Genomic DNA, 113075 nt, shown 5'->3' on the forward strand with positions numbered 1-113075 from the left:
TTATGCTCACGACCGAGAGAGGCGCCGCTGCGGCATGCACCGGGCGATTCTCAAGCCCCCGGCTTCCGGTCGCGGACCTCAGCGTTCGTGACTATCGGTCGTCAGTCAGTTCTCGGTGGTTTCAGTTCTCGGTGGTTTCCGGTGCCATGACGGAAGACGAATTCAAGGAAATTCATAGCGAACTCGTGCGTCTCCGCCAGGAACACCGCGATCTCGATGCCGCCATCGACGCGTTGATCGACAGTGGACGCGGCGACCATCTGACCATCCAGCGCTTGAAGAAGAAGAAGCTGGTGCTGAAGGATCGGATCACCCATCTCGAGGACAGCCTCGTCCCCGACATCATCGCGTGATCGTCGGTCGTCCGTAGCTCGACCGTCGCGACCCTTCGATGCGGACGTCAGCCTTCGTAACGCGGGCGTCGGCTGTTCTTGTCGGCGTACATGGCCTTGTCGGCCCGCGCGAGCACGGCGGCGGCAGTGTCGTCCGGGCCGATCTCGACTGCGCCGATCGAGGCGCCGAGGCGGGCCGGTCCGCGGCGTGTCGCGATCGGTTCGGCGGTGATCGCGCGGATCAGCCGCTCGGCCGTCATCCGCGCGCGCGCCTCGTCGGAACGCCAGAGCAGCGCGGCGAATTCGTCGCCGCCCAGGCGGCCGACGATATCCGAAGTGCGCAACGCGCCCGTCAGCCGCTCGGCGAGCTTGGCCAGCGCCGCGTCGCCGGCGGAATGGCCGAACTGGTCGTTGACCGTCTTGAAGCCGTCGAGGTCGATGTAGAGCAGCGACGTCACCATGCCGTAGCGGCGCGACAGCTGGATCGCGCGCTCCAGTTCCTGCAGGAAGCCGCGGCGATTGAGCAGGCCGGTCAGCTCGTCGGCATGCGCGATCGCCTCCAGTTCGAGGATGCGCCGGTCGCGCGAGGCGATGCCGGCCCTGAGACGCGCGATGGTCGCCCGCAACAGCGCGGGATCGTCACCGTCGAGCGGCGGCTCGGCGGCGTCCATCCCCTCGAGGAGGCGTACGGGCGTCAAACTGTCGGCGTCATAAGACGTATCGCGCTCGGTGTTCATTGCCGGCGGCCATGTCTGGGGGAAAATCGCGGGGGAGCAAGGGCCCGTCACCACGGTCTCCCGGCCCGTGACGTCGGCGTGTCCCTCGCTATTGCGCAGGTGTTTAGCAGGATCTTCGCCTTGCGCCAACGGGGGCTATCTTCTATATCGCGCGCTTTCCCGGCGGATGCCCGGGCAGGCGGGGGTGGAGATGGCCGATCCGACGGTACCGGTCGCGATCATCATGGGCAGCCAGTCGGACTGGGAGACCATGCGACACGCGGCGGAGACGCTGGACGCGCTCGGCGTCGCCTTCGACGCGCGGATCGTCTCGGCGCATCGCACACCCGAACGGCTCTATGACTTCGCGCGCGGCGCCAAGGCGGCCGGGTTCAAGGTCGTGATCGCGGGCGCCGGCGGCGCGGCGCATCTGCCGGGCATGACGGCGGCGCTGACGCCGCTGCCGGTGTTCGGCGTGCCGGTCGAATCGAAGACGCTCAAGGGTCAGGACAGCCTCCTGTCGATCGTGCAGATGCCGGCCGGCATTCCGGTCGGCACGCTCGCGATCGGCAAGGCCGGCGCGGTCAATGCCGCGCTGCTCGCCGCCGCCGTGCTCGCGCTCGGCGATGCCGCGCTCGCCGAGCGGCTCGATGCCTGGCGTCTGCGCCAGACCGATACCGTCGCGGAGAAACCGGCCGACCATGTCTGAGACCAAGACCATCCGTACCGTCGGTATTCTGGGCGGCGGCCAGCTCGGCCGCATGCTGGCGCTCGCCGGAGCCCGTCTCGGTCTCGCCTCGGTGGTGTTCTGCCCCGACGAGGCGAGCCCGGCCTTCGACGTCGCGCGCGAGGCCTTCATCGCCGACTACGACGACGAGCAGGCGCTCGCGGATTTCGCCGCCTCGGTCGATGTCGTCACCTACGAATTCGAGAACGTGCCCGCCGCCACCGCGGCCTTCCTGGAGGCGCGCGTGCCGGTGCGTCCGGGCCGTCTCGCGCTCGAGACGTCGCAGGACCGTCTGACCGAGAAGACCTTCCTCTCCGGTCTCGGCATTCCGACCGCGCCGTTCCGCGCCGTGCTCGACAAGGCCGAACTCGCGGCGGCGCTCGAGGAGATCGGCTATCCGGCGATCCTGAAGACCCGTCGCTTCGGCTATGACGGCAAGGGCCAGGTCAAGATCCGCGGTCCGCAGGACGTCGACACCGCGATCGAGGCGATGCGCGGCGCGCCGGCGATCCTCGAGGGTCTGGTGCCCTTCGCGCGCGAGATCTCGGTCATCGCCGCCCGTGGGCTCGACGGCACCTCGATCACCTTCGACGTGCCGGAGAACGAGCATCGCGACCACATCCTGAAATTCTCGCGCGTGCCGGCCGACATCTCCGAGCCGACGGCGGCGGCGGCGCGGGCGATCGGCGCCAAGGTCGCCGAGGCGCTCGACTATGTCGGCGTCGTCGCGGTCGAGCTGTTCGTGGTCGAGGGCGCCGACGGCGAGACGCTGGTCGCCAACGAGATCGCACCGCGCGTGCACAATTCCGGTCATTGGACCGAGACGGCCTGCGTGATCTCGCAGTTCGAGGCGCACATGCGCGCGGTCGCCGGCCTGCCGCTCGCCGCGCCGACGCGGCACTCCGACGTGGTGATGGAGAACCTGATCGGCGACGATGTCGCGGCCGTGCCGCGCATCCTCGCCGAGCCGGGCGCGAGCCTGCATCTCTACGGCAAGTCCGAGGTGCGCGCCGGCCGCAAGATGGGTCACGTCAACCGGATCACGCCGCGACGGGTCTGAGCTTCGGCCGCAAACCCTCGAGCCGCTTCGCCGACCGGTCATCTGCCGGCGAAAATGGCGGAATGTAGCCATTTCGGGCAGGGTGTCCGGTGGACTCCTTTCGGATTTCTGCTATCTTACCAGGGCTTGCCGACGGATTGCGCGTCATGGTGGCGAGGATCGCCCTCGGGCCGACGTCTCGCTGTGATCCCGGACTTCGTGGGGCTTCGGCCGGACGGACCTCGGGTGTCGCCGGCCTCTGGTCCCTTCGGGTTCCGGCCTCGCCGCGTTCGACCGGTCGGAAGCATCGTCCGACCATCGATACGGGATCGAGCGCGTGCAGGTACTCGTTCGCGACAACAACGTCGATCAGGCGCTCCGCGCCCTCAAGAAGAAGATGCAGCGCGAAGGCATCTTCCGCGAAATGAAGCTCCGTGGGCATTACGAGAAGCCCTCGGAGAAGAAGGCCCGTGAGAAGGCGGAGGCCGTCCGCCGGGCGCGGAAGCTGGCCCGCAAGCGGGCCCAGCGCGAAGGCCTCGCCGCGGTCCACGTGCCGCGTGGGTGAGCGGCCGGTGGGTCTGTTCCTGTCGTCTCCGCCTCCAATGCGTGCGGCAGGCTCGGCTCTCAGGCGAGCCACGGGCGATGCCGCGCGCGGCCTGCGTCGGCCGGGGTGCCGGCGATCACCGGCAATGATGCCGCGTTCCTCCGAACCGCCACCGATCCATTGTCATCGCCGGGCTTGATCCGGCAATCCCGTGCGTCGGGCCTCTTCGCACGTTTGGATTTCTGCACGCTTTGGTTCTGCCTTTTGAGGCGCTGCCGCTCTGGATGCCCGGGGCGAGCCCGGGCATGACAAGGCGCAGGCATGGGGGGCTCAGGTCGGGTTGGGACGGCCATCAAGCGGCCGCGTTCGACGCGGGCCGGGGCATCACGGCGGAACGTGGACGCCCCCCTGTCGAGACCCAATGCGTGATTTCCTTGCGGCGCCCCGGAAAATCCGTATTCCTCAGGCAGTCGCAAGGGGCGGGTGCGGTTGCGATGGACGGCGCGGCGCGGTAATGCCGGGCCAGGGGACAGTCCGATGCCGCAACGCGAACGTGGCCGTGCCATGTCAGCCGATCCGTCAAGACCACGAGGTCCGAAGAACACGATGACCGCTTCGCCCAAGCCCGTTTCGGGCCGTCTCCGCTTTGCCGTTTCGGCCTCGGCCGTCGTCCTCTTCGCCGGCCTCGTCGCCGGCTGCGCCGGGACGGTCGGCGGCGGCGGTGGCGGAGGCTATGCTCCGGTCGAGGGTGACGGCGGCGTCGGCTCGCAGGCGAACATCGCCTCGCTGACCGAAGTGGTCCGTGCCAATCCGCGCGATCCGGGCGCGCTCAACATCCGCGGCGCCGCCTATGCCCGCGCCGGCGACACGCGGCTCGCGCTCGCCGATTTCGATGCCGCCATCCGGCTCGATCCGAACTTCCATCAGGCCTACGCCAATCGCGCGCTGGTGTTTCGCCAGCTCGGCCAGCTCGACAAGGCGCTCGCCGACTACACGCGCGCGATCGAGATCAACCCGTCCTACGATCAGGCCTATGTCGGCCGCGGCAACGTGTTCCGTCAGCTCGGCCAGCTCGACCGCGCCTACGCCGACTACAGCCAGGCGATCCAGCTCAATCCGCAGAGCCCGGCCGCCTACCACAATCGCGCCATCGTGCAGCAGGCGCAGGGCAACAGCCAGGGCGCGCTGAAGGACTATTCCTCGGCGATCGAGCGCGACGCCTCCGCCGCCGAGCCGTTCAACGGCCGGGGCATGATCAAGCTCGCCGGCGGTGACGCCAAGGGCGCGCTCGACGACTTCAACGCCGCGCTGAACAACAACCGCAACTTCGGCGAAGCCTGGCTGAACCGCGGTCTCGCCCAGGAAATCCTCGGCGACAAACAGGACGCGCTCGCCGCCTGCCAGCGTGCCGCGTCGCTCGACACCAACAACCAGAACGCCAAGGAATGCGTCCGCCGCCAGGGCGGGCAGACGTTCTGATCGGCAGAGCGCCGAGTGCTTTGACGTGCGGTCCCGGTCTGCGTCAAAGTGGTGTAGAGCCCGACGTCGCCGGGCGGGGCGGTGAGTGAATACTGTCCGGCTCGTCCTCTACCTGCGTGGCAGATTTCTTCTTTTTCCAAGCATCGCCGATGCCCTGGCGTGCCGGATATGAAGCCGTCCCGACCGCATCGATCAACTTGCCGATCAGATTGTCACGAATGGACTCGACCTTGATCTTGTCGAAACCGGTATTGGTGACGTCATCGAGCCCGAATATATCGCGAAGGTCTTTTACTGGTATCTTGCCTTCGCTAATGAGGGCGAGCCTCACGTACCTGAGAGCGTGGCGGCGGTGCAGCAGGATCGTCGATTCCCTGAAGCATGAATTCGCGTTGGCCGCGAGGATATAGCTGATACCCAGAACGATGCCTCCGGCGGTGATTCTCTTTATGAGTATCAAGATGAAATTGTATAGTTCGTTTGTAAATGGGGCTTCGATTCGCGGGGAAGGCAGTGCAAGGAAAAGGTATCCGGCGAACGCAATCGATATTGTCATGCAAAATGCGAGCGATATCATTCCAAGGGTGAAGTAACTATTCGCTCGTTGCGTCAGCTTTCGATGAGCCTTCTCAATTGCTATGTCGACGAGTAGCGCCTTGTGATTGAGGTTGTCATTCATGAAGGACGAGAGTGCCTGGATCGTCTTGTATCGGGCGCTCAGTTCGTCGGTGATGTCAGGCTATTGGTTCTTGTCGGCCGCTGGCGGATCTCTGTCGAGAATGCGGATCATCAGGGGTCTCGCTCCGTTCATGCCGTGAGCGATGTTAGCTCCCCGTTCTGCGTCCTACGATTGTGGTTCTACGTAACTCTTTGTTCATCGCCGACCGGAGCGTTCTGGTGGGGCGCCTCGTCAAGAAGCAACACCCTGCCTCGCGCGCTTCCTCCGACGGTCGGTTGCCTCCCAGGAAGAGGCGCTGGTCGATCGGCTGCGGCCGTCTGCGTTCGGCAGGTTGCACTCTCGCAATGCAGTATGCTGCCTCGTTCCTCACATTCCAGAATAATGCAGTCCGTCTTGTCTAGGTATTGCGCTCCAATACCCATGATTGTTGATGGGTGAATTTGCTGTCCTATGCACGGCATTGGTGCGCCGTTTCTTGGCTTCGGCATACTGTGCCGTTTCTTTATCCGATAACGGAGTTTTTCTCTCTTTTGGTCCTCCAGCGAGGCGCTGTCAGCTTCGTCGTCACGTTACTGTGACGGGCAAGGCGCGGTGGTGGTCCGCGCGCTTCAGGAAAGGACTGCGGGATGTTGCTCCGTTCTACGCTTCTTCGTCGGTTCGCGCTGGTTGTCGGTCTGGCCGCAGCGGTGCCTGCGCAGGCGGCCGAGGTCCTCAAGGTCGGCTCGACGCCGACCGGCATTCCGTTCACCTTCCTCGACACCAAGACGAACACGATCCAGGGCGTCATGGTCGACATCATCAACGAGGTCGGCAAGGAGACGGGCTACACGATCCAGATCGAGCCGATGGCGTTCTCGGCGCTGATCCCGTCCTTGACCTCCAACAAGATCGACGTGATCTCAGCGGCCATGTTCGCGACCGAGAAGCGCAAGGAGATCATGGACTTCACCGACACGGTCTACGGTTACGGCGAGGCCATGGTGGTCGCGAAGTCCGACACCAAGGCCTACAAGGAACTCGCCGACCTCAAGGGCGAGACGGTCGGCGCCCAGGTCGGCACCGCCTTCGTCGACCCGCTCAAGAACGCCGGCGTGTTCGCCGAGGTGAAGGTCTACGACACCGGCCCGGACATGATGCGCGACGTCATGAACGGGCGGATCAAGGCCACCTTCATCGACTATCCGGTCATCGCCTATCAGATGGGCCAGGGCCAGTTTCCGACCCTGCGCATCGTCACCGATTACAAGCCGCTGGTGAACGGCCAGATCGGCATCGGCCTGCGCAAGGGCGACGACAAGCTGCCGAAGTTCAATGCGGCGATCGCCAAGATCAAGGCGGACGGGCGGCTGGCGGCGATCATCAAGAAGTGGGGCCTCTGAGGGCGTAGCCCGATGCGCGCGGCCGCCTGCCGGCCGCGCGCCGATCCGATCTTGATCCGCCGCGTGTCGGGAGAAGCCGCTTGGAATCCTTTGTCAAAGACGCCGTCGAGTTCACGCCGATCTTACTGCAGGGCCTGTGGCTCACGATCGCGGTGACCATCGGCTCGCTGATCCTGTCGACGGTGCTCGGCCTCGTCTGGGCGCTGATCCGCGTCGGCGGCAACCCGGTCCTCGGCCGTGCCGTGGCCGGGCTGATCAACGTGATCCGCGGCGTGCCGATCATCGTCCAGCTGTTCTACATCTACTTCGTGCTGCCGGATTTCGGCATCGCGCTGACAGCGCTGCAAGCCGCGATCATAGGCCTCGGCATCGCCTATTCCGCCTATCAGGCCGAGAATTTCCGCGCCGGCATCGAGGCGATCGATCAGGGTCAGCTCGAGGCGGCGCAGTCGATCGGCATGGGCTGGTGGCTGACCATGCGCCGCGTGGTCCTGCCGCAGGCGGCGCGGATCGCGCTGCCGTCCTATGGCAACACCATGATCATGATCCTCAAGGACAGCTCGCAGGCCTCGACCATCACGGTCGCGGAACTGGCGCTGCAGGGCAAGCTGATCGCGGCCTCGACCTTCAAGAACGCGTCGGTGTTCTCGCTCGTCGCGCTGATCTATCTGGTGATGTGCGTGCCGCTGATCCTGCTCGTCGGGCGGCTCGAGAAGCAGGGACGCAAGGGGGACCGGCGATGATCGAACTCGACGACCTGCACAAGAGCTACGGCCCGGTCGAGGTCATCAAGGGCCTGTCGGCCAGCGTCTCCAAGGGCGAGGTGGTGTGCCTGATCGGGCCGTCGGGCTCGGGCAAGTCGACCGTGCTCCGCTGCATCAACGGGCTGGAATCCTATCAGGGCGGCGAGATCCGCGTCGAGGGCAAGCGGGTCGACCGCGCCAAGCCGTCGATCGTCGATGTGCGCGTCCATGTCTCGATGGTGTTCCAGCGCTTCAACCTGTTCCCGCATCGAACGGCGCTCGAGAACGTCGTCGAGGGGCCGATCTACGTCAAGCGCGAGCCGGCCGCCGAGGCGCGGGCGCGCGGGATGGCGCTGCTCGAGCGCGTCGGTCTCGCCGACAAGGCCGGCTCCTATCCGCATCAGCTTTCGGGCGGCCAGCAGCAGCGCGTGGCGATCGCCCGCGCGCTCGCCATGCAGCCGAAGGCGATCCTGTTCGACGAGCCGACCTCCGCGCTCGATCCGGAACTGGTCGGCGAGGTGCTGTCGGTGATGCGGTCGCTGGCGGCGGAGCACATGACGATGATGGTCGTCACCCACGAGATCGCCTTCGCGCGCGACGTCGCCGACCGGGTGCTGTTCCTCGACGGCGGCCGCATCGTCGAGGAGGGCGTGGCGCGCGAAGTGCTGACCAAGCCGCGGCACCCGCGCACCAAGGATTTTCTGCGCCGGGTGCTGGAGCACGTCTGAGCGGGCGGGGGCCCGTAAGACGACATCCCGGCAAGCAATCGACCACAAAGCAGAAAGGCCGCCCGGTCGCCCGGACGGCCTTTCTCTTTGCATGTGTGATGGAAGTGGCCTCAGCCGAGGTTCTTCACCACCTCTTCGGTGACCTTCTTGGCGTCGCCGAACAGCATCATCGTGTTGTCGCGGAAGAACAGCTCGTTCTCGACGCCCGCGTAGCCCGAGCCCATGCCGCGCTTGATGAACAGCACGGTCTTGGCCTTCTCGACGTCCAGGATCGGCATGCCGAAGATCGGCGAGGCCGGGTCGGTCTTGGCCGCCGGGTTGGTCACGTCGTTGGCGCCGATGACGTAAGCCACGTCGGCCTGCGCGAACTCGTTGTTGATGTCCTCGAGCTCGAACACCTCGTCGTAGGGCACGTTGGCCTCGGCGAGCAGCACGTTCATGTGGCCGGGCATGCGGCCCGCGACCGGGTGGATCGCGTATTTCACCTCGACGCCCTCGTGCTTCAGCTTGTCGGCCATTTCGCGCAGGCTGTGCTGGGCCTGGGCGACCGCCATGCCGTAGCCCGGCACGATGATGACCTTCGAGGCGTTCTTCATGATGAAGGCCGCGTCTTCGGCCGAGCCCTGCTTGACCGGCCGCGCCTCCTTGGCCCCGCCGGCCGCCGCGGCGGTCTCGCCGCCGAAGCCGCCGAGGATGACCGAGATGAAGCTCCGGTTCATGCCCTTGCACATGATGTAGCTGAGGATCGCGCCCGACGAGCCGACCAGCGCACCGGTGATGATCAGCGCCGAGTTGCCGAGCGTGAAGCCGATGCCGGCCGCCGCCCAACCCGAATAGCTGTTCAGCATCGACACGACGACCGGCATGTCGGCGCCGCCGATCGGCACGATGATCAGGCCGCCGAGCACGAGGCTGAGCAGCGTGATCAGCCAGAACAGCGCATGGTTCTCGGTGCGCACGAAGGCGATGATCAGGATCACCAGCAGGATCGCGAGACCGCCGTTGATGATGTGGCGCGCCGGCAGCAGGATCGGCTTGCCCGACATGTTGCCGTTGAGCTTGGCGAAGGCGATGACCGAACCGGTGAAGGTGATCGCGCCGATGGCGACGCCGAGCACCATCTCGACCAGCGAACCGCCATGGATGTGGCCGATCGTGCCGATGCCGAAGGCCTGCGGGGCATAGAGCGCGCCGGCGGCGACGAACACGGCGGCAAGGCCGACCAGACTGTGGAAGGCCGCGACCAGCTGCGGCATCGCGGTCATGGCGATCTTGCGGGCGACATAGGCGCCGAAGCCGCCGCCGATGCCGAGACCGAGCACGATCAGCGCCGCCGAGCCGATCGAGGGCCGGGCCGCGATCAGCGTGACGACGATGGCGATGGCCATGCCGACCATGCCGTAGAGATTGCCCTGACGCGAGGTTTCAGGGCTCGAAAGGCCGCGCAAGCTCATGATGAACAGGACGGCGGCGACCAGATAAAGCGTCGCGGCGATGTTGGCACTCATGGATCCGTCCTCCTCACCGCTGCTTCTTCTTGTACATGGCGAGCATCCGGCTGGTCACGAGGAACCCGCCGAAGATGTTCACGCTCGCCATGATCAGGGCCAGGAAGCCGAAGATCCGCGCCGCGATCGGCGTCGAGCCGTCGGCGAGCACCGGAACCGCGACCGACAACAGCGCGCCGACCACGATGACCGACGAGATCGCGTTGGTGACCGACATGAGCGGCGTGTGCAGCGCCGGGGTCACCGACCACACGACGTAGTAGCCGACGAAGATCGCCAGCACGAAGATCGACAGGCGGAACACGAAGGGGTCGATCACGCCGCCGGACGCGGCATGGGCCGCGGCGGCCGCGCCGTCGGCGATGGTGTCGATATTGGAGAAATGCGCGGACGCGGATGCGGCGTTGACGGCCTCGTGGGCCTTGTTCGCCGCAAGCGTCGCGGCATCGGCGGCCTGGCGGGCCTGCTCGATGGCGCGGATAGCGGTATCAGCCATGGTTCAAGCCCCTCTCAGTTCGCCAGCGCCGGATGGACGATCTGGCCGTCCTTGGTGACCAGCGTCGCCTTGACGAGTTCGTCCTCGTAATTGACCGCGAGCTTCTTCTCTTGTCTGTCGACCAGGGTCTCCAGGAAGGCATAGAGGTTGCGGGCGTAGAGCGAGGAGGCGGAGGCCGCGATGCGGCCGGCGACATTGAGGTGGCCGACGATCTTGACGCCGTTCACCTCGGCGATCTCGCCGGCGACCGCGCCCTCGACGTTGCCGCCACGCTCGATCGCGAGGTCGATCAGCACGGAGCCCGGCTTCATCGAGGCGACCATCGCCGCGGAGACGAGCTTCGGCGCCGGACGGCCGGGGATCAGCGCGGTGGTGATCACCACGTCCTGCTTCTTGATGTGCTCGGCGACGAGCGCGGCCTGCTTGGCCTGATACTCGGCCGACATCGGCTTGGCGTAGCCGGCCGCGGTCTCGGCCTGCTTGAATTCCTCGTCCTCGACGGCGACGAACTTGGCGCCGAGCGATTCGACCTGGTCCTTGGCGGCCGGGCGCACGTCGGTCGCGGTCACCACGGCGCCGAGGCGGCGGGCGGTCGCGATCGCCTGCAGACCGGCGACGCCGGCGCCCATGACGAAGACGCGCGCGGCCGGAATCGTGCCGGCGGCGGTCATCATCATCGGGAAGGCGCGATCGAAGGTCGCGGCCGCGTCGATCACGGCCTGGTAGCCGGCGAGGTTCGCCTGGCTCGACAGCACGTCCATGACCTGGGCGCGGGTGATGCGCGGCATGAACTCCATCGAGAAGGTGGTCAGGCCCTTGGAGGCCAGATCCTGCATGGCTTCCTTGGCGCCGTAGGGATCGAGCATGCCGATCACCAACGCGCCGGCCGGGTAGGCGGCGGCTTCCTCGGCGGTCGGCCGGCGGACCCGGAGGATCACGTCGGCGCCGGCCGCCGCGCTCGCCGCATCGGCCGCGATGGTCGCGCCGACGGCTTCATAGTCCGCATCCGGAATGCGGGACTTGGTGCCGGCTCCGGTCTCGACGGTGACGTCGAAACCGAGTGCCTTCAGCTTCTTCACGGTCTCGGCCGTGGCCGCGACGCGACCCTCGACCGGATCGCGTTCCATAGGGACCGCAATCTTCATGGGTTGAACCCCCTCGATGCCTGGAGTGGGCAGCGTCCTTGCCGCCGAGATGCGCTCTCATGCCGCTTATCGCGGACTCTAGAGCCCGAGCGCTCGAAGGTCTCGCCGGCGGCTGCCTGTGCTGCCACGGCGCCGACCCGTTCCGGCGCCGGCGAGACCGGTGTTGCCAAGGGCGGCTGGAGGCCGCCTTCGGTCCAAGAGCGGCTGGAAGCCGCCTTCGTCGTCCATCTTGCCTGTCGAGTCGGCGGCCCCTCGCCGCGGTTCGGCCGGGCGCTCTTCTTCAGAGCAGGAAGGCGGCCATGAGCGCGAGCAGGACGACGAGCGAGATCGTGCCCCATTTCGTCAGGCCGACGAACATCTTGTAGGTGCGCTCGTGTTCGGCGTAGTCCATGGTCGGATGATCGGCCATCGGCGTGTCCTTCCTTGTTGGTCCGTTCGATCGGAACTCGACGGCGTCTTTATAGGAGAGAAGCCGATACGCGGCAACGCACACTCTGCCCGGATTGCGGGCGTGCCCATTGTCCATTAGGTTGATTTTTCGCGCCCCGGAGCGGTGTCCGGCGGGCGCTCAGCCGGCCAAGCCGGCGCCGATCAGAGCCTCGGACTGCCGTTTGGTCAGCTCCGTGCGATCGAAGGCCTCGATCTGCTCGTTGAACAGTCGGTAGAAATTCAGTTCCGCATCGAGATGCAGGAACACGCCGCCGAGGCCGATCGCCGCCCTGTCCATGAACACGAATTCGCGCGGTACCGTCACAGGCCCCCTGGCCTTCAGCGCCGCCGCGACGCGCGAGGCTTCCTTGCGACCATATTCCGCAGGCGAGACGCCGTCGGCGATCCGCCGCACGCGGTCGGTCAGGAGCGGTCCGTAGATGAAGCGCGCCCAGATGTTCAGGATGTCGACCAGTTCGTTGTCGAGGCCGCGGAAGCCCCAGCGCTCGTAGGCCGCGACGATGCGGTCGCGGTCGTCGGCGAGCAGGCCGCGATAGAGTTCGATCACGCCTTCGACGAAGGCGGGCGGGAAGATGCGGATGCAGCCGTAGTCGAGCAGGTTGATGCCGGCCGGCGCACCGTCCTCGGCGAAGACCGTGTAGTTGCCGAGATGCGGGTCGCCGTGGATGACCCCGTAGTGCGAGAACGGATACCACCAGGCGCGGAACATCGCACTGGCGAGCCGGTTGCGGATCTCCTGGGGATCGGCCTTGTGAGCGAGCAGCGGGCCGCCGTCGAGCCAGGTCATGGTCAGGAGGCGCTTCGTCGATAGCGCCTCGATACGCTCCGGCACGCGGATCAGCGGGTCGTCGCGGAAGATCCCGCCATAGAGCCGCATGTGCCGGCCCTCGCGCGTGTAGTCGAGTTCCTCGCGGATGCGGTCGCCGATCTCCTGCCTGATCTCGGACGTATCGATCGCCGGCCGCATGCGGGCGTGCATCGAAAACAGCAGGCCGAGCTGCGACAGGTCGGCCTCGACCGCCGATTCCATGTCCGGATATTGCAGCTTCACTGCCAGCCGCTGACCGTCGAGCCCGGTCGCCTTGTGAACCTGGCCGAGCGAGGCGGCATGCGAGGGCTGCGTCTCGAAGCTGGCGAAGCGCTTCTCCCAGCCGATGCCGAGTTCGGCGATCATGCGCCGCTTGACGAAAGCCCACCCCATGGGGGGCGCGTCGGACTGCAGGCGCATCAACTCGGCCGCCCACTCGGGCGGCACGGCGTCGGGGATGGTGGCGAGCAGCTGCGCCACCTTCATCAACGGGCCCTTCAGCGTGCCGAGGGCACTGGCGAGCAATTCGCCTTCCTTGCGGAGGTCCGCCTCGCCGAAGAGCCGCGCGCCGGCGATCCGCGCCGCGGTCGCCCCGACCCCGGTGCCGACACGCACATAGCGGCCGAGCCGGCCGGAGAGGCGGTTCTTCTCGTCGTCGGACGCCATGGGGCAGGACCTCGGGATAGGGCCGGATGAGCGGGGGCTCGGACAGCCTTCACATAGGCCGTCCGAGCCCCCGATACGAGCCCCGATACGCCTCCTGAGCGATCGTGGATCGGTCGGGAGGCACCGGCGTACGACCGCGCTTGTCAGTCCTCGTGAAAGCCGGCCGGGTAGGTCGGGCGCTCATCGATCCGGTCCCGAACCCATTGGGCCAAGCCTTCCTCGGGCAGGGAGCCGGCCGCGAGGTTCTGCATGGCGACCACAGCCTCGGCTTCGGGCACGATGAAATCGACCCCGTTCAGACCGAGAAAGGTCACGAGAGCCAGCAGTGCTGCACGCTTGTTTCCATCCACGAAGGGATGGTTGCGCGCCAAACCGAAGGCATATGCCGCAGCGAGATCGGCCAGGTCGACCTCGCCATAGGCGTATTTGTTGAGCGGGCGCCCGAGCGCGGATTCCAACATGCCGACATCCCGGATCCCGGGCGGTCCCCCGAAACGAGCCAACTGCTCGTCGTGGATGGCCACGACGAGATCGGTCGTCAACCAAACGATCTCGGTCATTTGGCCAGCTCCCGGAGAGCATTCTCGTAGGTCTTCATCGCCTTGCGGGCGATCTCCATGCCGCGCTCGAACTGGTCGTCGCGTTTGGCCAGCACGATCTTGCCATCGGGCTGCTTGCTGACATGCAGGACGTCGCCCTGGGCCAGATTGAGATCCTGGAGCAGCTCCTTCGGCAGGATCAGGCCCGTCGAATTGCCGATCTTCTTGACTTCGAGCTTCATGACAGCACCTCGTGTTGTACGAAACGTATAACGGATCGGGTCGTTATACGCAATGTACAACACGCGTGGTGCTGCGTTCGGACAACCAAATCGTGAACTTGCGCTCAGGCCGAGACGGGTGTCGCGGCTTCCTCTGCGATCTCCGCGAGCCGGGCGGCGATCGCGTCGCGGTGCTCGGCGAGCGCCTTGTAGCGGAGCTGGTCCTCCGAAAGCATCAGCACCTGATCGCGCAGGCCCGCGGCCATGCGCGCGCCCTCCGGATGGGTGCGGAACTCGGCGATCGGGTCGGTCGCCACCTTGATCGTGAACAGGATGTCGCCGGTGCCGGGCAGACGGCGCAGCGTCTGGCGCTCGATGCGGATGAAGGCCTCGTCGTCGCGACGGCCGAACCAGTCGCGCGGGCGGGCCTTCGATTCCGGGTGATGCAGCACCGGGTCGGGATAGATCGACCAGTTCCAACGCCAGACCGGCAGTTCGGTCTTCAGCGCGGTGAAGATCCGGTTCATGCGCGCGCCCATGCCGTCGGCATAGCCGGGCACGGCCACGTGGATGCCGTCGAGGTTCTGGCCGAATTTTTCACGCAAGGACCAGGCTGAAGGAAAGCAGAGCGCGGCGGCGATCAGGCGATAGCCGTTGTCGCTCGGCCCCATCAGCACGAGGTCTTCCTGCATCAGCCGCGATGCGACGAGGAAGGGTGCCTCGTCGGCGTCGAGGGCGACGCGGCGGGTGCCGTCGATGACGATCGTCGCGCCGTCGCGCCGGTATCGCTCGGGAAAATGCGCCAGGAGATGCGCGACGACGAGGTCGAGCACTTCCCGCTGCGAGGCGCGTGTATCGGGCTCTTCGGCGAAGACGATATCGCGCTTCTCGGCGAGAAGTGCGTCCTTCTCGGCGAGATCGGTGAGCAGCCGCTCGTCGGGCAGCAGCCAGTCCTTCAGGTCGAGCGGGGTCAGACCGATCGAGAAGGGCTTGTAGGCGGTGGCATAGGGCGCGTGCGCGAAGGCGGGCATGACGGCTCTCTGGCTCGGGGATTTGCCTTGAGAAGTATCATGCCCGTTTCGAATGCAAACCGCTGTTATGCGCGGGGCAGGGATGACGAACGGTCAGCCCCGCGCCTCGCGCGTATCGATCTCATCCCATCGCTTCCAGTTCGCCGATCATGCGCTCGATGACGCCGAGGCCCATGGACCAGAAGCCCGGATCGGTCGCGTCGAGGCCGAAGGGGGCGAGCAGCTCCTTGTGGTGCTTGGTGCCGCCGGCCTTGAGCAGGGCGAAGTACTTGTCCTGGAAGCCGGTCTCCGCCTTCTCGTAGGTGGCGTAGAGCGAGTTCACCAGACAGTCGCCGAAAGCGTAGGCGTAGACGTAGAACGGCGAATGGATGAAGTGCGGGATGTAGGTCCAGAACGTCTCGTAGCCGGGATTGAGCCGGATCGCCGGGCCGAGGCTCTCGGCCTGGACGTCGAGCCAGATCTTGCCGAGCTGTTCGGCGGTCAGTTCGCCGGCCTTGCGCTCGGTGTGGACCCGGCGCTCGAAGGTGTAGAAGGCGATCTGGCGCACGACGGTGTTGATCATGTCCTCGACCTTGGAGGCGAGCATGATCTTCTTCTCGGCCGGCGAGGCGGCGCGGTCGAGCAGGCTGCGGAAGGTCAGCATCTCGCCGAACACGGACGCCGTCTCGGCGAGCGTCAGCGGCGTCGGGGCCATCAGCGCGCCGTTCGGGCCGGCGAGCACCTGGTGCACGCCGTGCCCGAGCTCATGGGCGAGGGTCATGACGTCGCGCGTCTTGCCCTGGTAGTTGACCAGCACATAGGGGTGCGCCGACGGCACGGTCGGATGCGCGAAGGCGCCCGGCGCCTTGCCGGGGCGCACCGGCGCGTCGATCCAGTTCTTGTCGAAGAAGTCGCGGGCGATATCGGCCATCTGCGGCGAGAAGCGGCCGTAGGCGTCGAGCACCGTCGACTTCGCCTCGCCCCAGGGGATGACGCGGTTGGTCTCGCGCGGCAGCGGCGCGTTGCGGTCCCAGTGTTCCAGCACGTCCTTGCCGAGCCACTTGGCCTTCAGCGCGTAATAGCGATGCGACAGGCGCGGATAGGCGGCCTGCACCGCCGCGACCAGTGCATCGACGACCTCGCGCTCGACGCGGTTCGACAGATGGCGCGCGTCGGCGATGTCGTCGAACTTGCGCCAACGGTCGGAGATCTCCTTGTCCTTGGCGAGGACATTGGTGATCAGCGCGAAGGTGCGCAGGTTCTCGCCGAAGGTCTCGGCGAGCGCCTGCGAGGCCGTCTTGCGCTTTGCCTCGTCCGGGTCCTGCATGAAGTTCAGCGTCGGTTCGAGCGCCAGCGTCTCGCCGCCGACCTTGAAGCGCAGTGAGGCGATGGTCTCGTCGAACAGCCGGTTCCAGGCGGCGCGGCCGGTGACGTATTTCTCGTGGAAGAGCTGCTCGATCTCGTCGGAGAGCTGGTGCGGCTTCTCCTTGCGGATGTCCTCGAACCACGGCCGGTAATGGGCGAGCGCGGCGCTCTTGTCGATCAGCGCGTCGATCGCGGTGTCGGGCAGACGATTGAGCTCCAGTTCGAAGAAGATCAGGCTGGTCGACGCGGTGGTCAGCTTGTCCTGCAGGTCGCCGTAGAACTTGGCGCGGATCGGGTCGGTGGTGTCGCCGCAGTAGACGAGGCTCGAATAGGAGGCGATGCGGCCGGTCAGTTCGGCGATCGCCTCGTATTCCTTGACGAGCCCGAGCAGCGCCTCGGCGTCGCCCGCCTCGCAGAGGCCGGCGAGCCTGCCCTTGGCCTTGGCTTCGAACTCCTTGGTCCAGGCGATCGCGCGCTCGACGTCGCCCGTCAGCTCCGGCCCGTCCATCGAGGGATAGAGGTCGGCGAGGTTCCATTCCGGCAGGGCGCCGAGATCGGTGGTGGCCGAGGCGGCAGGGGCGGGGGCGGCGACGGAGCGGGGGCTCTGGATCATGCGGGACAAGGCCTCGATCGAGAAAGAAAGGCGGGGAAGCGCGGGCTCGCCCGGTTTTAGAGCGCCGGTCGGAGGTCGGCAACTCCGCGGGCGCGCCGGGTGCCGCGGTCAGGGGCGTCGATCGGTTAAATGGGGAGCCGCTGCCGCCGGGAGAAGTGATGGCGAGCCGTTCACTCTCCGGGTCAAAAACTGTTGATGGTCCCGCAAGGAGGCGCGGCGTTTAGCTCCGGTTAACCGAATCCGGCGAGGCTCGATCCCGTTTTGGCACGGGATGGTTTCCGTGCCGGCAGGTTTCTCCGAACCGCGCCCTCGCAGACCCGAGGTCCCATGGCCGAACGCATCCTCATCGTCGACGACGATCCCGTCCAACGCAGGCTTCTCGAAGAGGCGGTGCGCCGGTTCGGCTATCAGCCGACGGTGGTCGAGACCGGCGTCGAGGCCGTGCGCGTGCTGACCGGGTCCGAGGCGCAGGATATCGAGCTCGTCGTGCTCGATCTGGTCATGCCCGACCTCGACGGCATGGGCGTGCTCGGCCGGCTGCGCGAGGCTGGTGTCTCGGTGCCGGTGATCGTGCAGACGAGCAAGGGCGGCATCGACGTGGTCGTCTCGGCGATGCGCGCCGGCGCGTTCGACTTCGTCGTGAAGCCGGTCAGCCCCGAGCGGCTGCAGGTTTCGATCCAGAACGCGCTGAAGGTCGCCCGACTCGAGGGCGAGGTGCAGCGCATCCGCAAGGCCGCCGCCGGCACGCTGACCTTCAAGGATCTTGTCACGCGTTCGCCCGCCATGGAGCGGGTGATCCGGCTCGGCGAGCGCGCCGCGGCCTCGTCGATCCCGATCCTGATCGAGGGCGAGAGCGGCGTCGGCAAGGAAGTGATCGCCCGGGCGATCCAGGGCTCGTCGGAACGGCGCTCGCGGCCGTTCGTGACGGTCAACTGCGGCGCCATCGCGGAGAATCTGGTCGAGTCGATCCTGTTCGGCCACGAGAAGGGCGCCTTCACCGGCGCCGTCGACAAGCATGTCGGCAAATTCCAGGAAGCGAGCGGCGGCACGCTGTTCCTCGACGAGGTCGGCGAACTCGCGCCCGAGATCCAGGTCAAGCTCCTGCGCGCCATCCAGGAGAGCGAGGTCGATCCGATCGGCAGCCGCCGGCCGATCAAGGTCGATTTCCGGCTGATATCCGCGACCAACCGCAGCCTGCTCGACATGACCAAGGAGGGCCGGTTCCGCGAGGACCTCTACTACCGGCTCAATGTGTTCCCGATCTGGGTGCCGCCGCTCAGGGAGCGGAAAGAGGATATTCCGGATCTGGCGCGGCACTTCGTGGCGCGGTTCTCGGCCGAAGAAGGCAGGCGCAACATCGTCGGCCTGACGCCGGAGGCGGTGGCGCTGCTGCAGGCCTACGACTGGCCGGGCAACATCCGCCAGCTCGAGAACGCGGTGTTCCGGGCGGTCATCCTCGGCGACGGACCGTTCCTGACGGCGGAGGAATTCCCCCAGATCGCCGCGCAGGTGTCGACACCGATCCGGGTCGTCTCCTCGGAGCCGATCGTGATCCAGACGCCGCGCGCGTCGGCCGTGGTCGCGGCTCCGGCCGCGCCGGCCGCGATGCCGGCTGCCGGCGGTGGCGTCGCCGCCGGGCCCGCCAGCCCGATGTCGGGCTGGTCGCCGGCGCCGGGCAGTTTCGCCAGCGGCTCGGGCCCGGCGCCCTTCGGCTTCCTGCGTTCGCTCGACGAGCACGGCCATGTCCGGCCGATGGCGCTGATCGAGGAAGAAATAATCCGGATCGCCATCGACCATTACGGTGGTCGGATGACGGAAGTGGCGAAGCGACTGGGAATCGGGCGCTCGACGCTCTACCGGAAGCTCAAGGATTATGGTCTGGACGACACACCGGGCGCGGAAGCGGCCGAATAGGGGTGTCCTGACGGGAATATCAGTTGAAACACGTTCGGATCCGACATTTCTGAGGATGTCTCGACGGTAGTCGCCGTCGTCGGGAGGAAGTTATGACGAGGCAATTCTGGTCGTCCCTTTTGATCGGCACCGCGTTGGCGGGTTCGCTCGCCGCCGCCGCATCGGCCCAGTCCGAGCCGCCGGCCCCGGCTGCCGCGACCGGAACGGTGCCGGCTGTTGCGCCCACGGCCGCGCCTGAAACGGCTGCGGCCACAACGCCGGCATCTGCGACGACCACGATCGCGACATCCCCGAGGCTCCGGCCGCGACCGAGGCTCCGCCGAGCGTTGCCGCGCAGGCGACTGACCCGGCGATTGCCGGTACTCCCGTCGAAGCCCCGGCGGCTGCCTCCGCAGAGGCGCCCACACCCGCCATCGCGACCGCGCCGGCTTCGACCGAGCCCGCGCAACCTCCCGTCACCGCCGTTGCGCCGGCCGAGGTGCCCGCCGCTGCCGAGACCGCCTCGACGCAGGCCGCGCCCGAGCCTTCCTCGTCCGTTGCTGCTGCGGCGGCTCCGGTCGTCACGGATACGCCGCCCTCGGCCGCCACCGCCGCGCCGGTCGTCACCGACACGCCGCCGGCCGCCGTGGCTGCGCCGGTTGCCGAACCGGCGCCGACCGTCGCCGCGACGCCGGCCGAGCCGACCGGCCCGAGCGCGGCCGAACTCGCCGCTGTCAAGGCGGCCGAGCAGGCCGCCCGCGAGGCGCGGCTCGCAGCCGAGGCCGAGCAGGTCTCGACCGCGCTCAAGGCCGCGATCGACGAACTCGGCACGCTCAAGGCCAATGCGGAGGAGCGCAAGGACCGCGCGGCGCTCGCCGCCTTCTACGCCGCGCACGACTACAAGCCGATGTTCGTCGCGCCCGAGGGGCTGACGGCGAAGGCGCTGTCGGCGGTCGACCGTTTCGGCAAGGCGGCCGAGGATGGCCTCGATCCGCAGGACTATCCGGTTCCGGCCGTGGCGCCGGGCCGGCTCCCGGCCGCGTCGGCCAAGATCGAGCTCGATCTCGCCCTCGACGTCATCCGCTATGCGCGCCATGCCCAGTCGGGCCGGTTCGACCCGCAGCGCATCTCGCATCTGGTCACGGCCAAGCCGCCAGTGACCGATCCGAACCAGGTGCTCGCCAAGGTTGCCGGCAGCGACGACGTCTCGGCCGTGCTCGAGGCCTATAATCCGCCGCACGAGGGCTACAAGCGCCTGAAGGCCAAGCTTGCCGAGATGCGCGCCGCGGCCGAACCGCAGACGCCGCTGGTGCGCCTGCCGGAAGGTCCGGTGCTGAAGCCCGGCCAGAAGGATGCGCGCGTCGCCATGCTGCGCGAGCGGCTCGGCGTCACCGCGACCGTGACCGCCAACGACGCCTCGGTCTACGACGCCTCGCTGGTCGATGCCGTCAAGGCATTCCAGAAGGATCACGGCATCAGCGCGACCGGCCTCGTCGGCGCGACGACCGTCTCGGCGCTCAACGACGGCGGCGCCGGCGGCGCGACGGCGAAGATCAACGACGTGATCGCCAACATGGAGCGCTGGCGCTGGCTGCCGCGCGACCTCGGCGAGATCTACGTCATGGTCAACGTGCCGGACTTCACGCTGCGCGTGATGCGCGACGGCCAGGAGATCCACAAGGCGCGCGTCATCGTCGGCCGGGTCGAGAACCAGACGCCGATCTTCTCGGAGACGATGAAGCACGTCATCGTCAATCCTTACTGGAACGTGCCGGTCTCCATCGTGAAGAAGGAGATGATCGGCAAGGCGCAGCAGACCGCCGGCACGGCGCTGACCCGCGGCAATTTCGAGGTCGTGGTCGGCTCCAGGTCGGTCGACCCGACCGCTGTCGACTGGGCGACGGTCAACCCGGCGACGGTGCAGATCCGTCAGCGTCCGGGCGACGGCAATGCGCTCGGCAACATCAAGTTCATGTTCCCGAACGAGCATTCGGTCTACATCCACGACACCTCGTCGCGGGGCCTGTTCGCGCAGTCCTATCGGGCGCTCAGCCACGGCTGCGTGCGCGTGCACGAGCCGTTCTCCTTCGCCGACGCGGTGCTCTCGGAAGAGCCGACCAAGGTCGACGGCGCCAAGCTGAAGAAGCTGGTCGGCGGCGGCGAGAAGACCTTGATGCTGCAGCGCCATGTGCCGGTGCACATCGCCTACTGGACCGCCTTCGTCGATGACGACGGCAAGCTCGAGACCCGCGCCGATCTCTATGGACACAATGCCCGGGTGAAGAAGCTGCTCGGCCTCGGCGGCTGAGCGGGCTTTCGGCGCAGCGCTTCTGTTCCGACACGAAAAAGCCGCCCGGTCGACCCGGGCGGCTTTTTCGTTTGGGCGATGCTGGAGCGGCGGTGGCCGCGCCTCACTCGGCGGCTTCGTCGATGGCCTTCAGCGCGGCGGCGCCGGTCTGGAACTGCAGGCGGGCGAGGCGGGCGTAGAGGCCGCCCTGGCCGATCAGGCTCGCATGCGTGCCCTCCTCGACCACACGACCCTGATCGACGACCAGGATGCGATCGCAGGCGAGCACGGTCGCGAGGCGATGGGCGATTACCAGCGTGGTGCGGCCTTCCATCAGCCGTTCGAGCGCGGTGTGGACCAGCGTCTCGGACTCGGCGTCGAGCGCGCTGGTCGCCTCGTCGAGCAGCAGGATCGGCGCGGCGCGCAGGATCGCGCGGGCAATCGCCAGCCGCTGGCGCTGGCCGCCCGACAGCGTCACGCCGCGCTCGCCGACCTCCGTCCGGTAGCCGTCGGGCAGCACGCTGACGAAGTCGTGGACGAGCGCGAGCTTGGCCGCCTCGATCACCTCGGCGTCGGTGGCGTCGGGGCGGCCGAAGCGGATGTTCTCCATCACATCGGCGGCGAAGATCACCGTGTCCTGCGGCACGATCGCGATACGGCGGCGCACCTCGGCCGGATCGGCCGCCTTGACGTCGATGCCGTCGACGGCCACGCGGCCGGCGCTCGGGTCGTAGTAGCGCAAGAGCAGGTGGAACAGCGTCGACTTGCCGGCGCCGGACGGACCGACCACGGCGACCTTCTCGCCGGGGCGGACCGCGATGTCGATGCCGCCGAGGACCTCGCGGTCCGGCGCAGTCGGGTAGGCGAAGCGGACCGCCTCGAAGGCGATCTCGCCGCGCGGCGGCGTCGGCAGCGCGACGGGCTTGGCCGGCGCGGCGATGGTGGGCTCGATGCGCAGCAACTCGGAGAGCCGTTCGGCCGCGCCGGCGGCCTGGGCGATCTCGCCCCAGACCTGGCTCAATTCGCCGAGCGCGCCGGCGGCGAACACCGAATAGAGCACGAACTGCGACAGCGCGCCGGGCGTGAGCCGGCCGGCGAGCACGTCGGTGGCGCCGACCCACAGCACCGCGACGACGCTGCCGAACACCATGAAGATCGCGACCGCGGTCAGGATCGCGCGTGCCTTGGTCGAGGATCGCGCGGCGTCGAAGGCGCGTTCGACGGCATCGGCGAAGCGCCTGCGCGCCTCCGGCTCGTTGCCGAAGGCCTGCAGCGTGCGCACCGCGCCGATCGTCTCGCCGGCGTAGGCTGAGGCCGCGGCGAGCGTGTCCTGGGCGAAGCGCGACTTCTTGCGCACGCGGCGCCCGAAGGCGACCAGCGGCAGCACGATGAATGGGATCGCCAGCAGGACGAAGGCGGAGAGCCGCGGGCTCGTCACCACCATCATCGCGACCGCGCCGACGAACAGGAAGAAATTCCTGAGCGCGATCGAGGCGGAGGCGCCGACCGCCGACTTGATCTGCGTCGTGTCGGCGGTCAGGCGCGAGGTGATCTCGCCCGACTGCGCGGTGTCGAAGAAGGCCGGCGACAGGCGCGTCACATGGGCGAAGACGGCGGCGCGCACGTCGGCGACGACGCGTTCGCCGAGCCAGGTCACGAGGTAGTAGCGCAGCGAACTCGCGGCGGCGAGCGCACCGGCGACGACCAGCAGCATCAGGAAATAGCGGTCGATCAGCGCGGCGTTGGTCTCGCTGAAGCCGTGATCGATCATCCGGCGGATCGCGAGCGGCAGCACGAGCGTCGCGGAGGCGGCGGCGATCAGCGCGGCGAGCGCGCCGGCAACCCGGCCGCGATAGCGCGAGAGGAAGGGCAGGAGCGTCTTCAGCGGGCCGATGGACCGGCGGCGTTCACCCTGAGTAGCGCCGGCTGTGGCGCCGGCAGTCTTGTCGGTCACGCGATGAACTCCCTCTCTCGTTCCTGATCGCGCAAGTCATTTCCGTTCGGAGTGAGGCACTCCGAACGGGCCTTGCCCGAACCCGCGCGGACGTCGCGGCGCGCGGCCGCGACGCTGGTCGGTGCGGTCGTCTTCCGTCCACGGCCGCACCCTTCGACCTTCAGATGAACCGAAGCCGCGGTCGCTTCAAGTCCGGGATCGTCCGGGCGGTTCGTCGCACGCCGTCGAAGCATCGCGCGATCGGGGACCGGCGCCATTCGCGGCACGCGCGGGCGACGTTTCATCGGACTGTCGTCTTGTTTCCCGGGCGCGCTTGCGCTATACGCGGGCCCGAAGAACGAGGGGCCGCGCGCCATACGGTACGCGGCCTTGTCGTTTGACGGATCAAGGCAGTCGCGAACGAGATCGCACCCGGGACCGAGACGATGCCCTCGCGGCGTGATCTCGAGATCCTGCGGGGCGGCCGAGACGCCGCCAATCTCGAGGACCAGAGCCATGAAACAGGGCATCCATCCCGACTATCACACCATCAAGGTCGTCATGACCGATGGCACCGAGTACCTGACCCGTTCGACCTACGGCAAGGACGGCGACACGCTGAACCTCGACATCGATCCCAAGTCGCATCCGGCTTGGACCGGTGGCTCGCAGCAGCTCATGGACCGCGGTGGCCGCATCTCGCGGTTCAACAACAAGTTCAAGGGCTTCGGTCTCTGATCGATGCCCCGTGGCGACCCTCGAAGGGGCGCTCCGCGACAAGGACCCCGGCCTGGCGCCGGGGTCTTTTCGTTTCGGGAGCGTTTTCGCTTCGGGGTGGCATGGGGAGGTGTTCCGAGGCATCGGGCGGCCCGGACGGGGTGATCGACGGCGGTGCGATCGGGAGCGGGCCGTCTCAGGCGCCGCAGCACTTCTTGAACTTCCTGCCCGAACCGCAGGGGCAGGGATCGTTGCGGCCGACCTTGGTCGCGCGTTCGGTCGACGCCACGACCGCGCCGGCGGCTCCGGTCGGCGCCGGATCGAAGATGCCGTCGACATAGACCCAGCCGGCACCCTCACGGCGGAAGCGCGAGCGTTCGTGCAGCCGGGAAATCCGGCCGCGCCGGCGCGAGGTCGCGACGAATTCGACCATGCCGGCGTCTTCGGCCGGACCGCCATCTTCGATTGCGAGGATCTCGAGCCCCAGCCATTCGGTATCGGCCTGCGCGGCTGCGAAGGCGATCGGGTCGAAGGGGCGCCGCTTTTCGGGCGCGTGGGTCTTGTGCAGATAGGCCGCGTCGCCGAGCGCGAAGGCCGTGAAGCGCGAGCGCATCAGCGCTTCGGCGGTGGCGGCCGGTGCTCCGGCGATGAGCGGACCGCAGCACGACGACAGCGACCGCCCGGAGCCGCAAGGGCAGGGGCGGTCGACAAGTCCGGAACCGAGAGGCGCGCCAGGGGCCGTGGGCCCCGCGGCGTCAGCGGGCGCCACCGGCGCGGAAGGCCTGGCTCAGGCGATCGAGATGCTCGGCGACCGGGTTGGCGCCGGCGGCGATCTCGGTGCCCTCGGGCGCATAGATCGCCTCGTCGAGTTTGCGGATGCGCTCCTGAAGCCGGATGGAACGCTCGACCAGCGAGCGCAGCGTCTCCGGCACCTCGTCCCAGCCCTGGCCGGTGCGGATCGCATTGGCGTTATCGATGCGGACCTTCGACTTTTCCAGCCCGGCCTGCTCCTGGGTCATCTCGCCTTCGTTCACGGCGCGCTGCAGCAAGAGCCAGGAGGCGAGCTGCATCAGGCGCGTGGTCAGGCGCATCGACTCGGTCGCGTAGATCAGCGAGGCGGTGCGGGACAGGTCGCGCGACTCGGCGCGGCCGGGGCCGTCCAGATAAGACGCGGTCTCTTCCACGAGGCCCATGCCCTCACGGAACAGATTGCGGAACGTCTCGGATCCGGCGAAGCGGGCGGCGAAATCGATCGGGCCGGGAGCCTCGCTCCGATCCAGGGGAGCTTCCTCAGTCATCGGTCAACCTCCTCGGCAAAAATTGGCATGGATCGCGGGCGAGGTCCATGCCGGTTCGGTCCATGCCCCCCGATCCTTTCGGGACGGCGGGCCGACGCGAACCAATGTTCAAAGGCCTCTCGGCGTCGAGCGTTCCACACTCGGACCGGGCCACGTTCGGGAGGTTGGATAGCAGGGCCGATGCCAGGATCGAAGGTCGGGGCCTTCCCCATCCCCTGTAATCACAGCCAGGGTTAACGTCGGGGGATCCGGTGCGGCGGTTCACCGAAAAAAAGAGCCGTGGGGACACGGCTCTGAAGGGAAGTATTACAGGGAGGCGTCAAACAGAGTGGATAGGAGCCACTCGAGTCCAGAATCCTGGACGCGACCAGAATGACTTGGAAAGCTTAATGAAGCGTAAATGGGCTTGTTCGAATTTTGAACAGATGATCCGGAACGGGACAGCGCGCTCCGGCGATGTGCCGTTTCGGGAACAGTTAACAGGTCCCGAAACGGTACGAGAAAATCTTCTGTGACGCCGCATTTTCGGCCGCAATCTCGCCATTCCGCATGCTTACCTGCCGGCCAGGAAATCGCCGCCGGAGTCCTGCGCGTGCAACTCGCACGGGCGCATGGACTAACGCGGTTGGTCGTCGACCAAGATCGGTCGGCTGTCGCAGATGAGCGGGAGATGAACGGCGTTTTAATTCGAAATCAACACCGCTCGAATTACAGTGCCATCGACGACGACGTGGGTCGCCGCCTCCCCGACGTAAAGGAAGCCATATAAATGCCTGCTCAAGTCGAGTTCTCCCGCGACCACCTGATCGGCAAGTCGCGCCTGTCGGTCGCCGAGATGACGCAGCTGATCGCGGCCACCGTTGCCGAACTCCCGACCGTCAAGGCGGTTGCCGTCGAGGACGACGGCGAGATCGCCGTCGATCTCGTCACCGGCAAGCGGATCGAACTCGCCACGATCCCGGTCGCGCATCAGCTCAACGAGTCGATCGCCAGCCGGCGCACCATCCTCGACGATCTGGTCAAGCGCTGCGCCTGATCGGCCGTCCTTCACCCTGACGCGGCGCGCGGCCCGATCGGCCGCGCCGGCCGCGGGGGTGGGAACACGTCAAGTCCGGGCCGTGCGGAAGCGTCCGTTCACGCGGTCCATTCAAGCTTCAACGTGCCGAGGCCCGAGCGCGGATTGACGCCTTCGGCGATGCGGCGGAAGCCGTTGCGCTCGTAGAAGGCCACCGCGCGCGGATTGTCCTTGTTGACGTCGAGCACCAGCCGCGCGGGCGACAGTCGCCGCGCCTCGGCGAGCAGGGCATCGGCGACGCCGCCACCCCACCAGGCGACCCCCACACAGATCTGATCGAGATAGGCCGTCGCGGGATCGACCGTGACGAAGCCGGCCGCGCGGCCGTCGTCCGTGATCGCCAGACGGATCGCCGCGCCGGCGGTCGCCAGACCGGCGATATGGTCCAGGAACCAGGGCCGGCGCGCCTCGAAATCGATCGCCGGCAGCGTCTTCGCCCAGCTCGCCACCCAGAGATCGGCCAGTTCGCCGAGCCTGGCAGGAGGGGCATAGTCGACGATCCTGACGGCGGTCTTCGGCCTCTCCGACAAACCGGGCTCCTTGTCATGTCGCGCTCGAGCGCGCCGCGCTTCGCCGCTCAGCGGTCGGTCAGGCGGATTTCGATGCGGCGGTTCTTGTTCAGGACTTCGTCGGAGGTGCCTTCCTCGAGCGGCTGGAACTCGCCGAAGCCGGCGGCGACCAGATGCTTCGGCGGCACGCCGCGGTCGATCAGGTAGCGCACGACCGAGATGGCGCGCGCGGCCGACAGTTCCCAGTTCGACTTGAACCGGCCGGTGCCCGAGACCGGCCGCGCGTCGGTGTGGCCGTCGACGCGCAGGGTCCAGTTCACCTCGGGCGGGATCTCCTTTTCGAGATCGAGCACGGCGCCGGCGAGCTTGTCGAGTTCGGCACGACCGGCGTCGTTGATCTGATCGGCGCCGACGGGGAACAGCACCTCGGACTGGAACACGAAGCGGTCGCCGACCACGCGGATGTCGGTGCGGTTGCCGAGGATCTCCTTCAGCCGGCCGAAGAAGTCGGAGCGATACTTCTGAAGCTCCTGGACGCGCTGGGCGAGCGCGACGTTGAGGCGCTTGCCGAGGTCGGCGATCTTGGTCTGGCTCTCGCGGTCGCGGCTTTCGGAGGCGTCGAGCGCGGTCTCCAGCGCCGCGATCTGGCGGCGCAGGGCCGAGATCTGCTGGTTCAGGAGTTCGACCTGGGCAAGCGCCTGCTGGCTCAGCCGCTTTTCCGAATCGAGCTGGCCGGCGAGGCTCGCCGCTTGGCCACCCTCCTTGGCGGCGTCGGCGTTGCGGGCGTCGACGATGCCCTGCAGCCGGGTCGATTCCGACTTGGCGCCGGCGAGGCTCGATTCGAGCGCGGTGACCTGCTCCTCGACGTCGCGCTTGCCGGCGCGTTCGAGCGCCAGCAATTCGGTCAGCTGGGCGATCTGCTGGTTCAGCTTGTTCAGCGCCGATTCCTTGCCGGTGATCTCACGCGACAGGAAGAACTGGCTCAGCATGAACACCGACAGCAGGAAGATGATGACCAGGAGCAGCGTCGCCATGGCGTCGACGAAGCCCGGCCAATAGTCGATGCGCGTATCGCGGCGGCGGGCCCGGCTCATCGCCATCGGTCATTCTCCCGCGGGTTCGTCGGCGACGAGGCTGCGCGCCGACGAGGTTTCCGACGGCCCCTGCTGGGGGGCGGTCGGCGGGGTCGGCGGGCGCGGCGGCATCGGGGTCGGTTCCGGCTCGCCGGCGATGGTCGCGAGCCGGTCGAGCACGCGGCGCAGTTCGCGCGATTCCTCGGCCTGTTCCTCGACCCAGGTGCGGATCATCGACTGTTCGCTGCGCATGTGCGCGACCAGACCCTGGATGCCCTCGGCGAGATTGGCCATGGCGGTGGTGGCCGTGCGATTGGAGCCCTGTTCCTGCACGAGGCGGGCGAGGCGCTCGATCGCGACGCGCAGGCCTTCGGCGGTGCCCATCGGGCCCTCGCGCAGCGAGGCTTCGAGTTCGAGGTCGATCTCGGTCGACAGCCAGTCTTCCAATTCGTTGTAGAAGCGGTTCTGCGCCTGGCTCGCCTGCAGATCGAGGAAGCCGATCACCAGCGAGCCGGACAGGCCGAACAGCGAGGACGAGAACGCGACGCCCATGCCGCCGAGCGGGGCGGCGAGGCCGGACTTGAGGTCGTCGAAGATGGTGCCGAGATCGGCGCTGCCGACATTCAGCGACTGGATGGTGCGGCCGACCGAACTGACGGTCTCGGTCAGACCCCAGAAGGTGCCGAGCAGGCCGAGGAAGACCAGAAGGCCGCCGATGTAGCGCAGGATGTCCCGTGTTTCGTCGAGGCGCATCAGGATCGAATCGAGGATCGAGCGCATGACCTCCGGGGTCAGGCTCATCCGGCCCTGGCGATCACCGATCAGCGAGGCCATCGGCGCGAGCAGCCGCGGCCGCGCCTTTTCCATCTCCAACGCACCGATCCGAAACGCGTTGACCCAGCGCACCTCGGGGAACAACCGGATCACCTGCCGGATCGCCAGCAGCGTTCCGAAGGTCAGGACGCCGATGATCAGGCCGTTGAGCCCCGGGTTCGCCATGAAGGCGACCAGGATCTGGCGATAGAGGATCATGGCGATGAACCCGGCGATGACCAGGAAGATCACCATCCGCCACAGGAACACCTGGGGGCTGGAGAGCCGGTGCGTGTCGTAATCGCGCGCCATCGTGCTGCCTCGCAAGGGTTCGTTCACCCTTGTAACCCGTTTCTCCGGATGTGGAAAAGGGCCCCCGGAGGGGCCCTTTCGACGCTGACGCAACGGTATGACCGGTCGATGACGACGCGGCTCAGCCGCGCGCCTTCTTGAGCACGGCCAGCACCTTGCGGTGGATGTCCTCGTTGCCGGCGAGCACCGAGCCGGACGCGAACATGGCGTCGCCGCCGTCGGCGTCGGAGACGAAGCCGCCGGCCTCGCGGATGATCAGGAGGCCGGCAGCCATGTCCCAGGGGTGCAGGTAGCGCTCCCAGAAGGCGTCGAAGCGGCCCGACGCGACCCAGCACAGGTCGATCGCGGCAGCGCCGCAGCGGCGCACGCCGGCGGTCTCGTTCATGATCGCGCGCAGCTCGGCCAGATAGGCCGAATGGTCGCCGCGGCCGACATGCGGCACGCCGGTGCCGACCACGCATTCGATCAGGTCGCGACGGGCGGCGACGCGCAGGCGCCGGTCGTTCACGAAGGCGCCGCCGCCGCGCTCGGCGACATAGAGCTCGTCCATGATCGGGTTGTAGACGACGCCGGCGACGATCTGGCCCTGGCGCTCGAGCGCGACCGAGATGGCGAAGATCGGGATGCCGTGCAGGAAGTTGGTGGTGCCGTCGAGCGGGTCGATGATCCAGCGGTGCTGCGGGTCGTCGCCCTCGATGACGCCGCTCTCCTCCATCAGGAAGCCGAAGCCCGGCCGCGCGCGCTTCAGCTCGTCGAGCAGGATCTTCTCGGCGCGCTTGTCGGCGGCGGAGACGAAGTCGCCCGGGCTCTTCATCGAGACCTGCAGGTTCTCCACCTCGCCGAAATCGCGGATGAGGGAGCGGGCCGCCTTGCGGACGGCGTCGACCATGACGTTGAGGAGGGCGGAGCGGGCCATTGCGGATGCGGTCCTTCGGGTAGGCGCGACGATGCGGCGGAGATGAGGTTTTACGGCGTCGTGGGCTGGCTGGGAACCGGCACGAAGACGCCGAGAGCGGGAGCCTTGTCGGCCGGCTCGGGCGAGAGGAGGGCGGCCGAATTCGGATCGACCGGCTTCGGCAGGTTGGGTTCCTCGGCGAGCGGCACCGGCCGGGCCATCGTGTCCGGCACCACGCGGGGATGGGCGGTGGTCGGGTCGACGGCGTCGGGCGCCGGGGCCGCCGCAGTGGCCGCGGCGGACGATGCGTCGGGGGCGTGCTCGGCCGCAGCGCGGAATCGTCCTCGGCGACGGCGGGCGGCGGCGTGAAACCCTTGCGGCCGGGCGCGAGCATGGTCTCGAGCCAGACGTCGCTGAGGCCCTGTTTCTTGGCGAGATCGTTGAGCCGCGCAGCCTCGGCGAGGTCCGGCTCGACGCCGAGACCGGTCACGTAGAGGCGGGCCAGACGGTTCTGCGCCACCGCGTTGCCGCGATCGGCGGCGCGGCGGAACCAGTCCGCCGCGGCCTTCAGATCCTTCGCCACGCCGCGACCGTTGGCGAGCCAGATCGCGTATTCGATCTGGCCGTCGAGATCGCCGGCCTCGGCGGCGCGACGCATGAATTCGGCCGCGGTCTTCTCGTCGCGGCGGACGCCCTCGCCGCTCATCAGCAGCGTGGCGTAGCCGAACTGCGCCTGGGCGTTGCCGGCCTCGGCGGCGCGGCGCAAGAGGTTCGCCGCGCGGGCCGGATCGCGTTTCACCAGCGTGCCGTCGAGCACGAACAGTGCGAGATTGTAGAGCGCGAGCGGATGATCCTTCTCGGCCGCCTGCTCGAACAGGGCGAGCGCGCGGCGATCGTCCTTCTTCAGGCCGCCGGCGCCGTTCAGCACCATGACGCCAAGCGCGGCCGCGCCGTTGGCATCGCCGCGCTTGGCGGCGAGCTCGTACCAGCCGGCGGCGGCCTTGTCGTCGGCGGCGATGCCCTCGCCGCGCTCGTAGAGCATGCCGATCACGGCCATGGCAGCGGCGTCGCCGCGCTCGGCCGCGTCGGTGGCGAGCGCGAAGGCCTCCAGGTAGGCGCCGCGCTTGTAGGCGTCCCAGATCTTGCCCGATCCGATGACCGGCATCGGCTTGACGCCGCGCAGTGTCGCCGTCTCGGGCGCGCCGAGCGGCGGCGCACCGTTGACCGGAGCGACCGGAGCGAGATCGGCCGGGGCGGTCTGCGGCGGCGGCGACGCGGCTGGAGCCTGCGGTGCGGCCGGGCTCGCGCCGGCAGCCGCGCCCGGGAAATAGGAACCGAACGTTTCGAGCGCAGCCGGCGCGCCGGGCGTCGCGATGGTCGGGATCCGGCCGTTGGCGACACTGTCGACCGAGGGGCCGGCCGGCGCCTCGGTCTGGGCCATCGTCGCGCCGGGGATGATCACGGCCAGCAGGGCGAGACCGGCGGCGACGCGGGCGAGCGGCGCAGGGCTCCGCGGCTCGGGGGCGGCCGGGGCGCGCGATCGCGGCGTTCTCGAATGGGCGCGGGGCATGGCGCTTAGGCTCCAGCCTCGACGTCGGCGGCGGCGATCCGGCGGATCGCCTCGGCGATCGCGGCGCCGGGGCCTTCCGGGTGGTTCCAGATCACATCGCGAACCGCGATGAAGTCGGCACCGGTCGCGGCGAGCGCGTCGATCGAGGCCATGTCGCTGCCGGCGAGCGCCACGCAGGGCGTCTCGAACAGCGGCATCCACCACTCGGCGAACTCGAGCGTGCGCTCGTGGACGCCGGCGCCCTCGGGCTTGTCGAGCAGGCCGAAGAACACGTAGTCCGCGCCGGCTTCCGCCGCGGTCATCGCGTCGTGGCGGGTCTTGATCCCGCCGGCGCCGACGATGTTGCGCGGCTGGAACGACTTCAGCGCATCGGCGAGTTCGGCCGGGTTTTCGACGTGAACGCCATCGGCCTTGGCGCGGCCGGCGGCACGCGTGTCGTTGGCGACCATCACGGCCGCGCCGGCGGCCTGGCCGATCGGGGTCAGCACCTCGGCGATGCGCTGGAACGCCATGTCGCTCGACGCCTCGGTCGCGATCAGCAGCGACGCGACCTCGCCGCCCTGCAGCGCCGCCTCAAGCGCGGCCGGGAAGGTCGCGATATCGAGGGTCGACGGCGTGATCAGATAGAGACGGGACAAGGACGGTTCCTCAACGGCGCGCCGGATCGGGCGCTGGGGCGGGATGTTCGGTCAACAAACGCAATGGGCGCATCGCAGCGCTGCGGCACGTGTCCCTGTGATCTGGGCCAGCCGCCCGCACTGCCTTCGCGCGCTCTCTTATCAGAAGCGCGGTTTCTCAGGCAAATCGGGCGCCGTCGTGACCGACGGCGCCCGAAGAGAGGATCGGCGCGGATCGGGATCGCCCCGATCAGCGGCGCAGGCACTCGACGCCGGGCAGCGGCTTGCCCTCGAGCCATTCGAGGAAGGCGCCGCCGGCGGTCGAAACGTAGGAGAAGTCCTCCGCCGCCCCGGCATGGTTCAGCGCCGCCACCGTATCGCCGCCGCCGGCGACCGACAGGAGCTTGCCGGCCTTGGTCAGGTCGGCCGCGGCGCGCCGCGGCGACAGTCGCGCGGTCGAAGGGCGCGATCTCGAAGGCGCCGAGCGGGCCGTTCCAGACCACGGTCCTGGCCTTCTCGAAGGCGGCCGCGATGGTCGCGACCGACTTCGGGCCGACGTCGAGGATCATCGTGCCGTCCGGGACCGCGCCGATCGCGACGGTCTCGTTGTCGGCGCCGGCCTTGAACTCGCGCGCCACCACGGCGTCGAGCGGCAGGACGATGTCGCACTTCTTCTCGGCCGCGGCGGCCATGATGCGCTTGGCGGTGTCGGCGAGGTCGTGCTCGCAGAGCGACTTCTTCACGTCGATGCCCTGCGCGGCGAGGAAGGTGTTGGCCATGCCGCCGCCGATCACCAGCACGTCGACGCGGCCGACGAGGTTCTCGAGCAGGTCGATCTTCGACGACACCTTGGCGCCGCCGACGACCGCGACGACCGGGCGCTGCGGGCTGCCCAGCGCCGCCTCGAGCGCCTCGATCTCGGTCTGCATGCAGCGGCCGGCATAGGCCGGCAGGTGATGCGACAGGCCCTCGGTCGAGGCGTGGGCGCGATGGGCGGTGGCGAAGGCGTCGTTGACATAGAGGTCGCCGAGCGCGGCGAGCGCGGTGACGAAGGCGGGGTCGTTCTTCTCCTCGCCCTTGTGGAAGCGGGTGTTCTCCAGGAGCAGGATGTCGCCGTCCCGCATCTTGGCGACCGCCTCGGCCGCGACCGGGCCGATGCAGTCGGCCGCGAAGGCGACCGGCTTGCCGACGCGCTCGGCGACCGCGCCGACGATCTGGCCGAGCGAGTACTTCGGCTCCGGCCCTTCCTTCGGGCGGCCGAAATGGGCGAGCAGGATCACCTTGCCGCCCTTGTCGGCGATCTCGCGAATGGTCGGCACGACGGCGCGGATGCGCGTGTCGTCGGTGACGGTGCCGTTCTCGAACGGCACGTTGAGATCGACGCGCACGAGGACGCGCTTCGACGCCACGGCGGCGTCGTCGAGGGTACGGAAAGCGGTCATTTTAGCCCGAATTTGACGGCGACGAACAGGAGGCCTGCGAGCGCGATCTGACTCGTCACCATGAATGTGATCATTTGCCAAGTGGACGGGAGATAGGCGAAGCGCTTGTCGAGCCCGTCGAAACGGCCCTTCAGTTCGGCCGTGTCCTGCCTGACGTTTGATATATCTCCGCGCAGCGCGGCGACGTCGTCCTTGGTCGCAATTCTCGCACGTACGTCGATGACGTCCTCTCGGAGCTTTGCAACCTCGTCTTTGGTCGCGCAGTTCACGAGATGCGCTTTGATTTCGATGAGCAGCAGCTCGGATTTGTGAAGCGTCGAACGGATGTCCTTCATGTCCCGTTCGAGATTTTCGACCCGTGTCTCCAACATGGGATCCTCCGGTCCGCCGCCACCGATGTTGCCCCTCTTGGCCTCCCCGGGGAGATTGAAGTCGACAACGTCACCCATCGTCGACCTCTTCACCGTAAGCGTCGGGCTCTGCACCATCGACAATGGCTTGCGCGAACTGCTCAAGATGTCCACAGTTCGTGCAGGCGACTGTAAGCAAAGGCTGTAGATGGAATTGATGTAGGAAGCCGCCGTCGATCGGTTTGCGTTCGAGCGTGGTCCTTGAATTGCCGTCCACATCTTCGATGAGCGCGAAATCACGGCCACCGCACACCCGGCATGTGAGGCCGGGCGCCTTGGCCTTGAGCTTGCGGGCAAGCTCCTTTGTCTTTTCGCCTCGGTAGACGCGGACGACGAGTTCGTTCATCCATTCACCCGATCAGATCAGCTTGCCGATCGCCACCGCCGTGTCCGACATGCGGTTCGAGAAGCCCCATTCGTTGTCGTACCAGGACAGGATGCGAACGAGCGTGCCGTCCATGACCTTGGTCTGGTCCATATGGAATGTAGACGAATGCGGGTCGTGGTTGAAGTCGATCGAGACGTTCGGATCGTTGGTGTATCCGAGGATGCCCTTCAGGCGGCCATCGGCGGCGGCCTTGATCGCGGCGTTGATCTCTTCCTTGGTCGTCGCGCGCTTCGGCACGAACTTGAGGTCGACGACCGACACGTTCGGGGTCGGCACGCGGATCGACACACCGTCGAGCTTGCCCTTCAGCTCCGGCAGCACGAGGCCGACGGCCTTGGCGGCGCCGGTCGAGGTCGGGATCATCGACATCGCGGCCGCACGGGCGCGGTAGAGATCCTTGTGCATGGTGTCGAGCGTCGGCTGGTCACCGGTGTAGCTGTGGATCGTCGTCATGAAGCCGTGCTCGATGCCGATGGCATCGTTGAGCACCTGGGCGACCGGCGCGAGGCAGTTGGTCGTGCAGGAAGCGTTGGAGACGACCAGGTGATCCTTGGTCAGCTTGTCGTGGTTGACGCCGTAGACGACGGTCAGGTCGGCGCCGTCGGCCGGGGCCGAGACCAGCACGCGCTTGGCGCCGGCGGTCAGATGGGCGGCGGCCTTGTCGCGGGCGGTGAAGATGCCCGTGCACTCGAGCGCGACGTCGACGCCGAGATCGGCCCAGGGCAGGGTCGACGGGTCCTTGACCGCGGTCACCTTGATCTTGCCGCGGCCGACGCTGATCGTGTCGCCGTCGACCGTCACCTGATGCGGGAAGCGGCCGTGAACGCTGTCGTAGCGCAGCAGGTGCGCGTTGGTCTCGACCGGGCCGAGGTCGTTGATGCCCACCACCTCGATGTCGGTCCGGCCGGACTCGACGATGGCGCGCAGGACGTTGCGGCCAATGCGACCGAACCCGTTGATGGCGACGCGGACGACCATGATCCCACTCCTTCTTCGCGTTTCAGGCCCGGCGGCTTTGCGCCTCGGCCGAACGGCCAACGGCCGTTCTCGTTCCCTGCGGCCCATGGCCGCCTTGTCGAGTTTCCGCGGCTGCGGCCGCAAATCCCATGTCCGTTCGGCTTCATGCACTCACGAGCTCGTCCGAAAGGCGAGCGCGGTATCGCGAAAGGCCGCCGATCCGCCCCGTTCTGGCCAGGGCGGAGGACAGGCGGGCAGTGATCACAGGCGGGGTCGGCCTGTCAATCCGCAACGGCCGCGCCCGCGCCTGGAGAGGCCTCCTTGCAGAGGCGGCTTGCGCGGACCGCGGGCGCCGGCTCAACGCGTTGCTCGAATGGGCGAAGTTGCGATATCCACGGCCGGATCGATCGTGCGGGGTCTTCGACCTTGTGATCTGACAAGGCGCCATTGACCATGCGTTTTGCGGGTCGCTAATGTCGACCGTCTTTCAGGGCACGAGTCGCGCGGCGTGGGCGGCTCTATTGATGATGGGCTATTGGGGTCTGAGCCGGACCAAGCGGGTGGAACAGCCCGGCCGGAACCAGCGGGGATCGACGGCGCATGGCGGACGCACCTGCCCTCGAGGCGGCGCTGAGAAGGCTCGACACGGCGCTCGATGCGCTGGAGACGGCCGTGACCGGCCGTATCGAGAGCGAGCGCACCAAGTCCGGCCTGCAGGACGAACTGTCCCGGCTCGGCGAGGATCGCTCCCGCCTCGCCCAGGATCTCGATCAGGAGAAGGCGCGTTCTCTCCGCCTCGAGGATACGAACCGCGAGGTCTCGCGGCGTCTGGTGGCCGCGATGGAATCCATCCGGTCGGTTCTCGAAGCGCACGGCGGGTGAGGGCGGAGATCGTGGCGATGGCCCAGGTCAACGTGACCATCAACGGCAAGGTCTATCGCATGGCTTGCGAGGACGGCCAGGAGGGTCATCTTCAGGGCCTCGCGACCCGTCTCGACGGCATGATCGACCAGTTGCGCGGCTCGTTCGGCGAGATCGGCGACCAGCGGCTGACCGTCATGGCCGCGATCATGGCCATGGACGAACTCGCCGAGGCCAATCGCAAGATCAAGGGGCTCGAGGCCGAGAACCGGTCGCTGCGCGAGACGCGCGTCGCCGTCATCGAGCACCGCGACCAGATCGAGGCCGAGATCGCGCGCCGGATCGAGCTCGCCGCCAACCGCATCCACGAGATCGCCGCCTCGATCGAGCCGAAGGACTGAAGGCTTCAGTCCGCGTCGGCGACGGGCAGGCGCAGCGAGTGCTTGAGCGTCTTCAGCGCGACCCGCGTCGTGTATTTGCGCAGGTTCGGGTGGCGCTCCATCAGGCCGGTGATGAAGCCGTCGAAGGCCTCGACCGAGGCGCAGACCACGACCAGCACATAGTCGGCGCTGCCGGTCACCTGCCAGGCGCTCTGGACCTCGTCGGCACGCATCAGGCTCGCATGCAGCGGCGCGATCAGCTCCGGTCGGTCACCGTCGACTTCGAGATCGACCACCAGCGTCACGCCGAGACCGAGCCGGCGCGGGTCGAGCTCGGCCGCCTCGCGCGCGATCACACCCTCGGCGCGCAGCCGGGCCAGCCGGCGCTGGGCGGAGGAGGGCGACAGGCCCGCTTCCGCCGCCAGCGCCTCGATGGTGACGCGCGCATTCGCCTGCATTCGGCCGAGCAGGATGCGATCGGCGCGATCGAGCGTGACCGGACCGGATCCGGCGCGATCGCGGTTGGGGCGATCGGGGACGGTGGGAAATTTCGTCAAGGACGGCGGTCCGGCTGGGTGATCGGTGGCGGCATCGGGCCGGAAATGATCATTGTTCCTGCGCGCTGTCGATAGGCTCGGTCCACCTCGCCCGATCTCTCCTCGTGGAGCCCGCCATGCCGCTCTCGTCCTCGACCGCCGCCGTTTCGATGCCCGATGTCGTCTCCGATCCTTGCCCCGATCATCGCATCGGTCTCGAGGCGATCCGCCGGGCCGCCGCGATCATCGATCCGGTGTTCCTGCGCTCGCCGCAATATCGATGCGGCGCGCTGGAGGATCGGCTCGGCTGCCGGCTCACGCTGAAGCTGGAAACGACCAATCCGGTCCGCACCTTCAAGGGGCGCGGCGCGAGCCTGCTGGTCCGGTCGCTCGGCGCGGCCAAAGACGATGCGCCGCTCGTCAGCGCCAGCGCCGGAAACTGGGGGCAAGCGCTGGCGCATGCCTGCGGCGCCGCCGGGCGGCCGCTCGTCCTGTTCGCGGCCGAGACCGCCAATCCGGTCAAGGTGGCGCGGATGCGGGCGCTCGGCGCGGAGGTCCGGTTGACCGGGGTCGATTTCGATGCCGCGAAGGCGGCGGCCGAAGCTCATGCGGCCCGATCGGGCGGGCGGTTCGTCGCCGACGGCCGCGATGTCGAGGCGAGCGTCGGGGCCGGGACGATCGGGATGGAGCTCCTGGAGGCGCCCGAGCGGTTCGACGTCGTGCTGATCCCGCTCGGCAACGGCGCGCTGGCGACCGGGGTCGGGCGCTGGATCAAGGCGGTCGCGCCTTCGACCCGCGTCATCGCGGTCTCGGCCGCCGGCGCCGATTCGATGCGGCAGTCATGGCTCGAGGGGCGGCCGATCGTGCGGCCGGCCGTTGATACGATTGCCGACGGGCTCGCGGTCCGGGTGCCGGAGCCGGCGGCGCTCGTCGATATGAGGGGCACCGTCGATGACGTGATCGAGGTCGACGATGCGGCGATGCGCGACGCGATGCGGCTCCTCTTCGACGCGGCCGGGCTCGTCGCCGAGCCGGCGGGCGCGGCGGGTGTCGCGGCGGTGCTCGCCGCGCGCGATCGCTTCGCCGGCCTGTCGGTCGCCACGATCGTCACCGGCAGCAACATCGCGCCGGATCTCCTCGGCGCTCTCGTGGCGTGAGGCCGCCGGTTCGATCGCCATGCAGATTTTCGTGATCGCTTTCCCCCGGAAACGATCGTCGGCCCTGCTGGCGGACGGGGGTGTCCGACGCTATATTGGCCATCAGACGAGGCTGCGCGGTGCGATAGGAGAATGCATCCCCGGGGCCTTATCGATCTCAACGGGAGCTGTACCTGGGTTCGCTCGTGGGCTTACTCATACGGCGCCCACCTACTCTGTAGGTTCCCGGGATCGATTCCTCCGCCGGCCGAGGCGGCTTCGTCGCTCGTTCTCCGTTCGCCGCTCCGGCGGTGCCCGATGGTCTCGGACCGGGAGTTCGTGCGCCCATCCGGTCCGGCTGAGCCGATCGGGATCGGGATCGCAACCTCCGGTTCGTCTCTCCGACAGGTCTCTCCTGTTCGGTTGCCCGTCTCGCCTCCCCGTCTCATGTGGCCGCCTCGTCTGCAACGGCGATCCGGACTTGGCACGGGCGACGCGCTCGTCGATGATGGCGCCATGACTGCTCTTCCCGTCGGCGCCGCCGAACCCTCCGATCCCGCTTCCATCAAGCTCGTCAAGGCCGCGGTGCGCGCCGAGGCGCTCGGCCGGCGCGATACGCTGCCGCCCGAGTATCGCGCGGCCGTGACCGAGCGGCTGCTCGATTTCCTCGACGCGCTCGGCATTCCGGCCGGCGCCCGCGTCTCCGGCTTCTGGCCGATCTGCAGCGAGATCGATCCGCGTGGGCTCATGCGGGCGCTCGCGGCGCGCGGTCATGCGCTCGGCCTGCCGGTGATCCTGCCGGACCGGACCACGATGATCTTCCGCCGCTGGTCGATCGGCGGCGCGCTCGAGGCGGCCGGCTTCGGCCTGTCGGTGCCGCCGGCGAGCGAACCGGAGATCCGTCCCGACGTGATGCTGGTGCCGCTCGCCGCCTTCGACCGCCGCGGCTTCCGCATCGGCTACGGCAGGGGCTACTACGATCGCGCCATCGAACGGATCGAGCGCGACGGTCCGGTCCTGAAGATCGGCCTCGCCTTCGCTGCGCAAGAAGTTCCGGCCGTGCCGATCGAGGCGCACGATCAGGCGCTCGATTTCGTGCTGACCGAGAACGGGCCGATCGCATGCACACCGGCCGTCTCCATGCAGAACGTCGCAGGCGAGGCGCGCTGATGCGGCTCCTGTTTCTCGGCGACATCGTCGGCCGTTCGGGCCGCAATGCCGTGATCGAGCGGCTGCCCGGCCTGATCTCCGACCATCGGCTCGATTTCGTGGTGATCAACGGCGAGAATTCCGCCGGCGGTTTCGGCATCACCGAGGAGATCGCGCAGGACGTGATCGACGCTGGCGCCGACGTGATCACGCTCGGCAATCATTCCTGGGATCAGCGCGAGGCGCTGGTGTTCATCGAGCGCCAGCCGCGGCTGTTGCGCCCGCTCAACTATCCGTCCGGTACGCCCGGACGCGGCGCGAACCTGTTCGTCGCCCGCAACGGCGCGCGCGTTCTGGTCATGAACGTCATGGGCCGCATCTACATGGATGCGATGGACGATCCTTTCGCCGGCGTCGCGCGCGAGCTCGACGCCTGTCCGCTCGGCGAACAGGCCGACGCGGTGGTGATCGACGTGCATGCCGAGGCGACCAGCGAGAAGCAGGCGCTCGGCCATTTCGTCGACGGCCGTGCCAGCCTCGTCGTCGGCACGCACACGCATGTGCCGACCGCCGATCACCAGATCCTGCCCGGCGGCACCGCCTACATGTCCGACGCCGGCATGTGCGGCGACTATGACAGCGTGCTCGGCATGGAGAAGGAGGAACCGATCAACCGGTTCCTGCGCAAGATCCCGCGCGCCCGTTTCGAGCCGGCGAACGGTGAGGCGACGCTGTCGGGCGTCGCCGTCGAGATCGACGACATGAGCGGGCTCGCGACCGCCGTCGCGCCGCTGAGGCTCGGCGGCCGGCTGTCACCGGCGCTGCCGTCGTTCTGGTGACCGGCGGGCGTCGAGCGGCCGGGGATCACTCCAGACCGCGATAGACGATCGCGAGCTTGTTGCCCTCGGGATCGCGGACATAGGCCGCGTACCAATCCGGTCCGTAATGCGGGCGCGGGCCGGGCCCGCCTTCGTCGCTGCCGCCGTTCGCCATCGCCGCTTCGTGGAACGCGTGCACGGCGGCGCGCGAGGCTGCGGGCAAGCCGATCATCGTGCCGTTGCCGGCGGTCGCCGCCTCGCCGTTGAACGGGCTCAGCACCCAGAGCGAGAAGCCCTCGCCCGCACCGCGCTCGGAATAGGCGCGCCCGCCGGAAAAGACGAAGTGCGTCCGCCAGTCGATGGTCGCCATGACGGCGTCGTAGAACCGGGCCGCCCGGTCGTGGTCGTTGGTGCCGAGGGTGGCGTAGACGGCGGCTGTCACGTTGTTTTTGTCGCTCATGATTTCCTCCCCAACAGGTTTTGCACTCTGGCCGATCGATGTGAACATATCAAGAACAAAATCGAGCATGCAGCCCGGCAGCCGCGATCGGCTGCGGACGGTCGGAAGCGGGGCGGACGCTCGGAATGCTGCGCCGGCTGGATTTCGGCGCGCGGCGCGCCTATAAGCGGCCATCTTTTCCGATCGCCCCGGCGTTTCGCGGGGTCCGCGCGTTTCGACAACGCGGCGGGTCGTGGATCTCTCCGGAGGCGCGTCGGGCGATCCACTCGACGAGGCAGGCATGGCCGGACATTCACAGTTCAAGAACATCATGCATCGCAAGGGCAAGCAGGATGCCGTGCGATCCAAGATCTTCGGGAAGCTCGCGCGCGAGATCACCGTCGCCGCCAAGCAGGGCGTGCCCGATCCGAGCATGAACGCGAAGCTGCGTCTGGCGATCCAGAACGCGCGCGCGGAAAACATGCCGAGGGACAACATCGACCGCGCGATCAAGAAGGCGCTCGGCGCCGACGCCGACAACTACGAGGACGTGCGCTACGAGGGTTACGGCCCGGGCGGCGTCGCCGTGATCGTCGAGACGCTGACCGACAACCGCAACCGCACCGGCGGTGCGGTCCGCGCGGCCTTCACCAAGTTCGGCGGCGCGCTCGGCGAAACCGGCTCGGTGTCGTTCTCGTTCGACCACGTCGGCGAGATCGTCTACCCGGCGTCGGCCGGGTCGGCCGACGCGGTGCTGGAAGCCGCGATCGAGGCCGGCGCCGACGACGTGCAGTCGGACGACGAGAGCCACGTCGTGATCTGCGGCTTCGAGGCCATGGGCGAGGTGTCGAAGGCGCTCGAGGCGACCCTCGGTCAGGCGACCTCGGTCAAGGCGGTCTGGCGGCCGCAGAACACCGTGCCGGTCGACGAGGAGAAGGCGCAGTCGATCATGAAGATGGTCGCCATGCTCGAGGACGACGACGACGTGCAGAACGTCTACTCGAACTTCGACATCTCCGAAGAGGTGCTGGCGAAGCTCACCGCCGCCTGAGCGGGGCGCTTTCGAACGGGATTTGCAAGGCCGGCCGGGAGCCCCCGCGCCGGCCTTTGCTGTTCGAGGAGGCTGGGCCGTTCGAGGAGGCGGGCCGTTCGAAGGAGCTGGCAGGCTCAGCGCAGCCAGGCGTCGAGGGCCGGCAGGCTCATGATGGCGGCGAGCGCGGACATCACCAGGGCGGCCCTTCGGTAGACCGTATCAGACGAATGCCTGAAGCCGCCCAGGCCGGCGGCGACGCCGATCAGATACAGCGCCAGCAGGGGCACCGCGAGGATCAGCACGTCGACCGTGATGATGCCCTTGAGCACGAAGGCCGGCCCCATGGTCAGGGTCGTGGCGCCGAAATAGGCGTTGAGATTGCGCTTCAGCTGCACCGCGTCGTTGAAGCCGCCGAGCCAGAACAGCGCGATGAACGGCCCGCCGATGCCGACCAGGCCGGTGGTGACGCCGGAGCAGAAGCCGACCAGGAAGGTCAGCAACAGGCCGGGCTTCGCCTTGTAGCGCCAGCCGCTCGCAAGTGCTGCGACGCTCGCCAGGATGAAGATCGCCGTCGCCCAGCGCACCGCGACCGGATCGAGCCCTGTCAGCAGCCACATGCCGAGCGGCAGGCCGGAGAGCGCGCCGACCAGCAGCGGGCCGATGTCGCGCCAGTGGCTGCCTTTCATCGCGCCGGCGGCGAAGGCCATGGTGACCGGGGCATCGACGGTCCAGATCAACCCGACCGCCGGCATCGGCCCGACGATCGAGCCGACGATCGGCACGAAGATCATGCCGGCGCCGAAGCCGACGAAGCCGCGCACCAGGCCGGCGACCAATGTCGCACTGAGAATGAGAGCAAGCGCCTTCGGCCCGGTGGTGCCGAGGAGGGCGGCGAGGGAGGCGATCATAGGCGCGCTGCGAGCCGGGTTCGAGGAAAGCGCGACCGTAGCGGCAAGACGGCCGGAGCGGAATCGGTTTTCGTCGGACCGATGATCGGCGCAAACGATTTCGTGCGGCTCAGTGTCCTCACCCTGCGGGAGGGGCGGCTGCGCGGGTTTCCCCGCGCATTGTGGTCTCGTGAGGTCGTCGCGCCATGGGGGCGTGACGCGTCGCGCTGGCAGTCCGGGCCTCGCCCGGTTACTGATGGCGCATGACAGAGCGCGTGCGAATCATCGGCATCGATCCCGGTCTGCAACGGACCGGCTGGGGCGTGGTCGACACGGTCGGCAACCGGCTCTCGTTCGTCGCGGCGGGCATTGTCCGTTCCGAGCAGGACGGCTCGCTCGCCGAGCGGCTGGTCGAGCTGCACGACGGGCTCGCCGCGGTGATCAAGGCATGGACGCCGGACGAGGCGGCGGTCGAGCAGACCTTCGTCAACGTCAACCCGACTTCGACGCTGAAGCTCGGTCAGGCGCGCGGCATCGCGCTCCTGGTGCCGGCGCTCGCCGGGCTCGGCGTCGCCGAATATGCGCCGAACGCGATCAAGAAGGCGATCGTCGGCGCCGGCCACGCCGACAAGAACCAGATCCATCACATGGTGCGCGTGCTCCTGCCCAAGGCGGAGATCGAGGGCCAGGACGCGGCCGACGCGCTCGCCATCGCGATCTGCCACGTGCATCACAGGCAATCGGCGGCGCAGCGGATGCGCCGCGAGATCGGGATCCGCGCATGATCGGCAAGCTGAAGGGGCTCATCGATTCCTACGGCGAGGATTGGGTGATCCTCGACGTCGGTGGCGTCGGCTACGTCTGCCATTGCTCGGCGCGGACCCTGCAGCAACTGCCGCAGCCGGGCGAGGCGGCGGTGCTATCGATCGAGACCTATGTGCGCGAGGACCAGATCCGGCTGTTCGGCTTTGCCAATGACGCCGAGCGCGAGTGGTTTCGGCTCCTGATGACGGTGCAGGGCGTCGGTGCCAAGGTGGCGCTGGCGATCCTGTCGGTCCTGAAGCCGAACGAGCTGGCGAGCGCGATCGCCCTCAAGGACGTGACCGCGATCAGCCGCGCCAACGGCGTCGGCAAGCGGCTCGCCGAACGTGTGGTGCAGGAGCTCAAGGACAAGACCCCGGGCTTCGCCGACGTCGATCCGGCGGTGGTGAAGCTGACCGGCGACGTCGCCGAGGCGAAGGCTTCAAAACCGCTCGCCGACGCGGTCTCGGCGCTGGTCAATCTCGGCTATCCGCAGATCCAGGCGGCCGCGGCGGTCGCGACCGCCGCGCGCGAGGCCGGCGAGGCCGCAACGACCGAGAAGCTGATCCGGCTCGGGCTGAAAGAGCTGTCGAAGTAGCGCTCAGGCGGCGGCAGGTGGCAGCACGTCCTCGTAGACGGCCGAGAGCGGCATCTCGAAGTCGATCGTTGCGAGGGCGAGCCGGGCGTCGAGTGAGCTCCCAGCGTTCGTCGGCCGGTTTGTCGAGGAGAAGCTCCTCGAAGCCGCCGACGCTCGTGTATTCCGTAGCCGGTAGAGGCGCCTGCCATGGGAGCCTCTGGCAACGGCCTCGTATCAAGGTCTCATCGGTTCGGCCGACTCATCATCCGCGATCCGGACCGGCCGCCAAAGGGCGGCCGGTCCGGAGGGGCTGGCGCAAATGCGTCCGGTATTCGGGTCGCGACGTCACTGGCCCGAGACGTCGCGGGCGATCCGGAACAGGCTCTCAACGATGTCGGTCGAGGCGTTCGGATCGGCCGCGAGCCGGCGGGCGATGGCGTCGCGCAGGTTCAGGACCGCGGCCTCGACGCCGAGCGGCAGCTCAGGGCCGTCGCGGCGGCGGTCGTGAGGGCGGCCGTGCCGATCGTGGCCATGGCGGCCGGGCTCGTCGCCGCCCGGTCCGCCGCGCGCCTCGCGGACGCGCTCGGCGCGTTCGCCGATGGCGGCGAGGCGGGCCATGACCGCTTCGACCAGCGTGCGGTTGTCGTCGAGGTGCGCGCGACCGGCGTCAGTGATGGCGTAGAGCTTCTTGTTGCCCTCGGCCTCGACTGACACGAAGCCGGATTCGTCGAGGAAGGTCAGGGTCGGATAGATGACGCCGGGGCTCGGCGCATACCAGCCGCCGGTCTTCTCCTCGATCAGCTTGATGATCTCGTAGCCGTGGCGCGGCGCCTCGGCGATCAGCGCCAGCGCGACGAGGCGCAGGTCGCCCTGCACCAGCATGCGCCCGGCGCGGAACTCGTCCTCGCCGCCTCCGCCGAACGGGCCGCCATGGCGACCGCCGAACCGGCCGCGACCGAAGCCGTGACGCGCGAAGCCGAAGCCTTCGTGGTCGTGATGGTGGGGATGATGATGGTGGCCGCGGCCTTCGCCACGATGCCGCATATGTCCGAACATGGGTGTCTCCTCGCTTGTTCGATATATCGATAGATAGATCAATATTCGATATATCGCAAGAATGTCCGAGAAGGTTTTTTCGAGCGGTCTGGGCGGAGGGCTTTGCGGCTGTGGCGATCGGTGGTCGGGAGGGCGGGGCGAAGGAGGCGGGGACCAGTGGCCCGCTTCAGGTGGGGGCGACGCTTCCTCACGCCGTCATCCCCGGCCGGAGCGGGCGAAGCCCGCGGAGGGAAAGGGGATCCAATCCCACTTTCGAGCTGCCGAGGACCGTGTCATAGGCATTCGAAATGCCTTTGCGCGCCCGCTCGTCGATGACTACCGCGATTTGCGGCGCGGGGATTGGATCCCCTTTCCCTCGCTGCGCTCGGCCGGGGATCAAGGCTTGGGGTGTGTCCCGGCGCCAGGGTACGGCCTGCCCGTCGAATGATCGACTGCGATTGAGATATATCGAAATTGATCGGGCGTCTATCGATTGGGGTGTTCGGAACGCCATCGGTTCGAAGTCCGTCGGCGATCCGTGGAAGACCGTCGCCGGTCGCCGGTCTCGCGCTTCGGTCCGTCCATCCGCGTCGAGCGAGGGGTGCCGCCCGCTCGCGCGACGCCTTCACCCGCCCACGCGCTCCGCAACCAGATCCGCGATCGCCAGCGATGAGGTCAGGCCGGGGCTCTCGATGCCGAACAGGTTCACGAGACCCGGCACGCCGTGCACCGACGGGCCGTCGATGCGGAAATCCTGGCTCGCCACGGCCGGCGGCACGATCTTCGGGCGCACGCCGGCATAGGCCGGCTCCAGCGCGCCGTCGGGCAGGTCGGGCCAATAGCGGCGGATGGCGCCGTAGAAGCCGATGCCGCGGGCCGGGTCGACCGTGTAGTCGATCCGGTCGATCCACTCGACGTCGGGTCCGAACCGGGCACGGCCCGCGAGGTCGAGCGTCAGATGCGTGCCGAGGCCGCCGGGCACCGGCACCGGATAGATCAGGCGCGAGAACGGCGTCCGGCCGGTGAGTGTGAAATAGACGCCGCGGGCGTAATAGGCGGTCGGCACGGTGGCGGGATCGAGGCCTTCGATCGTACGGGCGACGTCGGTCGCGTGCAGGCCGGCGGCGTTGATCAGGGTGCGGGTCGTGAGTTCCATCGGCTCGGCGCCGCCGACGGCCAGCACGAAGCCTTCGGCGGTCGCGCGGGCGGCGGCGAGCGGGGCGTTGAACGCCGCCATCGCGCCGGCGGCCTCGGCGTCGCCGAGCAGCGCCAGCATGTAGCCGTGGCTGTCGATGATGCCGGTCGAGGGCGACAGCAGCGCGGCAGTCGCCTTCAGGGCCGGCTCCATCGCCATGGCTTCGGCGCCGGAGAGCTTAACCATATCGGCGACGCCGTTGCGGGCCGCGCGCGCCGCGATGCCGTCGAGCTTGGCGGCCTCGGCCTCGTCGGTGGCGACGATCAGCTTGCCGGAGCGTTGGTGCGCGACGCCGTGGCTCTCGCAGAAGGCATAGAGCGCGTGCTTGCCGGCGACGCAGAGCCGCGCCATCAGGCTGTCGGCCGGATAGTAGATGCCGGCGTGGATCACTTCGCTGTTGCGCGACGACGTCGCGGTGCCGAAGGCATCCTCCCGTTCGAGCAGGATCACCTCGCGGCCCGACTGCGCGAGCTTGCGGGCGATTGCCAGGCCGACCACGCCGGCTCCGACGACAACGGCATCGACGATGTCGCTCATGCGAGAGTCATTGTCCTTGTCTGCCGAGCCGCCCTCGAAAATGCCGGGGCAGGCGTCGGTCCGGGGAGGAGAAGCGGCGGAACGGTGGGCGTCCCGCCCGAGACGTCGGCGGCAACATAAGGTATTTGAATCCGAACACCAGCCGGCGCGAGATTCGCAAGGTGCAGCATCGGCCTGCCCGGCTGTCGAGGTCTTTGCACGATGTCCACCCCGAAACGCCTGCTGACCCCCGAGAAGCGCGAGGAGGACGTCGATGCGTCGCTCCGGCCGCAGACGCTCGGCGATTTCGTCGGTCAGGCAGCGGCGCGCGAGAACCTCAAGGTGTTCATCGAGGCCGCCAAGACCCGTCGCGAGGCGCTCGACCATGTGCTGTTCGTCGGTCCGCCCGGCCTCGGCAAGACCACGCTGGCGCAGATCGTCAGCCGCGAGCTCGGCGTCAATTTCCGCGCCACCTCCGGGCCGGTGATCGCCAAGGCCGGCGATCTCGCCGCGCTGCTGACCAATCTCGAAGAGCGCGACGTCCTGTTCATCGACGAGATCCACCGGCTCAATCCGGCGGTCGAGGAAATCCTCTATCCGGCGATGGAGGACTATCAGCTCGACCTGATCATCGGCGAGGGGCCGGCGGCGCGCTCGGTCAAGATCGACCTCGCCAAGTTCACGCTGGTCGCGGCGACGACGCGGCTCGGGCTGCTGACCACGCCGCTCCGCGACCGCTTCGGCATCCCGGTGCGGCTGAATTTCTACACGGTCGACGAACTGGAGTTCATCGTGCGGCGCGGCGCACGGATCATGGGCATCGGCATGACCGAGGAGGGCGCCAACGAGATCGCCCGGCGCGCCCGGGGTACGCCGCGCATCGCCGGCCGACTGCTGCGCCGGGTGCGCGATTTCGCGCTGGTCGCCGGCAAGCCGGAGATCGATCGGCAGATCGCCGACGCGGCGCTCCGTCGGCTCGAGGTCGACCATGCCGGTCTCGACCAGCTCGACCGGCGCTATCTCGACGTGATCGCGCTCTCCTTCGGCGGCGGGCCGGTCGGCATCGAGACGATCGCGGCGGCCTTGTCCGAGCCGCGCGACGCGATCGAGGAGATCGTCGAGCCGTATCTGATCCAACAGGGTTTCGTGCAGCGCACGCCGCGCGGCCGGCTGCTGACGCCGGCGGCGTTCAAGCACATGGGGCTCGCGGTGCCGGCGGGCCGCGAGGTGCAGATCGGGCTCGGGCTCTTCGCCGACGAGGAATGAGAGCCTTGCATCCGTGCGGCAGCCGGCGCGGTTGACCCGGCCGTCCGGGCGCGCGACACCGGTGCCCATGACCGAGCGCGCCACCTTTCCGCACAGCCACCCCGTCCGCGTCTATTGGGAGGACACGGATGCCGGCGGCATCGTCTATCACGCCTCCTACGTCCGTTTTCTCGAACGCGGCCGGACCGAGCTGCTGCGGTCGAACGGCATCGACCAGTCGGCGCTGGCGAAGAGCGACGATCCGGTGCTGTTCGCGGTCCGGTTCATGGAGCTCGACTTCCGGCGTCCGGCGAAGCTCGACGATGCGTTGACGATCGAGACATCGGTCTCCGAGATCGGCGGCGCGCGCCTGATCATGCCGCAGCGCGTGCTGCGCGGCGAGGAGGTGCTGCTCGAGGCGAAGGTCGTCTGCGCGGCGATCACGCCGGAGGGCAAGCCGCGCCGCGTGCCGGACATGATCCGGTCCCTGTTCGGGTTCCCGATCGGGTGATCTCGCGGCAGATCCTCATGCCGCAGTGCAACAGCTTCATTGTTCCTTAACCTTGACGAGGTCTTGCTCAGGCATGGACCCGACGTCGGGTCGTGCTTTGGCCATATTCGGCGGGCAGGAACGGTTTCATACGGGACAGGGGCAGGCCGCGCGCCTTTCGCATCCGCGAAACACGATCGCGTCGCCCCGACCGAGACCTCCCTCCGCGTTCCGCCCCGGCACGACCGATTGCCATGCCGCGTCGCCGAACGCCGTTCCGGACACCGCCCGCCGCCGTCCGGTGCGACCGCTCCGGACCGGCCCGGGAGAGATCGGGCGAAGGAGATTTGGACGAGATGAATCCCGCCGAGGTCACTCAAATCGCCCTGCCGGGCCCGGGCGCGTCGCTGTCGCTCCTGCACCTGTTCTGGAACGCGCATATCGTCGTCAAGATCGTCATCATCGGGCTGGGCTCCGCCTCGGTCTGGTGCTGGGCGATCCTGGTCGACAAGCTGATCCTCTACACGCGCACGCGCCGGCAGATGGATGCATTCGAGCAGGTGTTCTGGTCGGGGCAGAGCCTCGAGGAGCTCTATCGGACGCTGTCGAGCCGCAACAATCACGGTATGGCCGCGCTGTTCGTCGCCGCGATGCGTGAGTGGAAGCGCAGCCACGAGAACGGCCGCCCGGCGATCGCCTCGTTGCAGCAGCGCATCGACAAGGTGATGGACGTCACCATCGCCCGCGAGGTCGAGCGGCTGCAGTCGCGCCTGCTCGTCCTCGCGACCATCGGCTCGTCGTCGCCGTTCATCGGCCTGTTCGGCACGGTGTGGGGCATCATGACGGCGTTCCAGGGCATCGCGGCCTCGAAGAACACCTCGCTCGCGGTGGTCGCGCCCGGCATCGCCGAGGCGCTGTTCGCGACCGCGGTCGGCCTCGTCGCCGCCATCCCGGCGGTTATCGCCTACAACAAGCTCACCTCGGACGCCGGCGCGCTCGGCGCCCGGCTCGAGACCTTCGCCGACGAGTTCTCCGCGATCCTGTCGCGGCAGATCGACGAGCGGCAGGCGGCGTGAGCCGCGGGCGCCAAGCCGGGGAGTGATCCAATGGGCATGTCGGTCGGTTCCGCAGGCGGAAACGCCGGTCGCAGGGGACGTCGCCGCGCCGGGGGCGCGGTGATGAACGAGATCAACATGACGCCGTTCATCGACGTCATGCTGGTGCTGCTGATCATCTTCATGGTCGCCGCGCCGCTGATGACGGTCGGCGTGCCGGTCGACTTGCCGGAGAGCCGCGCCAAGCAGATGGAAGGCCAGACCCAGCCGCTGACGATCTCGATCGACGGCAAGGGCCGGATCTTCGTCCAGGAGGCCGAGGTCGCGATCGACGAGCTGGTGCCGAAGCTGATGGCGATCGGCAAGAACGGCGTCGAGGAGCGCATCTTCGTGCGCGCCGACAAGGCGGCCGACTACGGCGCCTTCATGAAGGTCATGGGCCGGATCAACCAGGCCGGCTTCAAGAAGATCGGCCTCGTCTCGACAGAGGAGTTCGCGGCGAAGTGAACCTGCGCGTCCGCCCAGGCCTGCCGGTTTCGATCGCGCTCCACCTCGCCCTCCTCGGATGGGCGCTGGTGTCGCTGCCCACGAGCGCGCCCATACCCGAGCCTGTCGACGCCATGCCGGTCGAGTTCGTCGAGATCGGCCCGACCGCGCAGCTCCGGCTCGGCCAGAAGATCGCCAAGCCGATGGACGAGATCGTCCCGAAGGATCAGGCTAAGGCCGACAAGGAGAGCGAAGGCCAGCGCGCCGGCACCTCCAAGCAGGAGCAGCCGCCGCCGCAGCCGCCCGAGTCCAAGCCCGAGCCGCCGAAGGAAGAGGCCAAGGCCGATCCGAAGCCGCAGCCGACCCCGCCCCAGCCGCCGGTCGAGCCGCCGCGCCTGCCGCAGTCGAAGCCCGAGCCGCCGAAGGAGGCCAAGGCCGAGGCGCCGAAGGAAGAGCCCAAGCCCGAGGACAAGCCCAAGGAGGCCGAAAAGGCCAAGGACGTGGGCGAGGGCAAGCCGCCGGAGAAGAAGGAGCCGCCGAAGGACAACAAGGCGCTCGAAAAGCTGCTCGCCGACAAGGCCGAGGCCGAGAAGAAGGCCGAAGCCGACAAGAAGGAAGCCGAGAAGAAGGCGGCCGAGGCCAAGGCCGCGGCCGACAAGAAGCTCGCCGAGGAGAAGGCCAAGGAAGCCGCCAAGAAGGCGGCGGAGAAGAAGGCGGCCGATGCCAAGGCCCTGGCTGCGGCCAACGCGGCCAAGGCGAAGTCGCAGTTCAACGCGGCGGCGATCTCCGACATCCTGAGCCGTGACAAGACCGGCACCTCGGCCGGCAAGGAGCAGCGGACCGCCTCGCTCGGCAGCCCGAACGGTGTCAATGCGCGCGTGAAGATGACGCAGCGTGAGCTCGACGCCTTCGTGGCGCAGGTGCGCAAGTGCTGGAACCCGCCGCCGGGCGCCAGCGACAACAAGCTCCTGGCGACGCTGCGCGTGACGCTGAACCAGGACGGCTCGGTCGCGGTGCGGCCGCAGGTGGTCGAGAGCTCGGCCCATGCGCTCGGCCCGGCCTTCGCCAGCAGCGCGGTCCGTGCGATCATGCAGTGCGGCCCCTATCAATTGCCGGCCGACAAGTTTGCCCTCTGGCACGATTTCGATGCCGTGTTCACGCCGGACATGCTGTGATGACGACCCGTTTGCTCGCGCCTTTCGCTCTCGCCGGGTTGCTCGGCCTCTCCGCCGTTGCCGCGCCGGCCGCCGCCGCGCCACGCGGGGTGCAGGATGTGTTCGCCGAACAGGTACATCGCTGCTGGAGCCCGCCGCGGGCCGCCGACGGCGCGCGGCTCTCCGCGAAGGTCAGGATCGTGCTCGCGCCCGACGGTTCGCTGGCCGCGCCGCCATCGGTCGTACGCGCGCCGCGCCACAGGCTCGGGCCGAGTTTCGTCGCGGCGGTGCGCCGGGCCATCGAGGCTTGCGCACCCTACCGGATGCCGGTCGCGGCCGACGCGCCACGCCGCACGCTCGACGTGGTGTTCACGACCAGACGGATTTGAACGAACGGTTCGCCGCGGCGTTGCGTGCGGGCCCGCCCCAAAACGACGGAACAGAAGTTCGACGAGGATGACGATGGCTGACGATATCGAGGTTGGAAAGCTGCGAGCCATGCTCGATGCGGCGATCGACCGGCGCCGGTTCCTGACGGGAGCGCTGGCGGCGGCCGGCGGCGTGGCGGCGACGCCGCTCCTGCCGTTCGCGCCGGCGCGCGCGCAGGATCGCCTGCGCATCGTCATCACGCCCGGACAGGCGTTCCAGCCGATGCCGATCGCTGTGCCGCAGTTCAACGGCGACCCGGGCCTCGGCGCGCAGGTCGCCCAGATGCTCGCGCAGGATCTGCGTGCCTCCGGCTATTTCCAGGTGCTCGATCCGGCCTCCTATCTCGATCGCGTGCTCGGCGCCAACGCGCAGCCGAACTTCGCCAACTGGGCCGGCATCAAGGCGCAGGCCGTGGTCGCCGGCACGGTGCAGAGCCAGGGCGGCCAGATCGTCGCGCAGATCCGGACCTGGGACGTGTTCGGCCAGAGCCAGCTCGCCGGTCAGCAGTTCGCCACCACGCCGGACAACCTGCGCCGGCTCGCCCACATCTCGGCCGACAGCGTCTACACCGCGCTGACCGGCTTCAAGGGCTTCTTCGACACCCGCGTCGTCTACGTCGACGAGACCGGTCCGAAGACCCAGCGCGTCAAGCGGCTGGCGATCATGGACTGGGACGGCGCGAACGTGCGCTACCTGACGCGTGGTTCCGAGCTCGTGCTCACCCCGCGCTTCTCGCCGACCTCGCAACAGATCGCCTACATGGCCTATGGCGAGGGCGAGCCGAAGGTGTTCATCCTGAACGTCTCCTCCGGCGCCCGGCAGCTGCTCGGCGACTTCCCCGCGATGACCTTCGCGCCGCGCTTCTCGCCGGACGGGTCGCGGCTCTTGTTCAGCCTGCAGAAGGAAGGCAACGCCAACCTCTATGCGATGGATCTCGGCTCGCGCCAGATCCGGGCGCTGACCGATGGCGCCTCGATCGACACCTCGCCGTCGTTCTCGCCGGACGGCTCGCAGATCGTGTTCGAATCGGATCGCGGCGGCGTGCAGCAGCTCTATGTCATGGGCGCGGGCGGCGGCGGCGCGAACCGTATCTCGTTCGGTGCCGGCCGCTATGCGACGCCGGTCTGGTCGCCGGACCCGGACAATCCGTACATCGCCTTCACCAAGCAGGACGGCGACGGCTTCCGCATCGGCGTGATGAAGCCGGACGGCACGGGTGAGCGCATCCTCGCCGAGGGCGGCCACAACGAGGGGCCGACCTGGGCGCCGAACGGCCGCTATGTGATGTTCTTCAAGGACGGCGGCGGACCGGCCGGCGGTCCGCAGCTCTGGTATGCTGATGTGACCGGGCATGTGCTGCAGCAGGTGCGCACGCCGAGCTTCGGCTCGGATCCGGCTTGGTCGCCGCTGCTGCGCTGATCGTTACAGCGCGCTTTGCAGCCCGAAGCGCACTGTCACATTTTCGCAACGGCGGCCCATGGGCGCCGCGTTCCCTCGCGGCGCCTCGGCGGTTGCGCAGCTTCGACACCTTTCGGCCGGAATCGGATCGTTAACGTGGATCGGAGCCCAAGAAATTCCCGGTGCGGCGGAAAGTAACCTTCCGTTCACCATGAATCTGAACCCCGGTTTAACCACGCTGCGTTAGGGATACCGAAAAGTTATCCCCATCCGGATCGAAGGAGTCTGATCCATGTTCACTGAGATGCGGCTCGTCCGCGGCTTCAAGTATGCCGCGGTCGTCGCGACGGCCCTCACCCTCGGCGCTTGCGCGAGCCAGCAGCAGACCGATCTGGCCGGTGGCGCCGGCGCCGCGACGCCGGGCAGCCCGCAGGACTTCGTGGTGAACGTCGGCGATCGCGTCTTCTTCGCCATGGACTCGACCGACCTGTCGCCGGAAGCCCGCGCCACGCTCGACAAGCAGTCGGCCTGGCTCGCCCGCTATCCGCGCTACACCGTCACCGTCGAAGGCCACGCCGACGAGCGCGGCACGCGCGAATACAACATCGCGCTCGGCCAGCGTCGTGCCGTCGCCACCCGCGACTACCTGATCTCGCGTGGCGTGCAGCCGACGCGCCTGCGCGTCATCTCCTACGGCAAGGAACGCCCGGTCGCGGTCTGCGACGCCGAGCAGTGCTGGAACCAGAACCGCCGCGCGGTCACGGTCCTCAACGGCGCTGGCACCTGATCGGGATCCAGTCACGGATCGCGATCGCCGTTGCCGGATGCGCGGGGGATGCCCCCCGCCACCCCCCGCCATTTCGGAAGCCGGTCCCGGTCGGGGCCGGCTTCCGTCGTATTCGGGCTTGCGACGGTTCGACCGTGCCGCGCCTTGTTGTAAATCGGCAACAACTCCAGGTCATGGCGGCGACAGGTTCGGCGGACGCCGCGGCGCCGTGGGCGAGACAAATTTTGGCCCAACGGCACGCGTCATGCTAAGCCGACCCCGTTGCTGGGGAACCCGCTTTTTCCCTAGGGTTCCCGTATTCGGGAAGGGCGTTTTCGACACATGTCCTCACTCACCATGTCCCTCGGGACGATGTCCCCTCGGGGTTCGGCCTCGCCACCGGGCCGGCGCCCGGCGGCGCGCGCGATGCTCCTCGCCTGGGCGTTGGCCGTTCTGGTCGTCTGCTTCGCGCGTCCGGCCGAGGCGCAGCTCTTCGGCGGCGGTCAGGACGACCGCAGAACCGCCGAAAACGCGGTGCGCATCAACCAGCTCGAAAACCAGATGCGCAGCCTCAACGGTCAGATCGAGCAGCTCACCTTCCAGGTGAAGCAGTTGCAGGACTCGATCACGCGCATGCAGAAGGACTACGAGTTCCGTCTGCAGGAGATCGAGAACGGGCAGGCCGGCGCGCGCAAGCCGCCGCAGAAGAAGTCGGAGGCGCCGGTTCAGCCGGCGCCTGCGGCCCCAATCTGGCGACGAATGCGCCGCTCGGCGCCTCGACCGCAATGGTCGGCGAGGGGGACGACAACGCGACCTATCGGGGTGGCCAGCCGGTCGCCTCGGCCTCGGCGCCGCAGCCGGGGCTCGGTGCGCCGCCCGCGACCCTCGGGGAGCTGCCGGCGGACGACCAGATCGGCGGCGTCATCGGCGGCGCGGCGCCCTTCGATCTCGGCGCCCAGGCGCGCGGGACGAGTGCCCAGAATTATCCGACGAGTGGCTATCCGGCGAACGGCTATCCCGCCGCGCAGCAGCCCTATCCGCAGGGCGGGCTCGCGCCCGATTCGATGCCGCGCAGCCGCTACACCGAGCAGGCCATGCCGCCCGGCGTGCGCACGGGTCCGTCGGCTCCGGCCGGTGCGCCGTCGCAGCCGAACGACACACGCATTCCCGGCGTCAATCCGCGCTATGCGGCCGTGCCGCCGACGGCGAGCCCGCGCGACGAGTATGATGCGGCCTACGGCTACATCCTCAACGGCGAATATGCGCTCGCGGAGACCAGCTTCCGTGCTTTTCTCAGCAATCATCCGACCGACCGGCGCGTCGGCAGCGCGCAGTACTGGCTCGGCGAGAGCTACATCGCGCGCGGCATGAACCGCGAAGCGGCGGATTCCTTCCTGAAGAGCTACACGCAGTTCCCGGACGGCCCGAAGGCGCCGGACAGTCTGCTCAAGCTCGGCCTGTCGCTGAACGGGCTCGGCGAGAAGAAGGCGGCCTGCGCGACCTACGAGGAGCTGCTGACCAAATATCCCAAGGCTACCAAGGCTGTGCGTGATCGGGCGCAGGCCGAGAAATCCCGTGGCAAGTGCTGACGGCCCGACGCCGGGCTTCTCCTCCGCACCGACCGACGACGAGCTCGCACGCCTGTTCGATGGCCTGCTCGCCGCCCGTGGCATTGCGCTCGCCGTTTCCGGCGGAGCCGATTCGACCGCGCTCCTGTTTCTGTTTCACCGCTGGCATGCCGCGCGCGAGGCCGCGCCGCCGGCGTATGTCTTTACCGTCGATCACGGCCTGAGGGCCGAGGCCGCGCGCGAGGCGGCGGCGGTCGGGCGCATCGCGGAACGCCTGGGCCTGCCGCATCGCACGCTCCTCTGGGACGGCGACAAGCCGGTGGCCAATCTCCAGGCCGAGGCGCGCGGCGCGCTACCGGCTGCTCAGCGAGGCGGCCTGGACGCATGACTGCGACACGCTGTTGATCGCCCATCACGCCGACGATCAGGCGGAGACATTCCTGCACAATCTCGTGCGCGGCAGCGGCGTCTACGGGCTGGCCGGCATGCCGGCCCTGCGGCGTGCCGGACCGGTCACGCTGCGCCGGCCGCTCATCGACTGGCCGAAGGCGCGGCTCCGGGCCTTTCTGCGCGGTATCGGCGAGACCTGGGTCGAGGATCCGTCCAACGCCGATCCGCGCTTCGAGCGGGCGCGGTTGCGCGCGCTCGAAGGCGTGCTGGCGTCCGAGGGGCTGACCCGGGACCGGATCCTGAAGACCGTCCGGCAGATGGCGCGGGCGGCGGAGGCGCTCGACCGCACGGTCGACGACCTGTTCCGCTCGCATCTGGATCTCGATCAGAGCGGCGTCGCCGGTCTGCCGCAGGCGGTCTATGCGGCCGCGCCGGAGGAGATCCGGCTGCGCGGCCTGGCGCGCCTGATCCGGCTGATCGGCGAGGCCGAGCACACGCCGCGGCTGGAGCGCCTCGAGACGCTCGACCGCGCGCTGGCGACCGGCGGCGACGGCACCGTGCGCACGCTCGGCGGCACGGTCGCGGTGATCCGTCGCGGCCGGGTCACGATCGGGCTCGAGCCGGGCCGCGAGGGGCTGCCGCGGTTCACGCTCATGCCGGGGGCGAGCGCGCACTGGGCCGGTGGCGTATCGGTTGCGCTCAGGTCCGATGCGCCCGACCCGGTCGAGGTCGGCCCGCTCGGCACGGACGGCTGGACGCGGCTGGCGGCGGAGCTCCGCGACTCGCTCGCCGTGCCTGCTCGATTTCTCCATGCCCTGCCGGCAGCATTCGTCGACGGCCGGCTGCTCGCCTGTCCGGCGCTCAGGCACCGCCTTGCGACGAATACGCATGCGCCGGATGCGTTCACTGTGTTCCTCGACGGCAGCGAAGGCTTTCCGTCCACAGGGCTTTCGCCGTTTCGCACCGCCTCGGCGGCGTGAGCGGGTCTTGGCCGCCGGAGCGTGGAACGTGTGGACGGTAACGAATTTGACATTCGGCAGGCGCCAAGACGGCTCGTCAGCTTGGCATTCGTGGCCACGGGACCTATCTTATGAGGCGGGCAGGGGAGGCGCGTGGTCACGCGTCCCTCGCTGTCCGCTATGGGAACTTCGATGAACGCCAATTTCCGGAACTTCGCCCTCTGGGTGATCATCGGCCTACTGTTGATCGCGCTCTTCCAGTTGTTCCAGAACCCCGGACGGGGCTCGGGTGCGACCGACATCCCTTATTCGCAGTTCATCGACGAGGTGAACCAGGGCAAGGTCAAGCAGGTCACCATCACCGACTCGCAGGTCTCGGGCAGCTACAACGGCGGGGGCACGTTCCAGACCTATGCGCCGCCGAACGCGCAGTATGTCCAGCTCCTGACCGAGAAGCACGTCACCGTTGGCGCACGGCCGCCGGGTGAGAACTTCTCGATCGTCGGCGCGCTGATCTCGTGGTTCCCGATGCTGCTGATCATCGGTATCTGGCTGTTCGTGATGCGCCAGATGCAGGGCACTGGCGGCAAGGCGATGGGCTTCGGCAAGTCGAAGGCCAAGCTCCTGACCGAGGCGCACGGCCGCGTGACCTTCGAGGACGTCGCCGGTGTCGACGAAGCCAAGGAGGATCTGCAGGAGATCGTCGAATTCCTGCGCGATCCGCAGAAGTTTCAGCGCCTGGGCGGACGCATCCCGCGCGGCTGTCTGCTCGTCGGCCCTCCGGGCACGGGCAAGACGCTGATCGCGCGTGCGGTTGCGGGCGAAGCCAACGTGCCGTTCTTCACTATCTCGGGTTCGGACTTCGTCGAGATGTTCGTCGGCGTCGGCGCCAGCCGCGTGCGTGACATGTTCGAGCAGGCGAAGAAGAACGCGCCCTGCATCATCTTCATCGACGAGATCGACGCGGTCGGTCGTCACCGCGGCGCCGGTCTCGGCGGCGGCAACGACGAGCGCGAGCAGACGCTGAACCAGCTGCTCGTCGAGATGGACGGCTTCGAGGCGAACGAAGGCATCATCATCATCGCCGCGACCAACCGTCCGGACGTGCTCGACCCGGCGCTGCTGCGCCCCGGCCGCTTCGACCGGCAGATCGTCGTGCCGAACCCGGACGTCAATGGCCGCGAGAAGATCCTCAAGGTCCATGCCCGCAAGGTGCCGATGGCGCCGGACGTCGACCTGCGCGTCCTGGCGCGCGGTACGCCGGGCTTCTCGGGCGCGGATCTGATGAACCTCGTCAACGAGGCGGCGCTGCTCGCCGCGCGCCGCAACAAGCGGCTCGTGACGATGAGTGAGTTCGAGGACGCCAAGGACAAGGTCATGATGGGCGCCGAGCGCAAATCGATGGCCATGTCCGAGGAGGAGAAGAAGCTGACCGCCTATCACGAGGCCGGCCACGCGATCGTCGGCCTGTCGGTGCCGGCCGGCATCCCGGTGCACAAGGCGACTATCATCCCGCGCGGCCGCGCGCTCGGCATGGTCAAGTTCCTGCCCGAGGGCGACCGCTACTCGATGAAGTACAAGGAGTTCACCTCGCAGCTCGCGGTCGCCATGGGCGGGCGCGTGGCCGAGGAGATCATCTTCGGCAAGGAGAACATCACCTCGGGCGCCTCCGGCGACATCGAGCAGGCGACCAAGATGGCCCGCGCCATGGTCACCCGCTACGGCTACTCCGACGAGCTCGGCACGGTGATGTACGGCGAGAACCAGGACGAGGTGTTCCTCGGCATGTCGGTCTCCCGCCAGCAGAACATCTCCGAGGCAACCGCCCAGAAGATCGACGCGGAGGTTCGCCGCCTCGTCGAGGAGGGCTATGCCACCGCCAAGAAGATCATCTCCGAGAAGCGCGAAGAGTTCGTGGCGGTCGCCGAGGCGCTGCTCGAATACGAGACGCTGACCGGTGACGAGATCAAGGATCTGCTCGCCGGCAAGAGGCCCTCGCGCAACGACACGCCCGACCAGCCGGCGACCCGATCGTCGTCGGCCGTGCCGCCGGCCGGCACCGCGCCGAAGCCGCGCGACCTCGGCGGCGAGCCGGAAGGCGGCCTGCCGCAGCCGGGCTGAGGCGGTGGTTCTCTGATTTGGTTCGAAAACGCCCGCCGATAGTTCGGCGGGCGTTTTTGCAAGTAGGATCCGGACGTGCCGCGGAGGGATGGCGCGTGTGCCCGGCGGTTCCGAGATCGCTACCGGCGCAGGCGAGGGATTTCATGGCCGGAAGGCCGGATTTCCGCGCGTTTGACACGGTTTGAAATCAATTTTGAAATCTTGTCTGTCAGACTTGCGCTAAGAAGCGCATGTCCCGCGCGTCGAGATGCGGCGGGACAAGTCTACCGCCGGCAGGGACGAGGACACACGGAATGACGCGCAAGTATTTCGGCACCGACGGGATTCGCGGCACCGCCAACCGTTGGCCGATCACGCCGGAAATCGCGATGAAGACCGCGATGAGCGTCGGTCTCGCCTTCCGCAACGGCGCCGAGCGCCACCGTGCCGTCATCGGCAAGGACACGCGGCTGTCGGGCTACATGATCGAGACCGCCATGGTCGCGGGCTTCACGGCGGTCGGCATGGACGTGTTCATGACCGGCCCGCTGCCGACCCCGGCGGTCGCGATGCTGACGCGGTCGCTGCGCTGCGACGTCGGCGTGATGATCTCCGCCTCGCACAATCCCTTCGCCGACAACGGCATCAAGATCTTCGGGCCGGACGGCTACAAGCTCTCAGACGAGATCGAGGCCGAGATCGAGGCGATGATCGAGTCCGATCTGACCGGCCGCCTGGCCGCACCGTCGGACCTCGGGCGCGCCAAACGCATCGACGGCGTCCATGACCGTTACATCGAATTCGCCAAGCGCACGCTGCCGCGCAATCTGTCGCTCTCCGGCCTGCGCGTCGTGATCGACTGCGGCAACGGCGCCGCCTACAAGGTCGCGCCGGAGGCGCTGTGGGAGCTCGGCGCCGATGTCGTGCGCATCGGCGTCGATCCGGACGGCTTCAACATCAACCGCGACTGCGGTTCGACCGCGCCCGACCTCCTGCGCCGCAAGGTGCACGAGGTGCGTGCCGATATCGGCATCGCGCTCGACGGCGACGCGGACCGCGTGATCATCGTCGACGAGAAGGGCAACATCGTCGACGGCGACCAACTCATGGCCGTCGTCGCGCAGTCCTTCGTCGAGGATGGCCGGCTCGCCGGGCCGGGCATTGTCGCGACCGTCATGTCCAACCTCGGGCTGGAGCGCTTCCTCGGTGGTCTCGGGCTCGGGCTGAAGCGCACCAAGGTCGGCGACCGCTATGTCGTCGAGGCGATGCGCGCCCACGGCTACAACGTCGGCGGCGAGCAGTCCGGCCATATCATCCTCAGCGACTACGCGACGACCGGCGATGGGCTCGTCGCGGCGCTGCAGGTGCTCGCCGTGGTCAAGCGGCTCGGCAAGCCGGTGTCGGAGGTCTGCCATCGCTTCGATCCGGTGCCGCAGATCCTCAAGAACGTCCGCATCGCCGGCGGCAAGCCGCTCGAGGACGACCGCGTCAAGGCGACGATCGACGATGCCGAGAAGCGGCTCGGTAACCAGGGCCGTCTCGTGATCCGCCCGTCCGGCACGGAGCCGCTGATCCGCGTCATGGCGGAGGGCGACAATCAGGATCTGGTCGAGCGCGTGGTCGACGACATCATCGACGCGCTGAAGAAGGTCGCGGCCTGACGCGCTTTTTCGAGCTGAGACAAGAGCTTGGCCTGCCGAACACGCGGGACGGCCGGCTCGCCTTTTCGAGGATCTCCCGCCGGCGAAATCTCCGCTTTGCGGTGCCGGGCTCGCGCCGCTCGCCGGTTCTTCTCTGCGAGGAAAGTAAAGGTCTGTTAACGTTAAAAGTCTTGGTTAAGATATACGGTTAAGGCAGCTTTAAGGTTTGACTGTCAACGTTGTGACCAATTTCGGGACGTCCGGCTCCGTCGGCCGACACGATTGGGACAACGGTCATGGTCAGTATCAAGCAGATCGTTTTCGCCGCGGCGGCAGCCGGGTCGGCACCGTTCGCCGCCCATGCGGCAGACATGAGCTTTTCGCCCCCCATCATCGCGGAGGAGGCGATCCCGCAGGAGATCGGCAGCGGCTGGTATCTGCGCGGCGACGTCGGCTATTCGGTCGCAGCCAAGCCGTCGGTCTCGTTCCCGGCGGACCAGACGGTCGGGCTTTCCAATGTCCGCACCAGCAATCAGCCGGTGTTCGGCATCGGCGCCGGCTACAAGTTCAATGAGTGGCTGCGTGCCGACGTGACGGCCGACTTCCTGTCCGACCGGAAGATCAACTGGTCGCGGGCCGGCGGCTGCTACGGCATGGTGTCGTGCCCGTCGGATGTGTCCAACTCGGCCACGCAGTCGATGTATCCGTTCCTTGCGAACCTCTACCTCGACCTCGGCAATTACGAGGGCTTCACGCCCTACGTCGGCGGCGGTCTCGGCGTCGCCTTCGTCCGAACCCGCCAGGCGAGCTATAGCCAGAGCGCGGTCACCAACTCGACGCCGGGCGCGACGTACATTGCGGCTAACGACATCACCTTCGCCACCAAGGAGCGGTTCTCCTTCGCGGCCGCGGCGATGGCGGGCTTCTCCTACGACCTCGGCAGCGGCATCGCGCTCGATGCGGGCTACAAGTATCTCTATCTCGACAAGTCGGAGGCGGCGCCGGGTCGGGAAACGATCACGACGGTCACCAACGCGAACCCGACCGCCAATCCGGCGACGGCAGGGTCCACGTCGACCCGGATCGTCGATGCACCCGGCGTCGTGCAGTTTCGTGATCATTCGTTCCATCAGTTCCGTGTCGGTCTTCGCTACTACCTGAACTGATTTTCTCCGTACTCGTGCACTCGTCGGCCCGGGCAGATCTTGTCGATCGGTCCGGGTCCTTCGTTTGGCCCTGCCCTTACGTCCGATCCCCTAGTATCGGCAAGATGGCGGGCACCGGTTTACGATCGATTAACCATCTTCGTGTGAAGTCGGGGCGAGATATTCAAGCCGGAATCGTTCGATTCGCGCGCGTCGTCGCCAGGGAACGGGATTGGACCCATGAACAGAATCGCTCTTCATCTCATCGCGGGGGCGGCGTTCTGCGGCCTCGGCACGGCCGCTCTCGCGGCGGACTACGGGGCGCCGATGCCGGGTCCGGGACCGGCGCCGATCATCACGCCCTATGCCGAGCCGGCGGGCGGGTGGTACCTGCGCGGCGACGTCGGCGTCGGCGCGACGAGCTTCGGTGCCTGGGAGGAGACCTCTCTGGTCGCCCCTGCGGGTGGCGTGGCGGCGTGGAACTCGCGCTCGATGTCGGGCACGACCTTCCTGCGCGGCGGTGTCGGCTACCAGTTCAACAGCTACCTGCGCGGCGACATCACGGCCGAGTATCGCACCGGCGGCTCGATGCACGGCGTGAACTACATCTACAACGGCAACCGCACCTTCGCCGACGCGGTGAACGGCCATTGGTCCTCGACCGCGGTCATGGCCAATGCCTATGTCGATTTCGGCGAGTTCTGGGGCCTCACCCCGTTCGTCGGCGCCGGCGTCGGCATGGCCTACAACCAGCTGACCGGCCTGCAGGATACGGGCGTCGGCGCCAACAACCTGGGTGCCTTCGGCCGGTACGCCGACGGCGGCAAGGCGAACTTCGCCTGGGCGCTGCACGCCGGTCTCGGCTACGAGGTCAACCGCAACCTCAAGCTCGAACTCGGCTATCGCTACATGAACATGGGCGATGCCAAGAGCGGCGTGCTGACCTGCTACAACGGCACCGGCAGCTACCAGAACTGCAACTCGTACCTGACGACCAAGAAGCTCGTCTCGAACGACATCCATATCGGCATGCGCTGGATGCTCAATCCGCCGCCGCCGCCGGTGGCGCAGCCGATCCCGGTCTTCGCCAAGAACTGACGCGGTCGCCGGTGCGCCGGCGCTCCGAATTCTCTTCGCTTCAATCGGGCGCGCGCCGAACGGTGCGCACCCGTTTCGCGTTTCGGGGCAGGCGGGCGGAGGACGAGGGTTGGTTCGGGGGCGACCGTCTTTCGTCGAAAATCGACATCCGTGCGATTTCTGATCTTGCGTCCGGCGTCGAAGCAGCTTAACCACGGCGCCGGGACACCCCTCCCCACCGAGGGGCGCCCATCTGAGAGGATGGATCAAGATGACTGCAGCAGTCCGCCCGGGCGCGAAGCCCGCTGTTCCGCATTTTTCGTCCGGCCCCTGTGCCAAGCGTCCCGGTTGGTCGACGCAGGCCCTCGCCGATGCGCTCGTCGGACGCTCCCATCGCTCGAAGCCCGGCAAGGCCAAGCTTCTCGAAGCGATCGAACTCACCCGTGAGATCCTGAAAGTTCCTGCCGACTACAAGATCGGCATCGTGCCGGCGTCGGATACCGGCGCGGTCGAGATGGCCATGTGGTCGATGCTCGGCGCCCGCGGCGTCGACATGGTCGCCTGGGAATCCTTCGGCGAAGGCTGGGTCAGCGACGTGGCGAAGCAGCTCAAGCTCGCCGACGCCCGCACCATCACGGCGCCTTATGGCGAACTGCCGGATCTGACGCAGATCGACACCAAGACCCGCGACGTGGTGTTCACCTGGAACGGCACGACCTCGGGCGTGCGCGTGCCGAACGCCGACTGGATCGCCGCCGACCGCGAAGGCGTCGTCATCTGCGACGCGACCTCGGCCGCTTTCGCCCAGAACCTCGACTTCACCAAGCTCGATGTCGTGACCTTCTCCTGGCAGAAGGTGCTCGGCGGCGAGGCCGCGCACGGCATGATCATCCTCAGCCCGCGCGCGATCGAGCGGCTGGAGACCTACAAGCCCGCCTGGCCGCTGCCGAAGATCTTCCGCATGACCAAGGGCGGCAAGCTCATCGACGGCATCTTCGTCGGCGAGACGATCAACACGCCGTCGATGCTGGCGGTCGAGGACTATCTCGACGCGCTGAAGTGGGCGAAGGCGGTCGGCGGCCTCGACGGCCTGATGGCCCGCGCGGACGCCAACTACAAGGTCATCGCCGACTGGGTCGAGCGCACCCCCTGGGTCGCCAACCTCGCCAAGGTGCCGGCCACGCGTTCGAACACCTCCGTCTGCCTCTCGATCGTCGATCCGGAAGTGCCGGCCGATCAGATCGGTGCCGTCGCCAAGCAGATCGTCTCGGCGCTCGAGAAGGAGAAGGTCGGCTTCGACTTCGGCGCCTATCGCGATGCGCCTCCGGGCCTGCGGATCTGGGCCGGCGCCACGGTCGAAGCGGCCGATCTCGAGGTCTTCACCCAGTGGCTCGACTGGGCCTTTGCTGAAGCCAAGGCCGCGGTGAAGCAGGCCGCCTGAGCGGTCCTCGCGCTTCCAATCTCCCAACGACACCGGTTTCCCCTCGCGGTTCGAGGCCGACCTTCGGTCGCTGCCTCGCCACCAGGGAAGACCTCTCACCCGGCCGTGGATCGCCGGCGCTGCCGCGCCGCGGCCGTATTCCCGATCATCGGGCACGACCCGGATCCCTTCACGGCGAGGCGCGAGCCTTTGGACCAAGAGGGGGCGGGGCTTAGCCCGGCACTCATCGCAGAGGTTGCACCATGGCTCCGCGCGTTCTGATTTCCGACAGCCTGTCCCCGACCGCCGTGCAGATCTTCAAGGATCGCGGCGTCGAGGTCGACTACCAGCCCAATCTCGGCAAGGACAAAGAGAAGCTCGCCGAGATCATCGGCAACTATGACGGCCTCGCCATCCGCTCGGCGACCAAGGTCACGGCCAAGCTGCTCGAGAAGGCGACGCGCCTCAAGGTCGTCGGCCGCGCCGGCATCGGCGTCGACAACGTCGAGATCCCGGCGGCGACCGCCAAGGGCATCATCGTGATGAACACGCCCTTCGGCAATTCGATCACGACCGCCGAGCACGCGATCGCGCTGATGTTCGCGCTCGCCCGCGAGATTCCCGCCGCCGACGCCTCGACCCAGGCCGGCAAGTGGGAGAAGAACAAGTTCATGGGCGTCGAGATCACCGCCAAGACGCTCGGCGTGATCGGCTGCGGCAACATCGGCGGCATCGTCGCCGACCGCGCGGTCGGGCTGAAGATGCGCGTGATCGCGTTCGATCCGTTCCTGTCGCCGGAGCGCGCGATCGAGATCGGCGTCGAGAAGGTCGAGCTCGAGGAGCTCTTGCGCCGCGCCGACTTCATCACGCTGCACACGCCGCTGACCGAGAAGACCCGCAACATCCTCTCGGCCGAGGCGATCGCCAAGTGCAAGAAGGGCGTCCGGATCATCAACTGCGCCCGCGGCGGTCTCGTCGACGAAGTGGCGCTGCGCGCCGCGCTCGATAGCGGCCATGTGGCCGGCGCGGCCTTCGACGTGTTCGTCGAGGAGCCGGCTACGACCAACCCGCTGTTCGGCCACCCGAACGTCGTCTGCACGCCGCACCTCGGCGCCTCGACCACCGAGGCGCAGGAGAATGTCGCGCTGCAGGTCGCCGAGCAGATGGCCGACTACCTGGTCAAGGGCGCGGTCTCCAACGCGCTCAACATGCCGTCGATCACGGCCGAAGAGGCGCCGCGTCTGACGCCCTTCGTCAAGCTCGCGGAGATGATCGGCTCGTTCGCCGGACAGCTCACCGACACCGACATCACCGGCATCCGCCTCGAGTACGAGGGCGACGTCGCCACGATGAACACCCGCGCACTGACCGCGGCGGCGCTGACCGGCGTCTTGAAGCCGCAGCTCGAGACCGTCAACATGGTCTCGGCGCCCGCGGTCGCCAAGGAGCGCGGCCTCGGCGTCGAGGAGGTCCGCCGCGAGGAGCAGGGCACGTTCGACAGCGTGTTCCGTCTGACCGTCAAGACGGCCAAGCAGGAGCGCTCGGTCGCCGGCACGGTGTTCGCCGACGGCAAGCCGCGCATCGTCGAGATCAAGGGCATCCAGATGGATGCCGAGTTCCAGCCCTCGATGCTCTACGTCACCAACAAGGACAAGCCGGGCTTCATCGGCCGGCTCGGCACGCTGCTCGGCGACGCCGGCATCAACATCGCGACCTTCGCGCTCGGCCGCCAGGCGGCGGGCGAGGACGCGATCGCGCTGGTCGCGATCGACGGCGCGGTCGACGCCGACCTGCTCGACAAGGTGCAGGCGCTGCCGAACGTCGTGCAGGCCAAGCGCCTGCGGTTCTGATCGCCGATCGGATCGATCGAACAGAAAAGGGCCCGGCAACGGGCCCCTTTTTCGTGTCGACGGTATCGATGGGCTCAGGCGCCGCGCGCTCTTTCGGGTGCGTCCGTGCCGCGCAACCGGCGCCGGAGCGCCCGCGCGAGCCGGCCGTCGATCGCGACGAGGCCGGCGGTGATCAGGACGACGCCAACGAGATGCTGCAGCGCCAGTCTTTCGCCGAGGACGAGCGCACCCATCAGAATCGCGCTCGGCGGGATCATCAGCGTCACGAGCATGACGTTGGTCGCGCCGGCGATGGTGAGGACGCGGAAGAAGATCACATAGGCGATCGCCGTCGAGGTCACGGCGAGCATCAGGATGCTCGCCACGGCGGCCGAACTCGGCACCGGCAGCGTCCAGGGGCGATCGACCAGCAGCATGGCCGGCAGGAGGATCAGGGCCGAAGCGGTGAGCTGGCCCGCGGCGGTGGCGATCGGCGGCCGGCCGCGGAAGCGCCGGCTCCAGAGCGCAGCGAAGCCGTAGCAGAGGCAGGCGCCGAGGCAGGCGAGTTCGCCGGCGATATGGTCGCCGAGGCCGGCGAGCGCATCGACGCCCATCATCACGGCGACGCCGACGATGCCGAGCAGCACACCGGCGACGCGGTTCGGGGTCGCCTTGTCGTCGGTCGTGAACAGATGGGCGATGATCACGCCGAAGATCGGCGTCGTGGCGTTGAGGATCGAGGCGAGACCGGTGCCGACCGTCTTCTGACCCCAGACGATCAGCACGAAGGGGATCGCGTTGTTGAGCAGACCCATCACCAGGAAGTCGATCGCCGCGCGCCGGTCGCGTGGGATCCGGATCCGCAGTGCGATCGCCACCGCGAGCAGGATGGCCGCGCCGATCGCGATGCGGAAGAACACCACCGTGATCGGCGGCACTTCGACCACGACGATGCGATTGAACAGGAAGGTGCTGCCCCAGATGATCGACAGGACGGTCATCAGGGCCCAGGCGATCAGCGGCATGACGTTCTCCGTGTGTTCTCGCGGTTATGCCATCCGCCCCGCGTCGCCGCCACCCGTTTTGCGACATGCGCCGCGAAAGAGGCGGACGGCGGCCTCGCCCCGTCCCGAGATCGTCCGGCCGCTGCGCGGCGTCCGGGTGCTCAGGCGCGCTGCACCCAGACGATGCCGCCGATGACCAGCACCAGCCCGGCGGCGTGATACCAGCCGAAGGGTTCGCCGAGCAGCGCGACGGCGAAGGCGGCGCCGAATACGGGCACCAGATTGGCGAAGACGCCGGCACGGGCGGGCCCGATCAGCGTGACGCCGCGCATGTAGAACAGTTGCGAGATGAAGGAGGGGAACAGCGCGATGAAGGCGAGCACGGCCCAGCCTTTCGGCGTCGGCCATTGCAGCGTGCCCTCGAAGGCCTCGATCGCGACGAGAGGGACGGAGGTCAGGCAGGCGAACCCCGCCATGGCGGCGAAGATTCCGATGCCCGATGCCTCCGGCCGCCGCGTCAGCGCGATCGTATAGAGCGCGTAGCCGAAGCAGGCGGCGAGGATCATCAGGTCGCCGATGTTGAAGGTCAGGTGGCGGATGACCGCGAGGTCGCCGCGACCGGCGACGATCAGCACGCCGGCGAGCGTCGCCGCCATGCCCAGCGCATGACCGAGCCGGATGCGGGTGCCATGCAGCACGGCGGAGATGACGAAGACGAAGACAGGGATCGCGCCCTGCAGGATCGCGAGATTGACCGCGGTCGTGTAATGGGCCGCTAGGTAGAACATGGCGTTGAAGCCGGTGTAGCCGCCGGCGCCCATCAGTGCGAAATAGGGCAGGCGCTGGCGCAGCACCGGCCAGTCGGCGACGAGGCGGTCGCGGTAGAACAGCGCCAGGATCGCGACCACCATGATCCAGCGCAGGAAGGTCAGCGCCATCGGCGACACTTCGCCGACCGCGAGGCGGCCTGCGTTGGTGTTGGCGCCCCACATGGCGGCAGTCAGCGTCAGAAGCACATAGGCGTTCTGGTAGAGCCCGCGCGGCGCCGGCTCGGCGTTGGTGGTCATCTGTCCCGGCGTTTCCTCTTGTGGTTCTCCGAGACAAAGGCGGCAGCCGGGGCGAAAGTAAAGGTCGGGGCGGCGCAGGACCGTCATGCGCGCCGCCTCCGGAACTCTGCCGGGGCCTCAGTCGAAGGCGGGAAGCGCGAAGCGGTCTTCGGCGGCGAGCGTCACGCGATTGCGGCCGCCGGTCTTGGAGACGTAGAGCGCGACATCGGCGCGCTTCAGGGCGTGTGCGACCGGCTCGCCCGGCCGCAGCAGCGTCAGGCCGAGGCTGATCGTCACACGCAGTTCGGGATGCGCGGGCACCAGTTCGGCCGCCGCGACGGCGGCGCGCAACGCATCCGCAGCCTCCTCGGCCGCGGCGAGGCTGGAGCCGTCCAGAACGATCGCGAATTCCTCACCCCCGAGGCGGCCGACCAGACGGCCCCGGTTGCGGGCGACCGCGCACAGGCTGCGCAACACGACGTCGCCGACGTCGTGGCCCCAAGTGTCGTTGATGCGCTTGAAATAGTCGACGTCGAAGATCGCGATCGCGTGGCGGGGGGCCCTCTCTTCGATCAGGCGGTTGAGACGTCCGAAAAAGGCACGGCGGTTCAGCGTCTCTGTCAGCGAATCGATCGTCGCCGTGCGGACCAGCTCACGCTTGAAGTTCATCAGACGCTCGGCGGAGCGGAGACGGGCGAACAGCTCGATCTTGCGGAGCGGCTTGCTCAGGAAGTCGTGGGCGCCGTTGTCGAGCGCCTCCGCGAGCCGTTCCTCGTCGCGGGTCGACGACATGGCGATCACATAGAGCGGACGCCCATTGTCGGCGAAGGATCGCGCCTTGGCACAGAGTTCGAGGCCGGATTGGCCCTGGAGCTCGAAGCCCGTGATCAGGACGTCGATGCTCTCGTCGCTGGTCAGACGCTCAATGGCCTCTCTGCCGTCGCGGAAGCATACGCAATTATGCCCCGACTCGCTCATGAGTTGAGACATGAGCTCGAGCACCGCGTAACTCGAGTCGACCAGCATGATGTTCATGGCGGTTGTTTCTGATCCCTATATTACCCTGGTCTCGCGACGCCGGGCGGCCCGACCGATTCTAGGCTCCGTCAATGATCATATCTTTAATGGCTATGCGGAGAGATCGCCGCTGTACTTGACGGTCTCGAAGATCGATACGGGGCCAAGTCGGAGTCGCCTCGCCGGGCCAATGCCGCTATAGTCCGCCGGCTTCGAACGGGGCGGCCGGTTGCCGGACCGCTTCGAAGCCAGCCCGAGCCGCCGTGCCGTCATCCGGGGTTTCCGTCGAAAACCCGATGCGGACGGTGTCGCGCGCGTGCTCGCGCGGCGGCGCGTATCGAGGCTCGAACGTGATTCGGTTTTGGAAGGTGATGCAAGATGGCCAACGTGGTCGTGGTCGGTTCGCAGTGGGGTGACGAGGGCAAGGGCAAGATCGTCGACTGGCTCTCGGAACGCGCGGACGTGGTGGTCCGCTTCCAGGGCGGCCACAATGCCGGCCACACGCTGGTCATCGACGGCATCTCCTACAAGCTGTCGCTGCTGCCCTCGGGCGTGGTGCGTCCCGGCAAGCTGGCCGTGATCGGCAACGGCGTGGTGCTCGACCCGCATGCGCTGGTCGCCGAGCTCGGCCGCATCGAGGCGCAGGGCGTCAAGGTCGGACCGGAGACGCTGCGCATCGCCGACAACGTCACGCTGATCCTGTCGGTGCACCGCGAGCTCGACCAGATGCGCGAGCAGTCGAACGCCGGCACGCGCATCGGCACGACCGGCCGCGGCATCGGCCCGGCCTACGAGGACAAGGTCGGCCGCCGCGCGATCCGACTGATGGACCTCGCCAATCTGCCGGCGCTCGAGGCCAAGATCGAGCGGCTCTTGTCGCATCACAACGCGCTGCGTCGCGGCCTCGGCGCGACCGAGATCTCGGTCAAGGCGGTCTACGACGAGCTCGCCTCGGTCGCCGACAAGGTGCTGCCGTTCATGGAGCCGGTGTGGCGGCTGCTCGACGAGCGCCGCCGGGCGGGCGACCGCATCCTGTTCGAGGGCGCGCAGGGTGCGCTGCTCGACATCGACCACGGCACCTATCCTTATGTGACGTCGTCGAACACGGTCGCCGGCCAGGCCGCGACCGGCTCCGGCCTCGGACCGGGGGCGATCGGCTATGTGCTCGGCATCACCAAGGCCTATACGACACGCGTCGGCGAGGGGCCGTTCCCGACGGAACAGACCGACGAGATCGGCGATTTTCTCGGCACGCGCGGCCACGAATTCGGCACCGTGACGGGCCGCAAGCGCCGCTGCGGCTGGTTCGACGCGGTGCTGGTGCGCCAGACCGTGCAGGTTTCGGGCATCAACGGCATCGCGCTGACCAAGCTCGACGTGCTTGACGGGCTGAAGGAGATCAAGATCTGCGTGAAGTACCGTCTCGACGGCCGCGAGATCGACTATCTGCCGGCCTCGCAGGCCGAACAGGCGCGGGTCGAGCCGGTCTATGAGACCCTCGAGGGCTGGTCGGGTTCGACCGCGGGCGCGCGCAGCTGGGCCGACCTGCCGGCGCAGGCGGTCAAATATGTCCGGTATGTCGAGGAGTTGATCGGGGCGCCGGTCGCCATGCTTTCGACAAGTCCGGAGCGCGAGGATACGATCCTGGTCCAGGATCCGTTTCAGGACTGAGGCGGATCTGCCTTGGCCTTGGCCGTCCGTCGGGCCGATCGAGCGGGGCTCCTCCACAGGGGCTCTTGCCGGACGGCGCGAGGCATGGTCCGCTCTCCCCCGGGCTTTGACAATGTGATGCAATCCTTTATGCCATATCCGTGATTTTAACCGATGCCAGCGTGCGGTTGTCCCCTCGGGTCGATCGCACCGGCAAGACGAGACTTCGGGAAGACGTGATCGAAGGCCGCGGGGGTGCATTGGGCAGCCCGCGCGGCTCCTACCGGCAGGCGCGAGGCGGTCAGGGGTCGAACATGCGACCTTTGGTGGCTTCGCTCGTTGATCGGGATGTTCGGCGGTCGCTCCACACGGCGACGGGCCGGCCGACCGTGGAAGTCGTGGCGACGGGCGACGGCCGGTCGACACTGCAGATCGGGATCCGGCGCATTTGCCGGTTCCGCCAGGGGAGACGATGGCCGACTACTATGCGATCCTCAAGCGAGCGATCGGAGCCTTGCCGGAGCCGACCGGCGAGGTGCGTCGTGCGGTCTACGAGAAGGCGCGCACCGCCCTCGTCAATCAGCTCAAGGCCTTCGACCCGCCGCTGACCGCGTCGGAGATCACCCAGCAGCGCCTGCAGCTCGAGGACGCGATCCGCAAGGTCGAGGCGGAGGCGGCCAAGGGCATTCTGAAGAGCGCGCTCGACCGCGCCGCCGCGCAGCAGCGCCCCGCCGTCGCGCCGCCCGCGCCGCAACCGCCCTATCCGCAGCCGACCGGCCAGCCGCCGGCGTCCCCGATGCCGGCCCCCGGCGCTCCTCAGTCGGCAGCGCCTCAGACCTTCACGCCGCCGCCGTCCTATCAGCAGCCGGCTGCGTCTCAGCCGGCACCCCAGCCGACGTCGTCGTTCGAGCCGCCTCAGCTTTCGGCCCCGGCACCGCGGCCGTCGTTGACCCCGCCGGGCAGGCCTCAGACGGGCGCCGCGGCGCAGCCTGCGGCCGAGATGCCGCGTCCGGCCGCGCCCGCGCCGGGCCCGGTCGGGATGCCCGCCGGCCCAGTCGCCGATCATGCCGCCGCGCAGAGCGACTTCGCCGTCGGCATGGGCCGCGCGTCCGGCCGCGACACCGGCGTTGCCGCCGGAACCGCGGCGCTCGTTGCCGACGCGCCGACGCGCGACGCGGCGCAGGAGCCGGTCGCGCGGACCGAGGACACGGCCGGCGCGAGCCCGCTGCGCCGATCGGTTTCGGAAGCCGGACCCCTCGGCATGGCGGCCGCGGAGGCGAGCCGGCATGCGCGCGACGTGCTCGCCGCGCCCGACACCGGCATGGTGCCGCCCGACACCAAGCCGGCCGAAAAGAAGCCGTTCATGGCACGTCGCGCCAAGGCGCCGGCGGAGCCGAAGCCGTCGCGCGAACGTCGCCGCGCTGGGGCCGGGCTCGAGGCCGAGGCGACGCCGCGCCGATCGAAGCTGCCGTTGCTGGTCGGTTTCCTGGTCGCGCTGCTGGTCGTCGCGATCGGCGGCGCCGTGGTCTGGACCCAGCGCGAGGCGATCACCGCCTATCTCGACAAGGTCGGCGCGCGTCCCCAGACGACCAACGGCGAGAAGCTCGCGCCGAAATCGAACGACCGGCTCGGTGCCGACGACAGCGGCGCGCCGGCGAAGCCGCCGGGCGCCACGGTGAAATCCGTGCAGACGCAGACCGTCACGCCGCCGGCCGAGACGCCGACGCAGACGCCCGATTCGGCGCAGTCGCAGCCGCCGCAACAGCAGGCAAACGCCGGCGGTAGCGCGACCGCGCCGTCCGCCGGATCGCCGGCGACCACCATGCCGTCGACGCCGCCCGCCGTGCCCTCGACACCGGTGCCGCCGGTCGCGCAGAAGGCCGTGCTCTATGAGGAGGGCACCAACGGTCAGACGCAGGCGCAGGTCACGCAGGGACGCGTGGTCTGGCAGGTGACGCGCGAGAACACCGATCCGACCAAGCCGCCCGTGACGCTGCTCAAGGCGCGGGTCGAGATCCCGGAGCGGAACATCTCGCTCAACATCGTCATGCACCCGAACGCCGACCAGTCGTTCCCGGCCAGCCATCTGATCGAGATGAAGTTCATGACGCCGCCCGATTTCGACGGGAAGAGCATCGTGAACGTGCCGGGCATGATCATGAAGAACACCGAGCAGGATCGCGGCGAGCCGCTGACCGGCGCTTCGGCCAAGGTCTCGAACGGCTATTTCTGGATCGCGCTCGGCGCCAATCCGGCCGACCGGACCAAGAACCTCAGCCTGATCAAGGATCGCGGCTGGATCGACATTCCGATCCTCTACGAGACCAACCGGCGCGCGATCCTGACGCTCGAGAAGGTCGGCGCCGGCGACCGGGTCGTCGCCGATGCGTTCAGCGCCTGGGGGCAGGGCGGCTGAGATCGGGCAACCCGGACGGCCGAGGCCGTCCGGCGCATGCGGTGAAGGCCGCCCGTCGCCACGTCGGCTGCGCGGGTCGGCCGCCGGCGCTCCAAAATGTCTGCGGTTCCCTCGCGGCGTCGTTTCGGCGATAAAGGACGCAACGAGAAACAAGGAAACGCCGCGGTCGCCATGGTCATCAAGCAGCTCGTCTATCTGGTCGCGCTGGCGCGCGAGCGTCATTTCGGACGGGCGGCTACGGCCTGCGGTGTTTCCCAGCCGACGCTGTCGGCGGCGCTGCGCCAGCTCGAGGACGAGCTCGGCGTGCCGATCGTCGAGCGCGGCCATCGCTACAACGGCTTGACCGCCGAGGGCGAGGAAGTGCTCGCCCACGCGATCCGGATCCTGTCGGAATGCGATTCGCTGCGTCAGAGCCTCGCGGCGCAGAAGGGCGACCTGACCGGCCGCCTCCGGCTCGGGGCGATCCCGACCGCGCTGCCGATCGTGCCGCGCGTGACCTTTCCCTTCACCGCCCAGCATCCGTCGGTCACGCTCGCGATCCTGTCGCACACCTCGGCCGAGCTGCAGCGCGGCATCGACAATTTCGAGATCGACGCCGGCATCACCTATATCGACAACGAGCCGTTCGACCGGGTGATCGCCAAGCCGATCTACATCGAGGAATACGTGCTGCTGACCGACGAGGTCGGGCCATTCGAAGGCCGCGAAACGGTCGGCTGGGAGGAGGCGGCGGCGCTCAGGCTCTGCCTGCTGACCCCGGACATGCAGAACCGGCGCATCGTCGACTCCGTGTTTCGCAAGATCGGGCGCACGCCGACCGTCTCGGTCGAGACCAACTCGATCTTCAATCTGATGAGCCACACCGGCGCCGGGGCGTGGTCGAGCATCGTGCCGAAGCAGCTCGTCACCCATTTCGGCCAGCCGCCGGGCACGCGCACGCTGGCGCTGGTCGATCCGGTCGTGACCCACCAGATCGGCATCGTGGTCGCCGACCGTGATCCGCTGCCGCCGATCGTCCGGGCGATCTTCGATTCCGCCGTCTCGCCGTGAGGCGGCAGCGGCCGGGCTGCCGGTCGCTTTGCCGGCTCCCGGACCGGGCCGGACTATGCTAGGACGCGGCGTCGCGGTGTCGCGCCGCCCCGTTTCTTCAGAGTTGCCCGATGGATCGTCCGACCCGCCGCCTGCCTTCGTCCGTGTTCGCCTATGAGGCGGGCGTGCTCACGCTCGAGGGCGTCAGCCTCGCCGCCATCGCCGAGGCGGTCGGCACGCCGTTCTACGTCTACTCGGCCGGCCGGCTGCGTGAGCGTTACCGGGCGCTCGCGACCGCGCTCGCGCCCTTCGACGTCGACATCCATTTCGCCGCCAAGGCCAATTCCAACCGCGCCGTACTCGCGGTGCTCGCGGCGGAAGGCGCCGGCGCCGACATCGTCTCGGGCGGCGAGCTGGCGCGCGCGCTGTCGTCGGGCATCCCGGCCGCGAAGGTCGTGTTCTCCGGCGTCGGCAAGACCGAGGACGAGATCGCGGCGGCGCTCCGGGCCGGCATCCACCAGATCAACGCGGAATCCTACGAAGAGCTGCATCTGATCGACCGGATCGCGGGTGAACTCGGCCTGGTCGCGGAGGTCGCGCTCCGGATCAATCCGGACGTCGACGCCGAGACTCACGCCAAGATCACGACCGGCAAGAAGGACAACAAGTTCGGCATCGACGCGGATCGGCTGGCCCGGCTCGACAACGAGGTGAAGGGTCTGGCCAACCTCAAGATCGTCGGCCTGGCCATGCACATCGGCTCGCAGATCCTCTCGGCGAAGCCGTTCCTCGCCGCCTATGGCCGCATCGCCGAGCTGACGCGCGAGCTGCGCGGCCGCGGCTTCGACATTCAGCGCCTCGATCTCGGCGGCGGCTTCGGCGTGCCTTACGAGAACGAGCTCGAATTCTCCTTCGACGATCTCGCCGCCGCGATCCGGACCACGGTCGGCGATCTCGGCTGCCGGCTCTCGGTCGAGCCGGGCCGCAGCCTGGTGGCTGATGCCGGCGTGCTGGTCAGCCGTGTGACGCTGGTCAAGGATGCGAGCCCGATGCAGTTCGCGGTGCTCGACGCGGCGATGAACGATCTCGTCCGCCCGGCCATGTACGACAGCCATCACGACATCGTGCCGGTCAAGGAGCCGGTGGCCGGTGTCCAGGCGGTCGAGTACGATGTGGTCGGCCCGATCTGCGAGAGCTCCGACACGTTCGCCAAGCGGCGCAAGATGCCGCCGGTCGCGGCCGGCGATCTCGTCGTGCTGGCGACGGCGGGCGCCTATGGGGCGACCATGTCGTCGACCTACAATTCCCGCGCCCTGATCCCGGAAGTGCTGGTCGACGCCGGCCGCTTCGCGGTCGTGCGCCGGCGCGTCACGATCGAGGAACAGATGGGCTGGGAGCGCCTGCCGGATTGGGCCGCGGCGCCGGCGCTGAGCGGATCGCGCGCGGCGGAGTGATTGAGCGCCCGAGCCCGCAGAGCGGCTCCACGGTTCGGAACGAAAAGGGCGGCGATCGCGTGATCGCCGCCCTTCCTGTTGCAGGCGTCCGAACCGTTACTTCGGCGCGACGGCGTAGGTCTCCAGCAGCGGGATGTCGACGATCAGGCCACGCTCCTTGAGGAAGGCGGCGAAGCGCTCGTAGCGGCCGGCGTCGAGCGCGGCCGGGCGCTTGGCGAAGCGCGGCAGCGTGTCGAAGAAGGCGCGCTTGTTCAGCTCGTCGTCGAGCTTGGCGTCGGTCTTGCGGAACAGCGCCCAGGCCTCCTGCGGGTGGTTGGTCAGCCAGAGCGTCGCCTGTTCGACGGCCGTCAGGAAGCGCTTGAGGCGCGGATCGCCGAGCTTGTCGGCCTTGGCGAGGTAGATCAGCTCGTCATAGGGCGGCACGCCGTGCTCTTCGGGGAAGAAGGTCCGGGCGCGCTTGCCCTGGAGTTCGAGCTCGGTCGCCTCGAAGTTGCGGTAGCCGCCGACGATGGCGTCGACCTGACCGGAGAGCAGCGCGGCGGAGAGCGCGAAATTGACGTTGATCAGCGTGACATCCTTGATGTCGACACCCTCGCTCTTCAGCATCGCGGTCAGGATCGCGTCCTCGAAGCCGGAGACCGAGAAGCCGATCTTGCGGCCCTTCAGATCCTTCAGGCTCTTCACCGGACCGTCTTCGAGCACCATGACCGTGTTGAGCGGCGTCTCGACCAGCGTGCCGAAGCGGGCGAGCGGCAGGCCCTCCTTCACCGACAGATGAAGGTCGGGCTGGTAGGAGACCGCGACATCGGCCTGACCGGCGGCGACCAGACGCGGCGGCGCGGCCGGGTCGGCCGGCGGGATGATCTCGACGTCGAGGCCCTGGGCGGCGAAGAAGCCCTTGTCGCGCGCGACGATCAGCGGTGCGTGGTCCGGATTCACGAACCAGTCGAGCACGACCGAGAGCTTGTCAGCCGCGACCGCCGGGGCGGCTCCGGGCAGGGCGAGCGCCGTGGCGACCGCGAGCGCGGCAAGGATGCGTTTCATCATGAGGGATCCTCTTTGCGGGTGTGATCGGATGAGGGGAGGGGCGCCGTCGGGCGGACGGCGCAGGGAGGGAGACCGTCAGTCGTGCTCGGGGAGCCAGGGCACCAGGCGGCGCGTGGCGCGATCGACCGCGAGCCGGAGCACGACGGCGAGACCGGCGACGATGACCAGGGCGGCGAACATCAGGTCGGTCTGGAGCCGCGCGTTCGCGTGGATCATGACGAGGCCGAGCCCGTTCGAGGCCCCGACCCATTCGCCGATCACCGCGCCGATCGGGGCGACCGCGGCGGCCATCCGCAGGCCGGAGACCAGCGAAGGCATTGCCGCCGGCAGCCGGATATGGGCGAGCCGCTGCAGCGGGCTCGCCCGGTAGAGGCTCGCGAGATCGAGGAGGCCGGGATCGGTGCGCGAGAGCCCGTCATGGAAGGCCGAGGCGACAGGGAAGAAGATGATGATCGTCGCCATCACCACTTTCGAGGTCAGGCCGAAGCCGAACCAGAGCACGAGCACCGGCGCGACCGCGAAGACCGGCAGCGACTGCGCCACGACGACCAGCGGCATCATCAGTTTGCGCGCCGGCGCCGAGACCGCCATCACGAGCGCGGTCGCGATGCCGAGCGCTGTGCCGGCGAGAAGGCCGAGGATCATCTCGGTCGCCGTCACGGCCGTGGCGGCGGCGAGATCGGGCAGGCGCAGCCAGAGCATGGCGGCGACGCGGTCCGGCCCGGGCAGCATGAAGGCAGGCGGCCGGAACACGAGCACCGCGAGCCACCACAGGCCGATCAGCGACACGCCGACGAAGGCGAGATCGCGGAGGAAGCCGAACCGCCGCGGCGGCGTTGCCTCGGGATCATCGCCGCTGAGCGGCACCGGGGGCGCGCGGCATCGGGCCGAGCCGCGATTGCGCGGGCCTCGGGCGAGGTCGCCGGATCGGCGTTCGGCACCGAGATAGGATGGGCGTGGATATGCTGGGATTGCGTCTTGTCGAGCATCGGTTCCCGTCCCTTCGCCGGCATGACCCGGATCAGGTTCAAAGGGTCCGACGCTCCGGTTCGTGCTTGCGCCGTTAGCCGGCGCGGGCACGAACGATCGTCATCTCAGCTCGGTTACGGACGAGCACCCCTCGGAACGGCGCGACAATGGCCGAAGCCGATCCGGCGCGCAAGCCCGTTTGCGGGGTATGGGCGGCGGGTCTGCGAAGGATGCGGTCTCGCCGTCAGGGGCATGTCAGGGGCATGTCGGGGGCTGGGAGCGACCCGTCAGCCGGCCGGTCCGCGCGCGGTAACATGCTCGGGGCCGGGGAAACGCCGGTTGCGGACGTCGTCGGCATAGGCCTCGACGGCCGAGGCGATGGTGCCGGAAAGATCGGCGTAGCGTTTGACGAACTTCGGCGTGAAGTCCGAGAACAGGCCGAGCATGTCGTCGTTGACCAGCACCTGGCCGTCGCAGGCGACCGAGGCGCCGATGCCGATGGTCGGGATCGCGATCTTCGCGGTGATCTCGGCCGCCACCTCTTCGATGGTGCCCTCGATCACGACGGCGAAGGCGCCGGCCTCGGTCACCGCCTCGGCGTCGGCGAGCAGCTTCGCCGCGCCGGTGCCGCGGCCCTGGGTGACGAAGCCGCCGATCGCGTTGACCGACTGCGGCACGAGGCCGATATGGCCGAGCACCGGGATGCCGCGCTCGACCAGGAAGCGGATCGTCGGCGCCATCTCGACGCCGCCCTCGATCTTGACCGCCTGGGCGCCGGCCTCCTGCAACACGCGGACGCTGGTGCGGAACGCCTGTTCCGGGCTCTCCTGATAGGTGCCGAACGGCAGGTCGGTGACGACGAGCGCACGCTTCGAGGCGCGCACGACGGCCTCGGTGTGGCGGATCATCATCTCGAGCGTGACCGGCACGGTCGTCTCGTAGCCGTAGATGACCATGCCGAGGCTGTCGCCGACCAGGATCAGGTCGACATGCGGATCGAGGAGCTTGGCGATCGGTGCCGTGTAGGCGGTCAGGCTGACGATCGGCGTCTTGCCCTTGGCGCGACGGATGTCACGGACGGTCAGACGCTTCTTTTCGACGACGACACTCATCGGGGTTCCCGCGGCGGCCGGTTACGATTGCACTGCAGCGAAGACATAATGCCTTGCCGTGCCAAGTGCTAATCGATTTTGGTCGTATGGGACGATCGGGAGCCGGGCTTGCGGAATTGTGCAGGGTCGAGACGGCTTCAGCCGCGACGCGCGGCCGGTTCGCCGCCGGCCTGCTTCTTCTCGGTCGCGCGGACGGCGATCGGCTCGGGCGAGCGATCCAGTTCCATCGCCGTCACGACGATAGCGACGAAGAAGCCGACCTGAAGCGCGACGACGGTCAGCACGGCGTTGAGGATCGCGGTCTCGTGGAGGCCGGAGAAGGCGAAGTGTCCGCATGCACCGAGCATGCAGATGAGGACGAGACCCTGGAGCCGGCAGCACAGGCCGGCCGAGATGCCGACGAGAACGGAAGCGGCTGCGATCGAAACCATGGGACTATCCTCGCCACGCCCGAGGGCGCACCATCGATTGGTGATGCCCTCACCCTAGCGCGGCGGGTTTAACGTCCCGTTTCGGGAAGCGGGACAAGTCACCAGTATCGGCGGCGATGTGGACCAAGGAAATCACCGGTTTTCCGCCAGTGATCACGGTGTTGACGCGCTGCGTTCTCTTGCGCGGCTTTGTTCTCTGCTTGAACTTGCCGTTTCGGTAAACGGCCGATGAAGATCTCGGCGTCACATGCCGGCAATCTGATCGAGCGCCGCTGCGGCGGCTGCCTCGATCGCGTCGCGATGCGCCAGGATGGCGGAGACACGGTCGCCGAGGATCGCACCGATGGCCGGATCTTCGACGACGATCGCGGCGAAGGCGCGGTTCTCGGCTCGCGATCGCTCGACGGCCGCATCGACCAGCCGCCGCGCACGGGTCCGGCCCTCGGTCTCGGCGATGGCGGCCGACAGCGCCTCCGAGCCGAGGAGCCCACCGAGGCGGTCGAGATTGGCGCGCATTGCATCCGCGTCGACCTCCAGCCGGTCGACCAGATCCGCCGTCCGGTCGATGGCGGCGAGCGTCAGCGTCGCGATGGTCGGTAGCGCGATCCACTCGGCGTGCCAGCCGCCGATCGCGCGCTCGTGCTCCTGCGCCAGACCGCCGGCGATCGCGGCCAGAAGTCCGCTCGCCGGGCCAAGCGCGGCGGGGGCGATCAGGGCGGCGACCGGGTTTCGCTTGTGCGGCATGGCGGAGGAGCCGCCGGCGCCGCGCTCCGTGAGTTCGCCGACCTCGGTCTGCATCATCAGCATGACGTCGCGGGCGAGCTTTGCGGCCGCGCCGATCAGGGCGACGAAGGTGGTGCCGAGGTCGAGGATGCGGCTGCGGTCGCCGTGCCAGGCGGTGCCCGGATCGGCGAGGCCGAGGCGCAGGGCGAGGCCGGCGCGGACCGCCGGACCGGACGTGCCGAGCGTCGCGAGCGTGCCGGTCGCGCCGCCGAACTGCACGGCGAGCACGTCCTCGGTCAGGCCGGCGAGGCGCGTGCGGGCGCGCACGAGGCCGGCGCGCCAGGTGGCGACCTTGAAGCCGAAGGTGATCGGGGTCGCCTGCTGCATCAGCGTGCGGCCGGCCATGGGCGTCCGCGCGTGGGTCGTCGCGAGGTCGGCGAGGCGGGCGATCAGCGGATCGAGCCGGGCCTCCATGGCCTCGACGGTCGCGCGCATGGCCAGCATCGTGGCGGTGTCGAGCACGTCCTGGCTGGTCGCGCCCTTGTGGACGTGACCGGCGGCCTGGTCGTCGACCGAAGCCACCGCCGCGGTGAGCGCCGCGACCAGCGGGATCGCCGGATTGCCGGCCTGCGCGGCCGCCGCCTCGATCGCATCCGCATCGAGCGGCAGGGTCCGTGCGGCCGTGGCGATCGCGGTCGCCGCCTCGTGGGGATCAACCCGATCGCGGCCTCGGCCTCGGCGAGCGCGACCTCGAAGGCGACCATCCGGCCGATCCGCGCCTCGGCGGAGAACAGCCGATCGGCGGTCGGGGTGCGGAACTGCGGTTCGATGATCATCGGAACTCCGGCGGGTGCGACTCGACGCGGACGCCGATCCGACCTCGCGGCGCGGCGCGCGTCAACGCGGGAAAACCAGGGGCCGGTTCCCGCGCTCGCGCAAGTCTCAATGCGCGCCGGCGACGCCGAGATGGCGCTCGACCACATCCGGGCGGGCGCGCAGCTCGGCCGGCGCGCCGGACCAGACGATGCGGCCGCGTTCGAGCACGATCACGGCCTCGGCGAAGTCGAGTGCGCGGTCAATCTGCTGTTCGACCAGCAAGATGGTCATCTTCCCCGAGCGGGCGAGACCGTGCAGAGCGTCCATGAGCTGGTCGCAGATCACCGGCGCGAGGCCTTCGAGCGGCTCGTCGAGCAGCAGGCAGGTCGGTTCTCCGAGGATCGCGCGGGCGGTCGACAGCATCTGCTGCTCGCCGCCGGAGAGCTGGCCGCCGAGGTTCTGCCGCCGCTCGGCGAGGCGCGGGAACAGTGCGTAGGCCTCGTCGAGCGCCGAGACGGGCCGGTCCTTGAGGCCGGCGCGCAGGTTCTCCTCGACGGTCAGCGAGCGGAAGATGTCGCGGGTCTGCGGCACGAGGCCGAGACCGTCGCGGGCGCGCTCTGACGTTTTCGCGCGGCCGAGCTCGCGATCACCGAGCCGGATCGTGCCGGCACGGCGGCGCGCGAGGCCCATGATGGTCGAGAACAGCGTGGTCTTGCCGACGCCGTTGCGGCCTAGCACGGCAAGCCGGCTGCCGGCCGGAACCGCGAAGCCGACATCCTCGAGCACCACCGTGTCGCCCCAGCCGGCGACGAGGCCTTCAACCTGCAAGGCTTCAGCCGGCATGGCGGGCCCCTTCCTGACCGTAGGAGCCGAGATAGGCGGCGCGGACACGGGCGTCGGTCGCGGTCTCGGCCGGGGTGCCGGTGAAGACCACCCGGCCGGCGGCGAGCACGACGACCCGGGCCGCGAAGCGGAACACGAGGTCCATGTCGTGCTCGATCATCAGCACGGCGATATCGGCCGGCAGCCGGTCGATCGCGGCGAGGATGCGCTCGCTCTCCGGGCGCGGCACGCCGGCGGCCGGCTCGTCGAGCAGCAGCACCTTGGGCCGCAGCGCCAGCGACATGGCGATGTCGACGAGGCGTTGCTGGCCGTAGGCGATCGTCTCGACGCGCCGGTCGATCACGTCGACGAGGCCGAGATCCTCGGCGAGCTTGTCGACGTCCTCGCGGATGTCGCGCATGCGCCCGATCGCGGCGAACAGGCGATCGGTGCGGCCGAGGCGCTGGAGCGCGGCGAGCTCGATGTGCTCGCGCACGGTCAGATCGTGGAACAGCCGGCTGACCTGGAACGAGCGCACCAGGCCGCGCCGGGCGCGCTCGACATCGGAGCGCGCGGTGACATCCTCGCCGTCGATCAGGATGCGGCCGGCGGAGGGCTTCAACACGCCGGAGACCAGATTGACGAAGGTGGTCTTGCCGGCGCCGTTCGGGCCGATCAGCGCGACGCGGTCACCGCGCGCGAGCTCGACGTCGATATCGGCGGCGACCACGAGGCCGCCGAAAGCGCGGTTGAGACCGCGGACGGACAGGGCGGGCGGGTGCGCGGTCATCGGGCGCCTCCGAGGCCGGCGATCCTCGCCAGGCGTTGCAGTTCGGCGGCGGCGCTGCCGAGCCCGCGCGGCAGGAACAGCACGACCGCGACCAGCATCACGCCGACGACGATCAGCCAGTGGAACGGGTTCGAGGCCGAGACGATGTGCTCGAAGCCCATGAACACGACCGTGCCGAGCACGGCACCGAACAGCGAGCCTGCACCGCCGAGCACCAGCATCACCAACGCTGTCGCCGAGCGTTCGAACGAGATCGCATCGAGGCCGACCACGCCGGCGGCGATCGCCTCGAGCGCACCGCCCATGCCGGCGACGAGGCCGGCGATCGTGTAGACGACGAGGAGAGTCGGCAATACCGCGCCGCCCATGGTGCGGACGCGGCCGGGATCGCGGCCGATGGCGCGAACCTTGAGGCCGAAGGGCGAGCGGGTCAGGCGGACCAGCACCGCGAGCGTGATCACCAGCAGCACGAGCGAGAACAGGAAGCCGGTCCGGCCATAGAGATCGAAACGGAACAGGCCGAGGACCGGGCCGGGCTCGAGGCCGGAGAGGCCGTCCGAGCCGCCGGTCCAGGCGGAGAGCTTGTTGGCGGCTTCGTGGGCGAGCTGGACGACCGCGATGGTCAGGACCAGCCGCGGCAGGCCGTGCGCGCGCAGTACGATCGCGCCGGAGACGAGCCCGCCCAAGGCGCCGGCGAGGCCGCCGATCAGCACCATGACGAGCGGTTCCTGCACGCCGGCGAGATTGGTATTGGCGGCGGCGTAGGCGCCGAGGCCGAACATCGCCGCCTGGCCGAGCGTGGCGACCCCGGCATAGCCGACCAGCAGGTCGAGCGAGACGACCAGGAAGGCGGCCGAGACCATGCGGGTCAGAAGGCCGAGGTCGTTCGGGAACAGGTAGAAGCCGGCGATCCCGGCGACCGCGACCGCCGTCAGACCGGCGAGGTCGCGGACGATCCGGCTCGGGCGCGGCGACATGGTGGCGGTCGGCGGCGCCGGCGCGGTGGGGGTGCCTGAGGACAGCATCAGCGGGTCCTCGCGAGCAGCCCGTTCGGGGCGAGATGGACGATCAGGATCACGGCCAGATAGGTGAAGAAGGTGCCGAGGCCCGGCATGAGATAGCGCCCGGCCGTGTCGACCAGCCCGACGACGATCGCGGCGGCCAGCGCCCCGCCGATCGAGCCGGCACCGCCGATCGAGACCACGACCAGGAAGGTCACCATGTATTTCAGCGCGTAGGTCGGCTCGATCGGCATCAGCTCGGCGCCGGCGATGCCGCCGAAGGCCGCGAGTGCGACAGCCAGTGCAAACGTCGCGAGATAGAGCCGTTCGGTCCTGATGCCGAGCGCGGCCGCCATGCCGGGATTGTCGACGGCCGCGCGAAGCCGCACCCCGAAGGCGGTCTTCTCGATCAGGAGCCAGAGACCGAGCGCGACCGCGAGCCCGGCGCCGATCACCGCCAGCCGGTGGATCGCCATGGTACGGAAGCCGAGGTCGACCGTGCCGCGCAGCGCCTCGGGCAGCGGGATCGGCTTGATGGTCGGGCCGAAGACGGCATTCATGACGCCGATCACCGCGAAGGTGATGCCGATGGTCATCAAGACCTGCTTCAACGGTTCGGCGCCGCCATAGATGCGGCGGAACAGCAGCACCTCGAGCGGCAGCGCGATCACGACCGTGGCCAGGATCGCGAGCGGCACGGCGACGCCGTAGGGCAGGCCGATCTGGCGGATCGCGTAGGAGGCGAGATAGCCGCCGACCATGGCGAAGGCGCCATGGGCCAGATTGACCACCCGCATGAGGCCCATCATCACCGACAGGCCGATCGAGATCGTGAACAGGATCATGCCATAGGCGAGGGCATCGATGCCGATGCCCAATGCGGTATCCATCGCGACGCTCCGCGGTGGTCGGATCTGGTCAGATCGCAGGGGGATGCGCGGGGGAACGGCCGGTCGGGCCGCCGTTCCGCCCGCGGGGAGGCGAGGCTTACTTCGCGAGGCCCCAGTCCGGCTGGTCGGGGACGCTCGACAGTTCCTTGTTGATCAGCTTGCCCCCGTCCTTGACCACCTCGCGCAGGTAGATGGTCTGGGTCACGTGACGGGTCTCGGGATCGATCTTCACGGGCCCGCGCGGGCTCTCCCAGACCATGCCGAGCACGGCCTGCACGGCCTTCTTGGCATCCTGCTTGCCGCCGGTCGCCTCGATCATCTTGGTGATCACATAGACGCCGTCATAGGCGGCGACCGCCGGGAACGACAGTTCGTCCGCATTGCCGATCGCCTTCGAGGCCGCGGCGACGAAGGCCCTGTTGAGCGCGCTGTCGTGGGCGACCGAATAATGGAAGCTCGTGCGCATGCCGAGCGCGGCGTCGCCGATCGCCGGCAGGCCGGCCTCCTCGGTCAGGTCGCCGGTCGAGATCAGCGCGACACCCTTCTCCTTGAGCCCGCTCTCGGCATAGGCCTTGACGAAGCCGACCGTCGGCGCGCCCGAAGGCAGGAAGGCGAACAGGGCCTCGGCGCCGCTGTCCTTGGCGCGCTGGAGATAGGGGCCGAAATCGGTGGTAGCGAGCGGCATCTTGATCGACTCGACGATCTGGCCGCCGGCCGCCTCGAAGGTCTTGCGGAACGCCGCTTCCGCGTCGGTGCCCGGGCCGTAGTCGGTGACGGCAATGATGATCTTCTTCTTGCCGTCCTTGGCCGCCTGCTTGGCGAGCGGCACGGTGGTCTGCCACAGCGTGAACGAGGTGCGGACGATCAGCGGGCTCTTCTGCGTGATCGAGGAGGTCGCGGCGTTGAACACCACGAGCGGCACATTGGCTTCCTCGAGCATCGGCGCGATCGCGAAGGCGGAGGGCGTCAGGTAGACGCCGCCGAGATACTGCACCTTCTCCTTGATGATCAGGTCCTGCGCGACCGACTTGGCCTTGCCCGGATCCGGGCCGTCGAGGTCGCGATAGACGAACTCGACCTTGTGGCCGGCGACCGTGTCGCCATGGGTCGCCACATAGGCTTCCACGCCGGCCTTGAAGTTCTTGCCGGCCTGCGCGAACGGCCCGGAAAACGGCGCGATCACACCGACCTTGATCGTATCCGCCGCCGCGGACCCCGCGAAACCGGCCGCGAGCAAGAGTGCCGCGGCGCCGGACTTCATCCAACTGCCCATCATGTCATCCTCCCGAGAACCGGCGTTTTCGCCTTGTCGTTCTTGTCTGTCGCCCTGATTCCTATCAGGCGATCAGCGGGATGGCGAGAGCGGGAGTGGGACGGCTGCGCGCGCCCTCACGCCGCCTTGGTGCTGACCTTCTGATAGTCCTTCACGTCGGTGAACTTCAGCATCGGCCAGCGGTCTTCCTCGTATTTCAGCGAGTAGGGCGAGGTCGCCATGTAGACCGCGTCGCCGTCGAGGTCGCGGCACATGGCGGATGAATCCCGCCGCGCGAATTCGTCGATCTTGCCGGGCTCCGTCGTCGTCACCCAGCGGCAGACCGAGAAGCGCGTCGTCTCGAACGAAATTTCCAGCCCGTATTCGGCGTCGAGGCGTTCCTTCAAGACGTCGAGCTGCAGCGAGCCGACCACGCCGACGATCGGCTGCGAGCCATCGAAGGGCTGGAACACCTGCACGACGCCTTCCTCGGCCATCTGCTGCAGCGCTTCCTTGAGCTTCTTGGCCTTCATCGCGTCGGCGACGCGGACGCGGCGCAGGATTTCCGGCGCGAAGCTCGGCACGCCGCGGAACACCAGATCCTCGCCCTCGGTCAGCGTGTCGCCGATCCGGAGCGTGCCGTGGTTCGGGATGCCGACGATGTCGCCGGCGAAGGCCTCGTCGGCGATCGAGCGGTCCTGCGCGAAGAAGAACTGCGGCGTGTGCAGGCCGATCGCCTTCCCGGTGCGCACGAGCTTCGCCTTCATGCCGCGCGTCAGCTTGCCCGAGCAGACGCGCATGAAGGCGATGCGGTCGCGGTGGTTCGGGTCCATGTTCGCCTGGATCTTGAACACGAAGCCGGTCATCCGCTCCTCGTTCGCCTCGACCGTGCGGCTGTCGGCCTTCTGCTCGCGCGGCGAGGGCGCGAAGGCCCCGAGCGCGTCGATCAGATCCTTGACGCCCATGTCGCGCAGCGCCGAGCCCCAGTAGACCGGCGTCAGATGGCCTTCGAGGAACGACTGGCGCACGAACGGTTTTGCGGCGCCGGCGGCGAGTTCGACCTCGCCGACGAAGTTCTCGTAGTCCTGCGGCGGCAGCAGCGCCTGGATGCGGCCGTCCTCCGGGCCGTTGACCGGGGTCTGATCCTCGGCGTCGCGGAGCCGGATCGCCGAGCGCGACAGATCGTAGGAGCCGGCGAAGGATTTGCCCCGGCCGATCGGCCAGGTCATCGGCGTGGTGTCGAGCGCTAAGGTCTTCTCGATGTCGTCGAGCAGGTCGAACGGGTCCATCGAGTCGCGGTCCATCTTGTTGATGAAGGTCACGATCGGGATGTCGCGCAGCCGGCAGACTTCGACCAGCTTCAGCGTGCGCGCCTCGATGCCCTTGGCGCCGTCGAGCACCATCACCGCCGCGTCGACCGCGGTCAGCGTGCGGTAGGTGTCTTCCGAGAAGTCCTCGTGGCCCGGCGTGTCGAGCAGGTTGAAGACGTGGCCGCCGTATTCGAACGTCATCACCGAGGTGACGACCGAGATGCCGCGCTCGCGCTCGATGCCCATCCAGTCGGAGCGCGTGTTGCGGCGGTCGCGCTTGGCCTTGACCTGACCGGCGAGCTGGATCGCGCCGCCGAACAGCAGCAGCTTCTCGGTCAGCGTGGTCTTGCCGGCGTCCGGATGCGAGATGATCGCGAAGGTGCGGCGCTTGGAAACGGGCGTATCGAGGGCGGACATCGGGGATCTGCCTGACGGACGCGCGGCTACCCGCGCGGGATTTCGGGGCGAACGGGTTCAATGGGGGCGGCGGGGGCGGATGTCAACGGCGGGGGGCGGGAAGCGGATGCTCGTCGTATCGCTTGGCCCGTCGGTCCAGGCCTTGGTCTCGTGGAACGCTTCAGGCGCGATCGCCGATCCGGCGCGTCAACGGTGACGCCGAACTCGCCAGCGCCGGATCCTGTCCGGCACCCGGCAGGGCGGAAAGCGACGCGAGCCGCCAATCCCTCTCCGCCGCCGCGTTTGCCTCGGGGGGCTGCCGGGCGGTGCGGCTGTGCTTCAGGGCGCGCAGGCGGTCGCGGAGCCAGCCGTAGATCGTGTATTCGAGATAGCGGTGGCTCACCTCCGCCACGGCGAGGGTCGCGGTGAGCGCCACGACGTCCGAGAGGTAGCCAAAGCCGATCGCCTTGTGGACGGCGGCGATGGTCAGCCAGTTCCAGATGTAGATGGAATAGCCGCGCTCGCCGATCGCCTCGGCGAGGCGGGTCCAGCCGGGCCAGCGGCCGGCGCTCTCGATCGCCAGCGCGCCCATGACCATCAGCGCCGCCGCGCCGCCGATCATCAGCGCCCGGCCCCAGAGGGGCTCGCCGACCACGAGCGCGTGCGGGAACTCCGGCGCCAGGGCGATCGCGACCGCGCCGATGGCCATGAAGGCGAGACCGGCCGGTGCGCCGAGCCTTGCGACCAGCCTGTGGCGCAGCAGGGCCAGCGTCAGGCCGGCGCAGAATTCGAGCAGCATCGGGCTGGTCAGCAGCACGCCGGCCGGCGTGGCGGGCGCGAACACTGTCCCGAGGCCGACCGCGGCGGCGAACAGCACGATGGTCGCGATCACCGGCCGCCGCCCGGTCAGTGCGAGGGCGAAGACGGCATAGAACAGGATCTCGAAATTCAGCGACCAGCCGGGCACGAACAGCGGCCACAGGTGGCCGCTGACGTCCTGATAGGGGATGAAGCTGAGCGAGCGGACGAGCTCCGGCCAGGTGAAGCGGAAGGTCGCGAACACGCCGGGCACGAGCGAGAAGGCGCACATGAGCAGCGTGACCAGCGCGTAGAGCGGCACGATGCGGGCGAGGCGCTTCAGAAAGAAGGTCGCGCCGGCCTGGGCGCTGCCGATCGTGCCGACCACGAAGCCGGAGATCACGAAGGCGATATCGGTGCCGAACCACAGCCGATCGAAGGCGACCAGATCCGCATGATGAGCCGCGACCGTCAGGGCCGCGACTGCGCGCAGGGTCTGGATCGAACGGTAGCGCAAGGCTCGTCACCGGCTCATGGGTTCGAGCCCATGTTGCACAGGTCCGGTAAAGAGCCGCTTTACGTGTGGTTCGGCCGCGCTCGGGCCTGACGCGGTAAGACAATGGCCCCGGCACGGGGTGCCGGGGCCATCGGGTCGGTTGCCAAGGTCCGCCGCGATGTCGATCGCGCGACCGCCTGTCCGCGCCGGCTCAGAGCGCCGGCACGAGCGCCTGGGCGGCGCCCTTCTTGACCGCGTCCTGGACCTTCTCGAAGGCGCGGACCTCGATCTGGCGGACGCGTTCGCGGCTGACGCCGAACTCCTCGGAGAGCGCTTCGAGCGTCACCGGTTCCTCGGCGAGGCGGCGGGCCTCGAAGATGCGGCGCTCGCGCTCATTGAGCACGCCGAGCGCGTCGGCGAGCAGCTTCTTGCGGCCGGTGAGTTCCTGCTCGTCGCCGAGCCGGGTCTCCTGATCGACGGCGTCGTCGACGAGCCAGTCCTGCCACTCGGCCGAGTCCTCGTCGGCGCGCAGCGGCGCATTGAGCGAGGCGTCGCCGCCGAGCCGACGGTTCATCGACACGACGTCCTCTTCGGTGACGCCGAGCTTGGTCGCGATGTGGCGGACCTGATCCGGCCTGAGATCGCCCTCGTCGAGCGCCTGAATCTGGCCCTTCATCTTGCGCAGGTTGAAGAACAGCCGCTTCTGGTTCGCGGTCGTGCCCATCTTCACGAGCGACCACGAGCGCAGGATGTATTCTTGAATCGCCGCCTTGATCCACCACATGGCATATGTGGCCAGGCGGAAACCCTTCTCCGGTTCGAAGCGCTTCACCGCCTGCATCAGGCCGACGTTGCCCTCGGAGATCACCTCCGAGATGGGCAGACCGTAGCCGCGGTAGCCCATGGCGATCTTGGCCACGAGACGCAGATGCGAGGTGACGAGGCGTTCGGCAGCGTTGGGGTCGCCATGCTCCTTGTAGCGCTTGGCGAGCATGTATTCTTCCTGCGGCTCCAGCATCGGGAACCGGCGGATCTCGTCGAGATAACGCGACAGGCCTCCTTCGGTGGAGGCAATGGCGGGAAGCGAGACGGCACGGGCCATGGAATTGCGCCCTTTCTCTCTGGACATCCGGGGTGACCGGACGGGTCTTTCCGACCTCTTCGCGGTGCCTCCGACCATCGGCAGGCTCCGCATACGACGCCCGACGATCGGCACGTCGAGGGTCACTATAACGTCGATCCTGGCAAAACCGCGACTCCTACGTGGGTCACAGGGAGTCACATTGTTTTGAATTATTGAACTAGTAACGCCGCGGTCGGCTTTCAAGGGGCTAGCGTCGGCGCAGCTATGGGATTTTGCGCAGGGACTGCACAGGCGCGACGACGATCCCGCGCCGGTGCCGCCAGTCCCGCGATTGCCGGCGCGGCCGCAGCCGCGCGATCGGCGGTCGTTCGTCACGCGGCTGCCGGATCCGCGACGATGGCGCTTCGTCGGTCAGAGCGCCCGCAGCGCTTCGATCAGCCGTTCCATGTCCTGCGGCGGGTCGCTTTCGAAGCGCATCGTCTTCCTGGTCTTCGGGTGCTCGAAGGCGAGCAGGCGGGCGTGCAGCGCCTGGCGGGCGAGCGCCTCGAGCGCCTCTGCGGCATCCGGCGCGGTCTTGGCGAGTTTGGCCGCTTTGGTCTTGAAATGGGCGCCGTAGTCGGGATCGCCGAGCAGCGGGTGGCCCATGGCGGTCATGTGGACGCGGATCTGATGGGTGCGACCGGTCTCCAGCACGCATTCGACCAGGCTCGCGACCGTGCTGTCGTCGTCGCGCGCCTTGCGGCCGGCGCGCGGATCGCCGCCGAAGCTCTCCAGCACCTGATAGTGCGTGATCGCCTCCTTGCCGCCCGATTGCACGACCGCCATCAGCTCGCGGTTCTTCGGGCTGCGGCCGATCAGGCTCTCCAGCGTCCCCTCACGCTCGCGGGGCACGCCCCAGACGATCGCGAGATAGGCGCGCTCCAGCGGGCCGGTGCGGCCGTGATCGGCGAATTGTGCGGCGAGCGACTGGTGGGCGCGATCGGTCTTGGCCACCACCATGAGACCGGAGGTGTCCTTGTCGAGCCGGTGCACGATGCCCGGTCGCATCACGCCGCCGATGCCCGACAGGCTCGCGCCGCAGTGGGCGAGCAGGGCGTTGACCAGCGTGCCGGACCAGTTGCCCGGACTCGGATGCACGACGAGGCCCGGCTGCTTGTCGATGACGATCACCTCGTCGTCCTCGTAGACGACGTCGAGCGGGATCGCCTCCGGCTCCGGTGCGGCGACGACCGGCGGCGGCACATCGACGACGATTCGCGCGCCGGCGCCGACACGCCGGGACGGATCGGCGACCGGGGCGCCCTCCAGCGTGACGCTCCCTTCGGCGATCAGCGCCTTGATCCGGCTGCGCGACAGCGCCGCGAGCCGGCGCGACAGAGCCGCGTCGAGACGCTCGGCCGCGGCGCCGTCCTCGATCACCACCTCGACCGGGCCGGGCGGGAGCGGCTCGGCCGCGTCCGCGCCGCCGTCGCCGGTGACGGCGGGATCGGCGGCCGGCGCGAGCACCAGATCCTCGTCGTCGAAATCGAAGTCGACCTCCGCGCGCTTGGCGGCATCCTGCCGACCGAGTTCCTCGGTCCTCAGGACATTGGCCGCCATCCGTTCCTTCTTCGTCTTGCGCATCAGCCGTTCCATATGCCTTGCCGCACGAATCCCGCGGCCGCACCGCGCATCCGTCGGATTGATTTCACCACGTTCCGCGGGCTAGTGGTTCGGCGCAGAGGACGGGAGTTCACGCCCGTCTCTCGAACCGCCAGCCTTCACGCGAGCCGGAGCTCCACGCGTTCCATGACCCAGCCCCAGCCCTTCGACGACGACAAGGAGCCGCCGCTCGACGCGGCCCAACTGCGCCTGCAGGCCAAGCTGAAGCGCATGCTGTTGTGGTCGTCGGGGATCATGGTGCTCGGGCTCGTCGCCGTGTTCGCGGCGATCTTCTATCGCGTCTATCGCGGCGAGTCGAAGCCGGCGATCGCCTTCGACCGGCCGATCGTCCAGAGCCTGCCGATGCCGGAGGGCGGCCGCGTGATCGAGAGCCGGCTCGAGGGCAACCGGCTCGTCGTGACGCTCGAGACCGCCAAGGGCGCGACCGTGCTGGTGCTCGACCTCGAAACCATGCAGGCGATCCGCCGGCTGGAGCTCGAGCGCAAGCCCTGACGACGCGCCGCGCGGCTCGGAAGAGCCGCGCCGGCCGGGTTTCGCCTCCGTCCGCCGGACGAGGTCGGCGCGTATCCTGTCGCAAAGCGTGATCGCGGCCTTGAAACGATCGACGCGCCTGCGCGTTCTCCCGTCGGCATTGCCGGATCCGCACGCGGGTGCCGATCCTTGCGGCCATGACAGAGGGAGACTGCGATGACGATCGAACGGACCGGCTCGGCGGCGTGGAGCGGCGGGCTCAAGGACGGGCGCGGCGAAATCTCGACCGAGAGCGGCGCGCTCTCGGCCTATCCTTATGGCTTTGCCAGCCGCTTCGAGGGGCAGCGCGGCAGCAACCCCGAAGAGCTGATCGGCGCGGCGCATGCGGCCTGTTTCACCATGGCGCTGTCGCTGATCCTGAGCGAGGCGGGCCTGAAGGCGACCTCGATGCAGACGCGTGCTCGCGTCAGTCTCGACAAGGTCGACGACGGCTTTGCGATCACCAAGATCCATCTGACCCTGAAAGGCCACGTGCCCGGCGCGACCGAGGAGCGCTTCGTCGAACTGGCGAACAAGGCCAAGGCCGGCTGCCCGGTCTCGAAACTGTTCAAGGCCGAGATCACGCTCGACGCCTCGCTCGGCTGAGCGGTCGCCACCGCGGGACGAGGATATGCCTTGTCGCGAAACGCGGTGTGCCGATGCGACGGCGCTCGGGCTCACGTCAGGCGGTCGGGGCTTCGCGAAAGGGTGGGGGTGATCGCGGGCATGCATTCCGGTTCTCGCCGGCCGCGACCGCCCGCACCTTTGTCCCCAACTGGTGTCGATCCATGCGTTTTTCGGCTTGCCAGCCGCAAACCATGTCGCTATACGACCCAAACCGCTCACGCTCCCATCGTCTAGCGGCCCAGGACGTCGCCCTCTCACGGCGAAAACAGGGGTTCGAGTCCCCTTGGGAGCGCCATTTATCCGGCCAGCTCATAGAGGCAGCTGTGGACTTGAAGTCCGCAACGCGCCGGCTATTCGTCGGCGCTGTGACGCGGCCGGCGTCATCCGGCTTTGCAACGGCACGATCGGATCTCGCGTTTGCGACGTCTCGTGCAGACGGCAGGGCGACCGCAGTCTGCACGTGGCGTTCGTCCGGTATCAATGGCCGCGCTTGACGATAATGCCGATCGAGGTGCAGTCGAAGTCGCCGAGACGCAGGCGGATGTGCGGCTCGCCTCGGCCGTAAGGCGGCAGGTCGACGACCATTTCCGCAAAACCGTCTCCCAGACTCCAATCGAAAGGCTCGGGCTGGTGGCCCTCCGCCTCGAGCTCGGCGATCAACCGTTCCATGTCTTGGCGCCGATAGACCGACAGGTCGCGATGCTCGATGGTATCGGTGTTCGAGGAAAGGTTGAACTCCGTGGTGTGGATGGCGATCCCACCCGGCTTTAGGGTCTTGACCGAGTTCTTGATGAAGTTCAGGCCGTGATCGAGGGATCCGAGATGCTCCAGGGAGCAGGCCGACCAACAGAAATCAAAGCCCCCGTCAAAGGCGGGCGAGATCTCATTCATGTCGGCTTCGGCGAACTTGACCAGCTCGCTGAACATTCGGTCCGTGCAGATCCCGCGGTCGTTGAGTGCCGAAAGGTCGGTGCTGTGTTCGTTCGAGTTGATCCAACCGGCCCTGATGGCGCCTTCCAGTGACTGGTCGGTTGCGACGACTTCTGCACCGAACGACGCAAAGAGCGCCGGAAGCGGCTCTCGACCGACGCCGAAGCCCAAGCCCTTGCGCCCCGGCGCCAGCAGACCGCGTTCGTACAGAGCCTGGGCGATGTAGACGAACTCCCATTGCTTCCGAAGATACTTGGGGCGGTCCTTCATAGCGCGGACCCAGAACCGGTACTGGTCCAGCGCGAAGTGCACCTGCTGGCAGACCGTCGACCCGAAGGGGATGGGCGCCGGGGCGTTGGAGATGGGGCGTTCCGTCCCAATGAAACCCAGATAAACCGAGTTCGACGCATCGCCGTTGTAACCAATTGCCGCCGCGGGATTGGTCCGGATATCGATTTCGGAGATATTGCGTTGAATTGCGCTCAGTTGCTTTGAAAGGTCTGATATATTGCTATTGACGGCCGTTATTTCGTCGGATATCTTGGAAATATCGCTCTTTATAGCCGGAATCGGCCAAAAATTCCGCAGGAAATCTTTCATTTTTCTGCCCCGATCCTTTGGGATCTCCGCGCCGGTGATCAACCAGTGTGCGACAGACATTTACAGACATAATGGTCGGGCATCTACGGTCTGACGCTGGGTAATGACGATTTGCCATAGATCCCTGTCGCCTGTGCGCCAGGCCTTTTGAATCGTTGCCGTCCGATCGCAGCGCCGCGTGGAGGCCGTGCGCGGGACTCGCTCAGGCGCTGTGGCGCGCCGCGCTAAGGCAGATACCGGTCATTCTCGGGGATAGGCCGGTCGGCGAGGGGCAGAAAAGACCTTCCCTCACACCAACACCGCCTGCGTCTCCATGCCCTCGGTGCCGAACACGCGGCGGTAGCGGTCGATTTCGGTCGGGGTGCCGGTCGATTTCTTCGGGTTGTCGGAGAGCTTCACCGCCGGACGGCCGTTGGCCTCGGTGACCTTGCAGACCAGCGAGATCGCGCGCAGCGCGTCGTTGCGGGTCGGCGAGCAGCCGTCGAAGTCGTTGGTGAGATTGGTGCCCCAGCCGATCGAGATGTTGGTGCGGCCGCGGAACTGGCGCACGCAGGCCTCGATCGAGTCGATGTCCATGCCGTCGGACAGGATCACCAGCTTGCTCTGCGGATCGACGCCGCGTTCGCGCCACCAGGTCAGCAGCTCTTCGGTCGCGATGGCCGGCGGCTTGGAATCCGGGCGGGCGCCGGTCCAGTCGGCGACCCACGACGGCGCGTCGCGTAGGAACGCCGTCGTACCGAAGGCGTCGGGCAGGAAGACGAGCAGGCGGCCGCCGTAGAAGCGCTGCCAATCTTCGAGCACCCGGAACGGCGCGGCGCGCAGCGCCTCGTCGGTCTCGGCGAGCGCGGCATAGACCATCGGCAGTTCATGCGCGTTGGTGCCGACCGCCTCGAGGCCGAGATCCATCGCCATCTTGACGTTGGAGGTGCCGACGAAATCCGGGCTCAGCGTGTCGGCCAGGGCCTCGATGCACCAGCGCTGCCACAGGAAGCCGTGGCGGCGGCGGGTGCCGAAGTCGCTGATCTTGAGCGGGCCCTCGGCGCGCAGCACGCGCAGGCGCTCGATCTTCTCCCACAGCCGCGCCTTGGCGCGCGCGTAGAGCACGTCGAGCTCGAAGCGCGACATGCCGCGCATGGCGCCGCGCGACTTCAGCTCGTTGAGGATCGACAGCGCCGGAATCTCCCACATGGTCGTGTGGGTCCACGGGCCGGGGAAGGTCAGCCGCCAGCCTGTGCCGTCGCGGACGATCTCGTATTCGGGCAATTGGAAATCGGCGAGCCAGGCGACGAAGTCCGGAGCGAAGATCTGCTTGGTGCCGTAGAAACTGTTGCCGGCGAGCCAGATCAGCTCGCGCGTGTCGAAACGTATCGAACGAGCATGGTCGAGCTGCTCGCGCAGCTCCTGCTCGTCGATCAGCGTGTCGAGCTTGACGCTGGTCGTGCGGTTGACGACCTCGAACGTCGTGTGCACCGAGCCGTGCAGCCGCCAGATCATCTGGAGCATCAACAGCTTGTAGAAATCGGTGTCGAGCAGCGACCGGACGATCGGATCGATCCGGAAGCTGTGATTGTAGACACGGGTCGCGATGTCGAGCGTCATGGCATTCCGAGCCTCGGGGCCGCACAGCCATACGATGTCCGGGTGCGACAAGGAAGCGCAGATCGCGCATGGCGCCCTGCGTCAGCGCTTCGAACCGGCTTCGAGTTCCGGCGCGGCCGGTGCTTCGGGGGCGGGGGCGCGAGACGCTGGGGCCAGGGCGGCCGCGGCGGCCGCGGGCTTGTCGACCTTGGCGGTGGGGGCGGCTGCGGCACGGCGACTGCGGAAACCGTCGCGCTTAGCCTCGGCGCTCGCATGCGGCGAGCGGGCGGTGATCTCCTTCAGCGCCTTGCGGAATTCGTCGCGCTTCTCGTGAATGGAAGCGATCACCGGGCCCATGGGGACGCCCAAGCCGACGAGCGCGGCCTCGGAGAGCTGCAGGCTCGCCTCGATCGTCTCGGGGACGGCATCGGTCGCGCCGCGTTCATAGAGGCGGCGGGCGTGGGCGTCGTCGCGGGCGCGGGCGACCACCACCATGTCCGGGCGCATGGCGCGCACGGTCTCCACGATCGTGTCGGCGACGTCGGCGGCGTTGATCGAGACGATCACGGCATCGGCCTCTTCGATGCCGCAGCTCTTCAGGAACACCGGATTGGTGGCGTCGCCGAAATAGACCGGCCGGCCCTTGCGGCGGCCGACCGTCACGGTGGTGGGGTCGCGCTCGATGACCAGATGCGGCACACGATGGGTGTCGAGCATGCCGGAGACGAGCTGACCGACCCGGCCATGGCCGACCACGATCGCGCGCACGCCGGGATTTTCCGGCGGCAGCACCAGGGTTTCCGGATCCGGCGGCACGAGCTTCTCGATGCCGCGGCCGACCCGGACGCCGATGCGGTCGAGGATCGGCACCGCCGCCATGGTCAGCGAGACGATCGCGAGCACGGTGGCGGCGACATCGGGCGGCACGAGCTTCAGCCCGACCGCCAGTCCGATCACGATGAAGGCGAATTCGCCGCCCGGGCCGATCAGCAACGCGGTCTTGATCGCATGCGACGGCGCCAGGCCGAAGACGCGGGCGCCGAGGCCGGTGACGACGCCCTTGATCAGCAACAGCACGAGCGCGCCGGAGAACACGGGCCAGGGATTGGCGAGCACGGCCGGAATGTCGACGCCCATGCCGACCGAGAAGAAGAACACGCCGAGCAGCAGGCCCTTGAACGGCTCGATGGTCGCCTCGATCGCGCGGCGATATTCGGTCTCGGCCAGCAGGAGGCCGGCGACGAAGGCGCCGAGCGCCATCGACAGGCCGGCGACCGCGGTTGCGACGCCCGTGCCGATCACGACCAGCAGGGTCGCGGCCATGAACAGCTCGACGTTGTCGGTGTCGGCGACGATCCGGAACAGCGGCCGGAGCAGCAGCCGGCCGCTGACCGTGATCGCGGCGATCGCGCCGATGCCCTTGAGCAGCGCCAGGCCGAGGCCGGCGAAGACCGAAGCCTCGCTGCCGCCGTGGCCGAGCGTCTCGACCAGGAACAGGATCGGCACGACCGCGAGATCCTGGAACAGCAGGATCGCGAAAGTCGCGCGGCCGGTGATCGAGGTGAGGCGCTTCTGTTCGGCCAGCACCTCGACGACGATCGCGGTCGAGGACAGGGACAGGCAGGCACCGACCACCAGGGCGGCCGAGGGTTCGAGCCCGGTCCAGGTCGCGACCACGCCGATCAGCAGCGCCGACAAGAGCACCTGGAAGGCGCCGAGCCCGAACACGAGCCGGCGCATGATGGCGAGACGACCGAGCGAGAGTTCGAGACCGATCACGAACAACAGGAACACCACGCCGAAATCGGCGATGCCGGCGATCTCGTCGCGGTTTTCGATGGTGATCCAGTGCAGCCAGCGTCGGCCGCTCTCGAAAGCGCCGAGACCGTGCGGACCGAGCACCGCGCCGGCGGCGAGGAAGCCGAGCACCGGGCTGATCTTGAGGCGGTGCATCAACGGCACGATCACGCCGGCCGTGCCGAGCACGAGCAGCGTGTCCTTCATCGCCGTCAGGTCGATCGCCCCCGCCATCCGCCGCCCCGATTTGTGTGATTCGAATCGAGCATGCAGGGGCGGGGCAGGCGGGACAAGCGCGGATTCGCGCCGCAGGGACGGCGCGCTGCCGCACATTGTGATGCGTGGCAGATAGAGGTGCTGCCGGGTGGGGGCCGCACGAAAAAAGAGGACCCTCGACGGGGTCCTCTCAAGGTCTTTGCGGGGGAATAAATCCGTCCGGTCCTGGACGTGCGCTAACATGCCGGGTTCACGGCCCCGCGAACACCCCCGGAATTCCAGGGGTGAACCAGTGACCGGCCCGCGCGATCAGCGACCGCGCTTCAGGTCCGGGTGCACGGTCTTGCCGATCAGCGCATGGCTGCGGCCGATCACGTGCTCGGTGGTGCCGACGATCAGCGGGTCCGGACCGGTGACGATGCCGCGATCCTTCGAGGGATAGGGCAGGCTCGACAGGAAGTGCTGCATGCAGTTCAGCCGCGCGCGCATCTTGTCGTCCGATTTCACGATGGTCCAGGGTGCGTCGGCGGTGTCGGTGTAGAAGAACATCGCCTCCTTAGCTTCCGTATAGTCGTCCCACTTGTCGAGCGAGGCACGGTCGATCGGCGACAGCTTCCACTGTTTCAGCGGATCGGTCTCGCGCGACATGAAGCGGCGACGCTGCTCGTCACGGCTGACCGAGAACCAGTACTTGAACAGCCGGATGCCGGAGCGGGCCAGCATGCGCTCGAACTCGGGCGCCTGGCGCATGAACTCCAGATATTCGTTGGCCGAGCAGAAGCCCATCACGCGTTCGACGCCGGCGCGGTTGTACCAGGAGCGGTCGAACATCACGATCTCGCCGGCGGCCGGCAGATGGGCGATGTAGCGCTGGAAATACCACTGGGTCTTCTCGCGCTCGGTCGGCTTCTGCAGCGCGACGACGCGGGCGGTGCGCGGGTTCAGATGTTCGGTGAAGCGCTTGATCGTGCCGCCCTTGCCGGCGGCGTCGCGGCCCTCGAACAGCATGACGATGCGTTCGCCGGTCTCCTCCACCCAGTGCTGCAGCTTCAGCAGTTCGCGCTGGAGCTCGAGCTTGTGGGCCTCGTAGGCCTTCTCGCGCATCTTCGAGCGGTAGGGATATTCGCCGCTCTCGAACACATGCGCGATCGCCGCCGGATCGTGGCGCATCTCGGCGAGCGTATGGCGCTGTTCGGCGCCGGAGCGGGCGCGCTTCGCCTTGGGCAGGGCGGGCGCGGCGGGCGCCGTCGGCGCAGGCGCCTGGGTTGAAGCTGGGGCGGCAGCGGCCGGCGCGGCCTCGATCAGCGTAACAGGGCGGGCATCGGCGGCGGAAACGTCGGAAACGTGAGCGGTCATCGAAACGGTCACCTGATCGTTGTCTCGGCGACGATCCGGCGCGAGGTGCGCCGGATCTGATGCCGCTACGATACGCTCGTACGGTTCAGCAATCGTTTCGACGGCTCAGTATTCGCGTCTCTGCGTATTCCTCCGACCGATGGACCGTGAGAATCACCGGAAGACGACGGTCCGGTTCTTGTTGATCAGGACGCGATCTTCGAGATGGAACTTCACACCGCGCGCCAGCACGCGCGCCTCGATGCCGCGGCCGATGGCGACGAATTCGTCGATGGTCATGGCATGATCGACCCGCTCGGTCTCCTGCTCGATGATCGGGCCTTCGTCGAGATCGGTGGTGACGTAATGGGCGGTGGCGCCGATCAGTTTCACGCCGCGCTCATGGGCGCGCGAATAGGGATTGGCGCCCTTGAAGCTCGGCAGGAACGAGTGGTGGATGTTGATGCAGCGGCCGGAGAGCTTGGCCGACAGGCCGTCCGACAGCACCTGCATGTAGCGGGCGAGGATGCCGAGCTCGACCTTCTCGTCCTTGAAGATCTGGAACAGCTCGGTCTCGCGCTCGAGCTTGGTCTCCTTGGTGACCGGCAGGTAGTGGAACGGCAGGCCGGCCTGCACCGCGTGGCTCTCGTGGTCGCGGTGGTTGGAGACGATCGAGGTGACGTCCATCGGCAGCTGGCCGGTCTTCCAGCGGTAGAGCAGGTCGACCAGGCAGTGGTCCATCTTGGAGACCAGGATCATCACGCGCTGCTTGCGACGCACGTCGCGCACCCGCCAGGCCATGCCGAAGCGTTCGGCGACCGGCGTAAAAATGTCGCGGAAGCGGTCTTCGTCGAGCCCGGCCGGGCCCTTGAAGGCGACGCGCATGAAATGCGTGCCGCTATCCGGATCGCCGTACTGGGCACTTTCGGTAATGTTGCCGCCGTGATCGGCGATCGTGGCGGCGACGGCGGCGACGATGCCCACGGTGTCGGGGCAGGCGAGGGTGAGAACGAGCGAGTTCGGATAGGTCATTGACGGGACTTCCGCTCCGGCGATGCGTGATGACTTCCTATCGCATTGCGGTAGATCGCGGAACCGCCTGAATCCGACCTTTGCTCGTGTCTGCCGGCCGTCTGGCGCAGGGCTCGCGAGGTATGAGTTTTTCCTATGCCTGATCGCCGCGGGCGGTGATCTGTGTCGACCGTGATGGCGACGCGACGTCGCGGGACGTCGCGTCGCGGCCGACCAAGCGTCGCATGGACAAGGCTTTTTTCACGGTGTCACCTCCTGTGCACACGAGGACGGCCGCTATGATGCGTCGCGTCCGGAACAGAGATTCTTCAGGGGGAGAGAACCGCACCATGCAGAGCGACATCGAAATCGCCCGGAGCGTGACGCCGAAGCCGATCGCGTCCATCGCCGCCAAGCTCGGCATCCCGGGCGAGGCTCTGCACCCCTATGGCAAGGCCATCGCCAAGATCGACCACAGCTTCATCGACGCGGCGCGGGGGCGGGCGCGCGGCAAGCTGATCCTGGTCACCGCGATCAACCCGACGCCGGCCGGCGAGGGCAAGACCACGACCACGGTCGGCCTCGGCGACGGCCTCTCCCGGATCGGCAAGAAGACCGCCATCGCGCTGCGCGAGCCGTCGCTCGGCCCCTGCTTCGGCGTCAAGGGCGGCGCGGCCGGCGGCGGCTGGGCGCAGGTGATCCCAATGGAGGCGATCAATCTCCATTTCACCGGCGACTTCCACGCCATCACCTCGGCGCACAACTTGCTCGCCGCGATGATCGACAACCACATCTACTGGGGCAATCAGCCGGCGATCGACAGCCGCAAGGTCTCCTGGCGCCGCGTGCTCGACATGAACGACCGCGCGCTGCGCTCGGTCGTCTCGTCGCTCGGCGGCTCGGCCAACGGTTTTCCGCGCGAGGACGGCTTCGACATCACGGTCGCGTCGGAAGTGATGGCGGTGTTCTGCCTGTCGCGCGACCTCGCGGATCTGGAAGCGCGGCTGTCGCGCATGGTGGTGGCCGAGAGCCGCGACAAGGCGGCGGTCACCGCCGGCGACGTCAAGGCCGCGGCCGCCATGACCGTGCTGCTCAAGGACGCGCTGCAGCCGAACCTCGTGCAGACGCTGGAAGGCACCCCGGCCTTCGTCCATGGCGGTCCCTTCGCCAACATCGCTCACGGCTGCAATTCGGTGATCGCGACCGAGACCGCGCTGCGGCTCGCCGACTATGTCGTCACCGAAGCCGGCTTCGGCGCCGATCTCGGCGCGGAGAAGTTCTTCGACATCAAGTGCCGCAAGGCGGGTCTCGAGCCGGACGCGGCGGTGATCGTGGCGACGGTGCGCGCGCTCAAGATGCACGGCGGCGTCAAGAAGGAGGACCTCGGCAAGGAGAACCTCGAGGCGCTCGAGAAGGGCTTCGCCAACCTTGCCCGCCATGTCGAGAACGTGGCCAAGTTCGGCGTGCCGGTGATCGTCGGCATCAACCGCTTCGTCACCGACACCGACGCCGAAATGAAGCTGCTGGTCGACGCCTGCCGCGACCGGCTCGGCGTCCAGGCGATCGTCTGCACGCACTGGGCCGACGGCTCGGCCGGTGCCGAGACGCTGGCGCGCGCGGTGGTCGACATGATCGAGGCGCCGCGGCCTGCGCCCTTCGCGCCGATCTATCCGGACGAGATGCCGCTGCTTCAGAAGGTCGAGACCATCGCCCGCGAGATCTACCGGGCCGGCGCGGTCGCGGCCGACGGCAAGATCGTCAAGCGGTTCAAGGATCTGGAAGCGCAAGGCTTCGGCCGCTTCCCGATCTGCATCGCCAAGACGCAGTCGTCGTTCTCGGCCGATCCTGACGTCAAGGGCGCGCCGACCGGCCACACGCTGCCGATCCGCGAGGTGCGGCTCTCGGCCGGTGCGGAGTTCCTGGTCGTGATCTGCGGGGACATCATGACCATGCCGGGCCTGCCCAAGATCCCGGCCGCCGAGCACATCCGGCTCGGCGCCGACGGGCTGATCGAAGGCCTGAGCTGAGGCTTGCGAACAGGGCGGTGCGGCGTCCGGAGTGGGACGCCACGCGCCGTGTCCCGACGGCCGGTCAGCGCGAGAGGCCGAAGGCGCGCAGCGTCTCGGCCGGCACGATCGGTGCGGCGCTCTCGATCAGGAAGCGCTCGAGCCGCCGGTCAGGGTCGCGGTAGACCCGGCCGTCGCGCTCGACCAGATCGCCGAACACCCGCAGGGCCGCTTCCGGCAAGCCGGGGCAGTCCATCGCCACGACGAAGCCCCGATAGCCGAGCCCCGGCGCCGCGATGGCCGCGCCGGGGGCGGGGACCAGACCGGCAAAGGCCTGGACGAAGGCGTCGGCGCGCGCGCACGGGATCTGCCAGCGCGGGTTCGGAGCCCCGGAAAACAGGTCGATTACGACCGCCAACGCCATGGGTGCGAGATCGCCTTTCACCATCGGCTTTCACCGGATGCGGACCGTCCGCTTGGTGATCATGAAGCTGCAGAATGCCGTATAGGGCCCGCGGTTCGCCGTGCGCGGATCGGTGATCGCGTGGCCGGCATTGTCGGTGTTGCGCACCGGCGTGGAGCCCGGCTTGTGCGACCAGCAGCCGACATTGTCCTGCCGATACCAATGGAAGTCCATGCCCGGCGCCACGACCAGGGCGACGAACCAGCCCTTGCCGGCGGCGAGATGGCTGGAGAAGTTCGGCGTCGGGGCGAGGCCGTCCGACTGGGCGGCCGGCTGGACGCTCGCGCAGGTGAGCTGGGTGTACTGGTGGCCGGTGGCGCGGCCCGGCTGCGCGAAGGTGTTGGTCACCTGATTGTTGGCGTAGTTGTAGCAGTTGTTGTTCTGCAGCGTGGTCGGATTGTTGTTCCAGAAGCCGGGATTGTAGGCCGGCGCGTCGGCCGCCGTGCAGGGCGGACAGGCGAGGCGCGGGGCCGTCGCGGCCATGACTAGCGGCGGCTGGCCGATGCTGGAGCCGACATGCTGCCGGACCAGGTCTTCCAGATGGGTGCCGGCGGTCTTGAGCAGGTAGTGCTCGACCTCCTCGTCGCCGAAGACGTGATGGCCGAACTCCTTGGTCGCCTCGGCCTCGAAGCGCGCCGAGCGGCTTGCCGCTGTCGTCGATCACGGGCGTCAGCGTGAAGCCGCGATAGCCGAGGACCGGCGGCGGGGCCGCGGCGAAGGCGCGCGCCCGCGCCTTGGCGAAGTGCTGCAATTCGGAAACCTGATCGGAATCGATGATCCAGCGCGGGTTCGGGCGGCCGGAGAACACATCGAGTGTGACGACGTAGGCCATTGGAAACCTCCCTCACACAACCATTTAAAGGTGTGTGTAAGAGGTATGTATCTTCTGATTGTTTCAGTGGCATTACAGGGCCGCGCTGCGCGCCGCACCAAGACCGAATCCGAAATGCGAGAGGCGAGAAGCGTTTGACGCGCGTCGGCGGCTCGTTATTCTCCGGTCATGTCCATGAAGAGACGCGACGAACGCGTCCGCCCGGATCCTGGAGGAAACCACCCATGCGTCTCGTCCCCGCGCTCGTCGCGTCCGCCTGTCTCGCTCTCGCCGCGGTCCCCGCGAAGGCCGATCAGTTCATCAACGTGCTGACCGGCGGCACCAGCGGGGTCTACTACCCGCTCGGCGTCGCGCTCAGCCAGATCTACGGCGAGAAGATCGCCGGCGTGAAGACGCAGGTGCAGGCCACCAAGGCGTCGGTCGAGAACCTCAACCTCCTGCAACAAGGCCGCGGCGAGATCGCCTTCACGCTCGGCGACGCGCTGCGCGACGCCTGGGACGGCAACACCGAGGCGGGCTTCAAGGGCAAGCTCGACAAGCTGCGCGGCATCGGCGCCGTCTATCCGAACTACATCCAGATCGTCGCGCTGAAGGACTCGGGCGTGAAGACGCTCGCCGACCTCAAGGGCAAGAGCCTGTCGGTCGGCGCGCCGAAGTCCGGCACCGAGCTCAACGCCCGCGCCATCCTCGCCGCGGCGGGGCTGAAATACGCCGATCTCGGCAAGACCGAGTATCTGCCCTTCGCTGAGTCGGTCGATCTGATGAAGAACCGCCAGCTCGACGCGACGCTGCAGTCGGCCGGTCTCGGCGTCGCCTCGATCCGCGACCTGTCGACCTCGGTCGACGTCACGGTGGTGGCGGTCGACAAGGCGACGGTCGACAAGATCGGCGCGCCCTATCTCGCGGTGGTGATCCCGGCCAATACCTACCAGGGCCAGACCGCCGACGTGCCGACCGCGGCGGTCGGCAACTTCCTGGTCACCCACGCCGGCGTGCCGGACGAGGTCGTCTACCAGATGACCAAGCTCACCTATGAAAACCTCGACCGGCTCGCCAACGCCCATGCGGCGGCGAAGGGCATCAAGGTCGAGGATGCGATCAAGGGCATGCCGCTGCCGCTGCATCCCGGCGCGGAGAAGTATTTCCGCGAGAAGGGCCTGATCAAGTAAACGGCGGCTCGATCCGCCCGCCGCGCCGGCGTGCTCCGGCGCGGCCTTTCGACCTGGACGACTGCCGGCGTTCGCTCCGGCTGATCTCGACAGCAGCCCTATCCCCGATCGGCCCGGGCGCCGCCCCGGCGAGCGAGAGCCGCATGACCGCCACCAGCCCCGCCGCAGAGATCGACAATCCCGCTCTCGAAACATTCGAACACGGTTTCCCGCCCGGCTTCGGCTCAAAGTTCGCCGGCCTCGCGGCCTTCGCGATCGCGCTCGCCTTCTCGGTGTTCCAGCTCGTGGTCTCAGCCTGGCCGGCGCTGCCGAGCCAGTCGGTGCGCGGCATCCATGTCGGCTTCCTGTTGCTCCTGACCTTCGGCCTCGTCGCGAATTTCCGCGCCAAGACCGCGCTGGGCCTTGTGATCGGCTGGGCGCTCGGTCTCCTCGGTTTCGCGGTCGGGCTCTATCAATGGGTCTATCATGATGCGCTGATCCTGCGCGCCGGCGATCTCGAACGGCAGGATCTCGTGGTCGGCGTGCTCCTGATCGTGCTGGTGTTCGAAGCGTGCCGGCGCATCATGGGACCGTCGCTGCCGATCATGTGCGGCGTCTGCCTCGCCTATGCGCTGTTCGGCCAGTATCTGCCGGGTCCGCTCGGCCACCGCGGCTACGGGCTCGATCAGGTGATCGAGCAGATGTCGTTCGGCACCGAGGGCATCTACGGCGTGCCGATCTACGTCTCGGCGACCTACATCTTCCTGTTCATCCTGTTCGGCGCCTTCCTCGAGCGCGCCGGCATGATCCACCTGTTCACCGACGTGTCGCTCGGCCTGTTCGGCCGCTCGCGCGGCGGGCCGGCCAAGGTCGCGGTGTTCTCATCCGGCCTGATGGGGACGATCTCGGGCTCGGGCGTCGCCAATGTCGTGACCGTCGGCCAGTTCACCATCCCCCTGATGATCCGCTTCGGCTACCGGCGCGCCTTTGCTGCCGGCGTCGAGGCGACGGCCTCGATGGGCGGGCAGATCATGCCGCCGGTGATGGGCGCGGCCGCCTTCATCATGGCCGAGACGCTCGGCGTCGCCTATTCGGAGATCGTCAAGGCGGCCGCGCTGCCGGCCGTGCTCTATTTCGCCTCGGCCTACTGGATGGTGCATCTGGAGGCCGGCAAGCATGGCCTGCGCGGCATGGCCGAGGTGCCGAGCGCGCTCGCCGCGCTCACCAAGGGCTGGTATCTGGTGCTGCCGCTCGGCGTGCTGGTCTGGCTGCTGTTCGCCGGCTACACGCCGCTGTTCGCCGGCACGATCGGCCTGGCGCTGACCGCGATCCTGATCCTCGGCGCCAGCGCGGCGCTGGAAATGCCCGAAGGCGTCACGCGCACGATCTTCTGGGTCGTGCTCGGCATCGCCAGCGCGGCGTTCTTCCGCTATGGGCTATGGGCCGTCATCGCCGTCGTTGCGGCGCTGATCCTGCTCAATTTCCGGGCCGGCAGCGGCCGGGAGACGCTCAGGCTCTGCCGCGACAGTCTGGCGGATGCGGCCAAGACCGCGCTCGCGGTCGGCATCGCCTGCGCCATCGTCGGCACGATCATCGGCACCTTCACGCTGACCGGCGTCGGCTCGACCTTCGGCACCTGGGTGGTCGGCATCGGCCAGCAGAGCCTGTTCCTGTCGCTGGTGCTGACCATGATCCTGTCGGTGATCCTCGGCACCGGCATTCCGACGATCCCGACCTACATCATCGTCGCCTCGCTCGCGGCGCCCGCGCTCGCCAAGCTCGGGGTGCCGCTGATCGTCAGCCACATGTTCGCGTTCTACTTCGGCATCATGGCGGATCTCTCGCCGCCGGTGGCGTTGGCCGCGCTCGCCGCCGCGCCGATCGCGCGCGAAAACCCGGACAAGATCGGCTGGGAGGCGATGCGCATCGCCGCGGCCGGTTATGTCATCCCCTTCGCGGGCGTCTATGCGCCGGCGCTGATGCTGCAGCCGGGCGACCCGTGGGCGGCTTCGGTCGGCTTCTACGGCGCGGTCGCGATCGCCTTCGTGAAATCGCTCGTCGCCATGGGCCTGTTCGGCGCCGCGCTGATCGGGTTCCTGTTCGGCCGGCTCTCCTGGCTCGAACGCGCGGCCTTCGCCGTCTCGGCGCTGTTCATCGTCGGCGAATTTCCGTGGAGCGATCTGATCGGCTTCGTGCTCGGGCTCGGCACGGTCGCTTGGCACCGTGCGACGCTGCGCAGCGCGGACGCGCGCCCCGCCGCCTGATACGGTCGAAACAACAAGAACAAGGGAGGAAGCCATGGCCGTGTGTTTCATCGGCGGTGCCAAGGTCGGCATCGTCGCGACGCAGCTGTTCAGCATCGGCTGGACGGTCGCCGATACCGGGGCGCACTGGCAGCGCGCCTACCAAGTCGCGCCGGGCGCGCTCGTCGTGCACGACCTGCGCGCCAAGGATCTGCCGAAGGGCGAGGACCCGCTGCCGGGCTACACGAAGGAAGGCGACTGGTATGTCTGGCATACGTCGCGCCGCGCCTTCCCGGTGATCTCGTTCGGCTCGGAAGGCGGCACGAAGAACTGGGAAATCTGCGCCGACGGCAAATGCCAGCCGCTCGCCGCCCTGACCGGCGCGCCGGAAGGGTCCGACATCAACGCCGTGCCGTGCAAAGCGGAGCCCGAGGGTGCCCCGGCTCCAGGAGCCGCTGCGCCTGCCGTGCCCGCACCCGCTGCCCCGAAGACGAACTGAACCGGGCTGGAGCCAAGCCCATGCCGATCTGCCTCGCGACCGCGACGAAGACCGTGCTGGTCGCGGCCGAGGTGGTGACGCTCGCCTGGACGCATTCGGTCGAAAGGTCGAATGGCGCGAGACCTGGGGTCTCGCGCCCGCCAGCGTTGCGGCGCCGGCCCGCCTGATGCCGGTCGAGGCGCGGGTGAAGGGCTCCGGCGCCGGCATGGAGCCGGGGCCGGATGCGCGGCCCGTCACCGACGCCGACGGGACATGGTGGGTCTGGCGGCCGGCGCTGCCTCCGCTTGGCGAGATCCGGCTCGCCCGCTCCGGCGCGACCGCCGACTGGTGGCTCTGCTCGCATCACGCCTGCCGGACGGCGGGCGAGATCCTGGGCGTCGAGGCGGGCACCGAGCCCGGCGCGGATGCGGTTTTGAAGCCGTGCGAGCGGGCGGAGTAGTGCGCCGTTCGGGCTCGGGCGGCGCGCTCACGCCTCGCCTTCGAACTCCATCTTCAGCGCCAGGGTCGCCAGCAGATCCTTGAGCGTCAGGAGACCGACCAGCCGGCCGTCCGCGACGACCAGCAGCCGGCTCTGGTTGGCGGTGCGCATGCGGTCGAGCGCGGCGACGGCATCGTCGCCGGGCGCCACGACCGCGTCTTCGGCGAGCGGCGTCATGATCTCCAACACCGAGGTGCGGGGCCATGCCTCGCGCTCGATCTTGTGCAGGTCGCCGACCGCCACGAGGCCGCGCGGGCGGCCGCCGCCATCGACAACCGGATAAGTGTCGTGACGGGTGCGGTAGACCACCGTTTCGACGAAGGTCTCAAGCGCCATGTCGATTGGCACCGTGACCGGGGCGGCGGTCATGAAGCGCTCGACCGGGCGGCCGGTCAGCATGCGCCGCGCCTCGAGGTCGAGCCGCGTGGTCGCCGCGGCCGAGCGGATGAAGAAGCCGATCAGCACGGTCCAGAGCCCGCCGCCGAGATTGCCGGTCAGGATCTGGAAGAAACCGAGGAACGCCACCGCCATGCCGAGCGCCATGCCGATCTGCGCGGCGATGCGCGTCGCGCGGGCGAGGTCGCCGGTGTAGCCCCAGACCGCCGCGCGCAGCACGCGGCCGCCGTCGAGCGGGAAGGCGGGCAGCAGGTTGAAGATACCGAGCACCAGATTGAGCATGGCCAGGTAGCGAACCACGATCGTGCCGGCGGCCTCCGGGGCCGGATGGACGAGCGCGACGAGGCCGCCGAGGATCGCGGCAAGGACGAGGCTCACCGCCGGGCCGGCGATCGCCATCAGGAACTCGGCCTTGGGGCTGGTCGGCTCGGCCTCCATCTCGGCCGCGCCGCCGAACATGTGCAGCGTGATGCCGCGCATCGGGATGCCATAGGCGCGGGCGACCAGCGAATGGGCGATTTCGTGCACGACGATCGAGGCGAAGATGCCGGCGACCGCGAGGATGCTCATGGCCCAGTAGGTCGCGCGCGGCAGGCCTTCGTGCACGGACGGGAAATAGCCCGCGGCGAGTGACCAGGCGAGCAGCAGGGCGATGAACACCCAGCTCGGGTTGACCTTGATCTCCAGACCGAAGACGCGGAACAGGGTGATGCTCGATCCGAACATGATGTTCTCCCGGCAGGGCCGCACCGGCCACCACGACCAGTTCTACCGAGCGTGAACTGTGCCGTCGCGATGGTAACACCCCTGTGGCGGATCGGTTCCCGCGCGCGAGCACGTATGTCGGTCCGTCGATGTGAGGGACGCGCGGGATCGTCCGCTCCAGTCAGCCCTAATCCGGTTCGCCTCTATTCCAGCCCGATCGCGTCGGTGAAGGCCGAGCGCGACATCGGCACGGCGCCGTTGGCGGTGATCAGCACCTGCTGCTCCAGCTTGACGCCTTCCTTGCCGCCGACCTCGCCCATGTAGCTCTCCACGCACACGACCATGTTCTCCTCGAACCGGCCGTCGAAGCCCCAGTCCTGCCAGTCGGCGACGTAGGCGACCGACGGGTATTCATCGACGAAGCCGACACCGTGGATCATCATCATGTAGCGGTTCGGCACGAAAGCCTCCGGCACGGGCCAGCAGCATTCGGAGAATTCGCGGAAGCTGAGGCCGGGCTTCAGGCGCTCGATATTGAACAGGACCTGTTCCTGCGCCAGCTCGTAGAGCTTCTTCTGTTCGGGCTTCGGCTTGGCGCCGGGGCAGACGTAGGAGCGGGAGATGTCGGCGAGATAGCCGAAGGGGCCGACCATGTCGGTGTCGAAGCCGACGATGTCACCGGCCTCGATGGTGCGGTTCGAACTTTCCTGGAACCAGGGATTGGTCCGTTCACCGGAGGCGAGCAGCCGGCATTCGATCCACTCGCCGTCATGGGCGATGTTGGTCTCGTGCAGGATCGACCAGAGCTGGTTCTCGGTGATGCCGGGGGCGAGCGTCGCGCGCATGCGGTCGACCGCGATGTCGCAGACATCCATCGACAGCTGCAGCGCCTTCAGCTCCTCCGGCGTCTTGATCATGCGCGCCTGTTCGATCGGCTCCTGCACGTCGAACAGTTTTATCCCACGCTCGACCAGTCGCTGCGCGCCCCAGGGCTCGCAGCGGTCGACGGCGAGACGGCGGTTCTTGCCGCCGTAGCGCTCGACCAGGCTCGCGACCTCCTCGGCCCAGACCAGCGCCTTCTCCGCCACACGCGGACCGCAGAGGAAATAGAACCACGGCGTCGCGTCGCGCGTCTCGTCGACGGTCGGACTGCCGGCGCTGACGTGTTTGGAGGATCCGAACTCGAACAGCACTACCGGACCCTCGGTCGCCACGAAGGCGTATCGGCCGGGCGCGTGCATGGTCCAGACCGCCATGTTGCGGGTGCCGGTGGCGTAGCGGATGTTCATCGGATCGGAGAGCAGCGCGCCGGCATAGTCGCGCTTCTTCAGTTCCGCGCGCAGCCGGGCGAGCCGGTCATGGCGCATGCGCGTCTCGTCGATCTCGGCGATGCGCGCCTTGATGTCGAGACCGAGCGGCGGGATGGTCACGCCGCCCTCGGCGGCCATGCGGCGCGCCGCGTCGGGATTGCCGACGGAGCGGGCCATGTCGAGGATGCGACTCATGCGACGCCTCCCATGAACCGGGGACGTTGCAGCCTCTCAGATCCGCGAAACTACCGATATCGCAAAGGCGACGGAACCGTCCGCTCCGCGACGTCAGCCGCAGGTCTGTGCCGGGCCGCTGAGGTCGAGACCGAGCTGCTCGGCCATGCGGGCGGTCGGGCCGGAAAGGTCGAGGCCCTGCGCGGCGATCCACGCATCATTGTAGTAGGTGGTCGCGTAGCGGGCGCCGCTGTCGCAGAGGAGGCTCACGATCGAGCCGGCCTCGCCGCGGGCGCGCATCTCGGCCATCAGCATCAGGATCGCGACGAAGTTGGTGCCGGTCGAGCCGCCGACGCGGCGGCCGAGCATGCGCGAGAGCAGGCGCGCGGCGGCGATCGAATCGGCATCGACGATCGCTTCGGCGCGGTCGATCAGGCCCGGCACGAAGGACGGTTCCACACGCGGCCGGCCGATGCCTTCGACGAGGCAGGGCGGCAGCCCCTCCGGCAGGCCGGTCGCGCCGTCGCGCAGGTGGCGATGGAACACCGAGGCGACCGGATCGGCGAGACAGAGTTTTGTTCCGTGCCGGCGATAGCGCAGGTAGCGGCCGATCGTGGCCGAGGTGCCGCCGGTGCCGGCGCCGACCACGATCCAGGCCGGCTCGGGGAAGCGCTCGTGGCGCATCTGGCCGAAGATCGACTCGGCGATGTTGTTGTTGCCGCGCCAGTCGGTCGCCCGCTCGGCATGGGTGAACTGGTCCATGAAATGGCCGCCGCGGGTCGCCGCGATCGCGGCCGCCGCCGCATAGATCTCGCGGGAATCGTCGACGAAATGGCACTCGCCGCCTTGGAACCGGATCGCCTCGATCTTCTCTTCGGCCGTGCGGCGCGGCATCACCGCGACGAAAGGCAGGCCGATCAGCCGGGCGAAATAGGCCTCGCTGACCGCGGTCGAGCCGCTCGAGGCCTCGACCACGGTCGAGCCCTCGCGGAGCCAGCCGTTGCAGAGGGCATAGAGGAACAGCGAGCGGGCCAGGCGATGCTTGAGGCTGCCGGTCGTGTGGGTCGACTCGTCCTTCAGATAGACGTCGATGTTCGGAAAGCCGCCGATCGGCAGCTTGATCAGATGCGTGTCGGCGGAGCGGGCGTAATCGGCCTCGATGGCGGCGACGGCCGCGTCCGACCAGGCGCGGGAGCAACGAATGACGGTCAAGGCGGGATCCCGTTCAGGCCGCGAGTGCGGCGATGGAGGCGTTGAGGCAGCCGATCTCCGGCGCGCGGCCACGCGCGACCGAGACCCAGCCGAAACGCGGCACCTCGGTCCAGCAGGCGCGATCGTTGTCGACCGGCTCGGAGACCACCACCGTGCCGGTGTCGCCGCGGCGCAGATAGAGCGACGGCGGCCGGTCGTCGGAGGACCAGCGGAAGGCATGTAGCGTGTCGCCATCGGCGACGCAGGCGGCGAAGCGCAGCGGCTCGTCGATGTGGGCCTCGGCCTGGATCGCGACGACGCGGCCGAGCGTGCGCGCGATCGCGCCGACCGGATCGCGCTTCGAGCCCGGCGCCGAGCGCGGCGAGGAAGATCGCCTCGCTGTCGGTCGTGCCGTGGCGGTGTTCGTAAAGCGCGTCCGGGATCAGCGCCTCGATGGCGCGGCGGATGCGATGGTGGCCGCCGACCTGGCCGTTGTGCATGAACAGATGCCGGCCGACCGCGAAGGGATGGCAGTTGGCGCGCGAGGTCGCCGTGCCGGTGGAGGCGCGGACGTGGGCGAAGAACAGATGCGAGCGCACCTGGGCGCAGATCGCGCGCAGGTTCTCGTCCGACCAGGCCGGGGTGATCTCGCGATAGCAGCCCGGGAACGGCCGCTCGCCGTACCAGCCGAGCCCGAAGCCGTCGGCATTGGTGACGGTCTTGGCCTCGTGCGCCTCGCGTGACTGATGGACCAGCGAATGGTCGGGCACGAGCACGAGGTCTTCGATCAGGATCGGATCGCCGGAATAGGCGAGGATGCGGCACATGGGACGGCGCTCCGTACGGCTCGCTGCGGCCGAGGTGCCGCTCTGGATTCATAATGCGCGTATGGATCTATATCAATGATGAATTTCTAATGATAGGAACAAAATGAGTATTTCATGCTGACAACATGACGATAATGACATTTTCATTCTAATTCCGAGGTGTCATTCCCGCTTCGGGATGATCCCTCCGTCACGTCTGACGTTTGACTCGTTCGTTGTTCGCGCGAATATTGCAGCTATTGGTCGTTCTGGAGGTCGCAATGTCTCCGGTCGTGCGAGCATTTTGCCTGACTTTGTTGCTGTTTTTAGGCTCGGCGTCCTGGCAGTTCGCTGCCGCCGCGACGCCCAGTCGATTGATCTCGGTTGCCGATGCTGGAACGGTCGGTTCGGACGCGCTGCCGGAGACCAATATCGCCGCGGCGGCCAAGCAGGCCGGACAGCCGGATCCCGGGGCGGCGAAGCCGCCACCCGCGGCCGATCTCGACCTCGAGCGGTTGAAATACGAGTACGATATCCAGGTGCGCAAGCTGACCTACGAGGCTTCGCAGGACAAATTCCGGCTCGCCAGCTATCTGACGATCCTGGTCGTCGTCTTCGGGATCGTGACCTTCCTGATCATTTGGGCATCGACGCGCGGCACGGCGAGTTCCGACCAGTTCCTGCGCTCGTCGATCATCATCCTGATCATCGTGTCGTCGCTGATCCTGATCGTCGCCGGCTATTCGAACGAGCAGATCGCGCCGGCCTTTGGGCTGTTCGGCACCATCGTCGGCTACATGCTCGGACGGCTGAACCAGTCGACCGACACCGGCGGCCGGGGTGGCGGCGATGCCGGCGCCGGCGCGGGTCAGGGCGGCGGACCGGGTGGTGGCTAAGCCGGCGGACCGGGCGATGGCGGTTCGGGCGGCAGCGCCGAGGCCGACCGGCAAGTCCGCGATCAGCTCAAGGGCAGCGACGCCGGAGGCGACAAGGTCAAGTGAGCCGCCGGCAGACCGGCCGTGGCTCCGGGAAGCGGGCGTGTCGATCCCGGCTCGGGCCGATACGGGGAGAGGAGGTCGAAATGATTTTGTCGACCATGCGATCGCGGCGGTTCG

The 113075-nt window shown here is 68.2% G+C and carries 108 protein-coding genes, 1 tRNA gene, 3 pseudogenes and 1 riboswitch (1 of these 113 cut by a window edge); of the genes and pseudogenes, 53 read left to right on the forward strand and 59 right to left on the reverse strand.

Annotation, left to right across the window (positions count from 1 at the left end):
• Nucleotides 1-146 precede the first annotated feature (146 nt).
• Nucleotides 147-353 (forward strand): DUF465 domain-containing protein, encoded by a 207-nt coding sequence (locus ABS361_00270; protein ID XBY44783.1) that lies wholly within the window; start codon nucleotides 147-149, stop codon nucleotides 351-353.
• Nucleotides 354-400: 47 nt separating this feature from the next.
• Here ABS361_00270 and ABS361_00275 read toward each other — a convergent pair whose 3' ends face one another.
• Nucleotides 401-1198, reverse strand: a complete 798-nt coding sequence (locus ABS361_00275) for a GGDEF domain-containing protein (GenBank protein XBY44784.1) — start codon at nucleotides 1196-1198, stop codon at nucleotides 401-403.
• 61 nt (nucleotides 1199-1259) lie between these two features.
• Between ABS361_00275 and purE the strand changes: the two genes are divergently transcribed.
• From purE to ABS361_00295, 4 genes are all read left to right on the forward strand, one after another.
• The gene (purE, locus tag ABS361_00280; protein XBY44785.1) at nucleotides 1260-1757 is read left to right on the forward strand and encodes a 5-(carboxyamino)imidazole ribonucleotide mutase; all 498 of its coding nucleotides are present in this window, start codon (nucleotides 1260-1262) and stop codon (nucleotides 1755-1757) included.
• Nucleotides 1750-2835, forward strand: a complete 1086-nt coding sequence (locus tag ABS361_00285; GenBank protein XBY44786.1) for a 5-(carboxyamino)imidazole ribonucleotide synthase — start codon at nucleotides 1750-1752, stop codon at nucleotides 2833-2835. The genes purE and ABS361_00285 overlap by 8 nt, the downstream gene beginning before the upstream one ends.
• 316 nt (nucleotides 2836-3151) lie before the next feature.
• Nucleotides 3152-3379: a 30S ribosomal protein S21 gene (gene rpsU / locus ABS361_00290; GenBank protein XBY44787.1), complete on the forward strand. Its 228-nt coding sequence runs from the start codon at nucleotides 3152-3154 to the stop codon at nucleotides 3377-3379.
• Between the two features lie 585 nt (nucleotides 3380-3964).
• A complete protein-coding gene (locus ABS361_00295; protein XBY44788.1) occupies nucleotides 3965-4837 on the forward strand; it encodes a tetratricopeptide repeat protein in 873 nt (290 codons plus the stop codon).
• A 43-nt stretch (nucleotides 4838-4880) separates the two neighbouring features.
• On the opposite strand, the gene ABS361_00300 is transcribed toward ABS361_00295, so the two are convergent.
• A complete protein-coding gene (locus ABS361_00300) occupies nucleotides 4881-5516 on the reverse strand; it encodes a hypothetical protein (GenBank protein ID XBY44789.1) in 636 nt (211 codons plus the stop codon).
• 626 nt (nucleotides 5517-6142) lie between these two features.
• On the opposite strand from ABS361_00300, the gene ABS361_00305 reads away from it, so the two are divergent.
• From ABS361_00305 to ABS361_00315, 3 genes are all read left to right on the forward strand, one after another.
• The gene (locus ABS361_00305) at nucleotides 6143-6895 is read left to right on the forward strand and encodes an ABC transporter substrate-binding protein (GenBank protein XBY44790.1); all 753 of its coding nucleotides are present in this window, start codon (nucleotides 6143-6145) and stop codon (nucleotides 6893-6895) included.
• An 80-nt stretch (nucleotides 6896-6975) separates the two neighbouring features.
• A complete protein-coding gene (locus ABS361_00310) occupies nucleotides 6976-7638 on the forward strand; it encodes an amino acid ABC transporter permease (GenBank protein ID XBY44791.1) in 663 nt (220 codons plus the stop codon).
• Nucleotides 7635-8366, forward strand: coding sequence for an amino acid ABC transporter ATP-binding protein (locus ABS361_00315; protein XBY44792.1), 732 nt, complete (start codon nucleotides 7635-7637; stop codon nucleotides 8364-8366). The genes ABS361_00310 and ABS361_00315 overlap by 4 nt, the downstream gene beginning before the upstream one ends.
• A gap of 110 nt (nucleotides 8367-8476) precedes the next feature.
• On the opposite strand, the gene ABS361_00320 is transcribed toward ABS361_00315, so the two are convergent.
• From ABS361_00320 to ABS361_00360, 9 genes are all read right to left on the reverse strand, one after another.
• Nucleotides 8477-9874, reverse strand: a complete 1398-nt coding sequence (locus ABS361_00320) for an NAD(P)(+) transhydrogenase (Re/Si-specific) subunit beta (GenBank protein XBY44793.1) — start codon at nucleotides 9872-9874, stop codon at nucleotides 8477-8479.
• A gap of 13 nt (nucleotides 9875-9887) precedes the next feature.
• Nucleotides 9888-10370 carry a proton-translocating transhydrogenase family protein gene (locus tag ABS361_00325; protein ID XBY44794.1) on the reverse strand — a complete coding sequence of 161 codons (483 nt, stop codon included), beginning with the start codon at nucleotides 10368-10370 and terminating at the stop codon, nucleotides 9888-9890.
• A gap of 14 nt (nucleotides 10371-10384) precedes the next feature.
• A complete protein-coding gene (locus ABS361_00330) occupies nucleotides 10385-11515 on the reverse strand; it encodes a Re/Si-specific NAD(P)(+) transhydrogenase subunit alpha (GenBank protein ID XBY44795.1) in 1131 nt (376 codons plus the stop codon).
• A 280-nt stretch (nucleotides 11516-11795) separates the two neighbouring features.
• Nucleotides 11796-11924: an aa3-type cytochrome c oxidase subunit IV gene (locus ABS361_00335; protein XBY44796.1), complete on the reverse strand. Its 129-nt coding sequence runs from the start codon at nucleotides 11922-11924 to the stop codon at nucleotides 11796-11798.
• A 159-nt stretch (nucleotides 11925-12083) separates the two neighbouring features.
• A complete protein-coding gene (locus ABS361_00340; protein ID XBY44797.1) occupies nucleotides 12084-13439 on the reverse strand; it encodes an AarF/UbiB family protein in 1356 nt (451 codons plus the stop codon).
• A 143-nt stretch (nucleotides 13440-13582) separates the two neighbouring features.
• Nucleotides 13583-13999 carry a type II toxin-antitoxin system death-on-curing family toxin gene (locus ABS361_00345; GenBank protein ID XBY44798.1) on the reverse strand — a complete coding sequence of 139 codons (417 nt, stop codon included), beginning with the start codon at nucleotides 13997-13999 and terminating at the stop codon, nucleotides 13583-13585.
• Entirely contained in the window at nucleotides 13996-14220 is a 225-nt protein-coding gene (locus ABS361_00350; protein XBY44799.1) for an AbrB/MazE/SpoVT family DNA-binding domain-containing protein, read from the reverse strand. Before ABS361_00350 ends, ABS361_00345 begins: the two co-directional genes overlap by 4 nt.
• 104 nt (nucleotides 14221-14324) lie before the next feature.
• Nucleotides 14325-15230, reverse strand: coding sequence for a DUF3445 domain-containing protein (locus ABS361_00355; GenBank protein ID XBY44800.1), 906 nt, complete (start codon nucleotides 15228-15230; stop codon nucleotides 14325-14327).
• 121 nt (nucleotides 15231-15351) lie between these two features.
• On the reverse strand, nucleotides 15352-17187 hold the full coding sequence (locus tag ABS361_00360) for a M3 family oligoendopeptidase (GenBank protein XBY44801.1): 1836 nt from the start codon (nucleotides 17185-17187) through the stop codon (nucleotides 15352-15354).
• Nucleotides 17188-17514: 327 nt separating this feature from the next.
• On the opposite strand from ABS361_00360, the gene ABS361_00365 reads away from it, so the two are divergent.
• Both ABS361_00365 and ABS361_00370 read left to right on the forward strand, forming a co-directional pair.
• A complete protein-coding gene (locus ABS361_00365; GenBank protein XBY44802.1) occupies nucleotides 17515-19101 on the forward strand; it encodes a sigma-54 dependent transcriptional regulator in 1587 nt (528 codons plus the stop codon).
• Nucleotides 19102-19579: 478 nt separating this feature from the next.
• Nucleotides 19580-21388 carry a L,D-transpeptidase family protein gene (locus ABS361_00370; GenBank protein XBY44803.1) on the forward strand — a complete coding sequence of 603 codons (1809 nt, stop codon included), beginning with the start codon at nucleotides 19580-19582 and terminating at the stop codon, nucleotides 21386-21388.
• Between the two features lie 103 nt (nucleotides 21389-21491).
• Here ABS361_00370 and ABS361_00375 read toward each other — a convergent pair whose 3' ends face one another.
• Nucleotides 21492-23321: an ABC transporter transmembrane domain-containing protein gene (locus tag ABS361_00375; protein XBY44804.1), complete on the reverse strand. Its 1830-nt coding sequence runs from the start codon at nucleotides 23319-23321 to the stop codon at nucleotides 21492-21494.
• Nucleotides 23318-23818 carry a hypothetical protein gene (locus tag ABS361_00380; GenBank protein ID XBY44805.1) on the reverse strand — a complete coding sequence of 167 codons (501 nt, stop codon included), beginning with the start codon at nucleotides 23816-23818 and terminating at the stop codon, nucleotides 23318-23320. Before ABS361_00380 ends, ABS361_00375 begins: the two co-directional genes overlap by 4 nt.
• Here ABS361_00380 and rpmE point away from each other — a divergent pair.
• Nucleotides 23817-24038, forward strand: a complete 222-nt coding sequence (gene rpmE / locus ABS361_00385) for a 50S ribosomal protein L31 (GenBank protein ID XBY44806.1) — start codon at nucleotides 23817-23819, stop codon at nucleotides 24036-24038. The genes ABS361_00380 and rpmE overlap by 2 nt on opposite strands.
• A gap of 175 nt (nucleotides 24039-24213) precedes the next feature.
• Here rpmE and ABS361_00390 read toward each other — a convergent pair whose 3' ends face one another.
• Both ABS361_00390 and ABS361_00395 read right to left on the reverse strand, forming a co-directional pair.
• Nucleotides 24214-24690 (reverse strand): YchJ family metal-binding protein, encoded by a 477-nt coding sequence (locus ABS361_00390; protein ID XBY46997.1) that lies wholly within the window; start codon nucleotides 24688-24690, stop codon nucleotides 24214-24216.
• An 82-nt stretch (nucleotides 24691-24772) separates the two neighbouring features.
• Nucleotides 24773-25315 carry a DUF1465 family protein gene (locus ABS361_00395; protein XBY44807.1) on the reverse strand — a complete coding sequence of 181 codons (543 nt, stop codon included), beginning with the start codon at nucleotides 25313-25315 and terminating at the stop codon, nucleotides 24773-24775.
• Between the two features lie 769 nt (nucleotides 25316-26084).
• Here ABS361_00395 and ABS361_00400 point away from each other — a divergent pair.
• Nucleotides 26085-26351, forward strand: coding sequence for a hypothetical protein (locus tag ABS361_00400; GenBank protein ID XBY44808.1), 267 nt, complete (start codon nucleotides 26085-26087; stop codon nucleotides 26349-26351).
• 98 nt (nucleotides 26352-26449) lie between these two features.
• Here the strand turns inward: ABS361_00400 and ABS361_00405 are convergent, their stop codons facing one another.
• From ABS361_00405 to gap, 11 genes and pseudogenes are all read right to left on the reverse strand, one after another.
• Nucleotides 26450-26920, reverse strand: a complete 471-nt coding sequence (locus ABS361_00405; GenBank protein XBY44809.1) for a GNAT family N-acetyltransferase — start codon at nucleotides 26918-26920, stop codon at nucleotides 26450-26452.
• A gap of 47 nt (nucleotides 26921-26967) precedes the next feature.
• Nucleotides 26968-27999, reverse strand: coding sequence for a peptidoglycan -binding protein (locus tag ABS361_00410; GenBank protein XBY44810.1), 1032 nt, complete (start codon nucleotides 27997-27999; stop codon nucleotides 26968-26970).
• 3 nt (nucleotides 28000-28002) lie between these two features.
• The gene (locus ABS361_00415) at nucleotides 28003-29097 is read right to left on the reverse strand and encodes a MotA/TolQ/ExbB proton channel family protein (protein XBY44811.1); all 1095 of its coding nucleotides are present in this window, start codon (nucleotides 29095-29097) and stop codon (nucleotides 28003-28005) included.
• A gap of 121 nt (nucleotides 29098-29218) precedes the next feature.
• Nucleotides 29219-30013 (reverse strand): inositol monophosphatase family protein, encoded by a 795-nt coding sequence (locus ABS361_00420; GenBank protein XBY44812.1) that lies wholly within the window; start codon nucleotides 30011-30013, stop codon nucleotides 29219-29221.
• Nucleotides 30014-30063: 50 nt separating this feature from the next.
• A complete protein-coding gene (locus ABS361_00425) occupies nucleotides 30064-30213 on the reverse strand; it encodes a hypothetical protein (protein XBY44813.1) in 150 nt (49 codons plus the stop codon).
• A gap of 251 nt (nucleotides 30214-30464) precedes the next feature.
• A pseudogene (locus ABS361_00430) lies at nucleotides 30465-31562 on the reverse strand (tetratricopeptide repeat protein).
• A gap of 5 nt (nucleotides 31563-31567) precedes the next feature.
• Nucleotides 31568-32200, reverse strand: coding sequence for a thiamine phosphate synthase (locus ABS361_00435; protein ID XBY44814.1), 633 nt, complete (start codon nucleotides 32198-32200; stop codon nucleotides 31568-31570).
• 229 nt (nucleotides 32201-32429) lie between these two features.
• A pseudogene (locus ABS361_00440) lies at nucleotides 32430-33621 on the reverse strand (phosphoglycerate kinase).
• Entirely contained in the window at nucleotides 33618-34070 is a 453-nt protein-coding gene (locus ABS361_00445; GenBank protein ID XBY44815.1) for a hypothetical protein, read from the reverse strand. The pseudogene ABS361_00440 and the gene ABS361_00445 overlap by 4 nt, the downstream one beginning before the upstream one ends.
• Entirely contained in the window at nucleotides 34063-34377 is a 315-nt protein-coding gene (locus ABS361_00450; protein ID XBY44816.1) for a hypothetical protein, read from the reverse strand. Before ABS361_00450 ends, ABS361_00445 begins: the two co-directional genes overlap by 8 nt.
• A gap of 12 nt (nucleotides 34378-34389) precedes the next feature.
• Nucleotides 34390-35397: a type I glyceraldehyde-3-phosphate dehydrogenase gene (gene gap / locus ABS361_00455; protein ID XBY44817.1), complete on the reverse strand. Its 1008-nt coding sequence runs from the start codon at nucleotides 35395-35397 to the stop codon at nucleotides 34390-34392.
• A gap of 579 nt (nucleotides 35398-35976) precedes the next feature.
• Here gap and ABS361_00460 point away from each other — a divergent pair.
• Both ABS361_00460 and ABS361_00465 read left to right on the forward strand, forming a co-directional pair.
• Entirely contained in the window at nucleotides 35977-36258 is a 282-nt protein-coding gene (locus ABS361_00460) for a DUF4164 domain-containing protein (protein XBY44818.1), read from the forward strand.
• Nucleotides 36259-36275: 17 nt separating this feature from the next.
• Nucleotides 36276-36638 (forward strand): cell division protein ZapA, encoded by a 363-nt coding sequence (locus ABS361_00465; GenBank protein ID XBY44819.1) that lies wholly within the window; start codon nucleotides 36276-36278, stop codon nucleotides 36636-36638.
• A 5-nt stretch (nucleotides 36639-36643) separates the two neighbouring features.
• Here the strand turns inward: ABS361_00465 and ABS361_00470 are convergent, their stop codons facing one another.
• Nucleotides 36644-37174, reverse strand: a complete 531-nt coding sequence (locus ABS361_00470; protein XBY44820.1) for an Lrp/AsnC family transcriptional regulator — start codon at nucleotides 37172-37174, stop codon at nucleotides 36644-36646.
• Nucleotides 37175-37290: 116 nt separating this feature from the next.
• Here ABS361_00470 and ABS361_00475 point away from each other — a divergent pair, with 116 nt between their 5' ends.
• From ABS361_00475 to ABS361_00485, 3 genes are all read left to right on the forward strand, one after another.
• A complete protein-coding gene (locus ABS361_00475) occupies nucleotides 37291-38310 on the forward strand; it encodes a pyridoxal-phosphate dependent enzyme (protein XBY44821.1) in 1020 nt (339 codons plus the stop codon).
• Nucleotides 38311-38805: 495 nt separating this feature from the next.
• Complete coding sequence (locus ABS361_00480; GenBank protein XBY44822.1) at nucleotides 38806-39459, forward strand: 5-formyltetrahydrofolate cyclo-ligase; 654 nt, start codon at nucleotides 38806-38808, stop codon at nucleotides 39457-39459.
• Nucleotides 39459-40277 (forward strand): TIGR00282 family metallophosphoesterase, encoded by an 819-nt coding sequence (locus ABS361_00485; GenBank protein ID XBY44823.1) that lies wholly within the window; start codon nucleotides 39459-39461, stop codon nucleotides 40275-40277. The genes ABS361_00480 and ABS361_00485 overlap by 1 nt, the downstream gene beginning before the upstream one ends.
• A gap of 25 nt (nucleotides 40278-40302) precedes the next feature.
• Here ABS361_00485 and ABS361_00490 read toward each other — a convergent pair whose 3' ends face one another.
• A complete protein-coding gene (locus ABS361_00490) occupies nucleotides 40303-40716 on the reverse strand; it encodes a VOC family protein (protein XBY44824.1) in 414 nt (137 codons plus the stop codon).
• Between the two features lie 280 nt (nucleotides 40717-40996).
• Here ABS361_00490 and ABS361_00495 point away from each other — a divergent pair, with 280 nt between their 5' ends.
• The gene (locus ABS361_00495) at nucleotides 40997-41746 is read left to right on the forward strand and encodes a YebC/PmpR family DNA-binding transcriptional regulator (GenBank protein ID XBY44825.1); all 750 of its coding nucleotides are present in this window, start codon (nucleotides 40997-40999) and stop codon (nucleotides 41744-41746) included.
• A 116-nt stretch (nucleotides 41747-41862) separates the two neighbouring features.
• Here the strand turns inward: ABS361_00495 and ABS361_00500 are convergent, their stop codons facing one another.
• Nucleotides 41863-42636: a sulfite exporter TauE/SafE family protein gene (locus ABS361_00500; protein ID XBY44826.1), complete on the reverse strand. Its 774-nt coding sequence runs from the start codon at nucleotides 42634-42636 to the stop codon at nucleotides 41863-41865.
• Between the two features lie 242 nt (nucleotides 42637-42878).
• Between ABS361_00500 and ruvC the strand changes: the two genes are divergently transcribed.
• Both ruvC and ruvA read left to right on the forward strand, forming a co-directional pair.
• On the forward strand, nucleotides 42879-43400 hold the full coding sequence (ruvC, locus tag ABS361_00505) for a crossover junction endodeoxyribonuclease RuvC (GenBank protein XBY44827.1): 522 nt from the start codon (nucleotides 42879-42881) through the stop codon (nucleotides 43398-43400).
• Entirely contained in the window at nucleotides 43397-44014 is a 618-nt protein-coding gene (gene ruvA / locus ABS361_00510) for a Holliday junction branch migration protein RuvA (GenBank protein XBY44828.1), read from the forward strand. The genes ruvC and ruvA overlap by 4 nt, the downstream gene beginning before the upstream one ends.
• A 324-nt stretch (nucleotides 44015-44338) precedes the next feature.
• On the opposite strand, the gene ABS361_00515 is transcribed toward ruvA, so the two are convergent.
• Together ABS361_00515 and ABS361_00520 are read right to left on the reverse strand one after the other, a co-directional pair.
• Complete coding sequence (locus ABS361_00515) at nucleotides 44339-45049, reverse strand: PadR family transcriptional regulator (protein ID XBY44829.1); 711 nt, start codon at nucleotides 45047-45049, stop codon at nucleotides 44339-44341.
• A gap of 604 nt (nucleotides 45050-45653) precedes the next feature.
• Nucleotides 45654-46760 carry an NAD(P)/FAD-dependent oxidoreductase gene (locus ABS361_00520; GenBank protein ID XBY44830.1) on the reverse strand — a complete coding sequence of 369 codons (1107 nt, stop codon included), beginning with the start codon at nucleotides 46758-46760 and terminating at the stop codon, nucleotides 45654-45656.
• Between the two features lie 201 nt (nucleotides 46761-46961).
• Between ABS361_00520 and ruvB the strand changes: the two genes are divergently transcribed.
• The 17 genes from ruvB (at nucleotide 46962) to serA (ending at nucleotide 65911) form a co-directional block, all read left to right on the forward strand.
• The gene (gene ruvB, locus ABS361_00525; protein ID XBY44831.1) at nucleotides 46962-48005 is read left to right on the forward strand and encodes a Holliday junction branch migration DNA helicase RuvB; all 1044 of its coding nucleotides are present in this window, start codon (nucleotides 46962-46964) and stop codon (nucleotides 48003-48005) included.
• A 67-nt stretch (nucleotides 48006-48072) separates the two neighbouring features.
• Entirely contained in the window at nucleotides 48073-48495 is a 423-nt protein-coding gene (ybgC, locus tag ABS361_00530; protein ID XBY44832.1) for a tol-pal system-associated acyl-CoA thioesterase, read from the forward strand.
• A 335-nt stretch (nucleotides 48496-48830) separates the two neighbouring features.
• Complete coding sequence (gene tolQ / locus ABS361_00535; protein ID XBY44833.1) at nucleotides 48831-49550, forward strand: protein TolQ; 720 nt, start codon at nucleotides 48831-48833, stop codon at nucleotides 49548-49550.
• Nucleotides 49551-49580: 30 nt separating this feature from the next.
• On the forward strand, nucleotides 49581-50036 hold the full coding sequence (gene tolR / locus ABS361_00540; GenBank protein ID XBY44834.1) for a protein TolR: 456 nt from the start codon (nucleotides 49581-49583) through the stop codon (nucleotides 50034-50036).
• Nucleotides 50033-51190, forward strand: coding sequence for a cell envelope integrity protein TolA (tolA, locus tag ABS361_00545; protein XBY44835.1), 1158 nt, complete (start codon nucleotides 50033-50035; stop codon nucleotides 51188-51190). Before tolR ends, tolA begins: the two co-directional genes overlap by 4 nt.
• Nucleotides 51190-51558: a hypothetical protein gene (locus tag ABS361_00550; protein XBY44836.1), complete on the forward strand. Its 369-nt coding sequence runs from the start codon at nucleotides 51190-51192 to the stop codon at nucleotides 51556-51558. The genes tolA and ABS361_00550 overlap by 1 nt, the downstream gene beginning before the upstream one ends.
• Before the next feature lie 73 nt (nucleotides 51559-51631).
• Nucleotides 51632-53017 (forward strand): Tol-Pal system beta propeller repeat protein TolB, encoded by a 1386-nt coding sequence (gene tolB / locus ABS361_00555; protein XBY44837.1) that lies wholly within the window; start codon nucleotides 51632-51634, stop codon nucleotides 53015-53017.
• Nucleotides 53018-53288: 271 nt separating this feature from the next.
• The gene (pal, locus tag ABS361_00560; protein XBY44838.1) at nucleotides 53289-53783 is read left to right on the forward strand and encodes a peptidoglycan-associated lipoprotein Pal; all 495 of its coding nucleotides are present in this window, start codon (nucleotides 53289-53291) and stop codon (nucleotides 53781-53783) included.
• Between the two features lie 764 nt (nucleotides 53784-54547).
• Nucleotides 54548-55351, forward strand: a complete 804-nt coding sequence (gene ybgF, locus ABS361_00565; protein XBY44839.1) for a tol-pal system protein YbgF — start codon at nucleotides 54548-54550, stop codon at nucleotides 55349-55351.
• Entirely contained in the window at nucleotides 55311-55718 is a 408-nt protein-coding gene (locus tag ABS361_00570) for an ATP-binding protein (protein ID XBY44840.1), read from the forward strand. The genes ybgF and ABS361_00570 overlap by 41 nt, the downstream gene beginning before the upstream one ends.
• Complete coding sequence (locus ABS361_00575; protein XBY46998.1) at nucleotides 55690-56700, forward strand: tRNA lysidine(34) synthetase; 1011 nt, start codon at nucleotides 55690-55692, stop codon at nucleotides 56698-56700. The genes ABS361_00570 and ABS361_00575 overlap by 29 nt, the downstream gene beginning before the upstream one ends.
• Before the next feature lie 171 nt (nucleotides 56701-56871).
• Nucleotides 56872-58800 (forward strand): ATP-dependent zinc metalloprotease FtsH, encoded by a 1929-nt coding sequence (gene ftsH / locus ABS361_00580; protein XBY44841.1) that lies wholly within the window; start codon nucleotides 56872-56874, stop codon nucleotides 58798-58800.
• A 293-nt stretch (nucleotides 58801-59093) separates the two neighbouring features.
• On the forward strand, nucleotides 59094-60440 hold the full coding sequence (gene glmM / locus ABS361_00585; GenBank protein XBY44842.1) for a phosphoglucosamine mutase: 1347 nt from the start codon (nucleotides 59094-59096) through the stop codon (nucleotides 60438-60440).
• 275 nt (nucleotides 60441-60715) lie between these two features.
• Nucleotides 60716-61585, forward strand: coding sequence for an outer membrane beta-barrel protein (locus ABS361_00590; protein ID XBY44843.1), 870 nt, complete (start codon nucleotides 60716-60718; stop codon nucleotides 61583-61585).
• A gap of 219 nt (nucleotides 61586-61804) precedes the next feature.
• On the forward strand, nucleotides 61805-62662 hold the full coding sequence (locus tag ABS361_00595) for an outer membrane beta-barrel protein (protein ID XBY44844.1): 858 nt from the start codon (nucleotides 61805-61807) through the stop codon (nucleotides 62660-62662).
• A 250-nt stretch (nucleotides 62663-62912) separates the two neighbouring features.
• Nucleotides 62913-64082, forward strand: coding sequence for a phosphoserine transaminase (locus ABS361_00600; GenBank protein XBY44845.1), 1170 nt, complete (start codon nucleotides 62913-62915; stop codon nucleotides 64080-64082).
• A gap of 242 nt (nucleotides 64083-64324) precedes the next feature.
• Nucleotides 64325-65911, forward strand: a complete 1587-nt coding sequence (serA, locus tag ABS361_00605) for a phosphoglycerate dehydrogenase (GenBank protein ID XBY44846.1) — start codon at nucleotides 64325-64327, stop codon at nucleotides 65909-65911.
• A 74-nt stretch (nucleotides 65912-65985) separates the two neighbouring features.
• On the opposite strand, the gene ABS361_00610 is transcribed toward serA, so the two are convergent.
• The 3 genes from ABS361_00610 to ABS361_00620 form a co-directional block, all read right to left on the reverse strand.
• Nucleotides 65986-66915, reverse strand: coding sequence for a DMT family transporter (locus ABS361_00610; protein ID XBY44847.1), 930 nt, complete (start codon nucleotides 66913-66915; stop codon nucleotides 65986-65988).
• 140 nt (nucleotides 66916-67055) lie between these two features.
• Entirely contained in the window at nucleotides 67056-67961 is a 906-nt protein-coding gene (locus tag ABS361_00615) for a DMT family transporter (protein XBY44848.1), read from the reverse strand.
• A 117-nt stretch (nucleotides 67962-68078) separates the two neighbouring features.
• Nucleotides 68079-68975 carry a diguanylate cyclase gene (locus ABS361_00620; protein ID XBY44849.1) on the reverse strand — a complete coding sequence of 299 codons (897 nt, stop codon included), beginning with the start codon at nucleotides 68973-68975 and terminating at the stop codon, nucleotides 68079-68081.
• Nucleotides 68976-69335: 360 nt separating this feature from the next.
• On the opposite strand from ABS361_00620, the gene ABS361_00625 reads away from it, so the two are divergent.
• From ABS361_00625 to lysA, 4 genes are all read left to right on the forward strand, one after another.
• A complete protein-coding gene (locus tag ABS361_00625) occupies nucleotides 69336-70628 on the forward strand; it encodes an adenylosuccinate synthase (protein XBY44850.1) in 1293 nt (430 codons plus the stop codon).
• Nucleotides 70629-71079: 451 nt separating this feature from the next.
• A complete protein-coding gene (locus ABS361_00630; GenBank protein ID XBY44851.1) occupies nucleotides 71080-73023 on the forward strand; it encodes a hypothetical protein in 1944 nt (647 codons plus the stop codon).
• Nucleotides 73024-73194: 171 nt separating this feature from the next.
• A complete protein-coding gene (locus ABS361_00635; GenBank protein ID XBY44852.1) occupies nucleotides 73195-74073 on the forward strand; it encodes a LysR family transcriptional regulator in 879 nt (292 codons plus the stop codon).
• 110 nt (nucleotides 74074-74183) lie between these two features.
• Entirely contained in the window at nucleotides 74184-75506 is a 1323-nt protein-coding gene (gene lysA, locus ABS361_00640; GenBank protein XBY44853.1) for a diaminopimelate decarboxylase, read from the forward strand.
• 96 nt (nucleotides 75507-75602) lie between these two features.
• Here lysA and ABS361_00645 read toward each other — a convergent pair whose 3' ends face one another.
• The 14 genes from ABS361_00645 to ABS361_00710 all read right to left on the reverse strand — a co-directional run bounded on the left by ABS361_00645 (nucleotide 75603) and on the right by ABS361_00710 (nucleotide 91066).
• Nucleotides 75603-76550, reverse strand: coding sequence for an ABC transporter substrate-binding protein (locus ABS361_00645; GenBank protein ID XBY46999.1), 948 nt, complete (start codon nucleotides 76548-76550; stop codon nucleotides 75603-75605).
• 78 nt (nucleotides 76551-76628) lie between these two features.
• Entirely contained in the window at nucleotides 76629-77342 is a 714-nt protein-coding gene (locus tag ABS361_00650; protein XBY47000.1) for an ABC transporter permease, read from the reverse strand.
• A 192-nt stretch (nucleotides 77343-77534) separates the two neighbouring features.
• Nucleotides 77535-77684, reverse strand: a riboswitch (TPP riboswitch).
• Between the two features lie 125 nt (nucleotides 77685-77809).
• Nucleotides 77810-78634, reverse strand: a complete 825-nt coding sequence (gene panB / locus ABS361_00655) for a 3-methyl-2-oxobutanoate hydroxymethyltransferase (protein XBY44854.1) — start codon at nucleotides 78632-78634, stop codon at nucleotides 77810-77812.
• Between the two features lie 137 nt (nucleotides 78635-78771).
• Nucleotides 78772-79065, reverse strand: coding sequence for a hypothetical protein (locus tag ABS361_00660; protein XBY44855.1), 294 nt, complete (start codon nucleotides 79063-79065; stop codon nucleotides 78772-78774).
• 243 nt (nucleotides 79066-79308) lie between these two features.
• Complete coding sequence (locus ABS361_00665; protein XBY46765.1) at nucleotides 79309-80478, reverse strand: lyase family protein; 1170 nt, start codon at nucleotides 80476-80478, stop codon at nucleotides 79309-79311.
• Nucleotides 80479-80730: 252 nt separating this feature from the next.
• On the reverse strand, nucleotides 80731-81447 hold the full coding sequence (locus ABS361_00670) for an ABC transporter ATP-binding protein (GenBank protein XBY44856.1): 717 nt from the start codon (nucleotides 81445-81447) through the stop codon (nucleotides 80731-80733).
• The gene (locus ABS361_00675; protein XBY44857.1) at nucleotides 81437-82216 is read right to left on the reverse strand and encodes an ABC transporter ATP-binding protein; all 780 of its coding nucleotides are present in this window, start codon (nucleotides 82214-82216) and stop codon (nucleotides 81437-81439) included. Before ABS361_00675 ends, ABS361_00670 begins: the two co-directional genes overlap by 11 nt.
• Entirely contained in the window at nucleotides 82213-83241 is a 1029-nt protein-coding gene (locus ABS361_00680; protein ID XBY44858.1) for a branched-chain amino acid ABC transporter permease, read from the reverse strand. Before ABS361_00680 ends, ABS361_00675 begins: the two co-directional genes overlap by 4 nt.
• Nucleotides 83241-84107, reverse strand: coding sequence for a branched-chain amino acid ABC transporter permease (locus ABS361_00685; protein ID XBY44859.1), 867 nt, complete (start codon nucleotides 84105-84107; stop codon nucleotides 83241-83243). The genes ABS361_00680 and ABS361_00685 overlap by 1 nt, the downstream gene beginning before the upstream one ends.
• Nucleotides 84108-84204: 97 nt before the next feature.
• Entirely contained in the window at nucleotides 84205-85368 is a 1164-nt protein-coding gene (locus tag ABS361_00690; GenBank protein XBY46766.1) for an ABC transporter substrate-binding protein, read from the reverse strand.
• 128 nt (nucleotides 85369-85496) lie between these two features.
• Nucleotides 85497-87086, reverse strand: a complete 1590-nt coding sequence (locus ABS361_00695) for a peptide chain release factor 3 (protein ID XBY44860.1) — start codon at nucleotides 87084-87086, stop codon at nucleotides 85497-85499.
• A gap of 160 nt (nucleotides 87087-87246) precedes the next feature.
• A complete protein-coding gene (locus ABS361_00700; protein XBY44861.1) occupies nucleotides 87247-88380 on the reverse strand; it encodes an acyltransferase in 1134 nt (377 codons plus the stop codon).
• A 190-nt stretch (nucleotides 88381-88570) separates the two neighbouring features.
• Entirely contained in the window at nucleotides 88571-89461 is an 891-nt protein-coding gene (gene rpoH, locus ABS361_00705) for an RNA polymerase sigma factor RpoH (protein XBY44862.1), read from the reverse strand.
• Between the two features lie 393 nt (nucleotides 89462-89854).
• On the reverse strand, nucleotides 89855-91066 hold the full coding sequence (locus ABS361_00710; protein XBY44863.1) for an RluA family pseudouridine synthase: 1212 nt from the start codon (nucleotides 91064-91066) through the stop codon (nucleotides 89855-89857).
• A gap of 165 nt (nucleotides 91067-91231) precedes the next feature.
• Between ABS361_00710 and ABS361_00715 the strand changes: the two genes are divergently transcribed.
• From ABS361_00715 to ABS361_00725, 3 genes are all read left to right on the forward strand, one after another.
• Nucleotides 91232-91597 carry a hypothetical protein gene (locus ABS361_00715; protein ID XBY44864.1) on the forward strand — a complete coding sequence of 122 codons (366 nt, stop codon included), beginning with the start codon at nucleotides 91232-91234 and terminating at the stop codon, nucleotides 91595-91597.
• 195 nt (nucleotides 91598-91792) lie between these two features.
• Entirely contained in the window at nucleotides 91793-92221 is a 429-nt protein-coding gene (locus tag ABS361_00720) for an OsmC family protein (protein XBY44865.1), read from the forward strand.
• 240 nt (nucleotides 92222-92461) lie between these two features.
• Nucleotides 92462-92537 (forward strand) — tRNA-Glu (locus tag ABS361_00725).
• 182 nt (nucleotides 92538-92719) lie between these two features.
• Here the strand turns inward: ABS361_00725 and ABS361_00730 are convergent.
• From ABS361_00730 to purU, 5 genes are all read right to left on the reverse strand, one after another.
• Nucleotides 92720-93772 (reverse strand): class I SAM-dependent methyltransferase, encoded by a 1053-nt coding sequence (locus ABS361_00730; protein ID XBY44866.1) that lies wholly within the window; start codon nucleotides 93770-93772, stop codon nucleotides 92720-92722.
• Between the two features lie 288 nt (nucleotides 93773-94060).
• Entirely contained in the window at nucleotides 94061-95371 is a 1311-nt protein-coding gene (locus ABS361_00735) for a nicotinate phosphoribosyltransferase (protein ID XBY44867.1), read from the reverse strand.
• 81 nt (nucleotides 95372-95452) lie between these two features.
• Nucleotides 95453-97381, reverse strand: a complete 1929-nt coding sequence (locus tag ABS361_00740) for a cation:proton antiporter (GenBank protein ID XBY44868.1) — start codon at nucleotides 97379-97381, stop codon at nucleotides 95453-95455.
• Nucleotides 97382-97672: 291 nt separating this feature from the next.
• Nucleotides 97673-98719, reverse strand: coding sequence for a polyphosphate kinase 2 (ppk2, locus tag ABS361_00745; GenBank protein XBY44869.1), 1047 nt, complete (start codon nucleotides 98717-98719; stop codon nucleotides 97673-97675).
• Nucleotides 98720-98872: 153 nt separating this feature from the next.
• Nucleotides 98873-99730: a formyltetrahydrofolate deformylase gene (gene purU, locus ABS361_00750; protein ID XBY44870.1), complete on the reverse strand. Its 858-nt coding sequence runs from the start codon at nucleotides 99728-99730 to the stop codon at nucleotides 98873-98875.
• A gap of 329 nt (nucleotides 99731-100059) precedes the next feature.
• On the opposite strand from purU, the gene ABS361_00755 reads away from it, so the two are divergent.
• The gene (locus ABS361_00755) at nucleotides 100060-101736 is read left to right on the forward strand and encodes a formate--tetrahydrofolate ligase (GenBank protein ID XBY44871.1); all 1677 of its coding nucleotides are present in this window, start codon (nucleotides 100060-100062) and stop codon (nucleotides 101734-101736) included.
• A gap of 64 nt (nucleotides 101737-101800) precedes the next feature.
• Here ABS361_00755 and ABS361_00760 read toward each other — a convergent pair whose 3' ends face one another.
• A complete protein-coding gene (locus ABS361_00760) occupies nucleotides 101801-102139 on the reverse strand; it encodes a hypothetical protein (protein ID XBY44872.1) in 339 nt (112 codons plus the stop codon).
• A gap of 30 nt (nucleotides 102140-102169) precedes the next feature.
• Nucleotides 102170-102661 (reverse strand): hypothetical protein, encoded by a 492-nt coding sequence (locus ABS361_00765; GenBank protein ID XBY44873.1) that lies wholly within the window; start codon nucleotides 102659-102661, stop codon nucleotides 102170-102172.
• A 33-nt stretch (nucleotides 102662-102694) separates the two neighbouring features.
• Here ABS361_00765 and ABS361_00770 point away from each other — a divergent pair, with 33 nt between their 5' ends.
• The 6 genes from ABS361_00770 to ABS361_00795 all read left to right on the forward strand — a co-directional run bounded on the left by ABS361_00770 (nucleotide 102695) and on the right by ABS361_00795 (nucleotide 107339).
• A complete protein-coding gene (locus ABS361_00770; GenBank protein ID XBY44874.1) occupies nucleotides 102695-102856 on the forward strand; it encodes a hypothetical protein in 162 nt (53 codons plus the stop codon).
• 378 nt (nucleotides 102857-103234) lie between these two features.
• Nucleotides 103235-104179, forward strand: coding sequence for a TAXI family TRAP transporter solute-binding subunit (locus tag ABS361_00775; protein ID XBY44875.1), 945 nt, complete (start codon nucleotides 103235-103237; stop codon nucleotides 104177-104179).
• Nucleotides 104180-104322: 143 nt separating this feature from the next.
• On the forward strand, nucleotides 104323-106422 hold the full coding sequence (locus ABS361_00780; GenBank protein ID XBY44876.1) for a TRAP transporter permease: 2100 nt from the start codon (nucleotides 104323-104325) through the stop codon (nucleotides 106420-106422).
• A gap of 34 nt (nucleotides 106423-106456) precedes the next feature.
• On the forward strand, nucleotides 106457-106900 hold the full coding sequence (locus ABS361_00785) for a hypothetical protein (protein ID XBY44877.1): 444 nt from the start codon (nucleotides 106457-106459) through the stop codon (nucleotides 106898-106900).
• Nucleotides 106901-106920: 20 nt separating this feature from the next.
• Complete coding sequence (locus tag ABS361_00790; protein XBY47004.1) at nucleotides 106921-107067, forward strand: hypothetical protein; 147 nt, start codon at nucleotides 106921-106923, stop codon at nucleotides 107065-107067.
• Nucleotides 107064-107339: a DUF1850 domain-containing protein gene (locus tag ABS361_00795; protein XBY46767.1), complete on the forward strand. Its 276-nt coding sequence runs from the start codon at nucleotides 107064-107066 to the stop codon at nucleotides 107337-107339. The genes ABS361_00790 and ABS361_00795 overlap by 4 nt, the downstream gene beginning before the upstream one ends.
• Before the next feature lie 27 nt (nucleotides 107340-107366).
• Here ABS361_00795 and ABS361_00800 read toward each other — a convergent pair whose 3' ends face one another.
• The 4 genes and pseudogenes from ABS361_00800 to ABS361_00815 all read right to left on the reverse strand — a co-directional run bounded on the left by ABS361_00800 (nucleotide 107367) and on the right by ABS361_00815 (nucleotide 111981).
• Nucleotides 107367-108500, reverse strand: a complete 1134-nt coding sequence (locus tag ABS361_00800; GenBank protein ID XBY44878.1) for a site-2 protease family protein — start codon at nucleotides 108498-108500, stop codon at nucleotides 107367-107369.
• A 182-nt stretch (nucleotides 108501-108682) separates the two neighbouring features.
• Entirely contained in the window at nucleotides 108683-109984 is a 1302-nt protein-coding gene (locus ABS361_00805) for a Xaa-Pro peptidase family protein (protein ID XBY44879.1), read from the reverse strand.
• A 93-nt stretch (nucleotides 109985-110077) separates the two neighbouring features.
• Entirely contained in the window at nucleotides 110078-111175 is a 1098-nt protein-coding gene (locus ABS361_00810) for a PLP-dependent cysteine synthase family protein (GenBank protein ID XBY44880.1), read from the reverse strand.
• Between the two features lie 13 nt (nucleotides 111176-111188).
• Nucleotides 111189-111981, reverse strand: a pseudogene (locus ABS361_00815) (class II glutamine amidotransferase).
• Between the two features lie 260 nt (nucleotides 111982-112241).
• On the opposite strand from ABS361_00815, the gene ABS361_00820 reads away from it, so the two are divergent.
• Together ABS361_00820 and ABS361_00825 are read left to right on the forward strand one after the other, a co-directional pair.
• Nucleotides 112242-112856: a hypothetical protein gene (locus ABS361_00820; GenBank protein XBY44881.1), complete on the forward strand. Its 615-nt coding sequence runs from the start codon at nucleotides 112242-112244 to the stop codon at nucleotides 112854-112856.
• 185 nt (nucleotides 112857-113041) lie between these two features.
• A protein-coding gene (locus tag ABS361_00825; protein XBY44882.1) for a hypothetical protein crosses the window boundary here: on the forward strand, nucleotides 113042-113075 show its 5' end (the start). The gene runs 611 nt beyond the window's last position; only the first 34 of its 645 coding nucleotides appear in the window; the start codon lies at nucleotides 113042-113044; the stop codon falls past the right edge of the window.

It is taken from the genome of Ancalomicrobiaceae bacterium S20 (assembly GCA_040269895.1).
GTDB classification, from domain to species: Bacteria; Pseudomonadota; Alphaproteobacteria; order Rhizobiales; family Ancalomicrobiaceae; genus Methyloraptor; species Methyloraptor flagellatus.

Coding starts and splice junctions, on each gene's coding strand:
- ABS361_00335 (XBY44796.1), bottom strand. CDS start 11,924: ATGGCCGATCATCCGACCATGGACTACGCCGAACACGAGCGCACCTAC.
- ABS361_00270 (XBY44783.1), top strand. CDS start 147: ATGACGGAAGACGAATTCAAGGAAATTCATAGCGAACTCGTGCGTCTC.
- pal (XBY44838.1), top strand. CDS start 53,289: ATGTTCACTGAGATGCGGCTCGTCCGCGGCTTCAAGTATGCCGCGGTC.
- ABS361_00600 (XBY44845.1), top strand. CDS start 62,913: ATGACTGCAGCAGTCCGCCCGGGCGCGAAGCCCGCTGTTCCGCATTTT.
- ABS361_00410 (XBY44810.1), bottom strand. CDS start 27,999: ATGGCGATGAGCCGGGCCCGCCGCCGCGATACGCGCATCGACTATTGG.
- ABS361_00625 (XBY44850.1), top strand. CDS start 69,336: ATGGCCAACGTGGTCGTGGTCGGTTCGCAGTGGGGTGACGAGGGCAAG.
- ABS361_00500 (XBY44826.1), bottom strand. CDS start 42,636: ATGATCGCCTCCCTCGCCGCCCTCCTCGGCACCACCGGGCCGAAGGCG.
- ABS361_00320 (XBY44793.1), bottom strand. CDS start 9,874: ATGAGTGCCAACATCGCCGCGACGCTTTATCTGGTCGCCGCCGTCCTG.
- ABS361_00720 (XBY44865.1), top strand. CDS start 91,793: ATGACGATCGAACGGACCGGCTCGGCGGCGTGGAGCGGCGGGCTCAAG.
- ABS361_00630 (XBY44851.1), top strand. CDS start 71,080: ATGGCCGACTACTATGCGATCCTCAAGCGAGCGATCGGAGCCTTGCCG.
- ABS361_00485 (XBY44823.1), top strand. CDS start 39,459: ATGCGGCTCCTGTTTCTCGGCGACATCGTCGGCCGTTCGGGCCGCAAT.
- ABS361_00490 (XBY44824.1), bottom strand. CDS start 40,716: ATGAGCGACAAAAACAACGTGACAGCCGCCGTCTACGCCACCCTCGGC.
- lysA (XBY44853.1), top strand. CDS start 74,184: ATGGATCGTCCGACCCGCCGCCTGCCTTCGTCCGTGTTCGCCTATGAG.
- ABS361_00710 (XBY44863.1), bottom strand. CDS start 91,066: ATGCGCAAGACGAAGAAGGAACGGATGGCGGCCAATGTCCTGAGGACC.
- ABS361_00480 (XBY44822.1), top strand. CDS start 38,806: ATGACTGCTCTTCCCGTCGGCGCCGCCGAACCCTCCGATCCCGCTTCC.
- ABS361_00645 (XBY46999.1), bottom strand. CDS start 76,550: ATGAAACGCATCCTTGCCGCGCTCGCGGTCGCCACGGCGCTCGCCCTG.
- ppk2 (XBY44869.1), bottom strand. CDS start 98,719: ATGACCGCTCACGTTTCCGACGTTTCCGCCGCCGATGCCCGCCCTGTT.
- ABS361_00420 (XBY44812.1), bottom strand. CDS start 30,013: ATGGCCCGCTCCGCCCTCCTCAACGTCATGGTCGACGCCGTCCGCAAG.
- ABS361_00450 (XBY44816.1), bottom strand. CDS start 34,377: ATGAACGAACTCGTCGTCCGCGTCTACCGAGGCGAAAAGACAAAGGAG.
- ABS361_00765 (XBY44873.1), bottom strand. CDS start 102,661: ATGGCCGCGACGGCCCCGCGCCTCGCCTGTCCGCCCTGCACGGCGGCC.
- ABS361_00395 (XBY44807.1), bottom strand. CDS start 25,315: ATGACTGAGGAAGCTCCCCTGGATCGGAGCGAGGCTCCCGGCCCGATC.
- ABS361_00610 (XBY44847.1), bottom strand. CDS start 66,915: ATGCCGCTGATCGCCTGGGCCCTGATGACCGTCCTGTCGATCATCTGG.
- ABS361_00520 (XBY44830.1), bottom strand. CDS start 46,760: ATGAGCGACATCGTCGATGCCGTTGTCGTCGGAGCCGGCGTGGTCGGC.
- ABS361_00415 (XBY44811.1), bottom strand. CDS start 29,097: ATGGCGCGCGATTACGACACGCACCGGCTCTCCAGCCCCCAGGTGTTC.
- ABS361_00790 (XBY47004.1), top strand. CDS start 106,921: ATGCCGATCTGCCTCGCGACCGCGACGAAGACCGTGCTGGTCGCGGCC.
- ABS361_00735 (XBY44867.1), bottom strand. CDS start 95,371: ATGACGCTCGACATCGCGACCCGTGTCTACAATCACAGCTTCCGGATC.
- rpoH (XBY44862.1), bottom strand. CDS start 89,461: ATGGCCCGTGCCGTCTCGCTTCCCGCCATTGCCTCCACCGAAGGAGGC.
- ybgF (XBY44839.1), top strand. CDS start 54,548: ATGGTCGGCGAGGGGGACGACAACGCGACCTATCGGGGTGGCCAGCCG.
- ABS361_00620 (XBY44849.1), bottom strand. CDS start 68,975: ATGAACATCATGCTGGTCGACTCGAGTTACGCGGTGCTCGAGCTCATG.
- ABS361_00770 (XBY44874.1), top strand. CDS start 102,695: ATGCTGCCGGACCAGGTCTTCCAGATGGGTGCCGGCGGTCTTGAGCAG.
- ABS361_00425 (XBY44813.1), bottom strand. CDS start 30,213: ATGGCCCGGCCGGTGCCGCTCGCCGAGGAACCCAACCTGCCGAAGCCG.
- ABS361_00445 (XBY44815.1), bottom strand. CDS start 34,070: ATGGGTGACGTTGTCGACTTCAATCTCCCCGGGGAGGCCAAGAGGGGC.
- glmM (XBY44842.1), top strand. CDS start 59,094: ATGACGCGCAAGTATTTCGGCACCGACGGGATTCGCGGCACCGCCAAC.
- ABS361_00675 (XBY44857.1), bottom strand. CDS start 82,216: ATGACCGCGCACCCGCCCGCCCTGTCCGTCCGCGGTCTCAACCGCGCT.
- ruvB (XBY44831.1), top strand. CDS start 46,962: ATGTCCACCCCGAAACGCCTGCTGACCCCCGAGAAGCGCGAGGAGGAC.
- tolQ (XBY44833.1), top strand. CDS start 48,831: ATGAATCCCGCCGAGGTCACTCAAATCGCCCTGCCGGGCCCGGGCGCG.
- ABS361_00755 (XBY44871.1), top strand. CDS start 100,060: ATGCAGAGCGACATCGAAATCGCCCGGAGCGTGACGCCGAAGCCGATC.
- ABS361_00615 (XBY44848.1), bottom strand. CDS start 67,961: ATGACCACCAACGCCGAGCCGGCGCCGCGCGGGCTCTACCAGAACGCC.
- ABS361_00475 (XBY44821.1), top strand. CDS start 37,291: ATGCCGCTCTCGTCCTCGACCGCCGCCGTTTCGATGCCCGATGTCGTC.
- ABS361_00595 (XBY44844.1), top strand. CDS start 61,805: ATGAACAGAATCGCTCTTCATCTCATCGCGGGGGCGGCGTTCTGCGGC.
- ABS361_00345 (XBY44798.1), bottom strand. CDS start 13,999: ATGACCGAGATCGTTTGGTTGACGACCGATCTCGTCGTGGCCATCCAC.
- ABS361_00685 (XBY44859.1), bottom strand. CDS start 84,107: ATGGATACCGCATTGGGCATCGGCATCGATGCCCTCGCCTATGGCATG.
- ABS361_00400 (XBY44808.1), top strand. CDS start 26,085: ATGCCTGCTCAAGTCGAGTTCTCCCGCGACCACCTGATCGGCAAGTCG.
- ABS361_00800 (XBY44878.1), bottom strand. CDS start 108,500: ATGTTCGGATCGAGCATCACCCTGTTCCGCGTCTTCGGTCTGGAGATC.
- ABS361_00590 (XBY44843.1), top strand. CDS start 60,716: ATGGTCAGTATCAAGCAGATCGTTTTCGCCGCGGCGGCAGCCGGGTCG.
- ABS361_00365 (XBY44802.1), top strand. CDS start 17,515: ATGGCCGAACGCATCCTCATCGTCGACGACGATCCCGTCCAACGCAGG.
- ABS361_00330 (XBY44795.1), bottom strand. CDS start 11,515: ATGAAGATTGCGGTCCCTATGGAACGCGATCCGGTCGAGGGTCGCGTC.
- ABS361_00660 (XBY44855.1), bottom strand. CDS start 79,065: ATGGTTTCGATCGCAGCCGCTTCCGTTCTCGTCGGCATCTCGGCCGGC.
- tolR (XBY44834.1), top strand. CDS start 49,581: ATGGGCATGTCGGTCGGTTCCGCAGGCGGAAACGCCGGTCGCAGGGGA.
- ruvC (XBY44827.1), top strand. CDS start 42,879: ATGACAGAGCGCGTGCGAATCATCGGCATCGATCCCGGTCTGCAACGG.
- ABS361_00695 (XBY44860.1), bottom strand. CDS start 87,086: ATGTCCGCCCTCGATACGCCCGTTTCCAAGCGCCGCACCTTCGCGATC.
- ABS361_00315 (XBY44792.1), top strand. CDS start 7,635: ATGATCGAACTCGACGACCTGCACAAGAGCTACGGCCCGGTCGAGGTC.
- ABS361_00635 (XBY44852.1), top strand. CDS start 73,195: ATGGTCATCAAGCAGCTCGTCTATCTGGTCGCGCTGGCGCGCGAGCGT.
- ABS361_00285 (XBY44786.1), top strand. CDS start 1,750: ATGTCTGAGACCAAGACCATCCGTACCGTCGGTATTCTGGGCGGCGGC.
- ABS361_00350 (XBY44799.1), bottom strand. CDS start 14,220: ATGAAGCTCGAAGTCAAGAAGATCGGCAATTCGACGGGCCTGATCCTG.
- ABS361_00495 (XBY44825.1), top strand. CDS start 40,997: ATGGCCGGACATTCACAGTTCAAGAACATCATGCATCGCAAGGGCAAG.
- purE (XBY44785.1), top strand. CDS start 1,260: ATGGCCGATCCGACGGTACCGGTCGCGATCATCATGGGCAGCCAGTCG.
- ftsH (XBY44841.1), top strand. CDS start 56,872: ATGAACGCCAATTTCCGGAACTTCGCCCTCTGGGTGATCATCGGCCTA.
- ABS361_00340 (XBY44797.1), bottom strand. CDS start 13,439: ATGGCGTCCGACGACGAGAAGAACCGCCTCTCCGGCCGGCTCGGCCGC.
- ABS361_00775 (XBY44875.1), top strand. CDS start 103,235: ATGCGTCTCGTCCCCGCGCTCGTCGCGTCCGCCTGTCTCGCTCTCGCC.
- ABS361_00360 (XBY44801.1), bottom strand. CDS start 17,187: ATGATCCAGAGCCCCCGCTCCGTCGCCGCCCCCGCCCCTGCCGCCTCG.
- ABS361_00670 (XBY44856.1), bottom strand. CDS start 81,447: ATGCCGGCTGAAGCCTTGCAGGTTGAAGGCCTCGTCGCCGGCTGGGGC.
- ABS361_00730 (XBY44866.1), bottom strand. CDS start 93,772: ATGAAAGATTTCCTGCGGAATTTTTGGCCGATTCCGGCTATAAAGAGC.
- ABS361_00780 (XBY44876.1), top strand. CDS start 104,323: ATGACCGCCACCAGCCCCGCCGCAGAGATCGACAATCCCGCTCTCGAA.
- ABS361_00805 (XBY44879.1), bottom strand. CDS start 109,984: ATGAGTCGCATCCTCGACATGGCCCGCTCCGTCGGCAATCCCGACGCG.
- ABS361_00690 (XBY46766.1), bottom strand. CDS start 85,368: ATGAAGTCCGGCGCCGCGGCACTCTTGCTCGCGGCCGGTTTCGCGGGG.
- tolB (XBY44837.1), top strand. CDS start 51,632: ATGGCTGACGATATCGAGGTTGGAAAGCTGCGAGCCATGCTCGATGCG.
- ABS361_00515 (XBY44829.1), bottom strand. CDS start 45,049: ATGTTCGGACATATGCGGCATCGTGGCGAAGGCCGCGGCCACCATCAT.
- ABS361_00465 (XBY44819.1), top strand. CDS start 36,276: ATGGCCCAGGTCAACGTGACCATCAACGGCAAGGTCTATCGCATGGCT.
- ABS361_00305 (XBY44790.1), top strand. CDS start 6,143: ATGTTGCTCCGTTCTACGCTTCTTCGTCGGTTCGCGCTGGTTGTCGGT.
- ruvA (XBY44828.1), top strand. CDS start 43,397: ATGATCGGCAAGCTGAAGGGGCTCATCGATTCCTACGGCGAGGATTGG.
- purU (XBY44870.1), bottom strand. CDS start 99,730: ATGACCTATCCGAACTCGCTCGTTCTCACCCTCGCCTGCCCCGACACC.
- ABS361_00325 (XBY44794.1), bottom strand. CDS start 10,370: ATGGCTGATACCGCTATCCGCGCCATCGAGCAGGCCCGCCAGGCCGCC.
- ABS361_00380 (XBY44805.1), bottom strand. CDS start 23,818: ATGGCTCTGGTCCTCGAGATTGGCGGCGTCTCGGCCGCCCCGCAGGAT.
- ybgC (XBY44832.1), top strand. CDS start 48,073: ATGACCGAGCGCGCCACCTTTCCGCACAGCCACCCCGTCCGCGTCTAT.
- ABS361_00715 (XBY44864.1), top strand. CDS start 91,232: ATGACCCAGCCCCAGCCCTTCGACGACGACAAGGAGCCGCCGCTCGAC.
- panB (XBY44854.1), bottom strand. CDS start 78,634: ATGAGTGTCGTCGTCGAAAAGAAGCGTCTGACCGTCCGTGACATCCGT.
- ABS361_00355 (XBY44800.1), bottom strand. CDS start 15,230: ATGCCCGCCTTCGCGCACGCGCCCTATGCCACCGCCTACAAGCCCTTC.
- ABS361_00785 (XBY44877.1), top strand. CDS start 106,457: ATGGCCGTGTGTTTCATCGGCGGTGCCAAGGTCGGCATCGTCGCGACG.
- ABS361_00740 (XBY44868.1), bottom strand. CDS start 97,381: ATGGCGGGGGCGATCGACCTGACGGCGATGAAGGACACGCTGCTCGTG.
- gap (XBY44817.1), bottom strand. CDS start 35,397: ATGGTCGTCCGCGTCGCCATCAACGGGTTCGGTCGCATTGGCCGCAAC.
- ABS361_00820 (XBY44881.1), top strand. CDS start 112,242: ATGTCTCCGGTCGTGCGAGCATTTTGCCTGACTTTGTTGCTGTTTTTA.
- rpmE (XBY44806.1), top strand. CDS start 23,817: ATGAAACAGGGCATCCATCCCGACTATCACACCATCAAGGTCGTCATG.
- ABS361_00680 (XBY44858.1), bottom strand. CDS start 83,241: ATGCTGTCCTCAGGCACCCCCACCGCGCCGGCGCCGCCGACCGCCACC.
- ABS361_00295 (XBY44788.1), top strand. CDS start 3,965: ATGACCGCTTCGCCCAAGCCCGTTTCGGGCCGTCTCCGCTTTGCCGTT.
- ABS361_00300 (XBY44789.1), bottom strand. CDS start 5,516: ATGAATGACAACCTCAATCACAAGGCGCTACTCGTCGACATAGCAATT.
- ABS361_00550 (XBY44836.1), top strand. CDS start 51,190: ATGACGACCCGTTTGCTCGCGCCTTTCGCTCTCGCCGGGTTGCTCGGC.
- ABS361_00460 (XBY44818.1), top strand. CDS start 35,977: ATGGCGGACGCACCTGCCCTCGAGGCGGCGCTGAGAAGGCTCGACACG.
- serA (XBY44846.1), top strand. CDS start 64,325: ATGGCTCCGCGCGTTCTGATTTCCGACAGCCTGTCCCCGACCGCCGTG.
- ABS361_00760 (XBY44872.1), bottom strand. CDS start 102,139: ATGGCGTTGGCGGTCGTAATCGACCTGTTTTCCGGGGCTCCGAACCCG.